This window comes from Novipirellula artificiosorum (assembly GCF_007860135.1).
In the GTDB taxonomy this organism is placed as follows: Bacteria; Planctomycetota; Planctomycetia; order Pirellulales; family Pirellulaceae; genus Novipirellula_A; species Novipirellula_A artificiosorum.
Genome location: NZ_SJPV01000021.1, coordinates 1 through 88312, shown reverse-complemented (window position 1 = coordinate 88312; position 88312 = coordinate 1). Strand labels below are relative to the sequence as shown.

62 protein-coding genes and 3 pseudogenes are annotated in these 88312 nt (G+C 54.8%); 14 read left to right on the top strand and 51 right to left on the bottom strand.

All coding sequences use genetic code 11. The annotated features are described in order from the left end of the window. Positions 1-573: hypothetical protein (locus Poly41_RS34585; RefSeq protein WP_197231893.1), on the top strand; the 573-nt coding region annotated here is incomplete at its 5' end. A 247-nt stretch (positions 574-820) separates the two neighbouring features. Here Poly41_RS34585 and Poly41_RS31305 read toward each other — a convergent pair. Next, positions 821-1336 (bottom strand): hypothetical protein, encoded by a 516-nt coding sequence (locus Poly41_RS31305; protein ID WP_146531305.1) that lies wholly within the window; start codon positions 1334-1336, stop codon positions 821-823. On the opposite strand from Poly41_RS31305, the pseudogene katG reads away from it, so the two are divergent. Both katG and Poly41_RS34580 read left to right on the top strand, forming a co-directional pair. Further along, positions 1325-2974: pseudogene (katG, locus tag Poly41_RS31300) on the top strand (catalase/peroxidase HPI); the annotation flags it as partial. The gene Poly41_RS31305 and the pseudogene katG overlap by 12 nt on opposite strands. A 453-nt stretch (positions 2975-3427) precedes the next feature. Continuing rightward, on the top strand, positions 3428-3580 hold the full coding sequence (locus Poly41_RS34580; protein WP_197231892.1) for a hypothetical protein: 153 nt from the start codon (positions 3428-3430) through the stop codon (positions 3578-3580). Positions 3581-3792: 212 nt separating this feature from the next. Here Poly41_RS34580 and Poly41_RS31295 read toward each other — a convergent pair whose 3' ends face one another. Continuing rightward, entirely contained in the window at positions 3793-4470 is a 678-nt protein-coding gene (locus Poly41_RS31295) for an O-methyltransferase (RefSeq protein ID WP_197231891.1), read from the bottom strand. 525 nt (positions 4471-4995) lie between these two features. On the opposite strand from Poly41_RS31295, the gene Poly41_RS31290 reads away from it, so the two are divergent. Together Poly41_RS31290 and Poly41_RS35285 are read left to right on the top strand one after the other, a co-directional pair. Next, entirely contained in the window at positions 4996-6450 is a 1455-nt protein-coding gene (locus Poly41_RS31290; protein WP_146531302.1) for a sodium:solute symporter family protein, read from the top strand. Positions 6451-6804: 354 nt separating this feature from the next. Beyond that, positions 6805-8145 (top strand): family 16 glycoside hydrolase, encoded by a 1341-nt coding sequence (locus Poly41_RS35285; RefSeq protein WP_231616104.1) that lies wholly within the window; start codon positions 6805-6807, stop codon positions 8143-8145. 175 nt (positions 8146-8320) lie between these two features. Here Poly41_RS35285 and Poly41_RS31280 read toward each other — a convergent pair whose 3' ends face one another. The 25 genes from Poly41_RS31280 to Poly41_RS31165 form a co-directional block, all read right to left on the bottom strand. Next, on the bottom strand, positions 8321-10345 hold the full coding sequence (locus Poly41_RS31280; RefSeq protein WP_146531301.1) for a hypothetical protein: 2025 nt from the start codon (positions 10343-10345) through the stop codon (positions 8321-8323). 205 nt (positions 10346-10550) lie between these two features. Then, positions 10551-14471 (bottom strand): PVC-type heme-binding CxxCH protein, encoded by a 3921-nt coding sequence (locus Poly41_RS31275; protein WP_146531300.1) that lies wholly within the window; start codon positions 14469-14471, stop codon positions 10551-10553. Beyond that, positions 14464-15717, bottom strand: a complete 1254-nt coding sequence (locus Poly41_RS31270; RefSeq protein ID WP_146531299.1) for an MFS transporter — start codon at positions 15715-15717, stop codon at positions 14464-14466. Before Poly41_RS31270 ends, Poly41_RS31275 begins: the two co-directional genes overlap by 8 nt. Further along, positions 15714-16583, bottom strand: a complete 870-nt coding sequence (locus Poly41_RS31265) for an NAD(P)-dependent oxidoreductase (RefSeq protein ID WP_146531298.1) — start codon at positions 16581-16583, stop codon at positions 15714-15716. Before Poly41_RS31265 ends, Poly41_RS31270 begins: the two co-directional genes overlap by 4 nt. Next, a complete protein-coding gene (locus Poly41_RS31260) occupies positions 16580-16849 on the bottom strand; it encodes a hypothetical protein (protein ID WP_146531297.1) in 270 nt (89 codons plus the stop codon). The genes Poly41_RS31265 and Poly41_RS31260 overlap by 4 nt, the downstream gene beginning before the upstream one ends. Before the next feature lie 94 nt (positions 16850-16943). Then, entirely contained in the window at positions 16944-18410 is a 1467-nt protein-coding gene (locus Poly41_RS31255; protein WP_197231890.1) for a sulfatase, read from the bottom strand. A 115-nt stretch (positions 18411-18525) separates the two neighbouring features. Then, positions 18526-19341, bottom strand: coding sequence for an HpcH/HpaI aldolase family protein (locus Poly41_RS31250; protein ID WP_146531296.1), 816 nt, complete (start codon positions 19339-19341; stop codon positions 18526-18528). Beyond that, the gene (locus tag Poly41_RS31245) at positions 19338-20600 is read right to left on the bottom strand and encodes a sialidase family protein (RefSeq protein WP_146531295.1); all 1263 of its coding nucleotides are present in this window, start codon (positions 20598-20600) and stop codon (positions 19338-19340) included. The genes Poly41_RS31250 and Poly41_RS31245 overlap by 4 nt, the downstream gene beginning before the upstream one ends. Before the next feature lie 5 nt (positions 20601-20605). Continuing rightward, on the bottom strand, positions 20606-22078 hold the full coding sequence (locus tag Poly41_RS31240) for a DUF6298 domain-containing protein (protein ID WP_146531294.1): 1473 nt from the start codon (positions 22076-22078) through the stop codon (positions 20606-20608). Positions 22079-22206: 128 nt separating this feature from the next. Beyond that, the gene (locus tag Poly41_RS31235) at positions 22207-23712 is read right to left on the bottom strand and encodes a sulfatase (RefSeq protein WP_146531293.1); all 1506 of its coding nucleotides are present in this window, start codon (positions 23710-23712) and stop codon (positions 22207-22209) included. A 235-nt stretch (positions 23713-23947) separates the two neighbouring features. Further along, the gene (locus tag Poly41_RS31230) at positions 23948-25498 is read right to left on the bottom strand and encodes a sulfatase family protein (RefSeq protein WP_146531292.1); all 1551 of its coding nucleotides are present in this window, start codon (positions 25496-25498) and stop codon (positions 23948-23950) included. Continuing rightward, positions 25495-26754 (bottom strand): sialidase family protein, encoded by a 1260-nt coding sequence (locus Poly41_RS31225; RefSeq protein ID WP_146531291.1) that lies wholly within the window; start codon positions 26752-26754, stop codon positions 25495-25497. The genes Poly41_RS31230 and Poly41_RS31225 overlap by 4 nt, the downstream gene beginning before the upstream one ends. Then, positions 26751-28259 carry a sulfatase gene (locus tag Poly41_RS31220; RefSeq protein WP_146531290.1) on the bottom strand — a complete coding sequence of 503 codons (1509 nt, stop codon included), beginning with the start codon at positions 28257-28259 and terminating at the stop codon, positions 26751-26753. The genes Poly41_RS31225 and Poly41_RS31220 overlap by 4 nt, the downstream gene beginning before the upstream one ends. Further along, on the bottom strand, positions 28256-30955 hold the full coding sequence (locus Poly41_RS31215; protein ID WP_390621511.1) for a sodium:solute symporter family transporter: 2700 nt from the start codon (positions 30953-30955) through the stop codon (positions 28256-28258). The genes Poly41_RS31220 and Poly41_RS31215 overlap by 4 nt, the downstream gene beginning before the upstream one ends. Then, the gene (locus Poly41_RS31210) at positions 30919-31860 is read right to left on the bottom strand and encodes a dihydrodipicolinate synthase family protein (RefSeq protein ID WP_146531289.1); all 942 of its coding nucleotides are present in this window, start codon (positions 31858-31860) and stop codon (positions 30919-30921) included. The genes Poly41_RS31215 and Poly41_RS31210 overlap by 37 nt, the downstream gene beginning before the upstream one ends. 8 nt (positions 31861-31868) lie before the next feature. After that, the gene (locus Poly41_RS31205; protein WP_146531288.1) at positions 31869-32081 is read right to left on the bottom strand and encodes a hypothetical protein; all 213 of its coding nucleotides are present in this window, start codon (positions 32079-32081) and stop codon (positions 31869-31871) included. Between the two features lie 27 nt (positions 32082-32108). Further along, positions 32109-33167 (bottom strand): right-handed parallel beta-helix repeat-containing protein, encoded by a 1059-nt coding sequence (locus tag Poly41_RS31200; protein WP_146531287.1) that lies wholly within the window; start codon positions 33165-33167, stop codon positions 32109-32111. Continuing rightward, complete coding sequence (locus Poly41_RS35490) at positions 33160-33291, bottom strand: hypothetical protein (RefSeq protein WP_261344930.1); 132 nt, start codon at positions 33289-33291, stop codon at positions 33160-33162. Before Poly41_RS35490 ends, Poly41_RS31200 begins: the two co-directional genes overlap by 8 nt. Then, complete coding sequence (locus Poly41_RS31195; RefSeq protein WP_146531286.1) at positions 33288-34424, bottom strand: agarase; 1137 nt, start codon at positions 34422-34424, stop codon at positions 33288-33290. Before Poly41_RS31195 ends, Poly41_RS35490 begins: the two co-directional genes overlap by 4 nt. 116 nt (positions 34425-34540) lie before the next feature. After that, the gene (locus Poly41_RS31190) at positions 34541-35509 is read right to left on the bottom strand and encodes a sugar phosphate isomerase/epimerase family protein (protein ID WP_146531285.1); all 969 of its coding nucleotides are present in this window, start codon (positions 35507-35509) and stop codon (positions 34541-34543) included. Further along, positions 35506-36879 (bottom strand): neutral/alkaline non-lysosomal ceramidase N-terminal domain-containing protein, encoded by a 1374-nt coding sequence (locus tag Poly41_RS31185; protein ID WP_146531284.1) that lies wholly within the window; start codon positions 36877-36879, stop codon positions 35506-35508. The genes Poly41_RS31190 and Poly41_RS31185 overlap by 4 nt, the downstream gene beginning before the upstream one ends. A gap of 88 nt (positions 36880-36967) precedes the next feature. Continuing rightward, positions 36968-38218: a sulfatase-like hydrolase/transferase gene (locus Poly41_RS31180; protein ID WP_146531283.1), complete on the bottom strand. Its 1251-nt coding sequence runs from the start codon at positions 38216-38218 to the stop codon at positions 36968-36970. After that, positions 38121-39230, bottom strand: coding sequence for a sulfatase family protein (locus Poly41_RS31175; RefSeq protein WP_197231889.1), 1110 nt, complete (start codon positions 39228-39230; stop codon positions 38121-38123). Before Poly41_RS31175 ends, Poly41_RS31180 begins: the two co-directional genes overlap by 98 nt. Positions 39231-39273: 43 nt before the next feature. Beyond that, on the bottom strand, positions 39274-40770 hold the full coding sequence (locus Poly41_RS31170) for an alpha/beta hydrolase (RefSeq protein WP_146531282.1): 1497 nt from the start codon (positions 40768-40770) through the stop codon (positions 39274-39276). Positions 40771-40819: 49 nt separating this feature from the next. Then, a complete protein-coding gene (locus tag Poly41_RS31165; RefSeq protein ID WP_146531281.1) occupies positions 40820-41485 on the bottom strand; it encodes a TetR/AcrR family transcriptional regulator in 666 nt (221 codons plus the stop codon). Positions 41486-41726: 241 nt separating this feature from the next. Here Poly41_RS31165 and Poly41_RS31160 point away from each other — a divergent pair, with 241 nt between their 5' ends. Further along, the gene (locus tag Poly41_RS31160) at positions 41727-42920 is read left to right on the top strand and encodes a XylR family transcriptional regulator (protein ID WP_146531280.1); all 1194 of its coding nucleotides are present in this window, start codon (positions 41727-41729) and stop codon (positions 42918-42920) included. A 99-nt stretch (positions 42921-43019) separates the two neighbouring features. Here the strand turns inward: Poly41_RS31160 and Poly41_RS34575 are convergent, their stop codons facing one another. The 13 genes from Poly41_RS34575 to Poly41_RS31085 all read right to left on the bottom strand — a co-directional run bounded on the left by Poly41_RS34575 (position 43020) and on the right by Poly41_RS31085 (position 61114). Then, positions 43020-44978, bottom strand: coding sequence for an exo-alpha-sialidase (locus tag Poly41_RS34575; protein ID WP_231616103.1), 1959 nt, complete (start codon positions 44976-44978; stop codon positions 43020-43022). A 13-nt stretch (positions 44979-44991) separates the two neighbouring features. Further along, complete coding sequence (locus Poly41_RS35280) at positions 44992-46611, bottom strand: sulfatase-like hydrolase/transferase (protein WP_261344932.1); 1620 nt, start codon at positions 46609-46611, stop codon at positions 44992-44994. A 52-nt stretch (positions 46612-46663) separates the two neighbouring features. Beyond that, positions 46664-47155: a sulfatase-like hydrolase/transferase gene (locus Poly41_RS31140; RefSeq protein ID WP_146531278.1), complete on the bottom strand. Its 492-nt coding sequence runs from the start codon at positions 47153-47155 to the stop codon at positions 46664-46666. Beyond that, complete coding sequence (locus Poly41_RS31135; RefSeq protein WP_146531277.1) at positions 47152-48237, bottom strand: serine hydrolase domain-containing protein; 1086 nt, start codon at positions 48235-48237, stop codon at positions 47152-47154. Before Poly41_RS31135 ends, Poly41_RS31140 begins: the two co-directional genes overlap by 4 nt. An 8-nt stretch (positions 48238-48245) precedes the next feature. Beyond that, on the bottom strand, positions 48246-49154 hold the full coding sequence (locus Poly41_RS31130) for a hypothetical protein (RefSeq protein ID WP_146531276.1): 909 nt from the start codon (positions 49152-49154) through the stop codon (positions 48246-48248). 39 nt (positions 49155-49193) lie between these two features. Further along, positions 49194-49853 (bottom strand): hypothetical protein, encoded by a 660-nt coding sequence (locus tag Poly41_RS31125; protein ID WP_261344931.1) that lies wholly within the window; start codon positions 49851-49853, stop codon positions 49194-49196. A 17-nt stretch (positions 49854-49870) separates the two neighbouring features. Then, on the bottom strand, positions 49871-50743 hold the full coding sequence (locus Poly41_RS31120) for a hypothetical protein (protein ID WP_146531274.1): 873 nt from the start codon (positions 50741-50743) through the stop codon (positions 49871-49873). A gap of 214 nt (positions 50744-50957) precedes the next feature. Beyond that, positions 50958-53168 (bottom strand): hypothetical protein, encoded by a 2211-nt coding sequence (locus tag Poly41_RS31115; protein WP_197231887.1) that lies wholly within the window; start codon positions 53166-53168, stop codon positions 50958-50960. Between the two features lie 56 nt (positions 53169-53224). Next, positions 53225-55888 carry a DUF5060 domain-containing protein gene (locus Poly41_RS31110; protein ID WP_231616101.1) on the bottom strand — a complete coding sequence of 888 codons (2664 nt, stop codon included), beginning with the start codon at positions 55886-55888 and terminating at the stop codon, positions 53225-53227. A gap of 121 nt (positions 55889-56009) precedes the next feature. Continuing rightward, positions 56010-57113 (bottom strand): isocitrate/isopropylmalate dehydrogenase family protein, encoded by a 1104-nt coding sequence (locus tag Poly41_RS31105; RefSeq protein WP_146531272.1) that lies wholly within the window; start codon positions 57111-57113, stop codon positions 56010-56012. A gap of 1 nt (position 57114) precedes the next feature. Next, positions 57115-58128 carry a four-carbon acid sugar kinase family protein gene (locus Poly41_RS31100; RefSeq protein WP_146531271.1) on the bottom strand — a complete coding sequence of 338 codons (1014 nt, stop codon included), beginning with the start codon at positions 58126-58128 and terminating at the stop codon, positions 57115-57117. Next, positions 58125-59861, bottom strand: coding sequence for a cyclase family protein (locus Poly41_RS35270; protein ID WP_231616100.1), 1737 nt, complete (start codon positions 59859-59861; stop codon positions 58125-58127). Before Poly41_RS35270 ends, Poly41_RS31100 begins: the two co-directional genes overlap by 4 nt. Next, a complete protein-coding gene (locus Poly41_RS31085) occupies positions 59858-61114 on the bottom strand; it encodes an MFS transporter (protein ID WP_146531270.1) in 1257 nt (418 codons plus the stop codon). The genes Poly41_RS35270 and Poly41_RS31085 overlap by 4 nt, the downstream gene beginning before the upstream one ends. A 167-nt stretch (positions 61115-61281) precedes the next feature. Between Poly41_RS31085 and Poly41_RS31080 the strand changes: the two genes are divergently transcribed. Next, positions 61282-62214, top strand: coding sequence for a LysR family transcriptional regulator (locus Poly41_RS31080; protein ID WP_146531269.1), 933 nt, complete (start codon positions 61282-61284; stop codon positions 62212-62214). Between the two features lie 558 nt (positions 62215-62772). Here the strand turns inward: Poly41_RS31080 and Poly41_RS31075 are convergent. The 6 genes from Poly41_RS31075 to Poly41_RS31050 all read right to left on the bottom strand — a co-directional run bounded on the left by Poly41_RS31075 (position 62773) and on the right by Poly41_RS31050 (position 71875). After that, positions 62773-63330: a DUF1552 domain-containing protein gene (locus Poly41_RS31075; protein ID WP_146531268.1), complete on the bottom strand. Its 558-nt coding sequence runs from the start codon at positions 63328-63330 to the stop codon at positions 62773-62775. A gap of 231 nt (positions 63331-63561) precedes the next feature. Beyond that, the gene (locus Poly41_RS31070; RefSeq protein WP_146531267.1) at positions 63562-64083 is read right to left on the bottom strand and encodes a sigma-70 family RNA polymerase sigma factor; all 522 of its coding nucleotides are present in this window, start codon (positions 64081-64083) and stop codon (positions 63562-63564) included. A gap of 92 nt (positions 64084-64175) precedes the next feature. Then, on the bottom strand, positions 64176-65582 hold the full coding sequence (locus Poly41_RS31065) for a sulfatase family protein (protein WP_146531266.1): 1407 nt from the start codon (positions 65580-65582) through the stop codon (positions 64176-64178). 51 nt (positions 65583-65633) lie between these two features. Further along, complete coding sequence (locus Poly41_RS31060) at positions 65634-68603, bottom strand: FAD-dependent oxidoreductase (RefSeq protein ID WP_197231886.1); 2970 nt, start codon at positions 68601-68603, stop codon at positions 65634-65636. A 422-nt stretch (positions 68604-69025) separates the two neighbouring features. Continuing rightward, complete coding sequence (locus Poly41_RS31055) at positions 69026-70012, bottom strand: DUF6807 family protein (RefSeq protein ID WP_146531264.1); 987 nt, start codon at positions 70010-70012, stop codon at positions 69026-69028. A gap of 561 nt (positions 70013-70573) precedes the next feature. Beyond that, positions 70574-71875: an IS256 family transposase gene (locus Poly41_RS31050; RefSeq protein ID WP_146531263.1), complete on the bottom strand. Its 1302-nt coding sequence runs from the start codon at positions 71873-71875 to the stop codon at positions 70574-70576. A 62-nt stretch (positions 71876-71937) separates the two neighbouring features. On the opposite strand from Poly41_RS31050, the gene Poly41_RS31045 reads away from it, so the two are divergent. Continuing rightward, a complete protein-coding gene (locus tag Poly41_RS31045) occupies positions 71938-74157 on the top strand; it encodes a hypothetical protein (RefSeq protein ID WP_146531262.1) in 2220 nt (739 codons plus the stop codon). Between the two features lie 106 nt (positions 74158-74263). Here the strand turns inward: Poly41_RS31045 and Poly41_RS31040 are convergent, their stop codons facing one another. The 4 genes from Poly41_RS31040 to Poly41_RS35485 all read right to left on the bottom strand — a co-directional run bounded on the left by Poly41_RS31040 (position 74264) and on the right by Poly41_RS35485 (position 78801). Further along, entirely contained in the window at positions 74264-76117 is a 1854-nt protein-coding gene (locus Poly41_RS31040) for an arylsulfatase (protein ID WP_146531261.1), read from the bottom strand. 92 nt (positions 76118-76209) lie between these two features. Next, positions 76210-76926, bottom strand: a complete 717-nt coding sequence (locus tag Poly41_RS31035; RefSeq protein ID WP_231616099.1) for a family 16 glycoside hydrolase — start codon at positions 76924-76926, stop codon at positions 76210-76212. Positions 76927-77160: 234 nt separating this feature from the next. Further along, positions 77161-78543: a sulfatase-like hydrolase/transferase gene (locus Poly41_RS31030; protein WP_197231885.1), complete on the bottom strand. Its 1383-nt coding sequence runs from the start codon at positions 78541-78543 to the stop codon at positions 77161-77163. A gap of 126 nt (positions 78544-78669) precedes the next feature. Further along, positions 78670-78801, bottom strand: a complete 132-nt coding sequence (locus Poly41_RS35485) for a hypothetical protein (protein WP_261344929.1) — start codon at positions 78799-78801, stop codon at positions 78670-78672. Between the two features lie 87 nt (positions 78802-78888). On the opposite strand from Poly41_RS35485, the pseudogene Poly41_RS31025 reads away from it, so the two are divergent. Continuing rightward, positions 78889-79242, top strand: a pseudogene (locus Poly41_RS31025) (sulfatase-like hydrolase/transferase); the annotation flags it as partial. A 217-nt stretch (positions 79243-79459) separates the two neighbouring features. Here the strand turns inward: Poly41_RS31025 and Poly41_RS31020 are convergent. Further along, entirely contained in the window at positions 79460-80035 is a 576-nt protein-coding gene (locus Poly41_RS31020) for a substrate-binding domain-containing protein (protein WP_231616098.1), read from the bottom strand. A 27-nt stretch (positions 80036-80062) separates the two neighbouring features. On the opposite strand from Poly41_RS31020, the pseudogene Poly41_RS31015 reads away from it, so the two are divergent. The 5 genes and pseudogenes from Poly41_RS31015 to Poly41_RS30995 form a co-directional block, all read left to right on the top strand. Next, a pseudogene (locus tag Poly41_RS31015) lies at positions 80063-80437 on the top strand (xylose isomerase); the annotation flags it as partial. A gap of 121 nt (positions 80438-80558) precedes the next feature. Then, the gene (locus Poly41_RS31010; RefSeq protein ID WP_231616097.1) at positions 80559-81944 is read left to right on the top strand and encodes a Gfo/Idh/MocA family protein; all 1386 of its coding nucleotides are present in this window, start codon (positions 80559-80561) and stop codon (positions 81942-81944) included. A 134-nt stretch (positions 81945-82078) separates the two neighbouring features. Continuing rightward, a complete protein-coding gene (locus Poly41_RS31005; protein ID WP_456237829.1) occupies positions 82079-82717 on the top strand; it encodes a sulfatase-like hydrolase/transferase in 639 nt (212 codons plus the stop codon). Further along, positions 82656-84860: a PVC-type heme-binding CxxCH protein gene (locus Poly41_RS31000; protein ID WP_231616096.1), complete on the top strand. Its 2205-nt coding sequence runs from the start codon at positions 82656-82658 to the stop codon at positions 84858-84860. The genes Poly41_RS31005 and Poly41_RS31000 overlap by 62 nt, the downstream gene beginning before the upstream one ends. A gap of 134 nt (positions 84861-84994) precedes the next feature. Continuing rightward, positions 84995-88114 (top strand): family 43 glycosylhydrolase, encoded by a 3120-nt coding sequence (locus Poly41_RS30995; RefSeq protein WP_146531258.1) that lies wholly within the window; start codon positions 84995-84997, stop codon positions 88112-88114. Positions 88115-88312 lie beyond the last annotated feature (198 nt).

Genomic DNA, 88312 nt, shown 5'->3' with positions numbered 1-88312 from the left:
CGAAGTGACCCGGTCGACTACGACAACTTGAACATTGGTGAATCTTACGACGATGAAATCGTCATCGACGGCTGGAAAGATGCGTCGGGCAAGAGCGTTTCGCTCGCGGATTTACCGTGTGACGAAACCATGTTGGCTTGCACCACGCCGGTCGAACAATGGAAACCGACCCGGCAGGACTACGAGGGTTACACGGGGAACGCCGGCAATACGCTTGATCGTTGGTATCACCAGTCTGCGGTCGTGATTTGGTCAAACGAACACCATGCTCAGATCGTTGTTCAAATGGGGATGGAGTATGCGATCGAGCAGTTGCTTTCGAAGCGTGGTGAATTGCAATCGTTGCCGGACGACGAATTGGAATCCGCGTGCGACGAATGTCAGTCGCTCGCCGAAGCGAACTTGGATAAACGAACTCAACGAATTTTTCACCAACGCGACCGAGTGCGAGCCAGCGCTTCCGCAAGATTTTTCGCGGTCCAACGAAACGGATTGCGATTGCCGGTTCTGCTTAGAGATGCAAATATTCTTGGCATCACCCACACAAGAAACGACCCGCATCGCGGCCCGTGAAGATCGACGTCAGCACCTCATCGACGTGATTCGTAGCAAGAAGCTTGACGTCACTACCGGCATTGAGAAAACCTCCAGCCCCCACAAGCTCGTTCTGACGAAGACCACCGCTTCCCATGATCGGGAACTCAAGGAATATCATAACGATATCAAACTTCTCGCGTCGCTACCGAAAATCGAAGGGTGATCATCGTTGATCCGCAACATCGGCGTGTCGGCAATGGGGTGAGCTGATCTGACCTTAGATTCAGTTCTGTTCTGTCAGCGGACATTTTCGTAAACGCTGCAGGATATCTGCCCACATCTTTCTTTGGTCGTCCCAGTCGAGCGTTTTCGCGATTGGCCGGACTTCGCGTTCTAGGATTGCGTCGCGGCCCTGGATCGTTCGTGGCAAGTCGAGGATCTGCTCTTGAATGTCTGGGGCTAGATTGTCGAGCCACATGATTTGTGACATCCGCGTGGTTGAGATTTGGCCGTAGTGCGCAAGCTCGGATTGGTTGATGATCACCCCGTCGCGAACCAAGTCATAGCAGCGATGGGCCAGGGCCAGCAACCGCGTGATCCGTGGGATGCGGCCTTCTGGCACGGACGGTTCCTTGCCATCGCGAATCAATCGCCAGCCATGCTTGGTCAGAATCGCGGTAACATCACCACGCTCGCTGAAATCGTCGCCCGGCTTATTTGCATCACTGGTGGTTCTTGTGGTTGACGCATTGTTGACGGCGGGTTGTACTTCGTTGAACGAAGCGGCCGCGTCGACCAAGATCGGATGCTCGAAAATCCTCTCGCCGCGGTGCAGATGGGACTTATCTACGTGAATCCGGAGGGACCCAACGGGGAACCCGATCCGTTGGCCGCGGCCCGTGACATTCGGGAAACGTTTGGCCGCATGGCGATGAATGACGAGGAGACCGTTGCACTGATTGCCGGCGGACACACATTCGGAAAAGCCCATGGTGCTGCTGACCCAAGTAAGTTTGTTGGTCCCGCACCCGAGGCAGCCAGCATCGAAGAACAAGGCCTGGGCTGGAAGAACACCTTTGGTAGCGGCAATGCTGAAGACACGATCACCAGCGGACTGGAGGGGGCTTGGTCTTCCACCCCGACGCAGTGGTCAAACGATTACTTCGACAACCTCTTTAACCTCGAGTGGGAGCTGACGAAGAGTCCGGCAGGTGCGCATCAGTGGACTCCGAAGCAGGCGTCCGCACAAGGAATCGTGCCGGATGCACACGATCCAGCCAAGTATCATGCCCCGATGATGTTCACGACAGATCTCGCATTGAAGGTGGATCCGGTCTACGGGCCGATTTCAAAACGCTTCCACGAGAATCCGAAGGAGTTCGAGTCTGCCTTTGCCAAGGCGTGGTACAAGTTGACGCACCGCGACATGGGACCAATCTCTCGGTGTCTTGGCCCGCTGGTCGCCGAGCCGCAGTTGTTTCAAGATCCCGTCCCTGCTGTTGATCATCCATTGATTAGCGATTCGGACATCGCCGACCTCAAGGTCAAGCTTCTCGCATCTGGGCTTTCTACTGGTCAATTGGTTTCGACTGCGTGGGCATCGGCGTCGACGTTCCGCGGCACCGACAAACGAGGTGGAGCAAACGGGGCACGCATTCGTCTCTCGCCTCAAAAAGACTGGTCAGTCAACCGACCGGCTGAACTGGCGAAGGTCTTGCAGACACTTGAGAGAGTTCAAATGGAATTCAACCGCTCGCAGTCCAGCGTCAAGAAGGTCTCGCTCGCAGATCTGATCGTTCTTGGCGGATGCGCCGCGGTTGAAGCCGCGGCCAAGAAGGGCGGGCACGATGTGAAGGTCCCCTTCACTCCAGGACGCACCGACGCGTCGCAAGAGCAAACCGATGTAAAATCGTTCGCCGTGCTCGAGCCGAAAGCGGATGGGTTCCGCAACGCCTTCGGTCATGACGATCTCGACCGGCTGGTAGAGGAGTTGCTCGTCGATCGAGCTCAAAAGCTTACGCTAACTGCTCCCGAGATGGCCGTTCTGATCGGCGGCATGCGGGTCTTGAATACAAATTCCGGAATTCCGAATCTGGGAGTGTTCACGAAACGCCCCGAAACGTTGACCAATGACTTCTTCGTCAACCTACTGGATATGAGCACGGTGTGGCAGAAGTCCCCCGTGTGCGAGCACTTCTTCGAAGGACGCGACCGCAAGACAGGGGAAATTAAATGGCAGGGTACTGCCGTCGATCTCGTGTTTGGGTCGAACTCGCAGCTTCGAGCCATCGCGGAGGTGTATGCGAGTGAAGACTCGCAGCAGAAATTTGTTAACGATTTCGTAGCGGCTTGGAACAAGGTGATGAATCTTGATCGCTTTGACCTCCATCCATCCCTGCGAGATGGATCGAAACTTGTGAGGCTCCACGGGCGCTAAACACCTGGGTTTGGTGATTTTTGGTAGCTCGACTCTCCGAGTCGAGCAGTGACGCCTTTGAACCGGTGGGATGTAGGTCAAAAAGTTGGCGAGCAAATTGCGAAGCTCCCGCCCTCTGGAAGAATCGAACTGGAGGTCTCACCGGCAAGACGAGCCATGACAAGAAATTTATCGGTACAGGACTGAAAAAGAGCGAGACCTAATTCAGACATTCATTGTCACGATTTGACTCGTAACAATCCCAAAGTCCTTTGGAGAAGAGGGATGTCACGAGGATTCGCCCATGGAGATTCCACACAATCGCAGGACTCAAGAGCATTCTTGCAACTCATCACTTTGATGATTGAGTCGTTCAGATGCTCTCATGGAGGGGACACGCACGGAAGGTTATATTTTTTCTTGCTCAATCACTGATACCTCGTTTCGCGAGACGAATCGTTGTCCAGAGAAGCAATGACCCGACTGCTCGTCATCGACGATGAACCACTGATCTTGGATTCGTTCGAAATGGCGTTTCCCTATGACGAGGTCACGATTTGCGTCAATGCTCATCAAGGGATCGACGCATTCTTAGAATCATCGTTCCGACTCGGTTCGACAATGTGAACCCTCCAAGGTTTTGGCAACATCTGCGGCGGCGGCAAGCGGTCTTGACTTCGCCACACGCACTCGCGAGCTACTCGCCGCGGGCACCGAACATTCACCGCGAACTGATCGGTCTTACCGAAAAAGAAATCTTCGCCGAAGTGTTGAAGCAAACCAACGTCGTAGTCAGTGATTGGGCAGAGCTAGAACGATTCTCTGTGAGAACGATTGGACTACTTCAGTTTGTAAATCACCAACATCCCGTCCTGCTTGGTCTCGTCTGACCGGATGGTGTTGGAGATGTAGTTCGGCGATCCGTTGATCACTTCGAGAAAGTCCGCCATGTGCTTGCCCGATTTGATCACGTTGTCAGCCACGATCACTGTGCCTGGAACGAGCTTCGGTTCCAGAGCCTGGAAGTATTTCAGGTAGTCGCTCTTGACTGCATCGATGTAGACAAAGTCGAATTGGCCTTCCAACCTGGGAAGTACTTCCAGTGCGTCTCCTTCTACGACGGTTACGACGTTACTGAGTCCAACCTTTTCTAGGTTCTCTCTCGCCGTCTGGACCATCTTGGGATCAATGTCGACGGAAATCAGCTTGCCACCGGTTCGCTCGAATGCGATACCCATCACAATCGCACCATAGCCGGTCGCTGTGCCAACTTCGACACCCCGTTTTGCACCAGAGCTCTCCACAAGAATCCGTAACATTGCGGCATCGCCAGGCGTTGAGTTTAATGTGATCCGGTTGAAGTCTTCAATGAACGCCTTTCTCGAAGCATCCAAATCATTGGTCACGTGCGGATTTCCAGCACCAGGCTCTAGAGCAGCGACGGTGTCGAGCGCTCCAGCGAAGGCAAAGCAAAATGTGAATGTCAGTACGGCGGTTGACAAAGTCGGATGGTTCATCGAAGACTCCATTTGAGGTGGGAAGTTCGGAGGTGGGAGATCTAATCATATCCTAGCTTTTTCAAGATTCAATGCTCTCCGATGCAATACCCTCGACGTACTTCTGTCCTTTATGACGTTTACGATATGGAGGCGGTCAAATCAATTCTGCTGTCCGAAACGATTCGAGGCATCACGTGCGATGGGTCGTTTTTTTATCGAGTGGTCTTCATGCTTCGACAGGTGGCGATTGGCATGACTAAGGGGGAAATTTTTGTTTGGGATCTGGACGAAGACGAATGGAAATGTACGATTCTCCATCCGAGGATCGGTCATGGAGTCACTAGACGCAGCAGATGGATCCTGGAGGCTCGGCATACGAGGCTTCGTTGATAGTAAAAAGCCGTTTGTAATTGGACTAATCTCACGTTCTGATAAAGCCTTAATCATCTGCAAGCAGAGGGTGATCTAGCTGGACAGCGGTCGCAATGTGGATGAAATTACGTTCAAAATCGGGTACAACTTACTGCTTGAAAGCCGTGCTGAATGACAATCGATCCGTCGCTGAAATGGTTGCTTGGTACGTGTACGATCCTGTATGTCATCGCAATGTACGTCATTGGATACATTGCGCAGCGAAAAATCCAGAATGCCGAGGATTTTCTCGTCGCCGGACGTCAACTTCCGGTCTCGCTTGCCTGGATGACGCTGTTGGCAACATGGTTCGGAGCAGCGACGCTTCTTGGCGCTGCTGATGAGGTTCGGACAGGAGGCCTTCGGGCTGTCGCGCTCGATCCGTTCGGAGCTGGGTTCTGTTTGCTGTTGGCGGGGCTATTCGTGGCCGGACCGATGTGGCGGATGCAGCTGCTTACAGTCCCAGATTTCTTCCAGCGAAAATTTGGACGGACTGCCGAATTAATCGCTTCGATCGTTCTCGTTCCCAGTTACTTCGGATGGATCGCAGTCCAGTTCACCGCGATGGCGGGCATGTTCAACCTGTTCTTTGACATTCCTATCACTTACGGATTGGTTCTCGTTGCTGTCATCGGGACCGGATACACGTTGATGGGTGGAATGTGGTCGGTCACATTGACCGACGCAGTGCAAGTCAGCCTCGTGCTTGCCGGACTGGTCGTCATGGCGATTGTTGTCTTGATGGAATTGGGAAACGGTAGTGTCGAAGTGGGTCTAACCCGTATTGCTAAAGAGACCGACCCTGAACTGCTCGTTTTGATTCCGACAGATAAAGGGAGCGAATTTCTCAAGTGGATGAGCTTGTTTCTCGTCGGTGCTCTCGGCAACCTGCCAGGACAGGATTTGATGCAGCGAGTTTTCTCTTCGAACTCCGAACGAACTGCCAAACAAGCATGTCTGATTGCCGGAATCGCGTATCTTGGTTTTGGAGCTATTCCTCTGATGCTGGGGTTGGCCGGAAACCTGATGTTTCCCACGCAGATGGAAGTCGATATTCTACCGACCATGGCTCACGCTTTTCTGCATCCCGTGGTTGCTGTCGTATTCGTGGTGGCTCTACTTTCGGCGGTGTTGTCGACGATCGATAGTGCTATCTTGGCTCCGGCCAGTGTGTTGGCTCAGAATCTATTTCCACGCATCGGCTATTCGGACACATTGAAAACCAATCGTGTTGCGGTGTCGATAGTCGCATGCTGTAGTCTCGGAGTTGCGTTTGTGGGAAAGAGAGTCTACGAATTACTGGAAAGCTCCTATTCTCTGATGCTTGTCGGGTTGTTTGTCCCAATGATGCTTGGCATCTACTCACGCCCACGTAGCGGTCGTCCTGCCATCGCTGCCCTGGTAGTCGGGTCACTAACTTGGGCGGTTCATTATGGCATCGGTTGGGAGTATTTCCTCCAGCCGTTGGCGCTGTTTGAATCAATGCGGCTGCCAGTATCGCTGACAGCGACGGTCCTAGCCCTCGTGGCGTATTTCGTGTTCGAACCGCCCTGGAAAATCGAGTGGCACCAACCAAGTCCTTCTTAACAGCTTTCGTCCAGTAATTCTGCTGCACACAACTCATGATAGGACTGTTGAACGCAGGAACCGCCAATTCAGCGAATCGATTCACTGAAAGTTCAGCCAGAACGCACATCCCCGTCCGGTCAATAAACTCAGCCGATCTGATGTTCACAAAGGGATCGGTTCATGCACAGGCGAAAGAACTCGCGTGGAAAACTCCATCATGCTGCGACTGAGAGCAGCGTTTTCTACTCGTGGTCTTGCCGGACAAACAATGCACACGTTCTTGTTGAAGGAACCGCTTCCGTCTTACCAGCAAATCTCTCGATCAGGTGAGGGAAATCGCCGGGACTAAAAGTCTCAAGTTGCGAGACCTGAATGTCGTCGCTGCCGATCTCGTTGGACCAGCGGGGCGGTTTCGGGCCGTTCAAGGGATGCTTCGCCGAACTCGATTCAATGCGAGGTGCGAACGTGTTTGTGTCCGGCGATGAGGGAACGACTTGGGAGCGGCGGGGCATGGCCACCTTTCCGAATCCCGACTGGCACGAGCACATGATCGTCGAGCGAAAGGACGGTTCACTCTGGATGTTGGCGCGAACCGCGAAGGGGATCATGCAATCGGTTTCGACCGACGGCGGACGCACCTGGAGTGACGCGACCGAACCGCAAGGCATTCGTCAGCCGAACGCCCGTTTCCATGTGCGGCGACTTCTGTCCGGACGCCTGCTGTTGGTGAAGCACGGTGACCGAATCGATGCCCACCAAGGGCGAGTGCAGCTCAGCGCCTGGCTTTCGAATGATGATGGCAAGACATGGCAAGGGGGACTCGTCCTTGATGAACGCAAGGGCACTTCCTATCCCGACGGCTTTCAAGCCCCCGACGGCACGATCTACATCTCGTACGATCGCAACCGAGCCACCGACAGTGAAATCCTGCTGGCCCGATTCACCGAGCAAGATATTCTCGCGAGAGAACTCAAGAGCTCGAAATCGAAACTCAAGATTCTGATCAGTCGGCCGCTCGCCCGCTTCACGAAGCCTGAATCGGCTTTCACACCGATCTTTGACGGGAAGACCTTCGACGGTTGGGAACAGTCCGGGAACTGGGTCATCGAAGATGGCGCGTTCTACCGAAAGTCACGCGGAGGCAACCTGACGTACACGGCGGCTGCGGTACCGGACGACTTCGAATTGCGGTTTGACTGGAAGGTCTCCGCAGGCTGCAACAGCGGAGTTTACTACCGTCCGGGGCAGGTCGAATATCAGGTGCTCGACAACGTCGGCAGTCCCTACGGCGAGAACGCGAGACAAGCCGCGGCCTCACTCTTTTTCTGCATGGCACCGTTTAAAGACGGCACGCTGCCTATCGGACAATGGAACACGGGTCGAATTATCTGCCAGAAGAGTGTGATCGAACATTGGCTCAACGGTGAGCGGGTGTTGTCCTTCGATTACAATGACCCCAAGTGGGACTGGTATATCAAGCTGCTCGCTGCCCGCGGTGGCGACCTTACCGGACGCAAGGGACAACTCTGGCTACAGGACCACGGTCAGGACGTCTGGTTTCGAAACCTGCGTTGGCGAGAGATCCCCAAAGACGAAGTAATCGTGCCCGAATCTTACTTTGAACCGATGCCGGTGACCGGTCAGGCTCTGGCGAAGGAGGAAGCAAGGGTAAAGGACATGCTGGAAGCCAAAGAGAAGGCGGCGAAGCAGTAAGCCGTTCGCCCACATTTGCAAAGAACAATCGAGCCAGTACGGCGTTTCACGCTATCGAATGCGTTTTCTACGACGACTTGAAAAGCCGTCCTACATGTGTTTTGGGAATCGAACTGCGCGCGCTGCGAGAGATGCACAAGATCGCTGCGTTCGTGATTCAATCCACGCTCTCTTGTCACTTGGCTTGGTCTGTTGAAGGATTACTATTCAGCGTTGACCTTAATTGCGCGAGGTCCGCTTCGTCGTTCGCCGGGTCGAAGCCAAGCTCACGTTCATGTCGGATGAGGGCTGCATGTTCGTCGGCGATGCGTGATCGAAGTTCGGATTCCTGCGCGACAATGTAAATGCCTGCAACGTGCACTTCGTCTCGAATCGTGACTTTGCCGTCGTCGACAGAATGCTCCACATCGTGAACGCCATCTGCATCCAGGGCGAAGACGTTGACAGTGCCGCTCAGCCAGGAGGGCAAATTGAACTGCAACTCGGCTTTTCGATTTTCAAAGTGAAACGTGTTGTCGGTCGGATCGGGGGCGTAGCCAACGTCGTGGATGACCAGCAGAGCCGCGTTGGGGGCGACCACTGAGTTGATCTCCCAGTCTGGTTTGCCATCCTTTTCAATCCGTCGATGCTCGAAAGCGTCGCCGGCCAGCAGGATCTCGTCGACCATACGAATTTCTCGATTCACTCTCGTGATCGGCTCAATCAGATCCGGGAACTTAACAACCGATTTGAGACTCAGATTAAACCAATACAGCGACGTGACGCGATTGGACAATCCATGCCAGGCCTGAGCCTGCAACTCATCAGGCGTAGGTGATCGGCGCCGCGAACTGAATAAACTTCCCCAGCCGTCGTGAGCACCTTGTGACCAATAGGCGATCGGGCGTGGGCGGCTGAGTTCCCGCAGGCTGCGTGTCATGTCACCGATCGTTTCCAGCGGCGCTCCCCAGCGAATGCGTTCGCCGTCCCAGCGATCGTAATTGGTCCATGAATCGGCTGCGGGGGCAATCACGCGATACGCGTCGTAGTGCGGATAGTCCGATAAGCCGGCGTAATAGCGCCACGTGCGTTCTTCGCTGAGCGTTACACTGGTCGGTAGACGACTGGCTTGATAGGGAGCGAGCATCTGCCAGACTTCCTGAGGCGGAATCGGTCGCCCTCCGCCGTATTGCGGCTCGCCGATAAATTCAACCGCATGAATGGTTGGTAGCAGTTCCTCCGTGTCGTAACGCGACAGGTCCTGCATTCGATTGAAGCGTTTAAATGGAAATCTGTTGTAGCGTTCCTGGTTGTCGGTGTAGCCAGGCACTTCCTCGACCTGTCCCGTGTTGACGTGCATTTTGCTCAGCGTCAACACATATTCGTCGATGGTCAGACTATTGCGGCCGTTGATGTCCGAAGCGATCCAGCCACCGCTGATGTCGAATACCTCTGGCTTGATTTTCAGGCAGCCCCACAACGATTCGACCTCATCGTCGCCGGATACCATCTGCACTTCCACCACCGCGTAGCTTCGCGGGAGCGGGTCGCAATTGACGACGAAGCCGCCGCGAGAATCAGCGTGAAGCGTTGCATCTGTTGGAAAACAAGTGAACTGATCAAGCTCATGCGCCAAACGAAAGACATGAGGATCTTCCCCACCGTCGGGCAGCCACAATCGAAGTGATTTGAATTTGATGGAGTTGGCTCCAGTGTGGTTCACATGGACCACCATTTGATTCGGATAGATTGCCTGGGTCGGATGACCGTCCGTGTTGGTAGCGAGAAACGTGACAGCGGACAGCCAGGTTGTCGGGGCATCCAACGCCACGATTTGTTTCGTACCTTGTTCACCGAATTGCACGGTATGCTGGGTACCAGCGGCCCAGGCAGCCGACTGACCATTGAACGCAATAACGGTCAGGCAATCAGGCGGCAGTTCGACGCCTGATTGCAGCCAAGAGTGCGGGCTGTCGTGCCACGCCCACGAAGACGAATCGACAAGTTCCTGCGGAGACTTGTCATCGAACAGCAGCAGGTCGGATTTGCGAAGGCGAATCGGAACACTACTGCCGTTATGCAGAAACAACTCGACGCGTGCGGCCAGTTCCGACGCAGGTGGTCGCCTCCATCTCATCACGGAGGACTGATTGTGAGGCGTTACATTGATTCCCGCGATATCCTGGCACTGCCCCGTTTGTGGAAACCACGCGGTTGCCATAGTGGCAACAACCACAAACAGAGCTTGCATCTGAGCAGGCCAGGACGACCTGCTCGCCACTTGCCTTAAGGTCCGTGGTTTGATTGAGCGCCTGGCCACTCGCAAATCCGCAACTGTTTTCATGCACTGGCTGCCTGGAATGGAATATATGAACTATGGAAAGGTATCGCTGTTTTCTGGAAGCCGTCCTGAGCAGTTACGCGACCTATTTGAGTTCGCGCACCGTGTTAACGAACTCTTCATGCGCAAACTTCGAATTGTAATCGCTGCCGCTGTGAATCATGGCGCCGAAAACGAGACGCAGTGGTTTGTCGCGTTCGACTCGAATGCTGCTCGGCTCGCCTTGTTTCATGGCCGCTCGGCCAAACGGATTCGCAACGAGAATTCCGTAGTCGCGATTGTGCCACCAACTTTCGCGGAAATTTTCAGGATGGGCCAGCAACGTGATGCCAACGGGCTCATTCTCAAGCTTGCCGGAGTAGTCGCACCACTGAGCTGCCTGGCCCCATGTTGCTTTGGCTGTGGTCAGGCCGGAAGAACTCGTAATGATTCCACCACTCTTCTCGGAGAGTGGCGTTGCTACGCGAACACCGAACCCCATCTCCTCCTGATCGCCGAAAATCAGATCTTGATCGAGCGGAAGAAACGTCGCGTCCCAGATCAGAAGCCAACCGTTCGATTGTGCTTCACACGCAAATCGGCACGTCAGGCGACCAAGCGTTTGCTGATCGCCGGACAGTAACTCGGACTCAGTCGAAAAGACAAATCGATGCTTCTCAACAGTTGGACGCTCTACAAAGTGAACATGCTTTATCTGGCCTTTGTTTCGCCAGAAATCGGAGCCGTTGATGTCGCCAAAGGCTAACCAAATTCCCGGATGCATGGTCTCATGATCGACGGGATCTTTGCCTGCGATGGGGGGATGGTTGCGCGTCACTTGTAAACCGTCAACCGTTCTCAAGCGAGTAAAGTACGGTCGCAGGATCTGTGGATCATCGAATACGAACTCAGCAATTTCCTGTTGATCGAGCGAGATGATCAGCCGATCGGATTTCTGATCAAAAGAAAAGTCCTGCCGTTTGGGGGCATGACTTTTTTCGCTGACTGTCGTCGCCGTTTGGCTGGTCTGCGACATCAGGTAAACACTAATATCGGCGATTTGTTGAGCGTTCAGCAGCGCAGTCATGGTGGGCATAGCCGACACGCTGCTGGTTTTTCGCTCTTCGATCAATGACTTAGGGATATCGACTCGCTCACCGGAATTCAGCCCGATAGCCAACGACAAACCGCTTTCCTCGAGCAAAACGCCTGAATAGATCTGGCCATCTTCAGTCAGCACAGTCAGCAGATTGAAACCTTCTGTGATCACTTTGTTGGGTTCGATCATTGATTCGACGATATGTTTCGGGGCGGCCCGCGAGCCGATGGAACTAAGGTTCGGTCCAAACGCGTTCACGGATGCATTCAAGCTATGACACTTACTGCACCCTGCGCCGCCGCGATGCTTGAACAGAATTTCTCCGCGCGTTGCATCAGCCGATCCCAACAGTGACAGTGCCTGTTCACGCAATTTATCGAGCGATTCAGGTTCGGTGTGCTGAACCAGCGGAATCGGCTCAAGCAGGACAACGTAATTCGCAATGGCTTTCTTCGGTTTGCGGTCCGTATTTCCGCCCAGCTCAATTGTCCCGGCCGGGTAGTCTCGTGTGTACAGTTCCAACGTGCTGTCATCAGAAACGATCTGCCCTTCAGTCTTTCTGAATTGCTGAAGGATCCAGGCGGGCAGTATTGTGTGTCGTTGGTCGACGGCCACCGTGACTCGCAATGGCACAATCGCTTCGAACGTTAACCAGCCGTCCCCCCGCGCGCGATCGTCGTCATTCGCTGTTTGAATAAGATCCAGACCCTGTAATGCCGCAGGCAGCGTTCGAAATTTGTAATTGCGGTCCGTGTACAATTGCCCGCCCTGGACAAGCCCGCCCGGTGCCAGGCGGTATGTGTTCTTGCTCTTCGCGACAATCTTTCTGACAAGGGCCACGTCGCCTCGGGCAAGATCAACAGCGCCACCTTGCTCAGGTGTTGGGTTGAGCGGACGCCCTTTGACGACTGCTTTCTCGCCGCCATTTGCCATTTTGTCGAGCCACAGCCGGGCGATTGCTGCAGTGTGAGGATCGCTGTCTGCAGTCAGCGCTAACAACTGAGCTTTGGAGAGCGAGTGTGTTTCAAGCAGAGCCAGCAGCGCTGCTCTGCGAACACCACCGCTGGCGTCGCGAAGCAAATCCCGAAGTTCGCCGGGGGAACTGAGTTCGCGAAGCGTCTGCCAGGCGGCGTAAAAAACTGTCTCGTCGGACTCATCGGCCAGCAGCCGTAACAGACCTGGCAGGGCCTGCGTCTGGCGTGCTTGTGAAATCGCCTGCACGGCAGCGAATCGCAGTCGCGGTTGGCTGTGTTTCAGAAAATCGTCAACAACTTCTGGCAAAACACGAGTACCCGTTTCGCGAGTTCGCTTCGCAAGAATACGAATCGCTTGAATCTGTTGATTCAAGTTTGCGGCTGAATCGGCACTCAAAAGATCTGCAAAGTACTGGTCAATGCTTGCTTCGTTGACCGGCAAACGACCGAGAGTCCACAGAGCCCACGTTTCCTGCATTTCAGTTAACTGGCCGCCGTGAACCTCAGCAAGCAGCTCAGGTAGAATCGCCACGCCACGCCCGACCAGTTCATCCTGCGCATCGATTCTCCAGACCGGCAACGGTCCCTTAAATCGCTCCACCAACTCGGCCACTGCGAATTGATTCAGAGTCCTTGGTTCAGACTTTATTGCTTGAGTCGAGCGTGCTGTGCTTGTAGCGGAGACACGATAGATACGCCCTTCATTGGTCAGCTCACCATCGTTCCACTCGGCTCCATAGCCACTGCTCCAGCCCAGGATCCAAAGGGCACCATCGGGGCCAACTTCCAGGTCGGTCGGACGATACAGTGACTGGCCTCCAACAACGAACGGTTCCCAATTTCCATTCCGAGGTCGCAGCAATGCGCCGTCCCAGCCTGGACGCCACACGAAGGTTGTCTTGTTCAGCCAATCGTTGATGAAGTACACGCCGCGGAATTCGTCTGGAAACTTCGCAGAGTCTCCAAAAACGATCCCCGTTCCTGAGCCTTCAAACAGTGGGCCGCTCACTGGTGCCGACGGCGCATGAGGCTCGGTGGACCAATGCGCGCTCCACGGGTGATTCCATCCGAAGTGCGCACCGAAGAATGGCATGAAAATGCGATCGCCGTTGGTCTGATCGTTGTCGGTTCCGAGCCAATTGAAACCACTATCGGCGGTGATGTCCCACGGATTGCGAAACCCTCGCGAAACGATCTCCAAATTGCCTCCACCGTCATCGCAGCGCAAGATACCGCCTTCCAATCCCCAATCGTCGTTTGGATCATGATAGGCGTGCCGATAGTCGTCTTTGGTGTAAGTTTTCGGTTTCGGAAAATCGGGCGAACCCGCAGGAGCTTTCACTCCCCACAAATCGCGAAATGGTTTTGGTGCAATGCGGCCAGGTTGCGTCAGCCCCTTTGAATTGCCTTTGCTCATATAGAGTTTGCCATCCGGAGCCCAGTTCAGGCCGTGCAAACCGTGTTCTAAATTGCCAAGGTCCGTATAGATCCGCACATACTCATCCGCTTCATCATCGCCATCCAGATCGCGGACGACGGTCAAATCAGGAGCGTTGGCGACCCACAAGTCGTTTCCATGCCACGCCAGCCCTTGAACTGCGTTGAAGCCACGTGCAAACACCTTCGTTGATTCCGCCACGCCGTCGCCGTCCGCATCGCTGACAATGACCACGCGATCGCCAGGTGTTTCCGGAGTCGGATTGCGATACTGAGGCCCCATCCCGACAAACAAACGGCCCTGCTGATCGAAGGCCATCGAACAGGGCTGTCGCACGAGTGGTTCTCGTGCAAACAGGCTCACTTCAAAACCCGGCGGAACTGTTGGCAGAGCTTCACGATCGGCGTCGGGATCATTGAACTGAGCGGCCGACAGATCGGCCATCCCACAGACGATTGTGAAAATACACAGGCGTACGATAACTCGCGCAAAACGGAGCGATTGAAATTCAAACATCAGCCTGCTCTTCCTTCGTTTCTGTTTGGGGCAACAACCAGACAACCAGCATGCCGACCGCGTAAATCATTGAGCAAAGAGAACCAACTCGCGAGTAATCGCCTCCAAGAGTCGCAAACAGGAGTCCGGCCAGCAACACACCTGCGGCGGTTGCGAATCTCCCGGAATTGTAAGCAAGACCGCTGCCTGTGGCTCGTACGCGAGTAGGAAACATTTGAGGCAGGAAGACGGCAAGCCATCCAAAGAACAGAGTCGCGACAAAGCCCTGTGCGAAAACTACGGGATGAAAGCTCGGTTGCAGCGGCGCCGTCCATTGAAACATCGTGAGCGTCAGGATGGTAGTGAAGAAGCTAATCAGCAGATAGCTTGTGCGTCGCCCCATCCACCGCGAGAGTTGCGCACCTGAAAAGCTCCCGAGCGTTGCTCCCAGCGCCCACCAACCCTGAGTCGCGGCCTTGTAGCCCGGACTGGCAGTTCCGGCAACTTTGTCGGCCCAGGGAATCATCCACTTGCTTGCAGACCATGCGCCGACAAGCGGAATGGAAGCAATGATGATTGCCACGAAAGTCATTCGAATGAGCTCCGGCCGGAACAACTCACGTATCGGCGGTGGCGGTTGCTTTGTTGTGTTGCGATTCGCCAGCCATGTTGGTGATTCAGGCAAAGCCACCAACACCAGGATTCCCAGCAGCGCAGGCAGTCCGCCTAAATAAAACAACCATCGCCACGAATCGGGACTGACGGTCCAAATGCGCACAACCTGCGATAACAGCAAGATGCCCGCGTTCAATCCCGCGCTCATCACGCCGGTTACCAGGGGTCTGGAAGCGCTCGACCAACATTCGGCGACGAGAGCCATTCCGTTAGGCCATACGCCTCCGACGCCAAGCCCAACCATGAACCGTAGAACTAGCATTTCCTCTTGAGTGCGAGCCCAGGCGCCCATCATCGCGAAGATCGAATAGAAGAGAATACTCACTCCCATCGCACGAGAGCGACCGATCCGATCGCCGAGGTTGCCGAGCAGGATACCTCCCACCGCTGCACCGAGCATCAGAGCCGCCGTAAAGCGCGCAAACCAATCGCCACCAAGTGTGGGCGTAAATGCTTCCCCCAAAAGACTCTTCGATACACTCAGCGATGCGACTGGCATCAATCCCAACTCGACACCATCGAAGACCAAACCGAGTGAGGCAGAGACCAGCACAAATACGCGAGCGCTACGAGAAAGCGGCTGTGATGTCATCTAGTTGAACTCCGCATGGCTTCGACAATAGAGCTGTTATCCGACTCACCCAACCCCATTGTTTCGGCTTGCTCAAGCAGCTCTCGATGCGTCTCGCACAGTTGCAGCGCCAGGCCGTTTTCCTGAGCGGCTTGCAACATCAATCGGACATCCTTGAGATGCTGCGACAACTTCGCTTGAGTGCTGTAGTCACGTTCGATCATCTTCAGGCCTTTGGTGTCCATTTGCCGTGAATACGCGGCGCTTCCCTGCAGGACCTGCAATGTTGCTTTGGGATCCAGTCCCAATGACTCTGCGAAAACGAGACCTTCTGCCAATGCAGCGCGATTCAATCCCAGCACTAAGTTGCTCACAAGCTTGATTTTCGCCGCATTGCCGCATCCACCTACGTGAAAAACGTTTTTTCCAAGCACGGGCCACAAATCACTGCAGGAGTCAAAGACTTGTGTCTTGCCGCTGACGATTACTGTTGCTTCGCCGCGACGTGTCTGTTCGCTTGAACCGGAAATCGGTGCATCGAGATAGTTTGCACCGCGTTCCAAAAGCAGTGTTTCCCAGGCAACGCTCTCGTGAGGGTCGCCGGTCGTGGTATCGATAATGATTTGTCCGGACCGAATTTCGCTCAGCCGTGGCTTGAGGACTTCCGAGACAACTTCGCTGGAAAACAAGCTGATGATGACTCGCTGGCAATCCACGAGCGGATGGTCGCTCCAAACCGCTCCCAGTTCCAGCAGGCGATCCGCTTTGTCGCGTGTTCGATTCCAAACGACGGGGACAAAACCGCAAGCCAGAAGCCGCTCACTGATGGCCGTGCCCATCAAGCCCAAACCAACTACGCCCACACGACGATCGGAAATCGAATTCACAATACTGATCCAGGTAAACACTGATGCGGAAGTTTTTCATTCAACAGCCTTTGACCGAGTTCTACTAAATAACGTGTACGCCAGTGCGGCTCCACAAGTTTGAAGACCTCCTCGAGCGCGGCCATGTCCCAGCCGAGTGACTCAGGAGTTACCGTGGCCCAGTCTCGGTCCGATGAAGGGAAGTAAAGCTCTTGAGCTACGGCAGAAGTCGGCGCGGCAAAAAGCAAGACGGCGAACACCAACAGGTTCAATGAACGGTTTTGCATCACTTATGTTTCTACCGTCTATTAAAGTAAGATGACAAACAGACGAAATACGGGAGGCACAAGTCACGGTCGCAACAGACCACGATGCCAGAGATCACTTCTTCTTGCTCTTCTTGGCTGGCACTTCGGAAGGGTCAAAGTCCGGATTGGGGAACATCCTTTCGGCGCCGACGGTGACACGCCATCTATTGAGTTCCTCAAGAAGTTCAGCCGTCCTTGTCGTCTCAGTCGCCGCGAGGTTCTTTGTTTCACCGATGTCGTTGGCGAGATCGTAAAGCTCAATTCCTTCTGGGTCGAATGTCTCGATCAGCTTCCACGGGCCTTTGCGGATGACACTGCTCGGCACACTCGACGGATGATCGTTGTAATGGGGGTAGTGCCAGAAAAGCGAGCGCTGTGGAAGCCGTTGCGACGTGCCGTTCAGCAAGGGTTTTAGATTGACACCATCGAGATGTTGGTTTGGTCGCAGTGGCAATTCTGCTGCGGCGAGGCAGGTGGGATACAAGTCGGTGCTAGTGACAGGTTCGTTCACAATCAGGCCAGGTATGGCAATGTCCGGCCACTTGACGATCAGCGGCACACGAATGCCACCTTCGTAGTAAGCTCCTTTGTTGGCTCGCAATGGTGCATTGCTGGTGGCGTTGTAGAAGCCGCCGTTGTCGCTTGTGAAAATCACAACCGTGTTCTGATCCAACTGAGATTCTTCCAGCGTGGCCAAAACGCGACCGACGCTGTCATCAATGCTCTGTACCATCGCCGCGTAGACCAGTTTTCCCTGACGTTGATCTTCCGGCACAGTTTCGTATCTGGCAATGATGTCTTCTTTAGCTTGCAGCGGCGTGTGTACACCGTAGTGCGGAAAGTAAAGAAAGAATGGCTTATCTCGGCTCTCTTGAATGAACGTGACGGCCTCGTCGGTAAGTCGGTCCGTCAGATATTCACCCGGCTTTCCATCGGCCAGCACATTCCATTTGGCTCGTAGCCCGGTTGTGGGAATCAACCAGTTGCCTTGGTACGGAAAGAAGTAACTGCCAGGAGCACCGTGTGCATTACCAGCGATATTCACATCAAAACCATGATGTTCCGGCAAGCTGAACGGCTCGCTGCCCAGATGCCACTTGCCGATGCTTGCTGTGCGATAGCCGGCTTCGCGAAGAGCTTCGGCCAATGTGAATTCTTCTATCGGTAGGCCACGAATAAAACGCCCTTCACGCAGTTTCGCTTTCGGATTCCAGCGACCAGACGGCAGCCAGTCAGTCAGCAAGAGTCGCGCCGGATACTTACCAGTCATTAGCGCCGCACGAGTCGGGGAGCAAACCGCGCAGGCCGCATACGCATCCGTAAATCGCACGCCTTCTTGCGCCAGACGATCGATGTGCGGCGTTTGGTAGTAAGCACTTCCCTGGCAGCCAAGATCGCGCCAACCAAGATCGTCAATCAAAAACAGCACGATGTTCATCGGCTTAGGCTCTGCTCCATCTGCGAGCCTCGCCAACACCGAACCAAGAAGCACCGTTAGACAAAAAACAATTTGCCAAAAGTATTTCAGTCGTGTCTTCATTTTTTTGTCGCCCATCATTCTGTCGGCTATCGCTCTGTCAACTTTACTTGCCTCATTCATTTACCAACTCTCATTCGTTTCAACACTTTCGCGTTCGACTGTGTTTGGCAGTTGGTCAGATGGTATCACCCGAACCGGCGGCGTTTGTCGCGGATTTAAGTCCGACGGCTTGCTTGATTTCGTTGAGTTCCACTTGCAAGTGTTTCGTGAACAAGGATATGTCGGCGCTGTGGATCAACATGTTCGCGCCGAGCTCGATGAAGTGCACTTGCTGTCCAACCTCTCCCCAGAAGTGAATGCCTGCCCCAACACCCGCCGCGCGCGCCTTGCGAAAGATCGTCTGACACGCGGCAAGGAAGTCTGGGTGGTCATAACGCTCCGGCAGGCCGAGACTGCAGGACAGGTCGTGCGGCCCAATGAGTATGCCGTCTAGGTCAGGCACGGTCAGAATATCGTCCAGGGCAGCCATGGCGTGCGTGCTCTCGATGTTGACGATGAGTAGCCGTTCGTTCGCCCCTTTTTCGATGTAGGCTTCAAGTTCCGGATCCGCCTTGGCCCCCCCGAGCATTTGCTTGAGTTTCTGTCCCTTGATAGGCCGCATTTTCACTGCGCCGCGCAAGGCTTGCACCTGCTCTGCAGTTTCGATGTAGGGAGCCACAACGCCTGCCGCGCCGCCATCAAGCACCATGGTGGCAGCGTAAGGGTCGGGCGACGGAATGCGCACTAGCGGCGGCAGACCGAGAGCGGAGTACGTCTGACACATCCAGCTTAACTGGGCTCGGTCCAGCGCAATGTGCTCCGTGTCGATAAAGACGAAGTCCAGCCCACAGTCGCGCACCGCGTCGGGCCAGCGCGGTGACGGCGAGACGATCAGCGTGCCGAAGCTGATCTCTCCCGCGTGCAGGCGTTTGCGTAGTTCGACCGGTTTCATGGCTTCACCTTGAGTTTTCCGAAATGAATATGCGTGCGAGGCGTGTCGGCGGTGCCGCTGTCCCAGACGCAACGAAAATCTCCCGGCGCCACCTCGACGAGTGTGGGGTAAGAGTTCTTGATGCCCGCGTCGTAAAAGGTCTTTTCCACGCTCCACGTCCCGCCGGGCGGCTTGGTCTTGTAGCGCAACGAGGTGCGGCCACCATACGGAAATTCAGGGGTCTTGTCGCGCTGAGCGGGGCCGTCGTTATAGACGTAGAGATGGGTGCCGTCCGCCGCGCGACCGAAGAATCCCTTCGACTTGGCGTTGTGCAATTCCGGTTCCTCCTTGGCAGGGCTCCAAGTGTGGCCGCCGTCGGAACTGACGCTTGAGTAAGCGCGCGGAGGAATGGTGGTGCGGTTGTCGTTTTCGTAGTTGGCGGTTCGCATCACGATCTTGAGTTCACCCGGCGCGTCCCCTGGCGCGACGTTGCCCTCGTGCAAAAACACCTTGCCGCTTTCCGGTTGCGGAATGAACGCTTCCAGCTTCCAATCCAACAGGCTGGTGCTGCTGAGGATGAAGTGGTCGCGCGAACCGAACGGGTCCTTTTGCAGCGTATTGCGGTGAGCGGGAAGCAGAAACCGTTTTAGGCCGTTGAACTCCGCCTCCACAGGCGTCGAGCAAAGAATGAGCGGTCCGGTGTAATGCATGGCCATCTCGACCCTTGTCCAACTGCGTCCACCGTCAGCGCTAAAGGCACCGACGAGTTGCGACTCCTCGCTGTTTCGATTCACCATGGGACAGCGCATGGCGAAGCACCAAATGATGTCTTGGCCCGGCGCGCGATAGAGGACGGGGTTGGCGTAGGCAAACTGAATGGCCCCCTGACGCTCGCGATGGTCGAACACGGACACCGGTTCCTCCCAGGTATCGCCGTCGTCCCGAGATAAACTGGCCAGGATGTCGCCCATATCGTTTTTGCCGTTTACCTGGACGCCGAAGGCTACCAGCAGTTCCTTCTTCTTGTCACCCTGAATAATCACAGGCTGCCAAATCTTCCATGCGTACGGATGCTGCTCCACCCGGCGGATCACGCGGACGTCAGCGATATCGCCTTCATGTTCGGACTGCTGTCCATATCCGGTTGCTGCAAAAACGACTAGGTAGCCGAAGCCGCAAAGGGTCAGCCAAAGTCGGCTGATCCTTGCCGATGCATGCACGGTGTGGCTTGTGACGTTTTGATTCGGCAAGCCGGTGAAATACTGCGTGAAGGCTTTCATGTTTCTTAATCCAATTTCTTATTCTTCGTAGGTGAGGTGTTCTGCAAAAATAAGACGGTCGCGCCGGCAAACGGTCCTCGAAATATCCGCCTGGCTCCGCCGGACACGTGTGGGGCTCTGGCCAACTCGCCGGTCGCCGGATCTAGCCACTCCACGGAAAACGATTCGATGCTCGCTGTCAGATCCACTTCGAATTCGCCGCCTTCCGGTGCAAGTAACAGATATGCAACGCCTGGTTCAGCCAGGCAGTAGCCGGTCGAAGATAACTCGTTTCGAGGTATCGCTCGCGCGAGATCCAGGCGTCGCGAGTACTCGATCGCCAGTCCCATCGCTCGGCGCGGGGCGTCATCCTCAGGCCGGACTTTTCCAAGCACACGGCCGTCATAGGTATCCATGAAGATCGGATTCAGGCCGCGCGTGACAGATTTCCAGACCCAAATCGCATCGCCACCGATACCCCAGAGATGATCCGTGTCGGAAAGAACCACTTTGGTTCCCTGCATGTCGGGCGGATCGTCTCGGAATCCGCCCTCTGAGTTGGGCGATACCCAATCGGCGGGACCGCTGAAAAGTGTCTCGTTCTTGCCGCGTCGATTCTGGTACGTCATGCCGACCGGATGCTGTTTGGGAAGATCTTCTTCGCAGCGTTTGACGAAGCGGATTATGTGGTACTGCCAATCGGTTGAACCAGGATGTGTTTCGTTTGAGATTTCGTAGAGCACGTTGTCGAAACCGTTCAGCGTTTCGACAATCCGGCGGACGTAAGCCTCCTGAACACGAGTGACTGTTTTGCTGGCGAGCTGATGGATCTCGATCGCCTTGCCGTCGCTGTCGGCATCACCGTCGATCCCGTTGATGTTGTTCGCCGGATTGAAAGGATGGTTCGGCCAGGCATCACCTTGGAATTGCACGCCATAACCTTCAAAGAGCATGATCGAAATGAACACTCCTGCCTGCTGCGCCTTGGCGACGCGCGACCGCAGGCGCTCGAGGTAGTCCGGATTGAGCTTCTCCAGGTCGAAGCGCGGTTTCCCGTCGAGCGCCAGGCCAGGGCCGGTGCGCTGCCACGGGTGCGGAGCGACATAGTGATTTCCGTTGCGCCACTGGACTGCCTTCATTCCCGTGGTGTCCCAACGCGTCGGCTCCCATGTCCAGCCGCGAGTGAAGTTGTGGCCGTACCGTTGGAGCCAAGCGAGATAGGCGTCAAAATCGAAATCCGGCGGCGGGTCGGTTGGCCCCATGTCCACGAGGTTCGGCCAGGTATGCGAGCCAGCCAGCAGAATCGCCCTACCGGAATCATCCGTGAAGTATCGTGGATTCTCCGGATGCACGCGGAGCGGACCATTGGTCTGAGCCCTCGCGGCAATTGCGCATTGCAAGGACAACAGCAGTACGATTAACAAAGTCAGATTGGGCTTCATCACGGGAGTATCCATGTCCATGCTCAGACGTGTCGTGGAGGCGGATGTCTGGAACATGCTTCGCGTTGCGTTCACTGGCGGTCCGCAATGGGTGTTGTCAGCGCTTTTCAACATGACACCTTTGGATATTGAATTGGTAAGGACCCTTCGGTATGCACGAGTAAAGCAAGTAGAAGGACGTGCCGTCATCGGATTATCGCCGTCGTTGATTCCTTGCGGGTCGAAGTACCGGCTTGTTTCTTGTTGCCTTTTCGGCGTGACGGGGCATCGGTTTGAGGCAAGTAATTGGCCAGTTCAGCTTTCACGGCTGCGAACTCGGGGGCATCCGCCAAGTTGGTCCACTCGTGGGGATCACTGCGGTGATCGTAAAGCTCTTCGCCGCCGTCGGCATAGCGAATGTAACGCCAATCTCGCGAACGCAACGTATGATTGGCAAACTCATGCGTGGTTAGGGCCGGACGTTCCGGATCCAGTGTCGGATCGCGTAGCTGCGGAGCCAGGCTCTGACCGTCGAGCCCGTCGACCGATGGCAAATTGCAGAGCTCATTGAGCGTGGGAAACAAATCAATCAATCCAACCGCTTGCGAACAATGCCCTGCTGACTTCGTCACAGACGGCGCAGCGACGATGAACGGAACTCGCGTTGATCGCTCCCACAAAGTGAACTTGTGCAGGTGCTGCTTTTCACCGAAGTGCCAGCCATGGTCGGACCAGAGTACAACGATCGTGCTGTTCGCCGCCGGACTGCTGTCCAACGCGTCGAGCAACCGCCCCACCAGCGCATCGCCGAAGGAGATATTTGCCAAATAGGCTTGCAGCAATTCGCGGTAGCGGCCTTCTCGCATCACGAGTTCATAATCACCCCTCCGGCTTTCCGCCATCTTTTTTCCAGCCGGTGGCAAATCGTCGAGATCATCGTCCTTCACCGCGGGCAATGTGATTGCGTTCGGCGGGTAAAGATCAAAATACTTTTGAGGAGCGTAGAACGGCAGATGCGGTCGGTAGATACCCGCTGCCAGAAAGAATGGTTTGTCCGATGGCGGATTGGCCAGGAACTTTGCAGCCCAGTCAATCATCTTTCCGTCACCCATTTCGGCGTCCGACTTATCGAACGCACCCCAGTCGAACTCGCTGGCATTCTGCGGCGGTTTACTCAATGACTTAACAGCGGCGAGTTGATTAAGAGGAAAGCCCTGTGGCCAGGAAAAGTTCTGGACATCAAGTCCATGGGCGAGCCTGTCGTGATAATGGCTGTCAAACACCTGGTCGAAGTAGTCGTGCCAGTCACTGCGGCGATTGAAGCCTGGCATGTGATGATTGACTTTGCCGCCACCGACCACGTGGTAACCGTTTGCCTTGAAGTGACCGGGAATCGTCATGACGTCCGGTAAAACCTGGTGCCAGACCACACTGTTGTCATAGATTCCCGTGGTTGAGGGACGTCGGCCTGTGAGCGTCGCCACTCGTGACGGATTGCAGACAGGTGCAGCGACATGAGCATTCGCGAAAAGCATCCCACGCTGAGCCAGTCGATCGATATTCGGAGTTTTCACATCCGGATGCCCGCCAAGACAACCCACCCAATCGTTCATGTCGTCGACGACAATCATGAGGACATTGGGGCGGTCGGAGGCGAATACCAATTGGCAAACCACCCAGACCGAAAGGAACGCTAGAAGGATGGATTTCATTGTTCAGGTCCGTTCATTGAGTTCTTGCTTATTGCGATCCGCCTTTGCTCACAAGACGCCGATTGGCCAATACACGGGCTATCGCCTCGGTAGTGACCGCCAGTGCGTCCTCTTCGCGGAAGGTTGTCAGGAGGATTTCCTGTTCTTTGGACCGATTGAAATCCCAGGAGACGTAAATGGTTCCGTCGGGGCGTTGCTGAGCATCGGGGTAGGTGCAACCCTTTCTCGTTTGGTTTCATTGCTTCTTCTTCCCCTTCTTCTTCTTGCTTGATTCAACTGCCGTCGGGTTCGATTCCTTACCAAAAAAGTAATCCACGTAACCCCACTGGGTCGATTTGCCTTCGGACTTGTTCGTCACGGCGGTTACTTCGGCGGTGAGACGTTGGAGGCTCTTCGGATCGAGCAGTGGGTCTTTTGTTTGTTCACGCCAGTGAGTGAGTTGGTCTTGTAAATCGACAAGAGTCGCGGCGTACTCAGGTGACGTCGCGAGATTGTGGAACTCATAAGGGTCATTTTGCAGATCATAGAGTTCGTAGCGCGGCGGAGTTTCCATCAACGCATAGGCAGCAACGACCTCCGCAGTTGCGTTCGCGATTGCGTTGTGAAGACCACCTGAAAAACCTTTTTCCCCGCGACTCGTCGCATCGGCTTCAAGCTTGCGAATCGTATTCGCGTAGTCTGGGTTTAATGTATCGGGCAACAGGTTTTCAATCAGCTTGTATTGATCATTCCGGACGGCCCTTTGCGGATGATAATTCGGTGCCGCGGCATGCGTGTGATACTCCGTAAACAAGTGGTTGCGCCAAGTAACTGGCTCGCCGCTCATCAGCGGTTGCAAAGAACGACCAGGGAGTCCCGCGACCGGAGACGCTTTTGCGGCTTCCAACACAGTCGGCATGAGATCGACGGTTGAGACAAGTGCTTCTTCCACATGCGGGTTGATTTGATTTGGCCATCGCATGATCATCGGAACACGGACTCCGCCCTCGTAACTTGTTCGTTTGCCGCGCAACATGTCAGCACCATGGTCACCGATATAAATCACTATCGTATTTTCGGCCTTTCCCGATTGCTCGAGGGTTGAGAGCAAATCTCCGATCAACGAATCCAGACGGCTGATGCAGTTGTAATAGTCAGCGACCATCGCTCGCATTTCTGGCGGATCGATGCCCATGTAAGCCATCGCCTTCACTTCGCTACCGGTTTGCGGCGACTTCGGTAATCCATCCACCTGGCGAATCCAGGGATCGTGCGCGTCGGGATAGTTGACACTGAGGAAGAATGGTTCGTCCGCCGCTTGAAAGAAAGTCCCAGCGTAGTTGGCATAGTTCGATAGATCCTTGCGACTGAAATTCGCGGTGGGAATCTCGTGGAAGTCAAACGGGAATGCGGACTCAGGATTGATATGTAGTTTGCCGATGATTCCCGTTCGATAACCAGCGGCTTTCAGACTGCGGGGAAGATTAGGAGTGTCTTCGCGATACATTCGAAACCCCCAAGTCGCCAATCCGATCTGTCCATGTTGATGAGGGTAAAGTCCGGTCAGAAAGCTGGCGCGCGATTGACTACAACCGGCCTGGGCAACAAAAGCTCGATTGAAGCGAATGCCCTCATCGGCAAGCTTGTCAAGATTTGGGGTCCTTGCATAAACATCGCCATAACAACCCAGTTCCGGTCCGTTGTCTTCCGAGACAATCAACAAGATGTTCGGCTGCGCGGCGTCAGTAACTCCCGCCGAAAACATCACTGCGAAGCACAACAGTCGTGAGAGAAAACATCTATTCATGGAGCTGATCCCGATTGCAGAAGCCACTGGAGATTGAAGCGGGCCACAGTAATCCGAGTGTAGGCCCAGTCACGTTTGCGTTTCTGGACAGGTTCACCGCTCCCATCTTCAAAGCAGCAGAGAACCTGGCCATCCGGCAGGACCGCCAAGTCGCTGTAAGCACTGGGACCTGGTTCCAGCACGCGACTGACCGGCCAGATTGCACCCCCATCGCGGCTCAGGTGGATGGTCAAGTTACGGCGGCTGGAGTGCGCCCGCTCGGTCGTCTGCACATTGGAGAACAGAAGCAGCGGTCCCTTGAGATTGTCCACTCCTGGATGACTCACCATGCCGGCCATGCAGCCCGGCTCATACAGTTCATCAATGAATCGCGGAGTCGACCAGTTTGTCGCACCGTTAGAGCTGGTTGTTGAGATTCGCCGAGAGCGAGCATCACCATTGCGGGCGGTCAGCAGTACGCCGCCGCCGGGCAGCTCGGCGATGTTCGGTTCACCAGCGTCAAAAAGCGAGAGCTCCCCAGGCAGCCACGTGACACCCTGGTCATCGCTGAAGACGACGCCCACTCCTTTGCCTTGCTTCACGCCCGGATCGTAGTTCGACATCCAGAATGGAACCACCAGTCGTCCGCTCTGCAGTTCAATCGCATGTCCCGGCCCAGTTGCCATCGCCTGCCAGTCGATTGTTGACCTGAACGCTTCAAATGCCGTGGTGATCTCCACCGGCTTCGACCAGGAGAGCCCATCGTCGTCGCTGCGAATGTGAAAGCAACGCATGTATTCCACGCAGTACAGGAGATGGACGGTTCCATTCCGGCAAGTGATGGCAACCGGGTTGTTGACGGTTTGCTCCTCTGGTCCGCCGAAGTCCTTAGCCTGCTTCCCCGGCGGCAAATGAGGATTGCGCGGGAGACGTTCCCCCAGGTGCGCGACCTGCTGCGGCGGAGACCAGGTGCGGCCACAATCGGTGCTGCGGCGAAGGTGAATCTCGATCTCCCCTCGGTCCGCCGTCGAAAATTTCCGTGCCTCGCAATACGCCAGCACGCTGCCGCGCGATGTCACCACGATGCCAGGAATGCGGTATAGGGTAAAGCCATCGCGTCCTTCTTCGAACAGTGTTACCCGCTCGATCGAAGGCTCGGCGCTCGCGCAGTAGTCCGTGAAAGCAATCGCGAATATCATCAACACCCCAGAGATCTGGCGAATACGCCTGATCCGGGTGAATCCGTCTTGTGCTTCCCAAATTCGACGCTTATTCATGGCCGTTTCTTTTTCTTCTTGCGATTCGGATCCGAGGATTCGCTCGGAGAACGGAGCGGGGGTGGAGTAGTCATGGTCTGATCCATCCGCTGCCGCAGACGGTCGCGCAAAGTGGTTCTCGCGGGATCATCCACGACGTTCTTCTGCTCAAACAGATGGGCATCCTGGGGCCGTACACTCTCACGATCGGTGTAGTCGTACAGTTCTTCCGCCATCGTCGCGCGGGTGTTCCAGTCGACCCAGCGCGTGTAGCGGTGCGCGGCGGTACGGATGGAGTAGCCCATCTGCTCTGGGGTAGTCGCCTTCCAGGGACGGTTGAATTGGCTGAGCACCAAGTCTCGTCCCGGGGCCTGCGGATCGTTCAGGATCGGCACGAGGCTCTGGCCATCGAGGTTGTCCGGTGGTGTCAAACCGGCTAAGTCTGCGAGCGTCGGGTACAGGTCCACTAGCTGGACGAGTGATTTGGTGGCAACGCCCGGCCGAGCCAGACCCGGCGTCCGAATCAGTAGTGGGACCCGCGTGTCACATTCAAAGTTTGTCCCTTTGCACCAGCGGCCGTTTTCTCCCAGCGAGAACCCGTGATCGCCCCACAAGACAACGATGGTCTGACGATCCAGCTTCATTCGCTCCAGTTCAGCAAGCAGCTTGCCGACCTGGGCGTCGACATAACTGACACACGCGTAGTAGCCATGACGCAGCCGACGCACATCCGGTGCATCAACATGCTCGTTCTCTGGTATGCCGCGGTAGCCGCCGAGTTCACGGTGCGTGTGCGATGCCAGTTCTGGAGCCCCCTGGACCGGTCGCTCATCATTCCCAAGTACAAACCGATCCGGGTCATATAGATCCCAGTATTTCTTTGGAGCATTGAACGGCAGATGCGGTTTGAAGAAACCCACTGCCAGAAAGAACGGCTGCTGCTCGCGATGAAGTTCGTCGAGCCTCTTGATCGCCAAGGACGCTAGTTTGCCGTCGGAATAGGCTTCATCGTCCACGTCCGCCGCCTCCCAAGCGGCCTGTTTGCCGGAATTCTGATTCTCCGGCAGTCGATAATTCTTCCAACCTGTCACCTTTAGAACCTCAGGAACGGACCACGAAACCGGGTCAAGTTCCTGTTCGTTGCCGCTAAAAATCTTTCCGAGCGATACGGCCTGGTAGCCGCTCTGCTTGAAGAGCTGCGGCAGCGTCACGAGATCGGACGCCACATCGCGAAACCGATTCCGGTTATGCCAGACCCGCGTATGGTCCGGCAGCCGTCCGGTCAGTAGCGACGTGCGCGAGGGTCCACACACGGCCTGCTGTGTGTAAGCCCGGTCAAACCGCCGGGCACCCATTGCGAATTGGTCAATGTGTGGAGACTTCGCGAGCGGGTCGCCGTAGCACCCCAGCGCCGGCCTAAGGTCGTCGATCGCGATGAACAATACGTTCGGGCGATCTGCGGTAGCAGCGTAGGCGGCGTTTAAAAAAAGTAGTTGAGAGAAAAGGAGAAGTGCTATGGCTCTCATGTTAATGTCGGCCTTGATGGTGTCGGATGAGGATCGAGTGTGAAGATTGTGAGTCCGCTCAAGTCGCGGGTGGATGGAACTAAGCAACTGACGAGATAGCCGACAATGATGCACGTCGACATCCCGATCGTGATGTAGAGATACCCGTTTACACTGGAGTAAACGAACAGCCAGCACATCACGAGTGCGCCAACCACCGCGCCCGTAAAAGCACCGTAGGCGTTGGCCCGCCGAGTCAGTACGCCCAGTAGAAACAGTCCTCCCAGCATACCCATGAACAGGCCGACGACTTTGATGAACGTGTCAAACAGCGAGGTGATTTCTGGGGCGATGAAAAACAGCCCCAACACCGTACCGAGGACGCCGACGCTGAACGTAATCAAACGAGCCGCACGGAGATACTGGCGGTCCGTCGTGCATATTCCGAGAGGTCTCAGGAAGTCGGTCACGATCGTCGTGGCCATGGAATTCATGCTGGTTGAGACGGTCGATTGAGCTGCTGAGAAAACACCAGCGACCACCAAGCCTGCGATCCCGATTGGCATCTCACGAGCGATGAACAACGGAAAGATTTGGTCGGTCGTGATCGTTGGGTCAAGCCGTTCGGGGTGCGATTGATAAAACATGAACAGCGCCGTTCCAATCGCAAAGAACAGCAACGTTGCCGGAATCGATAGCACAGCGTTGGTCCAAATCGAACGCGCTGCCAGCTTCTCGCTCGACGTCGTCATGTAACGCTGCACGACCGCTTGATCGGCCGTGTATGACGAAAGATGATGGCCTGCCGCGCCCAGCACAATCACCCAAAACGCAACTTGCGATCCGGTTCCCTGCCACTGCAGATTCGCCAGGCGCAGCTTGTCCGAATCGAATGCGACTTGCAATGCGCGGCCGAATCCGTGCTCGCCTCCACTACCGCTGAGCAACATGAACAAGGCCAAGACCGCACCGCCAAGCAGCACCACGGTTTGAATCGTGTCGGTCCAGATCACAGCTTCGATGCCTCCCATTGTGCTGTAGGCGATGCTCAGCAAACCCATGAGTAGAACCGACTGCGCCGGAGTCAACGGTGTCGCGACCGCCAGCGCCAAACCAGTCAACGACATCACGACAGCCATGCGAAACAAATGGAACATGGCGAAGCTGGTACTGCCGAATAACCGTACGCTACGATTGAATCGCTTTTCCAAATACTCATAGGCACTCGTCGCATCAATCCTGCGGTAGAAGGGCAAGGCGACGAAGACGGCCACAATAGCGATGACGGGAATCATCAAGTTACCGACCGCGTAGACCCAATCCTGGGCATAGGCTTTGGAGGGCAAACCAGTGAAGGTCAGTGAACTGAGCATGGTCGCAAAGATGCTGCATCCGGCCGCCCACCATGGAATACTCTTACCGCCACGAAAATAGTCGTCCGTTGTCTTGTTCTTGCGAGCGAAATAAACACCCACACCGACCATCGTCAATAGATAGCCACCCAGCACGATGTAGTTGATAACACCGAAGCCCGATTGCCGGGCAACCGGCGCGATGCTCCACACGGCCGGAGTGCGAACGCGAGGTCGCACTTCACCGCTGGCAATCACGATCCGATCATTCCAGCGAGCCGCCGTCGTGGTGACTTGATTCGATGGAGTCGCACCGAGAGACGTCCAAGTATCGGTAATGGTGTGAAATGCGAAAGCTTCTTTGGGAAAACCGGGATGTTCGTCTTTCAGTTCGTCCGTCTTGTCGAATAGCGCACCATCGTCTCCAGCAAGCACGAATAGATGGCTTTGACCAAAACCAATGCCCGTCCCGGCGCACATGCTGCGCGGCACATCCTGCCTCGGTTGCCAAGTGTCCGTTCGCGGCGTGTACTGCCAAACGTCGCGAAGGAACTCAATGCCCTGATGACCCGGGCGTCGCCCGCTGATCACATACACGCAATCTTCGTAGCCATTGTGCTGCGTCGCGGTGATATTGAACGCACGAGGTTCGTCGGACCAGGTTGACAACTCTCGCCAAACAAACGCGTCGGGATTGTTCTTTTGGGAAAGATCCAGCGACCAAAAATTATTCATCGCGGAAGCAATGTCACTGCCACTCTGCCCACCAGCGAGAAAAATCACGTTCCCGACCAACGTCGCCTGACCGTAGGCACAAGGTCGCGGCAGAGAGGGATAGTCGACGGTCCGGACCGTCTCAGTGCTTGTGTCCCACTGCAACGCAAAGACCGCATCGAAGGTTGCACCCGCATCGTTGCCACCCATGCACACGACGCCATCCGAGGTCGAAACGGTTGCGCCGTAGCCCATGGGCCTGGGAAGCTTTCCACCATCGATCCACTTGTAACCAGACGACGTTTTCTGAAGCACATCGATCTGGTCGTGCCATTGCTTTTCGCTTTCCCAAACCGGGCGAGCAAAGTTGGCTCCGCCAGCGACGATCAAGACGTCTTGGTGGACTCCAACGAACGGCCCAGCTACGCCAATCTCGTTTGGCAATGCGGGAAGCGATCGCCAGTCCAGCGTGGCATCGCTTACCGCATACAACTGCTCAGAACCAATCAATGTCAGGGCGAGTGCGAGCAGTACCCGATGTAGTGGGATTCGCCAGAATTCCTTTCGCATATTGGAATTCTGGCGAATCCCACTACGGTAGAAATGTCGTACCTTCACGGCAATGATGTCTCCGCGAGCGGTTGGATCCACTCGAAGAATCCAATCTCCTGCAACTCTCGCTCCAGCGCAGCATATTGAGTTTGTGTCAACGTTGGGACTGGTAATCGAGAGGGCCCACAATCCAAGCCGATCATTTTCATGATCGCCTTCTGGGCACCGCGAGGCCCGTACGGCAAGAACGCTCGCACGATGGCTTGCGATCGCAACTGCTCTTGTCGAACCGTCTCCATGTCGCCGGCAGCAAATGCCGTCAGTAATCGCTGATAGACTGCTGTCGCAAAGTTGTAAGTGCTGCCGACGGCCGCAACAGCACCGGCAGCAAGTCCGTACTGCAGCATCTCATCGAGGCCCCAAAAAATCTGCAGTCGATCCTGTGCGTACTCGACACAAGTCTGAAACTCGAACACGTTCTGCGACGTGAATTTGACGCCGCGCAAGTTCTCGATCCGCTGTTCGGCCAACTTCAAGAATTCGACAGCGCTCACGCCAACGCCTGTCACCGCCGGAATGTGGTAGTAGTAAAACGGCAACTCTGGCGCGCCCCCGGCAATTTCCGCCATCGATGCGACCAGCGTTTCCACCGAGTCAGGCTTAAAGTAGACCGGGCTGACTGCCGAAATCGCATCAGCACCAACGCGACTGGCATGGGCGGCCAGGTGTCGAGCCTGCATCAGACTCTCACTGCCGACCTGGACGATGACGGGCAATCGGCCACTGGCCGCGCTGACAAACGACTCGGCCACTGCACACCGCTCGTCAAAGGTTAGCGAGGCACCTTCGCCGGTACTGCCCAGCACATACAGCGCTGCAATTTCTTGGTCAGCAAGTCGGTCGACCATCGGTGGGATCGCTTCGAGATGCAGCGACCGATCCTCGTGAAGCGGAGTAAACGTCGCAGCGACGAGACCTTGGAGCGGAGCAATGGTTGAGGACATAGGTAGGTTTAGCTAAGAAACGATGAATCAAGAACAAGGCACGACAATAGCTGAATGCTGTTTTCACGAGTGACTTCATTGTACCCGGCTTTGCCTTGCGTAAAATGTACATCGCGAACAATCACATGGGCAATTTGCATACTCGGCGTGGTACCGCTGTCTCCCTTGATGAAGACCAACGCGCGACTCGTTGAAATTCCACCCGCGGGAAGACTTTTCAACTGGAAAAGTCGCTGCTAGGTGCCGAGTTAGAAAGTGGAAAGTGGCAAACTCACGTTGTTGAGGACCACTGCGGAACAGTCAACTTGAAGCGTCGGCTGGACGCCCTCGGGTAAGCCAACGAGAACGAGGTTCTGGAATTGGACTTGTTGGCAATTGTTGAGGGCGATTGGTGGCGCATTAGCCTCTGCCTGACACTCGATGATCAGGTTTTCGACCACGACGTCGGCTGTATTGGAAATGCGCACTGGCTCTTCGCAGTTTCGCGCAATCATATTGCGTAGTACCAAGTGCGCGTGACCTCGTGAGCTGTTTGCGGTGCGAATCAGGTGCTTGCAGCGAACTGCCTGAACGTTCTCCACCTTGACGTTTGTATTTGCGCCACTATCTCCGCGATGGTCCTGAACGTCGATGGCGTACCGCGCGTCTTCTGCGTAGACATTACGTACAGTGATGTTGTCGGTACCATCGCTCACTTCGACCGGTCCGCGCAAATAACCCCGCTTGAGCGACACGTTCTCCACGGTCACGTCTCGCACGCGTTGCCCCTTATTTCCGCCCGAAATGGAGACAGCGTCTCGAGCCATGCGAAAGGCTTCGATGTTACCGATCCGCCCGCCGACAATGTCGCCGGCGCCGTCCAACGGCGTGACCATAATTCCATCTTTACTCCCGTCATAAAACTTACAGTTCCGGACGTCGAATCGACCTTGCTGCAGCCAAATCATCGGCGCTCGATTCTCCTGTGTCACCGTCGCGTAGTTGCCATGCAGTTGGATGTCTGACAGGACTACGTCTGGGGCCGCGACAATGATCATCGCTGTTTTTCCCAGCCCATCGGGTAAGCGAGCCCGTAAACCGCTCAGCGTGATTGGCCGGCTAATACGAATGGTCTCCGAGATGACAAGCTCTTGTTGACGGTCACAGACGATCGTTGCACCGGAGGGCGACTTGTCGATCGTCTCCTGTAGTTGGATCGCATCTCCGGAGAAGCGAGTTTCGCTGCACTGCGCCTGCGCGGCCAGGATTGCCGTCACAGCAACCGCAAGAGAGGTATTCATTCGCCACCAGCATCTTGAACTATTCATAGTGATCCTTCGTTAAAGGCGCGACAGTGTCAGTCAGTGGGTAGCCGGCAGCGAAAACCATTGTATCGTTGGCCATGGGAGCCACACTTAACTCGTAGAGTTGTTCGGCTTCGCAGTGTGTCATTCCTGCGTTCTCATCCACTCCGCCGCCTCGCGGTTGGCAGTCGCGATGGCCGTGAGCGCAGCGGCGTCGGGGGTTTCGTCCGCGCCGCGCAAGGCGCGGTTGCGGGTAGTGTTGCGGAGATACGCGCCGCACAGATGGTAGCCGACGCAGCCAGGCAATTCGCGCAGCGCAGAAAGCGTGGCCGCGTAGCCCGCGCCATTGTGCAGTAGGACGCCATCGGGTTGGCGGATGGCGATCGCATGGTCGGCCAGCAACACCGGCTTACCGGTGAGGTCATGCCATTTGCGAAGGTTGGCGGCGACTTCGTGGGGTTGCTTGAAATGCTGGAAGCTCAGCACGTCCACATACGGCAGCGCGGCGCGCACGACTTCCTCGGCGATGGGAGCGCTGGCCTCGTAGCGGTCACCAAGGATGAGGTGATGCTTGTCGTAGCGGCGGATGGAGTCATGCGTGACCTGATACCATTTGGTCGCCAGCGAGCTGAGTTCGCGGCGGCCGGCGTCGGTCTCGAGCTTCCCGGGATCGAACAGCGGCCCCTTCCACTCGTTGCCCGGACGCGTGTGAATCCACGTCGGGCAATCGATGTAGAAGTAGCCGATGAGCTTCGGGTCCCCCGCCATTCGGGCACAGTGTTCGCGCGCCACGTAATCGCACCACTCGGCGAACTCGGCGCTGTGGAAATCAGGGTTGCGAGTTTCCATCTCCCATTGATGGAAATCGGCGAAGGGTAACTGATGGCAATACGGCAGCCCCAGCCACTGGTATTCCTCGAAGGTAAAGGCTCGCGAGTGACGGTGATTTGTCAGTCCACGCGTGACAACCTCCTGCGTCCACCCCACACTGTTGAAGCCCCACTCGCGCAGGTCGCGTGCGACGGCCTCCTTGAGCCAGCGCTCCATGGAGTTGCCGTATTTTCGCGACCACAGATCGCCGCTGGTCGTGTAACGCAACGGCGCGGGATCAATGTGGTTCAGCGCGATCGAGAAGAACGGCTTGCCTTCCGGCGTGACGAACCACCAGCGACCGCTACGCCGCGCAAGCGTGAAAAAACTTCCCTCCGATGCGGCGCGTAGTGAGAGCGCGGGCGAGAGGACGGTAACGGCGGCGCTGGTGAGAAAGTGACGGCGATTCATGTTGTGATTGGTCGCGGTTGGGAGTGTGATGACTTGCCTCGTGACCGGCCTAATCCTAATTCTGCAATCGAAGGCCGCATTGTAGTCGAAATTTTGTCGCTTTGCGTCTGGACTACTTACTCGATGAGCAAAAGTGTTTGACTCAGAGAGACTGCTACTTGCTTCAACACGGTTTCGGCAGGCATTGTTTTGTACTCCTCCAACATAGGCTCGACCTGGACGGGGCCGTCAAAGCCGATTTGCAATAACGCGCCGAGGAAAGTCTTCAGATCAATGACACCCGTAGCCCCTGGGAGGGCTCGTGGCGCATCGGTCAGTTCGTCAATCGGTATTCCGGCAGGAGCATCCTCCAGGTCACAGGCAATCACATCCGATCCTTTTAACCGAAGGATATCTGCCGCCGTTTCTCGCGCGTTATGCCAATGAAACGAATCGAGGACAACTCCCACATTGGATTTCCGAGCTTCCTCAATCAATTCCATCGTTTCAGCCAGCGTGAAGATGAACGTATAACGGCCCGACGTCCTCAGGTGCCGGGGGGCCACATACTCAAGTCCAAGCCGCAAGCCGGCGTCATCAAGAATTGTTGCTACCTCCCGAATTCTTTTAACATAGCGACGGAAGAGCATGCGGTAGGTCAAGTGATCGTGGCGTGGCGTGATAAAAGTTCGGATTCGACTGGCTCCCGCACTGCTCAGCACTTCTGCGACTTTGGGGAGCTCGTTGATGCCGCTTCCGTATTCCTCCTCAGAGTCGGTTCGCATGTTGACGGTTAACCCAGAGGCTCCCCACTGGAGATTACTTAACCGCATTTCTTCGAGCAGGCTCTGTAGATCGTCTCTTGAATATTGCGAGAGCTCTCGTGGGTTTGGAACAATGGATTCAAAGCCATGTTCGTTCGCCAGTCGCATTAGTTCCTTCACGCTTGCTTGGATCCCGAGGAGTCGGTGATCCAAACAAAGGCGGAAACGACGGTGGTTGGATTGGCTTTGGCCCCAGAGCCAGGATTGGCTGGCGGGACAAGCAAGGAGGGAAGAGGCCAAGGCGGAGAATGAAATCGCTTTGAGAAATCGACGTCGCGTCATTTCGTGGCCTCCGTGTTTTCGATGCGCCCCGCGGCAACCCCCATCTCGCGGACGGCCGTTTGCACCACATGCTCCACCGTTGGATCGAAAAGGCCTACGCCGGTGTACAAGCCCCGCGTCTCGTAACCGCCTTCATTTAACACGCGAGCTGTTGGCAGGTATCCGAAGACATCGATGCAATAACCTGCAACCCAAAGCTTCTGCGGGCCGAGTGTCATTTCGGCGATAGCAACGTAGTCAACAAGTGTTTCTCCGCTGTATCCGACGATGGTCAGGTCAGTTCCGAGCTGCCAAAGGGCTAGCGGAGCGTTATAGGTTTTCGGCAGCGGTTCTCCTCGCCGCAACATTTCGAGAGCAAGATCCGTGAAGAAACGCCGGTAACCGGGGGCACCCTCACCCATCGTTTCAATCTGATTTTCGGTGAGTACTTGCAGCGGGAGATCGACGCGCTGGAAGATGGTTCTCAGCGATCCGTTCACAGGCGCTAGTGGCGACTCCAGCACTCGGCAGACTTCGGATGCCAAAGTAGCCCCATGCAGTTGGGCGGACTCGAGCGTTCCGCGGGGGGACGGACTAGCGTCCCCGCCGCAGCCGGTCACGAACATCGCCTGAACTCCGGCATGCTGTCGCTGCACAAAATCCTGGGCATAGCCCGCGTAGTCACCCAGAATGCTGCGGTTCTTTTGAGTGAGACACACGCAGTGGCACGCTGCTCCAAAGACCACCGCCCGCAGTTTGCCGGAGGGATCTTCGATTCGCATGACGGGCACGCCGCGGTCTGCCGGACCTCGCGGGTTGAGTCCGAGGATCACTCCATTGGCTGTGAACTCGCGGCGGTTGAACACAAAGGGCGCAACGCCCATTCCCCAGGAGATTCTCGCCTCCGACATCTCAGTGAGGGCTCTCTCCGAGATGCCCACGATCCTGTCTTCCAGCCAGCGAACGTAGCGCTCAACGTTCTCGCGCTCGCTCTCCGGCACGTTTACTCCCGGATATGACATCACCATAGGACCGGCGTGATTATGGGAGGCATTGAAGAGGATGGCTTCACGGGGCAGGCCGCTCGACGTCTCCAGCCGCCGCGCTATGCGCTCCGAAACTTCGTTGGTAAACCCGAGAATATCAGCAGTCACGAGCAGAGCACGAGTGCCGGAGCCATCTGCCAGGGCAAGCGCCTTAGCGTGGATAGGACTTTCCACATTCTCGAAAGGCTCGCGCCGGCCGGCATAGCCATCCATCAGCATGGGCTGCTCGGGAGTGATCTCGGTCTGAGCCAAGCCCACCTTCCATGCCGTTTGCTGCGCGTTCAACTGGGGCGCGGTCGCTAGTGTGAGCACCAGAAGGAACATGCGTCGAATCAGTCTGACCATCGATATCTCCTGGGAGTTGCTCGTAATAGTAGGAACTACCCGCGGCGAGCGCCGTCGGCTCACCGTTTGGGAAAGTATTTGACGCCATTCACTTCGATCGGATGTGATCAGGCATCTTCCAGTCGGGCAAGGGCTCGAATCGGTCTTCTCGAGAGTTGTACGGCGGCACTGCGCCGGCCGGTTGCAGCTCGCGGAACGCAACCAGTTTGTCCCACATGCGGTCCACGATCTGAGGGTGCATATCGGCGACGTTGTGTTCTTCGTACGGATCCATATTGATCTGAAACAGCAGGATTTCTCGCTCTGGCTGAGGAACGCTTTTGTTTCGGATGTCCATGCCGCTGACAATCAATTTCCAGGGCGAGTCGATCAGCGCGAGCTGCTCGTCCGCCTCGCCTTGCTGACCGATGTAGTTGTAAAGTTCCCGCCGCAGTTCCTCGCGCTGGCCGGTCAGTACATCCAACACGTCCATCCCGTCCAGCGGCTTGCCGCCGTGAGCTTCAATTCCCGCAACCCGCATCAGCGTCGGCAGTACGTCGATATAGGCCAGCGGCGTGTCGATCTTGCCCCCGGCCGGAATTCGATCGGGCCAGCGCACTGCGGATGGCACTCGAACGCCGCCTTCGAGCACTGAAGCTTTCGCGCCGCGTAGAGGCCGGTTATCACCTGGAGCAACACCTCCATTGTCTGAAAAGAACCACACGAGCGTATTGTCGTCGATGCCGTTGGCCTTGAGCGCCTCCAGAATACGGCCGATCCCCTGGTCCATACTCGAAATCATCGCCGCCAACGTCTGCCGTTGGTTTTTCCCACCGTCGCGAGCACCGTACGATCCGTTGACTTGGGCTGCCCGTCCTGGTGGCTGAGAAAGCCTCGGTTCCACGTCGGTAAGATGGCGATAGCGCGCTAAGTCCTCATCCTTCGCTTGCAACGGACTGTGCGGCGCATTGAAGGGTACATAACACAGCAGTGGTGAGTCATCACCAGCATGACGGTTGATGAACTGGACGGCAGCCTCTGCGATCAGATCGGTCGAATAGCCCTCGTCGCGGTTAGGCTCATGATCGCGGTGCCAGTCGAGCATCCCATCTCGCTGGTGCGTGAAATAGTCGATCGCTCCGTTGTAGTGGCCGACGAACTCGGTGAAGCCGCGGCGGAGTGGATGGTATTGAACGTCGGAGTGTCCCAGATGCCACTTGCCAAAGATCCCGCGGTGCTTGTATCCCGCCTGGGCGAGAACCTCAGGCATCGTGACTTCTGCAACATCGAGTCCGCCTCGACGCCACGGCGGAAGTACGGCACGCATCAGCCCATAGCGAATCGGGTATCGGCCTGTCATCAACCCTGCTCGCGTGGGCGAGCAGACTGGTGGTGGTGGCGAACGACGGGTTGGTCACTCCTGCGGGGACTTGACCCGGCCAGCGCGCGATGGCGGGGACTTGGTATCCGCCTTGCCACGTGCTGACCTTGCCTTCGTGGAACGGTCCCGACGAGCCACCATCGAGCTGCTTGCCTAGCCATGGCCCGTTGTCGGAGGTGAAGAACACGAGCGTGTTGTCCTCGATGCCTAGTTCCTTGGCAGCCCGCAACACTTCACCACACGACCAGTCAAGTTCTTCGACCGTGTCGCCGTACAGACCGCGGCGGCTCTTTCCAGCGAACTGCTCGCTGGCGAAAAGTGGCACGTGCGGCATGGTGTGCGCGAGATACAGAAAGAACGGCTTCTTCGTTTCTTCCGTGCTCTCACGCATGAACTTGACTGCCTCTTCGGTGTACCACTTCGTCAGGTAGCGCTGGTCTGGCTCGCGATCAGGGTTGGTGACCGTGAAGTTGCGGATCAGCGGCGATGGAGGCTGCTCGGCAAACAGCGGGTTGTCCGGCTGGGTCTCGGGACTCATGTCGTTGGAATAAGGGATACCGAAGTAATGGTCGAAGCCGTGATTGAGAGGCAAATACTGGTCGGCCCGTCCCAAATGCCATTTTCCGATGCAAGCTGATGTATAACCCGTGCCTTTGAGCAGTTCCGCGATCGTTATTTCCTCATCCGGAATTCCGCCTGTGGATTGTGGAATGAAGACGTGGGTCAAACCGCTGCGGATGGGAAGCCGTCCGGTCAGTAGGGCCGCCCGGCTTGGCGTACAAACGCTTGAACCGGAATGAAACTGCGTTAGCTTCATCCCTTCGGCGGCCATGTGGTCGAGGTTCGGGGTGGCAATCGTCGGATGCCCAAAGCAACCCAGATCGCCATAGCCCATATCGTCAGCGAAGATCATGACGATATTGGGGCGTTCAGCAGCGCGAGCCGTAATCATCACGCAAACGGCAACCAGAAAAACGATGAATCGGAGCATGGTGCAAATCCTCGATTAGGGTCTTGAGATTGCTGCGTCATCTCTACTTTCGCGAACGAAAGTATTTCTCGATCAGCGCTTCGATTTCCGGGCCTTCGATGACGTTGTTCTTGTCCTTGTCGAGCTCCCCTAGAATCTCGTCGCGAAGCTCGGCCGGGAGTTCGTTGGCCTGCAGCCTGCCGTCCGAGTTTGCGTCCTGACGTGCAAGCCGTCCGGACAACGGTTTCGCTGGTTCCTGCGCTTGCTGCTCGTAGTGTTTGTACGGGATCAAGGTGATGCTGTGATCCTCGACGTACTTTCGATACATGGGAATCTCGTCCCAATCTTTCTTACCGCCGTACTTTTCTTCCTGAATTTCAGAGCGGTTGTCGTTGATCTCCTTGTGAGGCATCGGCACCACGGGCTGTCGATCGAGAAAGCCGATGTCGATCAGGAATTCGTTCACATTGTGCGTCGTGTACTCCAGGTGCGGCGAGTTATTATACCAACTGTGGACTTCGCCTTTGTAAACGAAATCGTGGCACACGGTCCCAAGCTTGCGGCACTTCACGATCCAGCGCAGTGCGGAAACGTAAAAGGCATCTTTGGTCCCGAACAGAATGATGTTTGGCGGCGAATCCTTCGTCACGTTTTCAATCGCGGAAATCGCGTGCAGCGCTTCGCGATAGTCTTCGGGATCCTTACCGAGAAAGAGGCATTCTTCTTCGATTTGTCGCGGGTGTGTCGGCTCGAAAAAGTCGAGGAACGGATTGTAGAGAATCATGGCCGCAACTTTCGTGTCGATCGTCTGATCATCTTCCTTACCAAAAAAACCAAGTGCAGCAAGTTTGTCGGCATCCACCGTCCCCACAGCTCCCGCCATGCAACCTCCGGCTGAACCGCCCCCGACTGCGACCTTTTCCGGATCGATACCAAATTCCTCAGCTCGCTTCTTGATCCAGCGGACCGCGCTGATGCCATCTTCGACCGCAAAGACCGGCAGCGTGTGGTCCACGTCACGGATACGATACTCAGGACGGAAGCAAACCGCACCTCGCTGGGTGAAGTAGTTCGCTTGATGATAAAACTGGCCGGCATCGCCCTGCGTAAAACCACCGCCATGCCAAAGGATGATGGCGGGTCGTTGGTCGCCTGCCCGCCAATCTTCCGGATAATCAACGAACAGCTTCAGGTCTCGTCCCGGGACCTTTTTGAAAACAAACTCCCACGTATCCGCGTCCTTCATTGCGGGCGGCCGGTAAGTGGGTTGATGACGAGTCTTGTTCAGATACGGTTTCCCGATCTGCTCATAAAACGCAGCGATGGCTTCCTTGCGACCTGCTTGTGGAAGCTTCTTAATCAAGTCTCGAATGTCCTGCGTTCTCGGACGCGGAAGCTTGATCGACGTGGCGCCTGGCATCGTTTTCTCCTGTGCATTGACCTCTATGACCGAAGCCGACGTCAAACCAATCAGGGCGGCAAAGGTCACGATTGTAAGTTGGGTTCTAGGCTTCGGGTTTGAGTACAAGGCTCGATTCGTCGCATGATTCGTCGTCTTCATTTCAAAACCTCTAACAAAATGAACTATCGCATGAGCGCGAGTGTCGCAGTCATGCCTCGGGCACCGTCAAATTTTCGGCGAGTTGGCGAAGGATATTCTTCCACTCACGTTTGAACGCGCGCGAATCGGGTGCGCGGTGAGTAATCAAACGCGTCAACTGTGGGAACACGGTGGGAAACAAAGCCAGAGCGGTCATGGCTAGGTTCAACATCGCCGGGTCGTATTGCTGCGAAACTTGTTGTGTCTCCTGGAGCTTTGCGATCGCCATCGTCAGTTCCTGGTAGTATTCGCGCCGCGAGGTCTCCTCGACGATCTCGCCTCCGGTATCGTTGAGCGCTTCACGGATGAGTAGTCGCAGGTAATATGGATCTGCAAATGTCTGCTCGAACCAGTACTCGAGCGCGGCCGCCAATTCGTCCGGCATGCGATGTGCCATATCCGTGCGTTGTTCGATTTTGTGACGAAGCACAGCCTCGAACAGTCCTAGTTTGTCTGTGAAGTGGCGATAGACGAGCGATTTGTTGTACCCAGCGCGTTGGGCGACGGCTTCCATCCTCGCTCCCTCGAATCCACGCTCGGAGAACTCTTCGACAGCGGCCATCAGGATTGCGTTGACCGAATTCGTTCCACCGGTGGCGGTAACGGCTTCGGAGTCTTTGACGTGTGTCGCTTTTTTTGCGGACTTGCCGGGCTTCACCACGGGACTGCGTGTCATATCGCCGTGCTTTCCTCATGTTCAATAACGAAGTTTGCGTCCACTAAAAAGATGACGGTAACGTTTCCGTTACATTTGTCAAGCTCTTGAAGAATGCTGGGTTCCTGAAAAGTTCCACGCGGCTTTCGCCGCGAATTCATAGCACCCAGCTACGACTTGCGTAAAATGTTCAACACGAACAATACAATTGGCATTTTGAATACTCTGCATGGCAGCCCTGTCTTCATTGAGAAATCCCACAATGACGAAACGAACATCATCGAACGACATCACGAACGTGCTTCTGTCCCTCGGCTGGTATTACCCGGAGATGCATCGTGGCGTGGCCCGCTTTGCACGCGATCATGGCTGGCACGTGACCGCTGACTTTGACGATCCGATACCCACACACTGGCAAGGCGATGGGGTGATCGCGCTGTTGGGCGCACGGCACAATCACTGGCGGCAACTCCGCCGATTGAAGGTTCCCGTCGTCGATTTGGCCGAGAGTCGACCCAACATCAAGTTGCCCCGAGTCACGATGGATAACGTGGCGATCGGCAGGATGGCCGCCGAGCATTTTCTGGAATCGGGCTATCGCCACTTTGCTGTCTGCCATCGTTGGGAACTGGGTGTCAGCCGTCGTCGCTGTGATGCGTTTCAATCGACCGTCAACTCTGAAGGTCATGGCTGTGAAGTGATGTCGTGGCAACGTGAACGCGGTGATCAGGTTGACACGCGACAAAAGCGACACCGATGGCTGATGCGGCGATTGTCGAAGCTGAAAAAGCCGCTCGCGGTCTTTGCGGTTCGTGATGTGGAAGCGGTTGAAGTCATCGAAGCATGCGTGGCAGCGGGGATCAGCGTGCCCGACGAAGTCGCGGTTCTTGGCGTCGATAACAACGAAATGATCTGCGACTGTTTACGCGTGCCACTATCGAGCATTGATCCCAATCTGGAAGAAGTTGGCTATCAGGGCGCCGCCCTGTTGTCCCGTTTGTTGTCTGGTGAACGACCACCACTGAATCCCATATACATAGCTCCCATTGGGATTGTCCGTCGCCGTAGTTCTGATGGTCTAGCGGTTGAGCACTCCGCAGTCGCCGCTGCCCTTCGTTTTATTCACGACCATGCACACAAACCGATACGGATGGTCGATGTGACGGCGCATGTTGACATCTCGCGGAGCGGGTTGGAAAAAGCCTTTCGCGAGCACTTTGTCCGCGCCCCAATGGAAGAACTCCGACGCGTGCGTTTGCAACGAGCCATGTCGATGCTGCGAGAAACCGATTTAACGGTCACGGAGATCGCTGAGCAAACCGGATTTCAAACCGCCCATAGCCTGTGCCGCATTTTCAAACAGCACTTTGGAATCACACCTGGAAGCTACCGCACAACGACCTCCAGCGGTTCTACACGAAAATCGAAATCGGACCAGATTTCGGCCACGCTCTGAGGTGGTTTGTCAGCAGCAAACGCTGTGTACTGCAGAAGTATCGCAGCAATGAAAAGTGTAAGCGTGCATTTCACTTTTCTGTCGCCCATTTTCTTGTCGTCACTTTCCTGGTTCGGACACAATCGGAATCATTGACTTGAGAAACGACGCTACCTGCTCACCAATAAATTCATTTCCCGGCCCAGTAAAGTGTACATCATTCGGGTTTTGCAATTCGGCCAGTCGTGGCGTAATTGCTGTGAAGAGATCATCAATGGCGACTGCGTGTCGTTGCACCACTTCAGCGGCTGCTGCGTTGCGCTCGATAATCGATTCGGCGGTGTACTTGTCGGCGACATCAGGAATCGGTGTTGTGCTGGCCCATACCAGCTTCGCCCCCGTCTGCTGCATTCGCTCGACAAGTTGTTCAAGCCGAGTTGCGTAATCCGCCAACGGTGTCGCACGATCGTGGATTCCAAAATTGAAGTGGATGACGTCCCACTTGCCGTTGCCCAGCCACACGTCAATCCTCTTCAGCCCGGTCGATGTTGGACCGCAGTTGGCTGGAGCTCGATGCACGTTGGCGAATCCCGCAAGTTCCTTTCGGACAGTTTGCGTGTAGGCGCGTGAAACTGAATCGCCAATGAGCAGCACTCGCGGCAAGCCTGGATCGTCTTCGACGAAGTCCCAGGCGTTGGACCTCCCGGCAACCTTCTCGCGCTTGTGAATCGGCAGATAGAAATCGCCCAACTCCGCCTGCAATGTTTTCTCCCATGCTTGCTGGGCGGGCGTCAGCTTTGCCACCCAGGCTTGATACTTCTGGTCCAATTCCGCTTCTTCGCGAGCCTTCATCGCGGCAGCTTCTGTGGCGTTTGTTGGCTCCGTTTGCGAAAGCGCCCCTTCGTCGGTACGCAATTGATCGATCGGGATGACGGCGAGTTCGGCGCTGTTGTTGTTCCAAAGCTCGCGTCCGATGCCGACGCGAGTGGACATGTCGCCGCTGTTTGAGTAGCCGACATAGAGCTTGCCATCGTGCTCGATTGCATACGGATAAGAGAGTGCGGCACCTTTGTGTGACTCGCCGGGGCCGTCGGGGAATTCGGCATGGCGGATGACGAACACTTTGCTGAACAAGGTCTCGCCCGGCCTGCTGACAGCGATGGTCAGCGGCGAACGCCGCTTGCCGCTGTCCGCTGTGGTGGTGCAGACGAGGTAACGCTGGCCGCTGCTCAACGTACCAGCGATCGGTTTGCTGGTGGTCATCGGCAGGTTGCCGGGGCGCATCTCACTCCAGGTGCGACCGTAATCCTCGCTGGTCGCGACGAGTGCTTCCGCTTTGTCCCCGTAGCGAGAAATGTTCGTGACCTGTTTGCCGCTCACGATGACAGTGGATTCGCCCCACATCTTCTTGATGTCTTTCGCTTGCGGGATGGGAACAACGTCCCACTTTAAAAAATCATCGGCATGACTGATGGCAACGATGGCTGGGTTGCCTTCACCAACGTTGAGCCCGGCCATGATCCAGTTGCCGTCGTCCATCTGCTGAGGCTGCTGCATAGGCCAGAAACCGTCTTCGATGACGGTGCCTTTGGACTTCCATTGATCGCTGGCCTCATCAAAGACATAAGCCCGCGTATGAACGCCGCTCATCGTGCCGGTGTAGGCTCCCTGAAAAGCCCAGAGCGTTCCTTTGTGCGACAGGAATGCGCCGTGGCTCACGCCGACCGGTCCGTCTCCGGAGTCGATCGTGCGGACGTCACTCCATGTTTTGCCTTCATCGTCGCTCACGCAAAACCGAGCTTGCTCAGTGTCGGTGTTCTCGCCGCCCTGGTTATGGCCGAACGACGCGTACAGATGCCGCTTGTGAAAACAAAGTCCCACGCCGTGCAGGAATCGGTAGCCATCTTTATCGAATTCGTAAGGCTTAATCACGGAGAATCGGACATCCTTAAGCACCGGCAATTCGTCCGTCTTAAGCAAAGGCACGCGTCCGTCCCAGAGCGGCACGGGGTCGGCAGCGTGCAGCACGGCCAGTGGCGCAAGCAACAGGACGCTAAGCAGTGTGAGGGTGGGTTTCATCGCGCGGCAGCTTTCATTGGTTTGTTGGATCGTTATTCCAGAAGCCGCTGAAGACCTGCAGAGGGTCGGCGGTTGTTGGGTTGGTGCCTTTCGGGGCGGCTTTCCATTGCCAGTAGTCTTTGAACAAGGCGGCTGGATCGGGCGCGGTACGGTCCTTCCAGTATGCTCGGTCCTGCTCGACGATGTGAGCACGCGACTGCTGCCATTGAGGGATGATCTCCGCGAACCATGCATCATGTTTCTGTGCGAGTGACTGCACGATTTCGGGATGCTGGGCAGCAAGGTCATGTTTCTCGGCAGGATCGGCATCGAGATCGTAGAGTCGCGGCGGTGGTTGCGGCGCGGTGGTGGCAGGATCGAGCTGGCGGTCGAGCGGCATCTCCCAGTGCGGTTGCGCGATGCCGCGCAGGTAAGAAGGATTGTCCCGCCCGGAGTCCTTTTTCAACGATGCTTTTTCGCCCGGCCAGTAGAGCTTCCAGCGTCCTTCGCGGATGGCGGCATTGCAGTGCTGAACCGGGGCGTAACGGTTGCGTTGGAAGGGCAGCGCACGCGCCGTGAGTGCGGGTGCAGGGTTGCCCAGAAGCAGCGGCATCACGTCGAGACCGTCGAACGGTTTGGCGCCGGCAGGCGCGGATTCATTCGTGAGGCCATAGAGGGTCGGCAGCCAGTCACAGCCATGCACCGGCGTGTCGATCACCTGGCCGGCGGGAATGCGGCCGGGCCAGGCGACGATGCAGGGCACACGAATGCCGCCTTCCAATACATCCTGTTTCTGGCCCGAAAAGACGCCGTTGAATCGCTTCTGAGAGCCGAGTTCGGAATCTTTGGCGAGCCAGGGCCCGTTGTCGCTGGTGAACACGATGACCGTCTTTTCCCACAGGCCCTCCTCCTTTAGTGTCTGAAACACGCGGCCCAGGCCGGTGTCCATCGCCTCGATCATCGCGTAGATGACAGCCACCGTCTCGCTCGCGTCCTGGCCGAAACGCTCGCGGTATTTTTTCACCAACACTTCGGGCGCGGCGAGTGGACTGTGCGGCGCATGATGCGCGAGCCACAGCGCGAATGGTTGTGCGTTTTGCTTGCGAATGAACGCGATGGCTTCGTCGTTGAGCGCATCCGAGAGATATCGCCCATCGTGCGGCATGGCGTCGTCGTTGCGGAGCAGGTTCCATTTCCAGTAATCCTGTCCGCCATTGGGAAAGCCAAAGAAGAGGTCGAACCCGCGACGGTGCGGCAGGTAGTCCTGGGAATACGCGCCGTTGTGCCACTTGCCGATGAGCGCCGTCGCATAGCCAGCGTGACGGAAGTAGTCGCCGAAAGTTTTCTCTGACAAATCAAGCCGGTCGAGCCCGCGATTGCTCGGCACATCCACAGCGCCCGTGCGATGATTGAAGCGTCCCGTGAGAAACCCCGCGCGGGCTGGTGCGCAGAGCGGTGACGGCGAGTAATGATCAGTAAACCGAACTCCTGTCTTCGCCAATTCATCCAGCGTGGGCGTGTCGACGACTTGATTGCCGTAGCAGCGCAAATCGCCCCAGCCGAGATCGTCAGCCATGATGTAGACAACGTTGGGCTTGGTTGTGTCTTCGGCGTAAAGGGAGGAAACCAAAACCAGTGGGAGGGCCGCGAGCATAAAGTGAAAGTGTCTCATAGTGTCCTTAAATATGCTGGTTGTGTCATTGTTATTATTCGGCACGAAAGCGTGGCAAGCTGTTGATTCGAGCTTTGAGATCTGCGACTACGTCTGCATGATGCGAGGAGGCATCTTTCAGTTCTTCGGGATCGGTATCGTGGTTGTAAAGTTCAGTTTGGCCATCACTCCAAAGAGTGAATCGCCAGCCAGCGGTGCGGATGCTTTGGGCGTGGAGTTTCGGACTACGAGTAAGAAGAGTAAAAGCAGCGTCTTTGATGCTGGCGGTGGGATCGGCCCGCAGCCCACTCATCATGCTGCAGCGACTCGGATTGCACACAGGGTATTGAACATAGGCCCGCTCAAACGTCGTACCACGGCTGCGCAGTCGATCGAGGTTCGGCGTTTTGACGACAGCCTTTGTGAACGCTCCTCCGTAGTCTCGAAAGTCATCCGCCATGATCAGCAGAACATTGGGCCGGTCTGAGGCAAAGCTATTACTCACAAGGCAGAGAAAAATCGCGAGAGCACTGAGCTGTTGTATCATTGTTTAACTTCCTCTGGATGCTGAGCCTTGTAAACCTCTGCGATTAGCTTCTTCCGTTTTTCCAGGTCGAGAGTCGGACGTTCCTGCGCGAAGAACGCGATCGTGGTCCGATCGGAAAGATGACGTCGCACGAAGTTGCGAGCCGCAGTGGTTCCGCTTCCCCCGCCACCGTGATCCACTGAAACCAATCGATCTCCTTCGTAGTTCAAGTGCCATCCAAAACCATAGTCAATCCGCGTGCCATCATCGAGCGTGCCCGGCGTGAAGAGCATTCGGTATGTTATCGGTAATAGCAGACGCTTATCCTCTTGCCACAGCGCTCGGTCCCATATCGCATAATCATTCAGCGTCGTCGTCATATTGCCCGATCCGTTGAATCGTTCGCTATCTGTGGTGTCCGCCATTCCCAGCACGTCAAAAATGCGTCGCTTCTGAAACTGGTGAAACGGTTCGCCGGCGATGACCTCGATGATGCGGGCCAGCAGCACATAACCCGAGTTGGTGTATTCCCAGAGCTTCCCTGGCTCGCGCACTGGACTCATTGTTGCGAGCCAATCAGCGTGTGTCTGATTGGTGAGAAAACCCAAACCTCGCAGTTCGCGAAATTCGGCAATGGAGGCTTGTTCCTTCTTGTTGATGAAGTTTTGCAAACCATTGACATGCCACACCAGATCCTGCACGAGCAGCTCGCGACCTTTCACTGGAAGATTCACTTCGGGAAGATAGCTTGAAACCTTGGCTTTCGGGTCCAGCTTGCCTTCCTCCATCAGTATCGCCGCACACATGGCAGCGAACTGTTTTGAAATCGAGGCCAGCCTCAGTGGTGTCTGCGCCGTCATGGGCTTTCCCTTCAGCGAGCCGTAACCCATTCGATGAATGACCTCGCCGTTTCGGGTTATGAGTACACCGATTCCGCCGGGCGACTCGAGTGGAAATCGAATGGCAATTACACGGCTTACGTCTGGGATTTCAACCGCGTATTGGTCGACGATAATAGGTGCGACCTCCTGCCCGTGAAGCGTTGGGCTGAATGCCGGTGCAAGGAGGCACGCGATGGCGATGGAAAACGGTTTAACGTACATGGATTCACTCAACCACGGAATACGCCAACGACCTTTCCGTTGGCCACGACAAAATTGAGACGACCGTTTTGGCTGCTTAACTTCAACGGTTCCGGTTTGCCGTCCTCGCGGATGACCCTCGAAGTTCGTCGGTTTTTTGTAGCTAAGGCGATAGCATTGGCTTTCGTCAAGCCAACGAATTCCAAGTCTTCAGGATGGGATGTCGCCGCAGTCGCTTGAACCAAGCGCCCGACTGCGATCATAGCTATGACGGGGCGTTCATCGACGAGATTACCGGAACACTTGCCGCTGTCATCCACCAGAAACGTCATGTATCCAGCTCCCATACCATTTGTACCAGCCGGACGAGTGTCATCATCGTGCAGTGATCGCGTTGAATCGATCACGCGGATTCGAACTCGACCAACTCCCACCAGTTCCGGCTTCCCGGCAATCATCAGCGTGTGACCGGTCGTCGAGTCGGCGTCGAGATTCTTCTTTCGCCAAGCGAGTATATCGCCAGGGAGGACATCCATGAGCTTGTCGACGCTTTTCCAAGTCCCGGTTCCATCCTCGCAAGCAGCCACAAATGTTTCATAAAACGTTACAGAAAGAGGTCGCTTTCGCCACGAGGCTTCTTTGCCTTGCAACGAAAGGTAAGCCTCCGGAAATTCCTGTCGCAAGACAAACCCCACGATCCCCGAACAGTCACAATTGACCACCCCTTTGCCCTCGTCAATCTCCGTCGTGTGCTGATAGCTGGTCGACTTTAGTCGTGCTAACAAGCCTTCCATACGGACAGCAAATTGGGCCCCCATGCTATGTTGGGTACTACTGCCGCTTTCTCTCGAATCGCTCTGAGGTGATTCTGCTTGAATCACCTCCAAGCCCACGAGCGTCAACAGCAACGCAGCCAAGACGTTTCTAATTCTAAACATGATTTATCTCTCCAATGGCTTTCTGGTGATAATGATGGCTCACACCCAGTCCGTACGTTGTGGACGCGACTTGAGACGATTTGCTTCGTCATCATTAATAAAACTCTCGGTGGTCGGATCAAGCTTCAGTGGTCGTTGCAAGATCCATGACAGCGCAGCCGCATGACAGGCGATATGAGAACGACGCATGACGGTGGAATTCGCTGCGGTTGGCTTGCGAGTTTTCACGCAGTCGAAGAAATTGCGCAAGTGATTGACAACGTCGACCCCGCGAGCCGGCTTGCCATCGCTCTTGACCTCGGTTGCCTTTCCGTCGAGTGCCAGGTGAACTTCGCCTCCATCTCCCGTCTCCACCCAACCCTTCTCGCCGATAAAACGAACCGGGCATGTTCCGTTTGACTGGATCCAACCAGGACGCTCGCCGAACGGATCTTTGAGGAAGTCAATTTCGAGTAGCAGGCCGTTGGCATAACGACAATCGATGCCTTTGGGTGTTGGCTTGTACTCAATCGGCATCGTGTCGTCGGCTTGATTGGCCATCTGACACAAATCCATGGTATGGGCTCCCCAGTCCAGCAATCTGGCCCCGGAGTCGAAATCCCATTGCCCTCGCCAATTGCCCGCAACGTAATCCTTGTTATATGGACGCCATGGCGCTGGCCCCAGCCACATGTTCCAATCGACATTGGCTGCTTTCAGAAATATTGCAAGTCAGGTTATTGATTCTCTTGGTTGTTGAGCAGAGTCCGCGCTTCATCGAGGCGCCGCTTCAGATCCTCGGCTTTGAGCGACTGAATAAGCTCGCTCTTGTCGCCATTGTTCAAAACTCCGGGTGTCGAGGGGCCTTTGCCGAGATAGATCTGATACATGTCAGCAAGCGAAAAGGGATCGTTCCGTTGCGTGTCGAACGGGAGCCCCGCGTTATCAGATGACTTCAAATTCTCAAGCGGATTTCTGGCCCAGGCATAACGGAAGTAAACAGGCTCTGGTATCAATACACTTGAGAGAACGATCGTGGATCGCTCCCAACTCGGTTCCCCTTTACCCGCGTTCTTGTCAAGCCACTGAGCTTGTGCAGGTTGGAATCGACCATCCTTGCCCGCAATGGCGAATCCCACGATCGGGCCATCGTTGAACGGGATCGCCCATGTATCCAGCTTGAGAAACAGCTTTCCATCGTTTGCTCTGACTTCTTGAAGTTGAGGGGGCAGCCAACGAATGTTCTTGCTGTATTGCGTCGCCAATGCCCACTTGGCAATTCGCTCGCCTACCGGCACTTTGATCTGCGGATGATACCACGCGCGGTGGAGGTCGAAGCAACTGGCATAGCCGATGTTGTTGTCGCCAGCTTCTCGCAAGTTCAAAAACATTTGGTAGTGGACTTCTCGGATATAGTTTCCTTCATCCGAACCTTGTACTGTGATCGTTTGCGATTCAGCGCTCACTGGCATCGCTGGCAGTTCGACCTTCCATGATCGATCAGAGGCAGCAGTTGTGGAGCGTGACTCGTCGCCCAATGTCACGGTGACTTTTTCATTGGGAGCCGCCCAGCCCCAGATCTGGATCGGCTTGTCTCTCTGTATAACCATGCTCGACTGAAAGAGATTGTGGACGCAAAGACCTGTTGCAACTGCCGGTGTATCAAGGCGGTCTTTTCCACGGACCAGCTTCTCTTCACCACCGAATACACCAGCAAGCGGAAGTAGAAAGACTGCCAGGAACCACGTGATAACGTTCGATGTTTTCAAATCATGCAGGCCTGAAAATTCGGTTTGACGTTACAGAAAATTGCGGCAGCGTTTTTCATTGACGAAACCCTTTCTCGGAACCTGATCGCTTGCCGTCATCCTTCAGCGAATATGGTTTCCAATTGCGAGCAATGTCGATATCCGTTGCTACCTTCTCCGTGAGTGCGGTCACATCGACATAACCGACGCGATTGTAGAGAGCCGGAACGTATTGGGCGTCTCGAATTGCGGCGTAGGCTTTCCAATGCGAGAGAGCATCGTTCAGATGACGTATCGCAGAGTCGTGTTCGAACGAGTCGCCAGTGGAGTCAAAGAGAGCCAACGCACAGGCTCCACGAATCTTCGCCGCGTAGTAGTTTCCGAGCCAGCCAAGTGCTTCGCAATCGTGAATAGTCTTTTGCAGTTCACGATCGTCTCTTGCAGTGTTGCGCAACTCAGCGATCGCTGCAAACGTCTCCGCTGCCGCTCCGTCGAGAGCTGTCGCGATTTCAAGCGGAGTGGTCTCTGTCATCGGTTGACGAGCGTTGAGGCGAGCTCGCCAATCGCGGATACATAATACGCTGGCTCCAGGCATCGCGGACCCCTCCATGAAATGCTTCACGGTGTAAAAGCCTTGTCCTTTACTTAGGCGATGGCAGAGACAAGCCTCCGGATACCACTTCAAGTCAATGTCACCCCAAAAGAACCGCGTCGTCAGAGGCATCACTTGCGAGGCGCCTTGTAGAGCACGAAATAGTTGCTCCGATGAAACATCAGGGTGCCGCGAAGCAAGAGCTCGCTCAAAGTGCGAATCAGGAAGAGACGGGTCGTAGGCCAATCGGCCGACGAGCATAAACGAGTACCACTGTTTCTCCATCACAAGAGGTCGCTTACCGGTAGTGGGGTTACGTTCCAGGAAATCACGCCCCCAGCAATACCCATCGGGTCCCATGTAAAATCCAGCCATCTTGTCTTGTGGCGGCATGTTCAAAACGTACTCGCGAATGTAGGCCGGGTCACCGAAGCGAAAGGAATAAATGTCATCGTTGCGGACGGTGAGCCAAGTCCTACGGCCAGGAGCAATATTCTCAAGTAATGGCTGGATGAAAGGGGGCTTGGTAATCGAATACATATGGGCAACCGAATACTTGAAGCTGAAATCAAATGTACCCGGATAGTCTTTGAAGGCATCAAGAATGTCGCTTTGAGCCGTCCAATGAAACCGGTGAATCATGTTGAACTCACGCTGGGGTTCACTCTTCAATGCATCGCGGACACCTTCGCCATACGTGTCCCACAGCCAGGCTTCTTTGACCTTTGAATCCATGTCATGCGGCATTCCTTCGCCCGCAGTGATTCCCATGCCGCCCAGCAGCGGATAGGTTTTCACCATTTCCCGAATGGTGGCCCTAAAGTACTTTTTCGTGATTTCATTGCCCATGTCATTGGTGATGCCATGTTTACCTTCTGCTCCAAAAGTAAAGACATTCCAGGTGAAGACATAGATGGTGATACCGCGATCGGCAGCTTGCTGCATGACCCACCGCCAGAATTCAATCTTCTCATCGATGGTCATTCGCTTGACCACTTCGTAGTCGGCGAGCATTTCGGGACGCACCATATCATTGCCCGCAAAACTAAATTGATCGTCTAGCTTGATTCGCGTGCGCCAGACATCGTCCAAAGCTACTTCAGGGAACTCCGGCACCTTCACCATCGAAGGGAATGGATGCAGACTCCACAGCGAGAGCACGTTGTAGCGATGCCGGGCCATCGCATCGAGGTAGTCGATCCAGAACTCTCGCTCCCACACTTCAGGAATGTTGGCCTGAGCAGCGTCAGAGCAATCGGTGTAGCTCGGTGTGCGAAGGTCGAGCGGGATATTGAACTTGATTCCACGCTTCGCAATATGCGGGGATTTCTCATAGTCTTTCAATGAATCAAGCGTGCCCGTGCGAATCGCCTCGGCGACGTCGAGCCCGCCATACATCACACCGACTGTATCTGCTCCAGTGACTTCGATCACGCGACGCCCCCCACTATTGCGAACGCGAATCTGATAGCTCTGTGGCGCAGCCTTGGCGTCCTTGTCGACCGAGAGCGTTATACTCGGCGCCTCCGCATCCTCGCCGATGGTCATCCCGCTAGCCGCAGCCTCCCGTCGAATCTCTGCTGAGGCAAATTTCCCCGGCGCACCGGTGGACTCAGCGTTCGTGAGTTGAATACGAGACGCCATTGCCGGGGATGCACAAGCGATGAGGAGCAGGAGTAGGAGTCTTGATATCATTGGTTTTGTCTGGTTAGCGTGGGTTCGACGGTGATTGCTTGGTTGACGATTCGCGCTCAACGCCGAATCATGACAAGCCAGTCTTGATCGGCGTCCGCGGGTGGCGCTCCGAGCGATACCTTACTTCCGCCATTTACCTTGGTGACACTGCCACCGACGAGTGGTCCGCCTTCACGCGGATTGTACCAGTCGACTCGAAATGAACCGTTGGCATCGGCTAGGTTCAACTCGGTCGTGCCACCACCGGGCAAATAGACCAGGTAGAGCTCTCCGGATTTTGCCAAGCAATACTTGGAGTTGTCATCGTCATCGTTACCAATGAGCGAATTGCTACTGACCATTTCGGCAATAGGAATTTTGTTTTCAGAGAAGAACTGAAGAGCAATACGACAGTAATCCCAGCTCTTGTCGCGACTGCGAAAGTCTTCCAGCTTGAGATCGTTTTCTGGCAACGAATAACCAAAGTAGTATTCAACGCCCGCGCCACCGGCCATCAGATTGCCCCACAGCGTGAGCTTTCGAATGTCGTGAAGGTTATACGGCTTGGACTTGAAGTTGCCTTCCGCTTTCGAGCCCTTGGTGTTTTCTTCCTGAGCAACGCCGTCATGACCTTTGTAACCAGGGTCGGCAGGCACACCTAGCCCGGCCGGATTTTGCTCGTCGTTTGCAACCACCCAAGGACGATCGGCCGATTTCGAAGCTCGTAGCCAATGCAACGTTTGCTGGTGAACCCTATTCCATGAATTCTGCAACGAGACGCCCGTTAGTTGTGACTTGTTTCCCAAAAGCGGATTGTACACTTTCTCTTGCTGTGGCGGGAACGTATGAATGACGATGTTGTGTTTGTAGGGATCCGTGTCATTCAGGTACTGAACCATGTCACGAATCTCTTCGCTGCTTTGAGTGTTCTCTTCGCCGATGTTCCAGTTCAGTGCCAGTTCATGGCTAAACCGGGCGATCATTTCACGGCAATACAACTTGCGTTCGGGCCCCAGCTTTCCGCCGTCAAGCGATTCGGGAACGCTGCGTTCCTTTCGTTCCGGTCCGAGTCGGTTGTCGTCCATTTCATTTTCTTGAAGTTTGAAATGGAGGTGCAAACCCAGGTTGGTCGCGTGATCCAGCACTACAGCCCATTGATCGAGCTTCGAGCAATCGTAGTGCATTTTGGCATCGCGCTGAATAAAGGGCCACACGTTATCTCCATCCCCCGATGCGTTGTAGGTGAGAAACGAGAAGGCATTGACGCCCTTGTCGGCGAGATAATTCAGCGAGCCAATGAGTCCCTTGCCCTTGCCAGCTCCCCAAGACGGATCCCCCGACTTCCAATCCGCCAGGTGTGGTTTGAAAGTCTTCAGCGGTACCTTTTTTCGTTGATCAGTGGGATGATTGTCGAAATCGACATAAGCCAATAACGTCTCCGGCGAATCGGGCCCAGCCTTTAAAAAGTACCGCTTCGATCCAGCGAATTGCAGATGGTGCTTGCCAACGTATTGAAGTCTTCCTTCGCTACGAAAATCGCGACCGGACTTATCCGACTCGGATACATCGAAGCTGCCGTTAGCTCCGTCAAACGCTTTTAAGGCTTCACCGCTGCCATCCAGTGCGGCATTCTTGCCTTGCATAAACGAGACCGCATACTTCCAAGTTCCCGTCTTATCGGGCGAGAGATGGGCTCGCCACTTGGTACCCGAATCGGCCCCGCTGTTTCCTGCGTCTCCGTCGGCGGCAAAGTAACCCGGAACCGTGTAACTCGGCGAACCAGACTGGTGTGTAAAAGTGACATTGAAGGCGAGGTCCGTGAACGCGTTGGGCTGTGCGTCGCGTTCATTAGCGAACGGACCGTCTAGAGTAAGCGTTACCTTATGCCATTGCTTGAGCTCGCCGCTGATCGATACTTCGCCATTGCCATCGCTCTGGCGTGGCAGGGTAAGTGGGGCTCCCAAAACGAAGCTCTCTTTCTTGGCAGCAGTCTCTTGAGCCACTTCCGGGAAGGCGTCGGGCAACTTGCCGGATTTCACTTTGAGTTGGGGACCTTGACCTTCAGGCTTGAAGTTTTTGTCGCTTGCCAACACAAACTTGTCCATTTCAAAACCATCTTCGCGCATCGAAAACAAGATTTCGTGTTCACCTGCTGTATCAATGTCTAGGAACAATTGCATGGGCACGCCGGTGTGGACTTGAGGCGTCCGCTGCTTGCATTCCCACTCCCAATTGTTCTTTTTGACGGTTTGCCAGCGCTTGCCCGATTCAGGCCACTGGCCGTCGAGCCCAACATGCACGCCATTGTCTTCCGAACCTGTTGAATACGAACGAACCCAAACGTAGTAACGACCCGGATTCTTGATGTGAACCTTGTAACTGAGGATCGCTAGCAGCCCGGCCTTGTCCGTAAAGTTCTCGCCCGAAATCAGCTTCTCTCCATGGTTCTTCCGAGTGTCAGGCAGAGTCTCCACGTAAGCACCGCCACTCGCGCCGGCGGCGTGCGAATCATCCGCGTCGGGTTTCAGATCGGGCGCTTTCTTTGAAGACGTGATGTACCAAGCTCGCTTGTCGGTGACCTTTTGCTCGTAAAAGTGTTCAGCCTCGACGGCAACGACGCCATCCACCTCTTCGAAAACCAGGTCGGCAGTCGCAATCGGTGATGTGAATTCATCGGAATAAGTCTTCGTTCCCATCACCATCGCCGCTAAGGCGATCAAAGTGGTTGCAAATCGTTTCATGGTAGTGATCTCAAAAATTGGAAAAAGTCAGTGATGTGAAGTTCATCAAGCATGCGATGAACGCGTTGAGGTCTTTGCTACGATTGATTGCTCAATCGCCTTTGGGTTCATCAATGTGTGGTCACGACGCATTCCCATGCGCCAGTTGATCCACCACTGCCTGTGCAACTTGGGAAGTTGACGATGTTCCTCCCAAATCTGCCGTGCGATGTTTTTGCTCGGCAAGCAATCTCATCACCGCAGATTCGATCGCCTTTCCAGCAGCGTCTGCTTTGGGATCCGAATGCCGATCGCCTAAGTATCGCAGCATCATGCCAGCGGAAAGGATCGTTGCCAGCGGGTTGGCAACGTTCTTGCCGGCAAGTTGAGGTGCCGAACCGTGAGACGGTTGAAACAGAGCATGTTTGTCACCCATCTCGGCCGACGGCGCTAGACCGAGACCGCCGACGATGCCGGCGCCCAAATCGGACAAGATGTCACCAAATTGGTTTTCCATGACAAGCACGTCCCATTGGCTGGGCGACGTGACCATGAACAAACTCATCGCGTCTACATATACGGCATCGGCTTCAATGTCGGGATGACACTCGGCCACTTCGAAGAACACTTTGCGGAAGAACGCAAAGCTTCGAAACACGTTGGCTTTGTCGACGCACGTCACCTTTCGCTTACCATCGCTGGGTCGTCCCTGGCGAGATTGAGCCAGTCGAAAAGCAAAGTCCACCACGCGCTGAGTCCCCTCGCGAGTGATCATTAGGGTGTCGCTGGCGACGGTATCGTTCAGGATGCAGCCTCCATCAAACGATGCAAACAACCCTTCCAAATTTTCGCGCAGAATGACCATGTCGATTCCGTGCGTCGCCGTGTTGAGTGGGCTATTCACTCCTGGATAAAGTTTCACTGGTCGCACGGCAGCATACAGTCCCAATGCTCGACGCAAACCCATCATCATTTCGGGTTGCACTTCGGTGCCATCGGGTCGACGCACATCGGGCAAGCCAATCGCAGCCAATAGCACTGCGTCGGCTTTCAAGCACTCATCTAAAACATGTTTGGGCAAAGCTTCGCCGTGACTGCGAAAGTGCTCGGCACCCGCCGAGAAAGCTTCGATGTCTAACTTCAAGTCGTGTTGTTTTTCGACGGCTCGCATCACCAAAAGTGCGGCTTCAAAACACTCCGGTCCGATTCCGTCGCCCGGAAGACCAGCGATTCGATAACGATTCATTTCAAACTCCTTCCAACAGTGTCAGTCGCCGAACTTCTTTCGATTGCACCCAAGGGGTTACCGTTTCATTGAACTCTGCAAAGTGAGTCGTTTCGCGGTGGATGTCAAACGCTGGAGCGTCTACATAGGTTTCGTAGAGGACAGCGGCCGCAACGACCGCTTCGACGCTTGCGAACGAAGCCAAATCGAGATGCAATACAGGATAAGACTTCTCAAATTCCGCAATCTGATTTCGGGTTGCTTCCGAGCAACTGCCAGCCAGCACGATGCAACGATCGTGTTGATGACTCGAGACGGGCCTTGATGGGGTTCTCGGATCGGGTTTCTCTAAGCGGCGCCCTAACAATGTCTTTGCCCAAAGAGAGGCGACTGCCGAGCCGCCTGTCAACAATCGGTGGTGGGTGGCCAACTGAGCCACCCGCTGCAAGTCGACATTGGTGATCGCATCGACCATGAAGTGCGCCGGTGCGTCAGGATTCGGCAACGTTTCTTGAAGCGATAGTGTGGCTACCTTTCGCTGTGATTGTGCCTGCAATACCCTTACCAAATTGCTATCGGTCATCGGTGTCAACGGATGATGTTGCATGCCGCTTTCATGCAAAGGGACACCGTGAACAAACAAATGGCCGCAGTAAACCGTTCGCCCATTTTCGGGAAACGCAGGACAAAACAAAACTTGCTTGGCGTCCAGTTTGCTTGCCAGTGCATCAGCTACCGGGCCGATATTCCCTTGAGCCGTTGAGTCAAACGTCGAACAGTATTTGAAGAAGATCCGTTCCGCGCCAAGAGTCTGCAAAAACGCCAAAGCCTCCAGCGAGAGCTTGACTGCTTCGGCAGGAGCGATCGAACGAGACTTCAGCGCGACCACGATGGCATCGGCATCGCGCAAGTCATCTGACTGGGAAGGGATTCCAAAGCACTGAATTACGTTCAGTCCCGCTCGCGACAACATCCCCGCCACATCCGTGGCACCAGTGTAATCATCCGCAATGCATCCCAACAAAGGCTGGCTCATAAGTTCGCCTCATCTTCCTCGATCGCGATGGCTCGAACGGGACAACCATCGCCTCCGATGATGCACAGCGGAAGTGCAATGAACTCAACTTCAGGTTGAGTGAGCCGATCAAGGTTGGCCAGTCCTTCGACAATCAACACACCTCCATGAAACAATGTTTGATGAACGCTGGTCAGCTCTGTTATGTTATTGACATCAGCGACCGAAGGTGGCTCGACGCCGATCATCGCGACTTGCTGCTTTACCAACCACTGTGCCAGCTCGATAGACACGCGAGGCAATTCGTCACGATACTCAGGCGTCCCATATCGTTTGTACCAATCCGTCCGGAACAAGAGTCGATCGCCGGGGTAAACTTCACCGATCGCTCGAGTAATATCGTCGATCGTATGCAATTGGCGAGGGCTCGCGGGCGCCAAATTTACGATTCGAGCTGGTCCACAACAAACAGATAGATCTCGCTGATCGAGCGTCTTTCCGCCGTGCACGAAATGCACTGGTGCATCCATGTGGGTTCCGGCATGCGAATAGAGTTCCAGCGTGGTCGCGTTCCAACCCTCTTTCTCGATCGTCTTGGCAGGCTTGATCGCGACGCCTCGCATGTCGTTGTCCACCGGCAAACTCAGATCAATGACCGTTCGCTGTGGCCGACGACTCGTACTCTTCAGGGCATCGACCGGCACAAAACAATCGTGGCGAGCTGATTCGTAAACGGACTCGATGACTCGTAAAGATTTCAAGTATTCCGACGGTGATGTCTCGCATGCTGCATTGCCTGCCAAGACATCCAAGAAATGTTTTTGGCACGCATAAACGCAATCGCCTGCGAAACCAAGCTGGGATCGCTCATAGGGATGCATGTAAGCAGGTTGTCCCAAAGGCTTGATCGTAATGTTGCCTTGGCCGTCCATCCACAAACTGCCGCCGTTGGCTTCGACGGACAATTCACCAAAGGTATAAAGTGGATCTTCCGAAAGCGATTCGTTGTAGCGACTCGCATCCCAAACACCGACCGCACCGCTGGCAAATCGGAGCATAAACGCGCCAGTGTCCTCGCCTTGGATATCGCTGTTGAGCCGACGAAGATCTCCCGAACACTGGCTGACTTCGCCCGCCAGATAGCGAAAGGTATCGGCAAAATGAATGCCCGTTTCGTGCATCAACATGCGGGGCATGGTCCGAAAATAGGGTTGACGGTTGAGGTACGCATCCTCGCCCCAGCCATCTCCCATGCGAGTGCGCATGGTGATGGTATGCAACCGATCGCCAATTGCATTGGCCTCGAGCATTCGTTTGATTTCGCGGTACCAAGGCTGAAACCGAAAGTTTTCATGGACCATGAAGACTGACTGTTGGGTTTGGATCCAATCGAGCAGTCGACTCGCGCCCGCGAAATCATCTGCAATCGGCTTTTGACAAATCATCGGCAGTCCGCGAGTAACCACCTGTCGCACAATCTCAAATCGTCCTTGCGGCTGAGTCGCAATATCTACGAAGTCCAGGTCATCGCATTGCAGTGCTTGGCCAACGTCAGCGAAAACGGAAGGGATGCCGTATGCGCTGGCTGCGGCATGAGCTTTCTCGATATCAAAATCACAGATGCCGACAATTTCTGCGTTGGCAAGACGCTGCCAGGCATCAAGGTGAAAGCGACTGAAGTAGCCCGCTCCGATCAGCAAGCCACGGTATACCTTGGAATGCTCGTCGAATTCCATTTTCATTGTATGGGTCATGCTGAGGACTCCTCCAAGGCAACGGTCGGATCGATTACCAGCCAAAGACCGACTGCCACTAGGTTGAGCAGTGCAGCGACATAGAAGAACGGAAGCGGTGACCCGGACCATTCCAAAAGGTACGGGAAAGCCAGACCCGTTAAAAAAGCTCCGACATTGCCGGCCATGTTCATCGTACCTGAGACCAATCCCGCTCTTGATTTGCCGATATCGACACTGGTACTCCAGGAAGGCGAAAGTGTCATGTCGGCGCCAAAGATGCACAAACTAAACCAAATCGATGCGGTCCATGCAGTCGTTGCATACGCACAGCCAAGAATGCCGATGGTTGCTAAGCCGAATCCCGTCATCGCAGGCAGCCTTCTAGAGGACCGCCACCGATTCGCTCCATACAAACGATCCACCCACCATCCCGCAGTCCAATTTCCAAGGGCACCGAAAATCATCGGCACCGCTGCATAGAAGCTCGCATCAAGGCCGCTCAGTCCATAGCGTTTCATCAACTGTGGAAAGAACCAAGTCAAACCGAAGAAGAAAATGAAGTTGGAGGCAAAGTATTGTCCGCACAGGGCCCAAACCGTGCGAGATTGAAACAGATGTGCTCGACCGAGCTTGCTGGATTGAACCGATTGCGGTTGGCGATTAGCCAAAATGTAATCGCGTTCCGATGAACTGAGCCAAGTGGCATCCACGGGGTCATCGCGAAACCAAAGAACCCAAAACGCGGCCCAGATAAGACCCACGAACATCAATAAGACAAACGTGGGACGCCATCCCATTTCCGCGATGGTCCAGGTAATCAGAGGCAACGCGATTGCTGCGCCGATCCGCGAACCTGAGAAGTTTACGCCTTGCACCACGCCGCGTTCTTGCATGGGGATCCAAGAGTACACGGCCCGCGAAATCCCCGGAAACGCGCCTGCCTCGCCTGCGCCGAAAAAAAACCTCACGACAATCATGGACACAAATGATGACGCCATCGAGGTCAGCCCAGTGAACACAGACCAAATGGCAACAATCGCGGCCAGTACGCGGCGAGGGCCAAATCGATCGGCCATCCATCCGCTGGGAGTCTGAAACAAGGCATATCCCAGCGAGAACGCGGAGAAGATCCAGCCCATTTGGATATCACTGAGCGATAGGTCAGCCGCCACATCTTTCTTAGCGGCTGAAATACAAACGCGATCGACGTACAGCAACATAGACAACAGAAAGGTCGAGACGACCAAGACGGCCCGCATTGGAATAAGCATATTTCTGTCAACGACTTCTTGTGATTGGCTTCGTTGCAATTGACGTCATTTGCGACCACAAGAGCCGCAAGCATTGGTTGACCTCCCCCTCTATCTTGGCTCTGAGTATACTGGATTAATCAATCGGATCAATTGTATAGTTCCTAATGTCCATTAGGTTAAGTTGAATGAACGTTTTTTTCCACCAACTCGCTGATTCTGCTGAGTCGCTAACGATGCAGCAAATCATCACTTTCTGCCAGGTTTATGAACACGGCGGCTACGCAGCCGCTTCGGAATCGTTGGGGCTAGCAGGGCCAACGATCTGGGAGCAAGTGAGGTCGCTCGAGAAAATTTACAAAACAAAGCTCTTCGATCGAGCAGGTCGCAATATTCGCCCGTCGGCTGCTGGCAAAGTACTTTACGAAATGCTCAGGCCAATCATGGCATCTGTCGAATCTACTTTCCAAAGGCTTGCCGAGGAGACCAACGAAGCCGCACAGAGAATAAAATTGGTGACCGGTGTCCGGATGATGCTGGAAGAACTCGGGGCACCTCTGCGAGCGTTTAGCAAGATCTATCCCGATTCGAACTTGCGTCTCATGTCAGCCGACAATGCCACGGCTCAAGAGTTTGTCTTGGAAGGTAAAGCGGATCTTGCACTCTTGATCGAACCCTCGCAATCGATGATCCAGTCAGAGTTGAACTACGAGCGACTCTATCCACTTGAGTACCTGGTCGCCTTCCCACGCCGTCATCCGCTCATTCGGCAAACGAAGGTCACGATCGCAGACTTAATCAACGAACCACTTATCCTGGGAAATCCAAACACGATCGTCCGGCAAATGTTCGACCAAGCCCGCTTTCGTCTTGGAATCAACGAGCCGCTACGATTGGTTGCGGAGACTGACAACAGCGCCATCACGATCGGCTGTGTTCAAGCCGGCATGGGAGTAGGCATCATCGCTAGTCGCCCTAACGGCAACTTAACCAAGCGCGCAGCAACACGATCACTCTCCGCCGAAATAGGTCTCGTGCACGTGGTCGCCGCCCACCGCAAGGGTCGAATCCCCACCCAAGCCCTCACAAAACTATTGAGCCTTTTGCGCGAGGCGATTTAAGGAGGTCGACAGTCTCTGGCTTTTCGCCTCCACGATTGAGCTCATCATGCCAAACATCGAAAGCCCATTGGCCAGCGTCAAAACCAGTTGTGGTCTCATGCTTGTGAAAGATCTTTCCGCATGAGATCGTCGTGTAACCGTTCTTGGAAATCGGTCCACGGACTTTCACTTCATCAATTCGAATATGTGGGAACTTCGCGATGCTGAGCGTAAGTTGTTTCGCGCCGACGATACCGATCTTACCTTTCTTTCGGTCTCCTTCACTCATGAACCTAGGCCACAAGTCCTTGTGGTATTCGGCGACTTTCATCCAAATGATGCGACCTTCTTTGGGCCCGTTAGGGAAAACGAAACGCGGAGTTTGTCCGGCATCGAGCCACACATTCATTGTTTGCCACGCTGGCTCACCATCTTCGAGTGCGACCTCTGCCAATATCGGTTGCATAGGCTGCGGAAGGTCCAGCGGGCCGGTTCTCTCATCTCCGGGAACGATCCCTAGCCTGAAGGGCTCTCGTGAATCAGTTCCAAAAATCTCAGGGTCGTACGGATGCTCACGGTTCATGGCCTTGACGAGTGCTTTAATCTCATAGACGCCATCTGCTGGTACGCCATCCTTGAATCCGTCAATAGCTTCTCTTTGTCGCGTTGACCCAACTGGCGCTGCAGAGATCTCGCATCGCCTTGGACGGCGTCCAAAATCGAGTCCTTCAAATCCAAGCGATCTAAAGAAGCCGCAAGGTCCGACCCGTTATCTGTGACAAAGAGTTTTCGAAACAGATCGCGCGGTGTACTGATGGGAGGGACACGCGTGCCACTTCGTGTCCATGACATGAGGCAGCCTCCGTGAATGCCGCTTTCTGAGCCGAGCGTGAGCGATGGGAATCGAGTTGCTCCGCCAAGCGTTTCGGCTGCTCTCTGGTCCAACGTAATGTTCCCCTCGGGCATCCCCTTCGCGTCAGCCGTTCGGACTCCGCTCAGGAACGAACTCATCGCAAAGTGGCCGCCTTTGACGCCGTGATCGAGTCCCGAAAAGATCGTGAAGTCTTTCTGGTGCGGCTTGAGCGAAGCGACCGACTCAGAGCGGACGCCAAGGCTGCCAACGCGCAGGTACCACAAAGGCTGGCATTGGAGCTGGTTTAGTCGGCTCTAACAGTGAAACGATTCTGTCGTCCCTCAGTCGACTAACCAGAGCTTGCTCATCCACCAACAAGCGAGCCATCACGGCTCGCGCAGCGGCGTCTTTGCGAAGCAGTTCATTAAGCGCTAATCGCGCGGACTCGTCGTGCGAGTCTCGTACTGATTGAAGCAGCGCGAGCAATCGAGGGGCTAGCGATTCTGATTGTTCATTCATGAGTTAAGCCGAAGTTGACGTTCGATACAATCGCTGAGCTGTTCACGAAGCCTCAGCAAAATCATTTTCACGGCGTTTTCGCTTCGCCCCGACGAAGAAGACAATTCGCGGATACTACGACCTGTGACATAGTGTTCTTGGAGCAGCTCGCGTTGGTCCGACTTGACTTTCTGAAGGCATATTCCCAGTGCCTCTCGGCGGTCTTCAAATTGTCCCGCTGCCAACTCGGCATCCGTCGCCATCGCCCGCACGACATCTTCGTCAAAGACCAGACGATCTCGCATTCGATCCCGAATTTGCGATAAGACCGTGAATCTTGCTACGGCAAACGCCCATGGCAGAAACTCTGTTTCAGGGTTCCACTCACCGGACTTTTCCCACAGCTTCACGCAAGTCGCCTGCAACGCTTCCTGAACGTCTTGACGTTGGCCCAACTGCGCATGGCAAAACGCTTCCAAAGCCGGCTGGTACAGCGTTAACGCTTCAATGAACTTTGTCTTAGGCAGATTGGATTCCATGGTGTCCGTATATTCCACTGCGAGCCATGTCGGTCACAAGAAATCAGGAATTCCTAGCGAAAACGGACGTTTTGCTTCGCCAGTGACAAGTTTTACGGTGGTGGGATTCGCCAAACCGGCCTTGCTGCCGCTTCGATACCAGCATCCAGTTCGATCATCCGCAAACGCAGACGCTCGACGATTTCCGGATTGGCGGCTGCGAGGTTACTGCGTTCGCCAAGGTCAGCCGCAAGGTCAAATAGCATTACTTCGGACTTCGCAAGATCTCCGTCTTGCTTATCTTGGGGTTGCTTCATCAGCAACTTCCAATCCCCGATGCGGATACCCTCAAGGCGTCCACCCTTGTTGAAATAAAGAAACTCTTCGCGTGGGGACTTAGCGCCGCCAAACAACAAGGATGAAATATCGACGCCATCGATGGATCGATCGTCGGGAAGCGGCGTGCTGGTCAGGGCGGCGATCGTGGGCAGCAAGTCGATGGTCGATGCGAGTGAATCGCATGCGGTGTCCGCCGGAATTCGACCGGGAGCCCACATGATGCAGGGCACTCGTTGGCCACCTTCAAACGTGCTCATCTTGCCGTCACGCAGTGGGCCAGCGGAACCTCCGTGATGTTTGAAGGGCAGCCATGGCCCATTGTCGGTGGCGAAAATGACGTACGTGTTTTCGGCGAGCTTGAGTCGACGCAAGCTTTCGAACAATCGTCCGATTTCGGAGTCGAGATGCTCGATCGTGTTGATGTACGCTCGCTTTGGATCAGGGTCGCGAACGTCGTCGGGCACATACAGCGGGATGTGAGGCATCGAATAGGGCAGATACACAAAGAAGGGGCGTCCTTGGTTTTGCTCAATGAAGCTGACCGCACGATCGGTGCATCGTCGCGTGATCGTTCTCTGATCTACGGGCAGTTCTACGATCTTGTCGTTTTCGAATAACGGCGTATTCCATTTTGTGAGCGTCGATTCTGGGTCTTTCCAAAGCTCGTCCATACCTTGTGGACCGCCCTCGGGCTTTCCTTCATTTTTGGGATGGTTCATGTCATTGGAGTAGGGGATTCCAAAATACATGTCGAAGCCATTCGACGGCGGGAGCACTTCGGGATGGTGTCCGAGGTGCCATTTACCGAAGCACGCGGTGGTATAACCCTGCTGTTTCAAATGGTCAGCAATGGTGTGTTCGTTCGGATTCAAACCAGTCGTTGAGCCTGGAAAGAGCACACCTTTGTGCATGCCAACGCGTTTCGGATAGCAACCGGTCATGAGCGCCGCGCGTGAGGGTGAACAAACCGATGAAGCCACCATAAAGCTCGTGAACTTACGCCCCTCTTTCGCCATTCGATCGAGGTTGGGTGTGCGAATCGTTGTTGAACCAAAGCACCCAACGTCACCGTAACCCTGGTCGTCGGTAAAGATTACGATGAAGTTTGGTTTCGAATCAGCCGCTTGAGCTGTATAGCAAATGAAGGCAGCTATGGCGAAGAGTAGAAATTGGGGTTTCATATTGGCGAATCCGAAGGTAGGCAGATGCATGAATGCGTATGGCGTTTAGTCTCATTGTCCGAATGAATCGAAAACGGCTTGCAACGTCTCGCGAGCGGCTGCTTCTTTACTCAAATCATTCTTCAAATCTTTTGGTGTAGGCTCCTCCCACAACGGAACGACTCGTCGCAGTTGATCTTTATTGTCAAGCATGTACTCATCGTTTCTGACTTGGCGAAGGTCAGCGTTTTGACGGTGAATCCACTGACGAGGATTGCCTGACTTTCCAAAGAGTTGAGGTGCGAATGAGCGTCCATGAATGGATTCCTCAGGCAGCTTCGCACCGGTAAGCTCGCAGATCGTGGGAAGAAAATCCGAGAGATCCACTAGATCTTCGCAAGAAGTCCCGGCGACGATACGACCAGGCCAACGCACGAGCAGTGGCACGTGAGTGCCTCGGTCTGTCATAGTCCCTTTGCCGCCAGGAATGCGTTTGCCGTCACCCCACGTATTGACCAGATCGCTGTCGGTTCCGTTGTCAGCAAGGAAAATAACAATCGTGTTTTCGGCGATGCCAAGGTCATCGAGAGTTTGTAGCATTTGACCGATTTGCTTATCGAGATAGGCGACCATGTCAGGAAAAAATTTCGGGTCGCCTTTGTGCCTTACCTCAGGCGCACGATAGTCTTGCACGTCACTATCCGGCGTCGGTTCCCACGGATAATGGGGTAGGCAGGTTGAATAGTATGCAAGAAATGGCGTGTTGCTTTTTGCACTGGTCTTGATGAAGTCAAGGTAGACTTCTAGGTCTACATCGGGACCATAACGGTTGCTGATTTCTTCAGAAAGCGGTTTTCCGTCTCGAGAGAGATACGGCTTCCAGTACCGCGTCGTTTTCGAGCCCTTGTCATCAAAAATCTGCCAAGTCTGGTAGTGATCGAAACCAAACTGGTTGATTGTGTTGTGTTTGTGCTCGAGTGAAACGTGCCATTTGCCGACGATTTGCGTGGCGTAACCGTGCTGTTTGAGTTGCCTCGCAAAACTAGGTTGGGATGGACGCAAATAAAGGTCCTCCTGGCTTTTGCTATGCAAGACAACTTTCAGCCCATTTCGGAAAGGGTATCTGCCGGTTAGTAACGAACCTCGCGAAGGCGAACAAAATGGATTGCTGAAGCAACGCGTGAACCGCATTCCTTCCTTGGCAAGCCGGTCGATGTTGGGAGTTCGATGTGAAGTTCCACCGTAAGCCGACAAGCACTCGACGCCCAGGTCATCTGCAAGGATGAGAACTACGTTGGGTTGTTTCGCGGGACTTCGTGCCGATTCTTCCTGAGGCTGCACTTCCTGGGACTTCACTTCTCCGGGTTCCGCCTTTACAGCAGGCTTCTTTTGAGCAGGTGCCCGTTTCCATGTTTCAGGACGCACGATCTGCTTGGCCGATTCGAGCTTATCGCGTAGTTCATGATAGGGCACATCCTGCACGCTGACGCTTTTGTCGATCGCAAGTCCAGCGGCGATTGCCGCGCTTTGGCTCAAGGCCATGAAGACTGGTTCCATCCGAATCGAACCATGGGCGACATGAGTTGCCGACAGGCAAATCGGAGAAAATAGGTTTTCGCACTCACCCTTTCTTGGAACAATGGAGCGGTAGGAAATGCCGTAGGGACGCGGTGGCGTCCGCCAAATGACCCCTTCGTTCTGCACCTTGCCGTTGTCTGTGACGAAGTGTTGCACGCAATGCGAGTCCATGCCGAACGAACCAAGTCCCACCGGGTCCGATGCCTTCCGAACGCCCGAACAGTCGAGCTGAGTCGTCACGTAGTCGCCAACCATGCGCCGCGATTCACGAATGTAGATCATCCATGGCCAGCCGCCATTGTCCGTGAATTCATCGCGAGGCAAACCGTATGCCGCTGTCTTCTTGCGAATGCTCTCCGGTACACGCGGGTTGTTCGCCATCGTCCAGAGAAAGCCACGGATATAGGTTTCGTGTTCCTTTTCAATTTCTCGACGGCGTTCATAGCTTGCTTCGGGATAGTCCCAATTCGTTCCAACATAATCGGAACCGACGGCATGCATGTTGTTCCAATCGACCTTTAGACCTCCTGCGAGCGGTTCGATTAACGCTGGCAGACGCATGTCACCTGCATCGAAGTTTCGCAGCAGCAACTCATGATCGATCTCGCGATAGCCCTCAGGTTTGTCGATGGGAATGCGGTTCTTCGGATCGGTCGTCAAGCACACTCGATAGTTGTAGGCTTGAATCTTCTTGTCGCCCGTGCCGTTCTTGAGTCCCTCAATGCGATGGACATGTGGCAACAATCCGCTGCTGGAGTCGCCTGGTGTTACATAGGGATCAACGTCTTTCACAAAGTGATCTTTGTCCTTCTGGCCATAGTGGACTCGCGGGTTTGTATCTCCCCGGCGCACGCCTGCCATGTCCTCACCGTATTGGCTCTCCGGTTCTCGACCCACGGTGTAAGTCACTCCCGCTGCGGCCATCAGATCGCCGACATAGCTCGCGTCGATGAACATCTTGCCGTGATATGTCCTGCCACTAAGCATGGTAATCGCCGTGATTCGATTGCCGTTCATCGTCACGCCCTTGCCTGAAGTGCGGTCGAGCATCTCGTTGTAAATCACATTGACGCCCGCCGTCGCGATCATTTGATCAAAGACGTCCTTGCCAACGTGGGGCTCGAAGCTTCGAACAAAGTCGGTTCCATAGGCTTTGGCAACGTCATCGTAAAACTCAGAGGAAATGCCGCCGAAAGTACTTCGATAGCTAAGGAAGTCCGTCGCACCGAGTCCACTTGAACTCATGCCGCCCGCGAAACCGGTGGGGTTCAACCAGATGACCGAACGCCCTTCGCGCTTGGCAGCGATCGCCGCCACCGCCGCTCCCGATGAGTCGCCGTACACCACAATGTCGTACGTCAACTTATCGCCTTCTGCAGGTGCCAAGTCTGGCTTGCTCTGAGCGTTTGCACAAAACACGGGTAGAGTGAGGCAGAGGAGGAACGCGAACAACATACTTTTCATTGACAAGTGTCTTTGTGTTGAGCCGACAGGGAGGAAGGTTGGTGAGGTTATGCTACCGGTTAATGAGCGGCACGGCGATAGCCGCCGTTCTTGCATGGGAAAACGTAGCTCGACGATACCGGTGGCCAGCGCCACTCCGCTCAGGATTACCTGAATGTGAAGTTGGTTTGCTCACGATAGGCAATATTGGCCAACCGCACCGTTTCGGCCATTGGTCCCGAGCCGACATTCCAATCGCTGCATTGTACTTCCGAAAACGCTCTCTACATCAGTTATCGCTGCACTTCATGCGATCCTCCAGCGATTTCGTCGTAGCGGAACTCGTCAAGAGTTTCGTTCAATAAGGCGGCGCGGTCCGAAAGTCTTGACGACTTCCGCTACATTTTCCAGCGAAGCCGCTTTAACGCTTTAAGGCTAGCGCTTTAAGATTTCGATGCAACAAAGTCCTGAGCCATCTTTTCGCATTGCTCCTTCGTCATTTCTCCCTCTTGAATCCATATCCGATATCGAAGATTCAAGGGATGGCTGGGAGTCAGTTCGAATTCGAAATAATCTCCGAACCTCCCATAATCTCGTTCGCTCCCCCGTGTCTCTTTCGGATTGTCCGGATGGTTGATTCTCAGGGCTGTATAACGATTTCCTTGGACCACAAAACTCATGGCGTTCCAAGGCAAATTGATGGTTCGCTCATCCTTTTTCTTAGAGTCCCAATTGCGAGTCTCACCCTCTTTGCCTTTCCCATCCGGACGAAGATAGTAAGTTTGTTTCGCCGTTGTTTGAGCCACTTCTTGGGCTGCTCGAAAATGAAAGCCAGCATGTTGTGGATCACCATCCAATCGCACCAAATCCAACTTGGTTGTCAAGGTTGTCGACCAATCGAGCTGAGTTCCTCCGGAAATGTTGTAGACCGTTACCTTGCGAATCTCTTCCGCAAATGTGTTCCCATCCTCTGCATGCCAAGAAATCGCTGCCGTGTGCGCCGCGCTCTTTTCATCTGCGGTCATATTCGTGATCGCGTTACAGTTGCTAAATACTCCTTTGTTTCCATGCCAGATATCTGCCGTTTGTCCATTGCCAAAGCTGATTCGGTTGAAACCAAAAAACAGTCCGCGATGATGGGGGAACTTGAACTCGTTAGTTTTTGGGTGGACTCCGCTCGACAACAGAATCGTCCCTGATTTCGGATCGAAGACTTGATGGAAAGGTTTAAAACTCATGTAATGCGAATCGCCGGTGCTTCCGTCATGGGGGCGATTGATAAACCGAAGCACATTTCGGTCGCCGAATTTCAGATCGACATATTCACCTGGCGATTCGACAAAGCGAAACGCTTCGGACGATTTCTGAGCAAACGCTTGGACTTGGCAAAATGCCGTTGTCAAAAACAATATCAAAAACATGCTTCTCATGAGTTCCACCTAATGCTCAAACGGCTTCCGATTCATTCCAATTGGGTTGTGATTATAGCAACCAAAGCCGTCCGTATGCTCTGGTCACATCCCAACGCTACGATCATAAGTTACTTTAGAAGTTGTTGAAGCTGCGCAGGGGCCAGCGATGCAATTATTGATGGCGATTCTGACGACGAACTTCCTCGCTGGGTTCCGCCTAACGACTCGGGCAAACAGTAAATGCTGCGATGGCGAAGAAGAAAGCGATAATGCGGGTACAATGCCAAGAGCTGAACCGCGGCTTTCCGCCGCCGCTCGATATACTTCACAGCGCGGATCACCTTTGCACCAAGGAAGCTAGGCTTTGTTTCAAACTCGTAGCGGAATGCGTCAAGCATTTCGAATTGAAGCGAATTGACGAAAATCTTGACGATTCCCCCCCCCCGCTGGGGATGTCCGGTTCTTTGTTGAAACTCTTGATGGTCTCGCTTGTCAAAACTTAGAATTACACAGTTCAGATTTCAATGGCTCGCCGCGCTCTTTCATCGCCTAGGCGATGAAAGAGCGCGGCGAAGCCGATCACTTAGTGATGCCTCCGGGGCGTTGCAGGGCCGCGATCAGATGCTTCAGTGAGTGGTGGCCGGAGATCCTTCGAAACCCTTTCTCTGCCTCCAGCAGCGCGCACGAGAGCCAGCGACTTGCCTGGTCCGTGTCTGCCCGAAAACGTGTCACGCGACCCAGCTTGCGTTTCGTGTTCAAGAATGAATTCTCAATCGCGTTGGTGCTCAGCAGCGAACGATGTAGCGTGTTGGGAACATTCAGTCGGTGCAGCGCCAATAGGTCATCGCCCGCTTCATGCAAGCTCCGGTACCCCTCTGCGTTGATCGGCTCGAGGAATCCCTTCAGCTCGGAGAACACTTCTTCGGCAGCATCGATCCCCTGGACGCTGCGAAGACGTGTGAACAGACGCGACAGCTCGCCCCAGTGACATTTCGAAAGCTTGCCCTTGATGTTCCGTTCCTTGTGCACCAAACAACGCTGCACGACTGCATCAGCAAAGAACTCCCTGACCGCGCCACGTAACGCATCACTGCCGTCAAGCACGACAAACAATCGATGCTCGCAACCGAATCCACGAGTCACGATGCGGCCTACCAATTCACGCGAAACTTCCAGGTTTTCACTGCTTCCGAGAGAGAAATCGAGCACGTGCTTGTGACCGTCACTGTCGATTCCCAATGCCACCACGGCGGTCTGCTCACTACTGAGCCGAATGCCATCGAGCATCAACGTACAGCAGGTCGTCGAAGCTAGGTCTTTGCTTCGCAGTTGTTCGACGAACTTGCTACCGGCTTCTTGCCACAATCGCGACACATTGGATCGTTTGACACCAGGGGAACTCGGCTTGATCTCTTCGACACCGCGAGTACTCACGCCCGAGACGATCGCCTGAACGATTTGCGACTGGAGCTGTTCGGGATCCTTGGCGATTCGATAGCTGGCCAATTCAACTTCTTGACTCCTGCCATCCTCAGACTTCAAGCGGACACGAGGACGAACGACCTGCTCACGCTCACCTTCGTAGAGAACCCGACCGGGACTGCTCCCTGCTCGGTAGTGATCGCCTCCCGACGGAGCATGCTTGGGACCGCAAAGCTCGGTGACTTCAGCGGCCATGACTTCACAGATCATCTCGCGGATGTGCCCACGCAAGAAGTCTCGAAAGACTTGACCGGTTTCGGACGCAGAAACTTGCCCGAGCGATTGCAAAAGACTAACTTCATTCATGATGGTCTCCCCGTCGGTTCCAGCCGACGAAAATTGAAAGATTGCGAAGGGCAGATTCTGCCCTCCGGGAGACCATCTTTCAACTTTCAACAATTTTTCGGACGCTTCCTTTCCGCTACGACTCAACACTTTAGAAACAAAGCCTAGTAATAACAATGAAAAGCAAGTCCTTAAATCAAATCGCCACTGTCGCCTGGTTGCTCTTTACGTTCGCGGGTTCCTTCGCCTGCTTAGGGGCGGATGCCGTTGGACTTTACTATGATCCAGGCGTACCACAGATCGCCTTTGCTGCTAGCGACATCAAGGCGGCTCTCGAAAAGCAAAGCCACAGAGTTGAGACGCACGATTTGGCAGAGGTGGCAAAAGCCGGTGCGGGCAAGAAGATCGTCCTCGCTGTCGCCACTGACGAAGCCGCCGCTTCCCTGCTTTCAGCCCAAGGTGGCAAGCCTGTTAATGTTTTGGCTGCGCAAGCCTACGCCCTCCGCACCACAACCCAACCAGACATCAGCTACTGGGTGCTGGGAGGCGACCCCAACGGCGCGATGTATGGTGGTTTGCAGTTGGCGGAATACATCCAGTTCCATGACCTCGCCCGCGCCTACGATGAAGAGGAATCACCGCATCTCAAGAATCGTGGCATCAAGTTTAACATCCCGCTGGACAAAGAATCCCCTACTTATTTTTACGGCCACAACGGCACATCTCATAAGCTGGCCATCAAGGATGTCTGGGACCTGGGATTCTGGAAGACATGGTTCGATGAAATGGCGCGGCATCGCTACAACGTTTTGTCACTTTGGTCACCCCACCCATTTACCTCAATGGTCAATATGGAGGACGAGTATCCCGGTATCGCCATCCAAGGTGTGACTGGCTTTGACGCGGCGGGCAAGCGTGTCAAAGTGAACGACTTGACGATTGATGAAAAGGTTGCGTATTGGCGCGAAGTGATGAAGTATGGCCGAGAACGTGGCTTTGATATCTACATCTGTAATTGGAGCGTTTTCCTTTCGACCGCCGAGGGAAAGCATGGCCTTACAGACGAGACGGATAATGAAAAGACCAGGGTGTATCTGAGGAAAGCAGTGCATCAACTCTTTCAGACCTATCCTGACCTCAAGGGGTTTGGCATCACGGTGGGAGAAAAAATGGGGAAACTGGATGCCAGTCAAAAGGAAGAATGGGCCTGGGATTCCTTCGGCAAAGGCGTCATGCAATATGCAAAGGAAAACCCATCGCGAGACATCGTGTTCATCCATCGCCAGCACGACGGCGATATTGACCACATCTTAAAGCACTTCGCCCAGTTGAACGATCTCCCCAACGTGCGAATGGACTTGTCGTGTAAGTATTCCGAGGCGCACGCTCATTCCACCGTTACTCCGGCGCGCTGGCATCGGACGGGAATGGAGCGAGGGCTTAGCAAATTCGGCATCAAGTCGTGGTTGACCGTGCGGAACGACGATTTCTATTTCCTGCACTGGGCGGAGCCGCAGTTTGTTCGCGACTATATCAGTGGCTTTCCTTCGATCGACAAGTATGTAACGGGCTTTTACATCGGCGCGGATGGCTGGGTGTTTGGCAAGGAGTTCGCTAGCAAGAACCCTTACTACACGGAGCGGGATGCGCTGAGCGTCCAGCGCACTTGGTACATGCAGAAGCTGTGGGGACGGATCTCCTACAATCCATCGATCTCCGACGACTATTTCAAGCAACATCTTGCTAGTAGGTTTCCCGAGGTGCCGTCCGATAAACTTTTCGAAGCTTGGAGCTGTGCGTCAGGTGCGATCCGGCTCGCTAACGAACAGGTCACTGGCAAATGGCAGTTCGATGCCGATTTCTGGCCTGAGCTCTGGACGGGTGACATGTGGCAAGGAAAGGCTGGACGCCACTTCTCCGTGGATGACACGAAAGAAGCGACTCCTTTTGCAGGCTCCAAGCTCGCGTCTTTGCGGGAGACAGCCGATGGCAAAGCCGGCCAAAAAGTGTCTGCTTGGGATAACATTGAAAAGATCGATACGCTATCGGCGAAGGCCTTGGAGATACTGGCAACTCTGAAGCCCGGTGAGAATGTCGAGTTGCAACTCACTCTGAGAGATTTGACCGCGCAAGCATACATGGGACAGTTCAATGCCGAAAAGTTTCGCGCGGTGATCTACGACCTGCAGGGCGAGAAAGAGAAGGCGAAGCAGTCGATGGGCAAAGCATACTGTGCCTGGCGCCGATACACAGACATCATGGATGCACTCTACATCGGCGTGGACTTGCAGCGAAACCGATCCTTCCCCGACTGGCATGCCTACGATGAAGTTGTTCTACAGCAGTATTACGACCTCGGCGGTATCCAGGAGCCTGATTGGCAGACAAAGGAATGACCTCGCGAAGAGGAATGCAAAACAGAACACAAGTAAGTCTCATCCCCGAAGAACAGCTCATTAAATTAGGGCAATAGGAAACGGTCGTTAGGTCAAAGAGCAAACTTCATGGGAGCCTAGTGATGATGGCGTAGTAGGCTCCAATTTCGTTACCGGCTTCGTCCTTGAATAGCGGCGCGAGTTGATGTGAGCCAACGGTAAGTTGAGCAGTGAAGGTGACTTCTTTGTCACCTGGCTGGATAGGCTTGCTCTCAAGGTCTTTGCCATCGATCCGTAGCGTGGCGTTGGTCGCTGGAATCGCGATTCCGGGTCGAGCTCGGAAGGCTTGGGTTGCGCCGGGAACGTCCTCGCCTGGAGCGAGTGAACTGGCGATCGGCATATCAGCTTCCAGGGGCCAGCGACGGAGACTGAATTGGTACTTGCCCGCAGTGACAACTTTCACCGCCCAGTGGCCTTGATGGACAGACTTTTCAACAGGTTTCAAATTCTCCGTATTAGTCTTTGGAGTGTTTTTCTGACTCGTCTTTTTAACGCCATAACCATCGGCTTCTCGAATGTGTTGTTGATTCCAAGGAGGCAGCGCCTCTTGAATCCAATCGTGTCCCGTCAAGCTCACAATCGGGTGATCGGCGGCCCCGATATGAATCTCAGTGGTCTGAGAAAACGTTGGCTCAAGTTCTGCCCACCACGAGTCGTAGAAGGATCGCATCTGATCGGCTTGTGCCGGGTGTTCGGCGATTACGTTGTGCTCCTGGCTGGGATCGGCCTTGATATCGTAAAGCTCAGTTCCGTTAACCAACCGCCACTTATTGGACATGACGGCAGTTTGTTTCCACTTGATCGGATCACGCACTCGCTGAGAATCGGTGATGAGCATCCGGTCGTGCGGCCAGGCTTCCGCAGTCTTCGTAGGATCTAATAAACTTCGAATCGACCTGCCGTCAAACTTCACATTGGAAGGTTGCTTTGCACCGGTGACTTCGAGAAGCGTGGGAACGACATCTACGGCGTGACAAAGCGTGTCGCTGACTCGTTCCTTGTCCCAGCCAGCGGCGGGCCAGTGTGCGATAAATGACACACGATGTCCGCCCTCGTATTCGCTTCCCTTGGCTCCTCGCATTCCGGCGTTGAAAATCTTGGCGCCAGTTGCAGTGCCGTTATCCGTGGTGAAGATGAACAGAGTGTCGCGTTCGATACCAAGCTCACGCAGCAATGCTCGCGTCGCGCCTACATTGTCATCAATATTGCTGATCATTCCGAAGAACGCAGCAATGGCTGGAGGCTGGTCTGAATAGAGGTTGAGATACTTTTGCGGCGTATGCAATGGACCGTGGGGTGCGTTGAGTGCGATGTAAGCAAGGAATGGCTGCTTCTTGGCTGCAGACTCCCGAATGAAACGCTGCGCCTCTGCAAAGAACACGTCAGTACAAAACCCCTTGGCTGGTACAACTTTGCCGTTATGAAAGTAGCTTCCATCGAAGTAGGCGTTGTCCCACAAGTCTGGCGTCTGCCCTACCCCACCGCCGCCATGTCGATAGACTTCGGTGAATCCACGGTCTTCGGGTCGATAAGGAAAGTTGTCGCCAAGATGCCACTTGCCAAACATACCCGTTGCGTAGCCAGCATCTTTGAGCATTTGACCGAGAGTCACTTCGTTTTCGCGCAACATCGATCGGCCATTAACCGTGTGCCAAACTCCGGTGCGGTCGGTCCAGTGACCTGTTAGCAAGGCCGCACGCGTTGGCGAACAGGTGGGCGCGACATGGTAGTCGGTAAGCTGCGACGACTCACCGGCAAGACGATCAATGTTCGGCGTCTTGATAATCGGATTGCCTGTATAGCCAACGTCACCGTAACCCTGATCATCGGTGATCACAAACACGATGTTCGGTGGCGCAGCGTGCACAACGATCGCAAGTTGGAAGAAGAACAGTAACGTTAAAGTTCGCGATATCCTCATCTATTTGCACCCTTTTGTTGGTTGTTGTTCGTTGGGCTCCCTGAGCCTCCACTACCATTTGGGATGAAGGATCGAAGGCGATATCCAAAGGCTTATTGGTTGCGCCAGATTTTCACATCATCAACGACAGCGTTGCGTGGCACGGCTAGCCTTAACATGCTTTTCGTTGGATGAGCGATTCCAGGTGACGAGAGAGTGCCGATGGTCTTGCCATCAATCGCCACGGAAAGTTGATCGCCTTTGATTGTCACTTCAACTTCGTACCACTTGCCGACTTGTAGGCTATGTGAAACCTTCTTGCTCTTGCCTTCCAAGGCCGACGATTGCTCGGCGGACAACGGCTTCTTGGCTTGTCGAGCTTCCCGAATGTCAAGCCGCATGTTACCTGTCTTCAGGTCCTGCAGCAGCACTTCTTTAACGCTGATCTGAGTCATAAAGAGATGCCCTGCATGCACCTCTTTGCATTGTAAGTCGGCGAAATTCAGCCCAAGCTTATCACGTTCATCCTCGAGCATGAATCGCAGCTTCACAGACCCATTATTGAATTCGGTGGGGTGCGTAACCGACGCTGCGTGATCTGCCTCTTCATGAGTGAAGATATACATGGCACCATCACGGAGATCGACTTGCTTGTGTCCCTGGGCTCGGCTCTTGCTGTTTGTCCCCCAACCGTTACCCGGCTCGTCGGTTTTCTCTTGCGATTCCGTTCGTTGAAAGGAGTCTTCAAAAATAAGTTTGCCTTTGTCGTCAGCGACAAGTTCGCTGATCGAGAATAAGGCAAGGATCGCAAATGTCAGGCTTGATTTCATGGTGTTACTATAGTTTGGGATGTTAATTGCTTTTCAGATTTTTCGGTTTGAATCGTAAGTTTGCGGTATTCGAGATGTGCTTTTCAATGAGCTCTCAGCGCATCGCGATCAGCCAACAACTTCGGTAGAATCGAGTCACCATCTAGACCCTCGTGGGAATCAGCTCGACGAGATCCGCGAAAGTAGGCACAGTTCCGCAAGGTCTCCCAGAAGCTCCACGTGGGAGACAGATTCTTACTCCTCTTTTTTAGTCTCTCCGCCCCAAGTTGGTGTAGGAAAATCCTTCTTCCACTCAGTGTAAAGATTCTTTAATCGGTCGACATCTTCCGGGCGTGAGGCAGCTAAGTTATTGGATTCGCTAATGTCCTTGGAGAGATCGAAGAGCAATACTTCGTTTGAAGGATTGCCGTTTTTTACATTCTTCACTTTTACTGCGGTTGGTTCTGAATTTCCAGAAACCGCCTTCAGGTCGCCGTCGCGAACCGCCCACTTGTTGCCATTCTTCCAGTACAGCGTCTGATGAGGACGGTCTTTCGTTGGATCCAGCATGTAGGGCAAAAGATTTACGCCATCCAAGGGTTGCGGGGGCGACGTAGTCACACCTGCAGCAGCCATCGCGGTTGGAAAAATGTCGAGCGAGATCACCGGAGCGTCGAGTACTTTGCCCTTTGGCAATACGGCTGGCCACTGAATCGCAAACGGTACTCGTGTCCCACCTTCCCATGTGCTGCCTTTGAAACCGCGCAGCGGAGTGTTGTCGTGCCCTGCGACTCCACCATTGTCGTTGACGAAGAAGATAAGCGTGTTGTCTGTCAGCGATTGCTTTTGCAGTTCGTCCAGCACGATTCCCACGGAGCGATCCAAGGCCAAAGTCATTGCTCGGTGTTTTTCATTTCCACCACCTCCCTTGACGGTTACCAAGTCGGACTCGGTTGCTTCGTTGGGGCCGTGGGTGGCATTGTAGGCCAAGTAGATAAAGAATGGTTTGTCTTTAGACTTCGCGATGTAATCGGCCGCGGCACGCCCCAATTCATCAGTCATGTAATCGAATTTCTCGGCGACGGGTTCCCGATCTCGGAGCAATCGATTCAAAACCGACGGCTTCTTCAGCGGTAAGTAGCTTCGTGCGCCTTGCAGAAATCCGTAGTAGTCGGTGAAGCCTCGCTCCATCGGGTGAAACTTGGGTGCGTAGCCAAGATGCCACTTACCTAGCGCAATGGTTCGATAGTCAGCGGACTTCAACACATCGGCGATGGTGGTCTCTTTTAAGGAGAGTCCATTGTCTTCGCTGTAGACGGGAGGGACATTGTATTCATGTCCGAAGCGATTCTGATATCGACCAGTCAAAAGGCCTGCGCGGGTCGGGCTACAAACAGTACCGCTAACATAGCCGTTGGTAAAGCGAACTCCATTAGATGCGATCGAATCGATACGCGGTGTGGGAAATAGTGGATTGCTGCCGTTCATCGAGAACTCGTTATACCCGGTATCGTCGGAAACGATGACGATGATATTGGGCTTCTCGTTGGGCTTCTCTGCAGCCAAGAGGCTCGCTGATGCCAGCGAGAAAAGTATGAAGCAAAGCTTCAAGTGTGATGGGAATCGATATCGCATCATGAGGAGGTTCCAGGCGGGTTTGGCGGAAGGCAAATCGGAGAAGAGGTCTTTCCAGTATACCATGGGGTGTAAAGTCTGTAGGGGTGATGCCTTGTGGCTTTCCTCGTCCCCGCCAGACGCAGTCGATTAAGCCAAAATCGACACTTCAATGATCAGATCAAGTGTTTGGCTTGGCTTCACTTGATTACAATCGGTCTCTCTTTCGCCATCGCGCAGATACCGATCATTGATGAGCGATCGCTTTTCGAAGCGATACATGAAGATTAGATAAGATAAAGCGTTAAGTAAATTCCTATGAAGCACAATTCGCAAATGATGAAATCAACTTTGACCACCTTGTTCCTGATGCTGTCCGTTTTTGTCAGCTCATCTGCGGCTGCCGTTCAGGCTTGTACCTTCGCAGCGGATCGTCCAAATATCATCGTTGTTCTGGCCGATGACCTGGGATATTCCGACCTCGGTTGTTACGGCGGCGAGATCCCCACGCCGCATATCGATGCTCTTGCGAAAGGTGGTGCAAGGTTTACGCAAATGTATAACTCAGCTCGCTGCTGCCCGACGCGTGCGTCGTTGATGACGGGACTTTATCCGACGCAGGCAGGCATCGGCGACTTCACGACGAACAAACCTGATGAAAACAAATGCCCTGGTTATTTGGGGCGATTGCGAGATGACTGCGCCACAATGGCTGAGATGCTCATTCGCGCTAAAGATACTGCGTATGCGAACCCGGGTCCCGATGAAGCACAGAAGTTCTAAAGTACGTGGGTATAGGAGCCAGCTTTGTGAGGCGCAGTTGAATTGGCAACAGTCCATTCCGCCCGACAATGGCCCCAGTCTTAAACGCACGATGCCATAGAAGCAAGACTGTAGTGTCACCTTTTCGGCTGCATTCTCGTTCGATACTCGGTCGGCGTTATTCCGTTTCTCGCCGAAAAGCAGCAGCCATGTACTCGTCGTACTCGAAGCCGGCTCGATTAGCGATTTCATGGACGCTTAATTCGGTTTCCGACAATAGTTCCTTGATTCGATTCATACGGACTCGTTGAATTTCTTCGTGTGGTGTGTGCCCAAGCAACTTCTTGAATCGATGCTCGAGAGCACGACGCGAGAGCGTCACCTGTCGCAGAATGTCCGACACCCGAATGTTGGATGTTGCATGTCGTCGGATATAGTGGAGCGCTTTGGCAACTTCCTCGTCGTCAATGGCTAGAGTGTTGGTAGATTCACGTACTTGAATCCCCAATGGCTGCGTGATCAGGCGAGTCTCGGTGCCAACGTGTTCGCCTGACATCATACGGTTGAGCAAATCAGCCGCTTCATAACCGGTACGCTTTGTGTCTGGAATCACGCTCGAGAGCGTGGGCTCCGACAGTTCGCAGATCAGGCGATCGTTGTCGACCCCCAGCACAGCGACTTCAGTTGGTACGGCGATGTTAAGTTGACGACAAGCGTCCAGCACCTGTTGTGCTTTGAAATCGTAGCAGCCCATAATGGCAACCGGACGAGGTAGCTCCGATACCTGACGACACAAACCATGCTTGTACTGTTGAAGTACGGCCTTGGTTCAGGCGGCGTTAATTTTGACGCCAAGGTACGACGCGAGAGTTTCGAGCCGGTCGATCTGTTTTACGCCCACATCGGCAGCATGGACGCTTTTGCTCGTGGTTTGAAAATTGCCGCGAAGATCATGGGAGACGGGGCGTTGAACAAGATCGTTGACGACCGGTACCGCAGTTGGGACAGCGACCTCGGAAAGAAGATCGAGTCGGGCAAGGCCTCGTTTACCGAGTTGGAAACCCTGATGCTCGACAAAGGCGAGGCGAGTGCCAACACGAGTGGTCGTCAGGAATTGCTCGAAAACATCGTCAATCGCTACATCGACATTGCCTAGTCAACGTTGCGAAGTGCAGGCGGCCTGCCTGCAACAACATTGAACTCAATCCACCCATTCAACCTAATCATCAATCAATCTCCCGCAGGCTGGCCGCCTGGACTACGAAAAGGAAATCCCCATGAACCTCGTGACTCGACGAAGCGCCCTAAAGGCAACCGCTGCTGCGATTGCAGCGCCCATGTTCATTCCTGCAACCGCACTGGGCAAAGACGGTGCGGTCGCTCCCAGTGAACGGATCAATGTCGGTTTGATTGGGCTGGGGGCACGTTGTCGCCGGATTGCCGGTGATACGCTGAAGAATGTTCCCTCGATCAACATCGCCGCTGTCAGCGATTGTCTGCCGTCGCGGTTGGACACGTTCACTGCTGCGGTCAACCCCGATGCGACTTGGAAACGTTACACCGAGTTTCGCGAAATGATCGAGAAGGAAAATCTCGATGCGGTGATGATCGAAACGGCCACGCACCAGCGTGCTTGGATCGCGTGCAACGCCATGGCAGCGGGTATGGATGCCTATATCGAAAAGCCGATGTCGTTGACGATTGCCGAAGGTCGCGAAATGGTGCAGTGTGCTCGCAAACACAATCGTGTTACTCAGGTGGGCACACAACAGCGGTCCATGGCCATGACGAACTGGGCCTGCAAGCTGATTCAGGATGGCAAGATCGGTACGGTCAAACGCGTTAAAACCATGAACTTCGTCGGCCCGGTTCCAATCCCCGGTGGCATGCCCAAGCATCCGATGCCCGAAGGTTCCGATGGTGCGAAGTGGTGGGATGTCTGGACCAATCAAGCTGAATTTCACGAGTACAATGCGAATCTGTTTTACAACTGGATCAACTACCTCGACTACGACGGTGGCGGTCGCAGCTTTGGTGTGACTGGCTGGGGTGCACACGCTTACGATCAAATTCAAAACGGCCTCGGCACAAGTTTGACAGGGCCCGTAAGTATTACGTTGATGGAAGACGTTCACCATTTCGATACTGGCATGAGCGACTTTCATCGCCCGACCGATGACGATCCCGCTGCGACATTGGCGGATGAGCCTAAGAAGATTTCAGGACCGGTGGGACGCTGTGTCATGCGTTATGAGAATGGTACCGAGATTGATTTCTCGCTACGAAACGAACAGGGGCCTTCGTTCGGCGCTGTGTTCGAGGGTACTGAGGGTAAGATCGAGATCAACCGCAACAAAGTTGCCTCCAACCCGAAGGAGCTGACAGATAGCCCCGAAAACCCAGGACCGAACAAGGGCTCCGAAAACAATCCGCACCTTCAGAATTTTGCGGACTGTGTCAAAAGTCGCGAAACTGCCAACGCAGATATCGAGATCGGACATCGCAGCACCACGATCTGCTACTTGCTGAACATCGCCCGCGCCGTCGGAAGAGTTGGCGAGGAGTTGAAGTGGGATCCGAAAACGGAACGCTTCACGAATTGCGACGAAGGCAACAAGCTGCTCAGTCGTGAACGCCGCAAAGGTTGGGAATTGCCGTCGTAATTCGCCAGTTGATTTCGCTAGCGGAATTCGTCGAGACTTTCGGTCGGCAGCAATCGAATTTCTTGACGAGTTCCGCTACATCATTGGTTGACCCCGCAATTTAGAATAACACGCCCCCTGAGCCAGCCGCATCCATGACACGATCCCACACCAACATCGCCCGTTTCTCCGCTGCGGTTTGCCTCACGTTGCTGCTCGGTTTCGGATCAACGCTTCAAGCGTCCCAACCCAACATCGTGTTCGTCTTTACCGACGATCTGGGCTGGGGCGATCTCGGCGTCTTCTATCAGAACGAATCCAAGCACGACAAAACGCACCAGACCCCACACCTCGATCGACTCGCCGCGGGCGGCTTGCAAATGCGAGCCCATCACTGCCCGGCACCGGTTTGTGCTCCCAGCCGTTCGTCGCTGTTAACCGGCGTTCATCAAGGCAACGCGGTGGTGCGGAACAACCAGTTCGACAAAGCTCTCGAAGACAATCACACGCTCGGCTCGGTGCTCCGCGAAGCCGGTTACCGAACTTGCATGATCGGTAAGTTCGGTTTGCAAGGCGGCCCGAAAGAGAAGCAACAAACCGGCACGCCAGCGGATTGGCCCGCGTATCCGACCAAGCGTGGCTTTGACGAATTCTTTGGTTACGTCAGCCACTATGCCGGACACCTTCACTATCCCAACGACCCGTGGCATCAGTCACAATTACGAGCAGTACATGTTGTTGACCGTCGATGGATTGGTGCTCAATGGATTGCTGGTGAACCAAAACGAAGATGAAATCACCCTCAAGACCAGCGAAGGTGTTGTTCGCAAGGTGGCTCGAGACGACGTCGAGATTTTCAACCAGAGCACGACTTCGTTGATGCCGGAAAACTTGCATCAGTTGATGTCGGTGCAGGAGCTGCTCGATTTGGTCGATTACCTGATGTTGCTCAAGAACAAAGAGCAAGCGGGCTTTCACGTTTACGGAGACAAGGCATCCGAATCAGCGACGACCATCGACCCACGGGATCCGAGCAGCGCGACCGACGGCGTCGACTTGGCCGACGGTTTGACGGCGACGCTGTTTTCGGGCGAGCCAGATCTTTACAGCCCCAGCAATATCGACGTCGATCACTTGGGACGCGTTTGGGTTTGCGAAGTCGTCAACTACCGGCACTTCCGAAACCCGTACAACCCGGTTCGCGACGAAGGCGATCGGATCTTGGTTTTGGAAGATACCAATGCCGACGGCAAGGCAGATAAGAAGACCGTGTTTTATCAAGGCACTGACATCAATTCGCCGCACGGAATCTGCGTGCTCGGCGAACGCGTCATTGTTTCAGCGGGCGATCGCGTCATTTCATTCGTCGATCAAGATGGCGACCTGAAACCAGACGCCAAGGACCTGCTGTTCACCGGCATTGGTGGCGTCGATCACGATCACGGGATTCACGCGTTTGTTCCCGGTCCCGATGGCAAGTTGTATTTCAACTTTGGTAACGAGGGGCACCAACTCAAAGACGCCGCAGGAAACATCGTCGTCGATCAGTCGGGTCGCGAAGTTCGTGACCACGGTAAACCCTATCAACAGGGCATGGTTTTTCGCTGCGACGTCGATGGCACGAACGTTGAAACACTCGCGTGGAATTTTCGCAACAACTGGGAGGTCTGCGTCGATTCGTTTGGAACGATGTGGCAATCGGACAATGACGACGACGGAAACCGGGCGACGCGGATCAATTATGTGATGCCGTATGGCAATTACGGTTACCGAAGCGAACTGGATCAATCGACATGGTCGGTGCCACGAACCGGCATGCACTCGGACGTTTCGCTCCGGCATTGGCACTTGAACGATCCGGGCGTCATTCCCAACGTCGTCCAAACCGGTGCCGGTTCGCCGACCGGGATCATGACGTACGAAGGCGAATTGCTGCCGAAGCGTTATCACGGTCAACTGCTTCATTGCGATCCCGGTCCCAATTCGGTTCGCGCCTACATGCTGCAAAACGACGGTGCGGGGTACGCGGGCACGACACAGCCTGTGATGACGGGCAGCCGAGACCGATGGTTTCGACCCGTCGATGTTTGCGCCGCGCCGGACGGTTCGTTGATGGTGGCCGATTGGTACGACCCCGGCGTGGGCGGCCATCGCATGGGCGATACCGAGCGTGGACGGATCTTTCGGGTCGCCCCCGCCGGTCATGCCGAAACGTACCAGTTCGTGGCGGCGGAGCTTTCAACGGTTCAGGGTGCTATCCGTGCATTGCAAAGCCCGAACGTCTCGACGCGATTTCTGGCGTTGCAACGTTTAAAGACAATCGGACAATCAGCCGCATCGTCACTGGAACAGTTCATCGCTGAATCAAAGCGCCCGCGCTACCGAGCCCGAGCGTTGTGGGCGTTGGCCGCGTTGTCTTCCGGTCGAGCGATCGAGTTGGCGGGAGAAGATTCCGACCCACGCGTTCGTTGTGTCACACTGCGCATCGCGAGTCAATCTGGCGTGAACGTCGTGGAAGTGGCCGCGCGGTTTGTCGAGGATTCTTCACCGCAAGTTCGACGCGAAGCGGCGTTGCTGTTGCACGGCGAGAAGTCCGAGGCGGCTGCAAAGGTCTGGTCGCGATTAGCCGGGCAGCATGACGGCGAAGACCGCTGGTACTTGGAGGCGTTGGGGATCGCCGCATCGGGCAATTGGGATGCGTGTTTGGATCAATGGCTATCGGACGTGGGCGACGATTGGGATTCACGATCCGGTCGTGACATCGTGTGGCGTAGCCGTGGTTCAGCGACACCCGACTTACTGTCCAAGATCCTGATCAGAACGTCATCGGTCGAAGCGGATCAAGTCACTCGTTACTTACGCGCGTTCGACTTTCAAACGCCCTCACCGCAGAAACAAGCGGCGCTGCGAAGCATCGCTGTGGGGGCCGCCAAGTGAACGAGATCATCGAGATGGGGGCAAAAAGATTGGTGGGCAGAAAAATGGTTGCTCGTGATCTGTGAAGCGAATCCTTCCCCAGAACATTTTTTTACCAGCCAAAATTTTTTGCCCATTCTTCCTTGCGAAATCCCATGAAACCCATCGCCATCGCCCTGTTGTTCTTCTTCACTTGCATCAACACGTCCGCAAAAGAGCCGACGCCGCAACAAGGCAACAATCCCTTGAAAGTCGACGGGCACGACTTCTATGGTGCTGATCCGTCGGTGGTTGTGGCCGATGATGGCCGATTGTTCTTGTTCCCGACGACCGACAATCGTGATTGGGAGAAGCAATTCGGCTGGTCGTGCTACTCCAGCGACAACTTGACCGATTGGACCGATCACGGCGTCATCTTTTCCAACGAAGATTCTCAGTGGGGTGTCAACAAAGCGTGGGCACCCGATGTCATCAAGCGAAATGGAAAATACTACTTCTATTACTACTTCAACAACGGCGGTGGCGGTAAAGGTGGCGTCGGTGTCGCAGTGGCGGATCAACCCGAAGGGCCGTTTCGCGAATTGACCCCGGAAAGACTTTGCCGTGGCCATGACCCAGCCGTGTTCGCGGACGACGACGGGCGAGTTTGGTTGTACTTGCAAGACACCGTTTACGAACTCGGCGACGACATGAAATCGCTGAAGTCCGGCCCGACCAATCTGAACCTTGAATATCGCCCCGAAAAGTTTGAGGCCGCCTACGTTTTCAAACGCGATGATCTGTACTACTTCACGATCGCGCGTGGTTGGAACAACTTGATCTACTACACCGGAAAATCACCCACCGGGCCGTTCGAGTTTCGTGGCGAGTTCATGAAACCCTACGGCGGGAACAATCACCACTCGATCGTGAAGTACCAAGGCCGATGGGTGATCTTCTATCACGAGTGGGTAAAGAACGATCCCGATCATCAACGACGACTTCGCGCTGAGTACCTGAACTTCAACGATGACGGCACGATCCAGATGGTTGAGCCGACCGAGACGGGCGTGAGCTTCGCCACCACAACGCAGCCCGTTGCCGATTCGGTGGCGGATTCGATTGAGCAGCGAAGCGGAGATTGGGTGGTCAACGGAAACGAGACCATCCGCGACAAACGCATTCGGCTTGACGGCACGTTGATTCTTCCGAAGGACGCCAAGCTGACGCTGGAAAACTGCACGCTGGAAATCACCGGCGACTACTCGCGGCAGCACAGCGTCGAATGGCGGGGCGGCACGCTGGTCACGAAGAACTGCGGAGTCGGTGGTTTTGTCAACGAAGATGGCACCGCGATCCACACCGTTTTCCATCTCTTCGACGGACTCTGGGAAGCCACCGACACAACCGTCTCCTATTCCTACGGCATCAGTTTTCATTGGGAGACGGGCAAAGGCGTCCTTCGAGGCAAGCGATTGAAAGCCGGTCCGCGTCCCGATGCGATCATCCTTTCGGGCGAAGCCGACGTCGAACTGGTCGACTCGGACTTTCCAATCGGTCTGGGCGTTTACTGCAACCAAGGCGGTAAGACGAAGCTCGAGCTGTTGCCGGGCGATTCCATCACGGCGACCTATGACCGCGATAATTTGTTGCCGGGCGTGAATTGGCGTTTAAAGATGACCAACACGCGAGTTGAACGCTGGTTCCTTTTTTTGCGACGCATCGGTAGTTGGCAGCCTCCCGCGGAAGTCACGCTCGCCGCGTCCAAAGACATGATCGTGTCGCTGTTCGTTCACAACTTGAAAGGCGAAACGACGCTGACCAATGATTTGGCCGAGCCGCTGTCGATCGGCAACTTGACGTTGAAACGATCCGGTGACGATCCGGCCGGCATCTCCATGTATGCGATGTACTTTTCCGGCGACGAAACCGATGCGACGATCAAGGGTCGCACACACATTTGTGAATGGATGCAGGGAGCTGGAACTGTCCGAGTCGAGGGTATCGACAAACCGCAAGACATGACGTTTGGCTGCACCACATTGGAATTGTCAAACGACGCCAAGCTGATCGCCAACCAAGTTCATTTCGGACGTCCAATGACTTGGCAACCCGAAAACGAAATCGGCGAAGCCAACGTGAAAGGCAATGCATCATTGGAAGCGACCAACATCTCCGTGAACCGAGTGCGTTTCCGTGCCGAAGATAAATCGCATGTCAAGATTGACGGCGTCGAGCGATTGGGAGAACTGATCGTTAGCGAAGAAGGCGGCAAGATCGAGGTGAATGAAGAATTGAATGACCTTGGGACGTTGAACCGACCCAAGGTTTGGATCATCACCGACATGAGCGACAAACGCCTGAATGGCAACGAACGCGAAGGCAGCGTGAACGATCCCGACGACATTTCCGCAATGGCGGGTTACCTGTTGATGGCCAACGAGTTCGACACGCTGGGGATCGTCGTCGCCAGCACGCATCGAAGCCAACACAGCACGTCACCCGATCAAGCCCAATGGGCCGACGATTTTTTCGGTGATGCCTACCGTGCCGACGTCGCGTCGCTGAACGAAGCGATTGGGGGATACCCGGAGACGATTTCCTTCCAGCAATCTTGCATCAAAGAGACGGCCGAAAAGTTCAAGCCAAATCGCACCTACACTTCGCTCGACGATTACGACACGATCGCGGGGCTGCTTGCGACTGCAGAAATGCTGCGGGATGACGAACCGCTCAACGTGGTTTGTTGGGGCTCGCTGACCGAGCCAGCGATTCTAGTCAATTATTGTTTGGCGACCGGCAAAGACGACATTCTCAAGCGGGTACGTTTCATTGCCCACTGGACCAATTCGCCTCTTCATCAAGGCTCGAAAGAGCATCCCGAAAATGTCGCCAATTGCCGTGAAGACGCCGCCGCTTGTCGCTACATGAAGCAAGTCGCCGCGGAGGGTAAGATCATCTTCCACGAATGTGGCGCAATCGGCCAACACGGCATCGTCAGCGGAGGCCCCAAGGGTCGAGATTATTTTGACCAATTCCGTAAGAGCCGACTGGGCGAGATCTTTGTCGATGGGAAGTTCGTGCACAACGGCGTCGACCACTCCGACTCGGCCACGTACTGGGCCCTGCTGGGAACCCACGGAGTCGGCCTCAACGACCTTCGACCCGACGGCGTCAACACAGCGGAAATCGAGGCGGCAAACGAAAAGAAGTTTCGCGATGAGTCGCAACGCATCCACGACGAACTGCTTCGTCGCTCGCAGATCGTGTCGGCGGACCGTCTGCGGCCCAAGTAATGAACGAGCGAAAGATCGGTGTCGAACTTCGTAGTGGACGAGGCTACGAGTCCCAGCCGGAAGGACTCGTAGCCTCGTCCACTTCTATGAAATGTTTGCTGCTGTCAAGTGACTGTTGTGTTGGGGTGGTTGTTGATTGAGTTTGCGTTTAAACGATCCGGTTCCCCATTCTTCTATCCGAGCTCTGATGGCCCAAGT

Coding starts and splice junctions, on each gene's coding strand:
- Poly41_RS34580 (WP_197231892.1), top strand. CDS start 3,428: ATGACCCGACTGCTCGTCATCGACGATGAACCACTGATCTTGGATTCG.
- Poly41_RS31295 (WP_197231891.1), bottom strand. CDS start 4,470: ATGAACCATCCGACTTTGTCAACCGCCGTACTGACATTCACATTTTGC.
- Poly41_RS31290 (WP_146531302.1), top strand. CDS start 4,996: ATGACAATCGATCCGTCGCTGAAATGGTTGCTTGGTACGTGTACGATC.
- Poly41_RS35285 (WP_231616104.1), top strand. CDS start 6,805: ATGTCGTCGCTGCCGATCTCGTTGGACCAGCGGGGCGGTTTCGGGCCG.
- Poly41_RS31280 (WP_146531301.1), bottom strand. CDS start 10,345: ATGGCAACCGCGTGGTTTCCACAAACGGGGCAGTGCCAGGATATCGCG.
- Poly41_RS31275 (WP_146531300.1), bottom strand. CDS start 14,471: ATGTTTGAATTTCAATCGCTCCGTTTTGCGCGAGTTATCGTACGCCTG.
- Poly41_RS31270 (WP_146531299.1), bottom strand. CDS start 15,717: ATGACATCACAGCCGCTTTCTCGTAGCGCTCGCGTATTTGTGCTGGTC.
- Poly41_RS31260 (WP_146531297.1), bottom strand. CDS start 16,849: ATGCAAAACCGTTCATTGAACCTGTTGGTGTTCGCCGTCTTGCTTTTT.
- Poly41_RS31255 (WP_197231890.1), bottom strand. CDS start 18,410: ATGAAGACACGACTGAAATACTTTTGGCAAATTGTTTTTTGTCTAACG.
- Poly41_RS31250 (WP_146531296.1), bottom strand. CDS start 19,341: ATGAAACCGGTCGAACTACGCAAACGCCTGCACGCGGGAGAGATCAGC.
- Poly41_RS31245 (WP_146531295.1), bottom strand. CDS start 20,600: ATGAAAGCCTTCACGCAGTATTTCACCGGCTTGCCGAATCAAAACGTC.
- Poly41_RS31240 (WP_146531294.1), bottom strand. CDS start 22,078: ATGTTCCAGACATCCGCCTCCACGACACGTCTGAGCATGGACATGGAT.
- Poly41_RS31235 (WP_146531293.1), bottom strand. CDS start 23,712: ATGAAATCCATCCTTCTAGCGTTCCTTTCGGTCTGGGTGGTTTGCCAA.
- Poly41_RS31230 (WP_146531292.1), bottom strand. CDS start 25,498: ATGAATAGATGTTTTCTCTCACGACTGTTGTGCTTCGCAGTGATGTTT.
- Poly41_RS31225 (WP_146531291.1), bottom strand. CDS start 26,754: ATGAATAAGCGTCGAATTTGGGAAGCACAAGACGGATTCACCCGGATC.
- Poly41_RS31220 (WP_146531290.1), bottom strand. CDS start 28,259: ATGAGAGCCATAGCACTTCTCCTTTTCTCTCAACTACTTTTTTTAAAC.
- Poly41_RS31210 (WP_146531289.1), bottom strand. CDS start 31,860: ATGTCCTCAACCATTGCTCCGCTCCAAGGTCTCGTCGCTGCGACGTTT.
- Poly41_RS31200 (WP_146531287.1), bottom strand. CDS start 33,167: ATGAATAGTTCAAGATGCTGGTGGCGAATGAATACCTCTCTTGCGGTT.
- Poly41_RS35490 (WP_261344930.1), bottom strand. CDS start 33,291: ATGACACACTGCGAAGCCGAACAACTCTACGAGTTAAGTGTGGCTCCC.
- Poly41_RS31195 (WP_146531286.1), bottom strand. CDS start 34,424: ATGAATCGCCGTCACTTTCTCACCAGCGCCGCCGTTACCGTCCTCTCG.
- Poly41_RS31190 (WP_146531285.1), bottom strand. CDS start 35,509: ATGACGCGACGTCGATTTCTCAAAGCGATTTCATTCTCCGCCTTGGCC.
- Poly41_RS31185 (WP_146531284.1), bottom strand. CDS start 36,879: ATGGTCAGACTGATTCGACGCATGTTCCTTCTGGTGCTCACACTAGCG.
- Poly41_RS31180 (WP_146531283.1), bottom strand. CDS start 38,218: ATGACAGGCCGATACCCGATTCGCTATGGGCTGATGCGTGCCGTACTT.
- Poly41_RS31175 (WP_197231889.1), bottom strand. CDS start 39,230: ATGCTCCGATTCATCGTTTTTCTGGTTGCCGTTTGCGTGATGATTACG.
- Poly41_RS31170 (WP_146531282.1), bottom strand. CDS start 40,770: ATGAAGACGACGAATCATGCGACGAATCGAGCCTTGTACTCAAACCCG.
- Poly41_RS31165 (WP_146531281.1), bottom strand. CDS start 41,485: ATGACACGCAGTCCCGTGGTGAAGCCCGGCAAGTCCGCAAAAAAAGCG.
- Poly41_RS31160 (WP_146531280.1), top strand. CDS start 41,727: ATGACGAAACGAACATCATCGAACGACATCACGAACGTGCTTCTGTCC.
- Poly41_RS34575 (WP_231616103.1), bottom strand. CDS start 44,978: ATGAAACCCACCCTCACACTGCTTAGCGTCCTGTTGCTTGCGCCACTG.
- Poly41_RS35280 (WP_261344932.1), bottom strand. CDS start 46,611: ATGCTCGCGGCCCTCCCACTGGTTTTGGTTTCCTCCCTTTACGCCGAA.
- Poly41_RS31140 (WP_146531278.1), bottom strand. CDS start 47,155: ATGATACAACAGCTCAGTGCTCTCGCGATTTTTCTCTGCCTTGTGAGT.
- Poly41_RS31135 (WP_146531277.1), bottom strand. CDS start 48,237: ATGTACGTTAAACCGTTTTCCATCGCCATCGCGTGCCTCCTTGCACCG.
- Poly41_RS31130 (WP_146531276.1), bottom strand. CDS start 49,154: ATGTTTAGAATTAGAAACGTCTTGGCTGCGTTGCTGTTGACGCTCGTG.
- Poly41_RS31120 (WP_146531274.1), bottom strand. CDS start 50,743: ATGGTTATACAGAGAGACAAGCCGATCCAGATCTGGGGCTGGGCGGCT.
- Poly41_RS31115 (WP_197231887.1), bottom strand. CDS start 53,168: ATGATATCAAGACTCCTACTCCTGCTCCTCATCGCTTGTGCATCCCCG.
- Poly41_RS31110 (WP_231616101.1), bottom strand. CDS start 55,888: ATGAAACGATTTGCAACCACTTTGATCGCCTTAGCGGCGATGGTGATG.
- Poly41_RS31105 (WP_146531272.1), bottom strand. CDS start 57,113: ATGAATCGTTATCGAATCGCTGGTCTTCCGGGCGACGGAATCGGACCG.
- Poly41_RS31100 (WP_146531271.1), bottom strand. CDS start 58,128: ATGAGCCAGCCTTTGTTGGGATGCATTGCGGATGATTACACTGGTGCC.
- Poly41_RS35270 (WP_231616100.1), bottom strand. CDS start 59,861: ATGACCCATACAATGAAAATGGAATTCGACGAGCATTCCAAGGTATAC.
- Poly41_RS31085 (WP_146531270.1), bottom strand. CDS start 61,114: ATGCTTATTCCAATGCGGGCCGTCTTGGTCGTCTCGACCTTTCTGTTG.
- Poly41_RS31080 (WP_146531269.1), top strand. CDS start 61,282: ATGAACGTTTTTTTCCACCAACTCGCTGATTCTGCTGAGTCGCTAACG.
- Poly41_RS31070 (WP_146531267.1), bottom strand. CDS start 64,083: ATGGAATCCAATCTGCCTAAGACAAAGTTCATTGAAGCGTTAACGCTG.
- Poly41_RS31065 (WP_146531266.1), bottom strand. CDS start 65,582: ATGAAACCCCAATTTCTACTCTTCGCCATAGCTGCCTTCATTTGCTAT.
- Poly41_RS31060 (WP_197231886.1), bottom strand. CDS start 68,603: ATGAAAAGTATGTTGTTCGCGTTCCTCCTCTGCCTCACTCTACCCGTG.
- Poly41_RS31055 (WP_146531264.1), bottom strand. CDS start 70,012: ATGAGAAGCATGTTTTTGATATTGTTTTTGACAACGGCATTTTGCCAA.
- Poly41_RS31045 (WP_146531262.1), top strand. CDS start 71,938: ATGAAAAGCAAGTCCTTAAATCAAATCGCCACTGTCGCCTGGTTGCTC.
- Poly41_RS31040 (WP_146531261.1), bottom strand. CDS start 76,117: ATGAGGATATCGCGAACTTTAACGTTACTGTTCTTCTTCCAACTTGCG.
- Poly41_RS31035 (WP_231616099.1), bottom strand. CDS start 76,926: ATGAAATCAAGCCTGACATTTGCGATCCTTGCCTTATTCTCGATCAGC.
- Poly41_RS31030 (WP_197231885.1), bottom strand. CDS start 78,543: ATGATGCGATATCGATTCCCATCACACTTGAAGCTTTGCTTCATACTT.
- Poly41_RS35485 (WP_261344929.1), bottom strand. CDS start 78,801: ATGTATCGCTTCGAAAAGCGATCGCTCATCAATGATCGGTATCTGCGC.
- Poly41_RS31020 (WP_231616098.1), bottom strand. CDS start 80,035: ATGGGCTGCTACGATTTCAAAGCACAACAGGTGCTGGACGCTTGTCGT.
- Poly41_RS31010 (WP_231616097.1), top strand. CDS start 80,559: ATGAACCTCGTGACTCGACGAAGCGCCCTAAAGGCAACCGCTGCTGCG.
- Poly41_RS31005 (WP_456237829.1), top strand. CDS start 82,079: ATGACACGATCCCACACCAACATCGCCCGTTTCTCCGCTGCGGTTTGC.
- Poly41_RS31000 (WP_231616096.1), top strand. CDS start 82,656: ATGTTGTTGACCGTCGATGGATTGGTGCTCAATGGATTGCTGGTGAAC.
- Poly41_RS30995 (WP_146531258.1), top strand. CDS start 84,995: ATGAAACCCATCGCCATCGCCCTGTTGTTCTTCTTCACTTGCATCAAC.